This is a genomic window from Bradyrhizobium sp. UFLA01-814, from assembly GCF_046718885.1.
Lineage (GTDB): Bacteria > Pseudomonadota > Alphaproteobacteria > Rhizobiales > Xanthobacteraceae > Bradyrhizobium > Bradyrhizobium elkanii.
On sequence record NZ_JAQOSR010000005.1, the window covers coordinates 1 to 115,343 of the forward strand.

The 115,343-nt window shown below is 64.2% G+C and carries 101 protein-coding genes (1 of these 101 running past the window's edge); 67 read left to right on the forward strand and 34 right to left on the reverse strand.

The annotated features are described in order from the left end of the window. Nucleotides 1-764 (reverse strand): LysR family transcriptional regulator (locus PMN64_RS02515; protein ID WP_411779605.1); only part of this gene is annotated, 764 nt, incomplete at its 3' end. A gap of 91 nt (nt 765-855) precedes the next feature. On the opposite strand from PMN64_RS02515, the gene PMN64_RS02520 reads away from it, so the two are divergent. Next, entirely contained in the window at nt 856-1,698 is an 843-nt protein-coding gene (locus PMN64_RS02520) for an MBL fold metallo-hydrolase (RefSeq protein ID WP_411779606.1), read from the forward strand. Here the strand turns inward: PMN64_RS02520 and PMN64_RS02525 are convergent. Genes PMN64_RS02525 through PMN64_RS02535 form a run of 3 tightly spaced genes read right to left on the reverse strand, consistent with a single transcriptional unit; the run spans nt 1,695 to nt 5,165 of the window. Continuing rightward, on the reverse strand, nt 1,695-2,315 hold the full coding sequence (locus PMN64_RS02525; RefSeq protein WP_028345337.1) for a DUF1254 domain-containing protein: 621 nt from the start codon (nt 2,313-2,315) through the stop codon (nt 1,695-1,697). The two genes, PMN64_RS02520 and PMN64_RS02525, sit on opposite strands and share 4 nt — an antisense overlap. Then, complete coding sequence (locus tag PMN64_RS02530) at nt 2,312-2,890, reverse strand: DUF1214 domain-containing protein (RefSeq protein WP_016841830.1); 579 nt, start codon at nt 2,888-2,890, stop codon at nt 2,312-2,314. The genes PMN64_RS02525 and PMN64_RS02530 overlap by 4 nt, the downstream gene beginning before the upstream one ends. 1 nt (nt 2,891) lies before the next feature. Then, nucleotides 2,892-5,165, reverse strand: a complete 2,274-nt coding sequence (locus PMN64_RS02535) for a transglycosylase domain-containing protein (protein ID WP_411779607.1) — start codon at nt 5,163-5,165, stop codon at nt 2,892-2,894. 288 nt (nt 5,166-5,453) lie between these two features. On the opposite strand from PMN64_RS02535, the gene PMN64_RS02540 reads away from it, so the two are divergent. The 7 genes from PMN64_RS02540 (at nt 5,454) to PMN64_RS02570 (ending at nt 14,133) form a co-directional block, all read left to right on the forward strand. After that, a complete protein-coding gene (locus PMN64_RS02540; protein ID WP_411779608.1) occupies nt 5,454-5,990 on the forward strand; it encodes a YcgN family cysteine cluster protein in 537 nt (178 codons plus the stop codon). A 159-nt stretch (nt 5,991-6,149) separates the two neighbouring features. Beyond that, on the forward strand, nt 6,150-7,742 hold the full coding sequence (locus PMN64_RS02545) for an MDR family MFS transporter (RefSeq protein WP_411779609.1): 1,593 nt from the start codon (nt 6,150-6,152) through the stop codon (nt 7,740-7,742). A 507-nt stretch (nt 7,743-8,249) separates the two neighbouring features. Further along, nucleotides 8,250-9,470, forward strand: coding sequence for an ABC transporter substrate-binding protein (locus PMN64_RS02550; protein WP_411779610.1), 1,221 nt, complete (start codon nt 8,250-8,252; stop codon nt 9,468-9,470). A gap of 94 nt (nt 9,471-9,564) precedes the next feature. Then, nucleotides 9,565-10,440: a branched-chain amino acid ABC transporter permease gene (locus PMN64_RS02555; protein ID WP_018270667.1), complete on the forward strand. Its 876-nt coding sequence runs from the start codon at nt 9,565-9,567 to the stop codon at nt 10,438-10,440. Between the two features lies 1 nt (nt 10,441). Next, nucleotides 10,442-11,368 (forward strand): branched-chain amino acid ABC transporter permease, encoded by a 927-nt coding sequence (locus PMN64_RS02560; protein WP_028345331.1) that lies wholly within the window; start codon nt 10,442-10,444, stop codon nt 11,366-11,368. Beyond that, on the forward strand, nt 11,369-12,847 hold the full coding sequence (locus tag PMN64_RS02565; RefSeq protein ID WP_411779611.1) for an ATP-binding cassette domain-containing protein: 1,479 nt from the start codon (nt 11,369-11,371) through the stop codon (nt 12,845-12,847). 41 nt (nt 12,848-12,888) lie between these two features. After that, nucleotides 12,889-14,133, forward strand: a complete 1,245-nt coding sequence (locus PMN64_RS02570; protein ID WP_016841804.1) for an ABC transporter substrate-binding protein — start codon at nt 12,889-12,891, stop codon at nt 14,131-14,133. Nucleotides 14,134-14,190: 57 nt separating this feature from the next. On the opposite strand, the gene PMN64_RS02575 is transcribed toward PMN64_RS02570, so the two are convergent. Further along, a complete protein-coding gene (locus PMN64_RS02575; protein WP_411779612.1) occupies nt 14,191-15,405 on the reverse strand; it encodes an NAD(P)/FAD-dependent oxidoreductase in 1,215 nt (404 codons plus the stop codon). Nucleotides 15,406-15,642: 237 nt separating this feature from the next. Then, a complete protein-coding gene (locus PMN64_RS02580; protein WP_411779613.1) occupies nt 15,643-17,277 on the reverse strand; it encodes a thiamine pyrophosphate-requiring protein in 1,635 nt (544 codons plus the stop codon). Nucleotides 17,278-17,701: 424 nt separating this feature from the next. Between PMN64_RS02580 and PMN64_RS02585 the strand changes: the two genes are divergently transcribed. Further along, nucleotides 17,702-17,866, forward strand: coding sequence for a Flp family type IVb pilin (locus PMN64_RS02585; RefSeq protein ID WP_016841801.1), 165 nt, complete (start codon nt 17,702-17,704; stop codon nt 17,864-17,866). A gap of 30 nt (nt 17,867-17,896) precedes the next feature. Here PMN64_RS02585 and PMN64_RS02590 read toward each other — a convergent pair whose 3' ends face one another. Further along, entirely contained in the window at nt 17,897-18,124 is a 228-nt protein-coding gene (locus tag PMN64_RS02590) for a hypothetical protein (RefSeq protein WP_016841800.1), read from the reverse strand. A gap of 54 nt (nt 18,125-18,178) precedes the next feature. Next, nucleotides 18,179-19,156 (reverse strand): Ku protein, encoded by a 978-nt coding sequence (locus tag PMN64_RS02595; RefSeq protein ID WP_411779614.1) that lies wholly within the window; start codon nt 19,154-19,156, stop codon nt 18,179-18,181. Between the two features lie 260 nt (nt 19,157-19,416). On the opposite strand from PMN64_RS02595, the gene PMN64_RS02600 reads away from it, so the two are divergent. From PMN64_RS02600 to PMN64_RS02635, 8 genes are all read left to right on the forward strand, one after another. Next, on the forward strand, nt 19,417-19,569 hold the full coding sequence (locus tag PMN64_RS02600) for a hypothetical protein (protein ID WP_016841798.1): 153 nt from the start codon (nt 19,417-19,419) through the stop codon (nt 19,567-19,569). 410 nt (nt 19,570-19,979) lie between these two features. Beyond that, nucleotides 19,980-20,138 carry a hypothetical protein gene (locus PMN64_RS02605; RefSeq protein WP_016841796.1) on the forward strand — a complete coding sequence of 53 codons (159 nt, stop codon included), beginning with the start codon at nt 19,980-19,982 and terminating at the stop codon, nt 20,136-20,138. Nucleotides 20,139-20,299: 161 nt separating this feature from the next. Next, on the forward strand, nt 20,300-20,497 hold the full coding sequence (locus PMN64_RS02610; protein ID WP_028331616.1) for a hypothetical protein: 198 nt from the start codon (nt 20,300-20,302) through the stop codon (nt 20,495-20,497). Nucleotides 20,498-20,666: 169 nt separating this feature from the next. Next, the gene (locus tag PMN64_RS02615; protein ID WP_028345326.1) at nt 20,667-20,945 is read left to right on the forward strand and encodes a hypothetical protein; all 279 of its coding nucleotides are present in this window, start codon (nt 20,667-20,669) and stop codon (nt 20,943-20,945) included. Nucleotides 20,946-21,000: 55 nt separating this feature from the next. Beyond that, nucleotides 21,001-21,417, forward strand: a complete 417-nt coding sequence (locus PMN64_RS02620) for a hypothetical protein (RefSeq protein WP_028345325.1) — start codon at nt 21,001-21,003, stop codon at nt 21,415-21,417. 94 nt (nt 21,418-21,511) lie between these two features. After that, complete coding sequence (locus PMN64_RS02625; protein ID WP_411779615.1) at nt 21,512-22,540, forward strand: NAD-dependent epimerase; 1,029 nt, start codon at nt 21,512-21,514, stop codon at nt 22,538-22,540. A 240-nt stretch (nt 22,541-22,780) separates the two neighbouring features. Continuing rightward, on the forward strand, nt 22,781-22,996 hold the full coding sequence (locus PMN64_RS02630; protein WP_411779665.1) for a hypothetical protein: 216 nt from the start codon (nt 22,781-22,783) through the stop codon (nt 22,994-22,996). 770 nt (nt 22,997-23,766) lie between these two features. Further along, the gene (locus PMN64_RS02635; RefSeq protein ID WP_016841790.1) at nt 23,767-23,976 is read left to right on the forward strand and encodes a hypothetical protein; all 210 of its coding nucleotides are present in this window, start codon (nt 23,767-23,769) and stop codon (nt 23,974-23,976) included. Nucleotides 23,977-24,162: 186 nt separating this feature from the next. Here PMN64_RS02635 and PMN64_RS02640 read toward each other — a convergent pair whose 3' ends face one another. After that, nucleotides 24,163-24,351: a hypothetical protein gene (locus tag PMN64_RS02640; RefSeq protein WP_411779616.1), complete on the reverse strand. Its 189-nt coding sequence runs from the start codon at nt 24,349-24,351 to the stop codon at nt 24,163-24,165. Between the two features lie 658 nt (nt 24,352-25,009). On the opposite strand from PMN64_RS02640, the gene PMN64_RS02645 reads away from it, so the two are divergent. Beyond that, the gene (locus PMN64_RS02645; protein WP_212055227.1) at nt 25,010-25,384 is read left to right on the forward strand and encodes a helix-turn-helix domain-containing protein; all 375 of its coding nucleotides are present in this window, start codon (nt 25,010-25,012) and stop codon (nt 25,382-25,384) included. 13 nt (nt 25,385-25,397) lie between these two features. Here PMN64_RS02645 and PMN64_RS02650 read toward each other — a convergent pair whose 3' ends face one another. Further along, nucleotides 25,398-25,703: a hypothetical protein gene (locus PMN64_RS02650; RefSeq protein WP_304499415.1), complete on the reverse strand. Its 306-nt coding sequence runs from the start codon at nt 25,701-25,703 to the stop codon at nt 25,398-25,400. A 95-nt stretch (nt 25,704-25,798) separates the two neighbouring features. On the opposite strand from PMN64_RS02650, the gene PMN64_RS02655 reads away from it, so the two are divergent. Further along, the gene (locus PMN64_RS02655; protein ID WP_304499416.1) at nt 25,799-27,241 is read left to right on the forward strand and encodes an undecaprenyl-phosphate glucose phosphotransferase; all 1,443 of its coding nucleotides are present in this window, start codon (nt 25,799-25,801) and stop codon (nt 27,239-27,241) included. A 29-nt stretch (nt 27,242-27,270) separates the two neighbouring features. Here the strand turns inward: PMN64_RS02655 and PMN64_RS02660 are convergent, their stop codons facing one another. The 5 genes from PMN64_RS02660 to PMN64_RS02680 all read right to left on the reverse strand — a co-directional run bounded on the left by PMN64_RS02660 (nt 27,271) and on the right by PMN64_RS02680 (nt 30,738). After that, complete coding sequence (locus tag PMN64_RS02660) at nt 27,271-27,879, reverse strand: hypothetical protein (RefSeq protein WP_304499417.1); 609 nt, start codon at nt 27,877-27,879, stop codon at nt 27,271-27,273. Next, the gene (locus PMN64_RS02665; RefSeq protein ID WP_304499418.1) at nt 27,872-28,648 is read right to left on the reverse strand and encodes a metallophosphoesterase family protein; all 777 of its coding nucleotides are present in this window, start codon (nt 28,646-28,648) and stop codon (nt 27,872-27,874) included. Before PMN64_RS02665 ends, PMN64_RS02660 begins: the two co-directional genes overlap by 8 nt. Nucleotides 28,649-28,655: 7 nt before the next feature. Beyond that, nucleotides 28,656-29,939: a hypothetical protein gene (locus tag PMN64_RS02670; protein ID WP_304499419.1), complete on the reverse strand. Its 1,284-nt coding sequence runs from the start codon at nt 29,937-29,939 to the stop codon at nt 28,656-28,658. Between the two features lie 109 nt (nt 29,940-30,048). Beyond that, nucleotides 30,049-30,333, reverse strand: a complete 285-nt coding sequence (locus PMN64_RS02675; RefSeq protein WP_304499420.1) for a hypothetical protein — start codon at nt 30,331-30,333, stop codon at nt 30,049-30,051. 99 nt (nt 30,334-30,432) lie between these two features. Beyond that, a complete protein-coding gene (locus tag PMN64_RS02680; RefSeq protein ID WP_304499421.1) occupies nt 30,433-30,738 on the reverse strand; it encodes a hypothetical protein in 306 nt (101 codons plus the stop codon). 297 nt (nt 30,739-31,035) lie between these two features. Here PMN64_RS02680 and PMN64_RS02685 point away from each other — a divergent pair, with 297 nt between their 5' ends. The 11 genes from PMN64_RS02685 (at nt 31,036) to PMN64_RS02735 (ending at nt 43,500) form a co-directional block, all read left to right on the forward strand. Then, nucleotides 31,036-32,148, forward strand: a complete 1,113-nt coding sequence (locus tag PMN64_RS02685; protein WP_018270685.1) for a polysaccharide biosynthesis/export family protein — start codon at nt 31,036-31,038, stop codon at nt 32,146-32,148. A 31-nt stretch (nt 32,149-32,179) separates the two neighbouring features. Beyond that, nucleotides 32,180-33,694 carry an O-antigen ligase family protein gene (locus PMN64_RS02690; RefSeq protein WP_304499423.1) on the forward strand — a complete coding sequence of 505 codons (1,515 nt, stop codon included), beginning with the start codon at nt 32,180-32,182 and terminating at the stop codon, nt 33,692-33,694. Between the two features lie 58 nt (nt 33,695-33,752). Continuing rightward, nucleotides 33,753-34,418, forward strand: coding sequence for a hypothetical protein (locus tag PMN64_RS02695; protein WP_411779617.1), 666 nt, complete (start codon nt 33,753-33,755; stop codon nt 34,416-34,418). A 129-nt stretch (nt 34,419-34,547) separates the two neighbouring features. Beyond that, complete coding sequence (locus PMN64_RS02700; RefSeq protein WP_411779618.1) at nt 34,548-36,821, forward strand: polysaccharide biosynthesis tyrosine autokinase; 2,274 nt, start codon at nt 34,548-34,550, stop codon at nt 36,819-36,821. A 13-nt stretch (nt 36,822-36,834) separates the two neighbouring features. Further along, nucleotides 36,835-37,647, forward strand: coding sequence for a hypothetical protein (locus PMN64_RS02705; protein WP_411779619.1), 813 nt, complete (start codon nt 36,835-36,837; stop codon nt 37,645-37,647). Continuing rightward, on the forward strand, nt 37,644-38,396 hold the full coding sequence (locus PMN64_RS02710) for a class I SAM-dependent methyltransferase (protein ID WP_411779620.1): 753 nt from the start codon (nt 37,644-37,646) through the stop codon (nt 38,394-38,396). The genes PMN64_RS02705 and PMN64_RS02710 overlap by 4 nt, the downstream gene beginning before the upstream one ends. A 3-nt stretch (nt 38,397-38,399) precedes the next feature. Further along, nucleotides 38,400-39,515 (forward strand): glycosyltransferase family 4 protein, encoded by a 1,116-nt coding sequence (locus PMN64_RS02715; protein WP_411779621.1) that lies wholly within the window; start codon nt 38,400-38,402, stop codon nt 39,513-39,515. Further along, the gene (locus tag PMN64_RS02720) at nt 39,512-40,804 is read left to right on the forward strand and encodes an O-antigen ligase family protein (RefSeq protein WP_411779622.1); all 1,293 of its coding nucleotides are present in this window, start codon (nt 39,512-39,514) and stop codon (nt 40,802-40,804) included. The genes PMN64_RS02715 and PMN64_RS02720 overlap by 4 nt, the downstream gene beginning before the upstream one ends. After that, nucleotides 40,801-42,120 carry a polysaccharide transporter gene (locus PMN64_RS02725; RefSeq protein ID WP_411779623.1) on the forward strand — a complete coding sequence of 440 codons (1,320 nt, stop codon included), beginning with the start codon at nt 40,801-40,803 and terminating at the stop codon, nt 42,118-42,120. The genes PMN64_RS02720 and PMN64_RS02725 overlap by 4 nt, the downstream gene beginning before the upstream one ends. Continuing rightward, complete coding sequence (locus PMN64_RS02730) at nt 42,117-42,743, forward strand: class I SAM-dependent methyltransferase (RefSeq protein ID WP_411779624.1); 627 nt, start codon at nt 42,117-42,119, stop codon at nt 42,741-42,743. The genes PMN64_RS02725 and PMN64_RS02730 overlap by 4 nt, the downstream gene beginning before the upstream one ends. Nucleotides 42,744-42,828: 85 nt before the next feature. Then, complete coding sequence (locus tag PMN64_RS02735) at nt 42,829-43,500, forward strand: methyltransferase domain-containing protein (RefSeq protein WP_411779625.1); 672 nt, start codon at nt 42,829-42,831, stop codon at nt 43,498-43,500. 21 nt (nt 43,501-43,521) lie between these two features. Here the strand turns inward: PMN64_RS02735 and PMN64_RS02740 are convergent, their stop codons facing one another. The 3 genes from PMN64_RS02740 to PMN64_RS02750 form a co-directional block, all read right to left on the reverse strand. Continuing rightward, nucleotides 43,522-44,241, reverse strand: coding sequence for a class I SAM-dependent methyltransferase (locus tag PMN64_RS02740; protein WP_411779626.1), 720 nt, complete (start codon nt 44,239-44,241; stop codon nt 43,522-43,524). Nucleotides 44,242-44,249: 8 nt separating this feature from the next. Then, nucleotides 44,250-45,560: a nucleotide sugar dehydrogenase gene (locus tag PMN64_RS02745; RefSeq protein WP_411779627.1), complete on the reverse strand. Its 1,311-nt coding sequence runs from the start codon at nt 45,558-45,560 to the stop codon at nt 44,250-44,252. 78 nt (nt 45,561-45,638) lie between these two features. After that, entirely contained in the window at nt 45,639-46,931 is a 1,293-nt protein-coding gene (locus PMN64_RS02750; protein WP_411779628.1) for a glycosyltransferase family 4 protein, read from the reverse strand. Between the two features lie 117 nt (nt 46,932-47,048). Here PMN64_RS02750 and PMN64_RS02755 point away from each other — a divergent pair, with 117 nt between their 5' ends. From PMN64_RS02755 to PMN64_RS02805, 11 genes are all read left to right on the forward strand, one after another. Continuing rightward, nucleotides 47,049-48,287, forward strand: a complete 1,239-nt coding sequence (locus tag PMN64_RS02755) for a glycosyl hydrolase (RefSeq protein ID WP_411779629.1) — start codon at nt 47,049-47,051, stop codon at nt 48,285-48,287. Nucleotides 48,288-48,398: 111 nt separating this feature from the next. Continuing rightward, complete coding sequence (locus PMN64_RS02760) at nt 48,399-50,585, forward strand: bi-domain-containing oxidoreductase (RefSeq protein ID WP_411779630.1); 2,187 nt, start codon at nt 48,399-48,401, stop codon at nt 50,583-50,585. Beyond that, nucleotides 50,582-52,570: an alginate lyase family protein gene (locus tag PMN64_RS02765; protein ID WP_411779631.1), complete on the forward strand. Its 1,989-nt coding sequence runs from the start codon at nt 50,582-50,584 to the stop codon at nt 52,568-52,570. Before PMN64_RS02760 ends, PMN64_RS02765 begins: the two co-directional genes overlap by 4 nt. After that, the gene (locus PMN64_RS02770) at nt 52,567-53,721 is read left to right on the forward strand and encodes a glycosyltransferase (RefSeq protein ID WP_411779632.1); all 1,155 of its coding nucleotides are present in this window, start codon (nt 52,567-52,569) and stop codon (nt 53,719-53,721) included. The genes PMN64_RS02765 and PMN64_RS02770 overlap by 4 nt, the downstream gene beginning before the upstream one ends. Before the next feature lie 672 nt (nt 53,722-54,393). After that, nucleotides 54,394-55,665, forward strand: coding sequence for a calcium-binding protein (locus PMN64_RS02775; RefSeq protein WP_028345297.1), 1,272 nt, complete (start codon nt 54,394-54,396; stop codon nt 55,663-55,665). A 454-nt stretch (nt 55,666-56,119) separates the two neighbouring features. Further along, a complete protein-coding gene (locus PMN64_RS02780; RefSeq protein ID WP_411779666.1) occupies nt 56,120-56,734 on the forward strand; it encodes a class I SAM-dependent methyltransferase in 615 nt (204 codons plus the stop codon). A 196-nt stretch (nt 56,735-56,930) separates the two neighbouring features. Continuing rightward, the gene (locus tag PMN64_RS02785; RefSeq protein ID WP_038387938.1) at nt 56,931-59,168 is read left to right on the forward strand and encodes a peptidase domain-containing ABC transporter; all 2,238 of its coding nucleotides are present in this window, start codon (nt 56,931-56,933) and stop codon (nt 59,166-59,168) included. Then, nucleotides 59,158-60,504 (forward strand): HlyD family type I secretion periplasmic adaptor subunit, encoded by a 1,347-nt coding sequence (locus PMN64_RS02790; protein ID WP_411779633.1) that lies wholly within the window; start codon nt 59,158-59,160, stop codon nt 60,502-60,504. Before PMN64_RS02785 ends, PMN64_RS02790 begins: the two co-directional genes overlap by 11 nt. Next, on the forward strand, nt 60,504-62,537 hold the full coding sequence (locus PMN64_RS02795; RefSeq protein ID WP_411779634.1) for an SEL1-like repeat protein: 2,034 nt from the start codon (nt 60,504-60,506) through the stop codon (nt 62,535-62,537). Before PMN64_RS02790 ends, PMN64_RS02795 begins: the two co-directional genes overlap by 1 nt. A 312-nt stretch (nt 62,538-62,849) precedes the next feature. Beyond that, nucleotides 62,850-65,060: a glycoside hydrolase family 99-like domain-containing protein gene (locus tag PMN64_RS02800; protein WP_411779635.1), complete on the forward strand. Its 2,211-nt coding sequence runs from the start codon at nt 62,850-62,852 to the stop codon at nt 65,058-65,060. A 12-nt stretch (nt 65,061-65,072) separates the two neighbouring features. Beyond that, nucleotides 65,073-65,996, forward strand: a complete 924-nt coding sequence (locus PMN64_RS02805) for a glycosyltransferase family 2 protein (protein ID WP_028345291.1) — start codon at nt 65,073-65,075, stop codon at nt 65,994-65,996. Between the two features lie 111 nt (nt 65,997-66,107). Here PMN64_RS02805 and PMN64_RS02810 read toward each other — a convergent pair whose 3' ends face one another. Next, entirely contained in the window at nt 66,108-67,268 is a 1,161-nt protein-coding gene (locus tag PMN64_RS02810; RefSeq protein ID WP_411779636.1) for a hypothetical protein, read from the reverse strand. Between the two features lie 169 nt (nt 67,269-67,437). On the opposite strand from PMN64_RS02810, the gene PMN64_RS02815 reads away from it, so the two are divergent. Further along, the gene (locus PMN64_RS02815; protein ID WP_411779637.1) at nt 67,438-68,406 is read left to right on the forward strand and encodes a hypothetical protein; all 969 of its coding nucleotides are present in this window, start codon (nt 67,438-67,440) and stop codon (nt 68,404-68,406) included. A gap of 102 nt (nt 68,407-68,508) precedes the next feature. Here the strand turns inward: PMN64_RS02815 and PMN64_RS02820 are convergent, their stop codons facing one another. The 3 genes from PMN64_RS02820 to rfbA form a co-directional block, all read right to left on the reverse strand. Then, nucleotides 68,509-69,057: a hypothetical protein gene (locus PMN64_RS02820; RefSeq protein ID WP_411779638.1), complete on the reverse strand. Its 549-nt coding sequence runs from the start codon at nt 69,055-69,057 to the stop codon at nt 68,509-68,511. Nucleotides 69,058-69,344: 287 nt separating this feature from the next. Beyond that, nucleotides 69,345-70,412, reverse strand: coding sequence for a dTDP-glucose 4,6-dehydratase (gene rfbB / locus PMN64_RS02825; RefSeq protein WP_028345287.1), 1,068 nt, complete (start codon nt 70,410-70,412; stop codon nt 69,345-69,347). Continuing rightward, complete coding sequence (gene rfbA / locus PMN64_RS02830; RefSeq protein WP_028345286.1) at nt 70,402-71,313, reverse strand: glucose-1-phosphate thymidylyltransferase RfbA; 912 nt, start codon at nt 71,311-71,313, stop codon at nt 70,402-70,404. The genes rfbB and rfbA overlap by 11 nt, the downstream gene beginning before the upstream one ends. 109 nt (nt 71,314-71,422) lie before the next feature. Here rfbA and rfbC point away from each other — a divergent pair, with 109 nt between their 5' ends. Beyond that, the gene (rfbC, locus tag PMN64_RS02835; RefSeq protein WP_016841672.1) at nt 71,423-71,977 is read left to right on the forward strand and encodes a dTDP-4-dehydrorhamnose 3,5-epimerase; all 555 of its coding nucleotides are present in this window, start codon (nt 71,423-71,425) and stop codon (nt 71,975-71,977) included. Next, nucleotides 71,977-72,888 (forward strand): dTDP-4-dehydrorhamnose reductase, encoded by a 912-nt coding sequence (gene rfbD / locus PMN64_RS02840; RefSeq protein ID WP_411779639.1) that lies wholly within the window; start codon nt 71,977-71,979, stop codon nt 72,886-72,888. The genes rfbC and rfbD overlap by 1 nt, the downstream gene beginning before the upstream one ends. A gap of 135 nt (nt 72,889-73,023) precedes the next feature. On the opposite strand, the gene PMN64_RS02845 is transcribed toward rfbD, so the two are convergent. Beyond that, a complete protein-coding gene (locus PMN64_RS02845) occupies nt 73,024-74,331 on the reverse strand; it encodes a UDP-glucose dehydrogenase family protein (RefSeq protein WP_028345284.1) in 1,308 nt (435 codons plus the stop codon). A 227-nt stretch (nt 74,332-74,558) separates the two neighbouring features. On the opposite strand from PMN64_RS02845, the gene PMN64_RS02850 reads away from it, so the two are divergent. Further along, on the forward strand, nt 74,559-76,907 hold the full coding sequence (locus PMN64_RS02850; RefSeq protein ID WP_411779640.1) for a glycosyltransferase family 2 protein: 2,349 nt from the start codon (nt 74,559-74,561) through the stop codon (nt 76,905-76,907). Here PMN64_RS02850 and PMN64_RS02855 read toward each other — a convergent pair. Further along, on the reverse strand, nt 76,848-79,403 hold the full coding sequence (locus PMN64_RS02855) for a glycosyltransferase (protein ID WP_411779641.1): 2,556 nt from the start codon (nt 79,401-79,403) through the stop codon (nt 76,848-76,850). The genes PMN64_RS02850 and PMN64_RS02855 overlap by 60 nt on opposite strands. 25 nt (nt 79,404-79,428) lie before the next feature. Beyond that, nucleotides 79,429-80,352 (reverse strand): hypothetical protein, encoded by a 924-nt coding sequence (locus PMN64_RS02860; protein ID WP_411779642.1) that lies wholly within the window; start codon nt 80,350-80,352, stop codon nt 79,429-79,431. A gap of 196 nt (nt 80,353-80,548) precedes the next feature. Between PMN64_RS02860 and PMN64_RS02865 the strand changes: the two genes are divergently transcribed. The 5 genes from PMN64_RS02865 (at nt 80,549) to galE (ending at nt 84,865) form a co-directional block, all read left to right on the forward strand. Next, nucleotides 80,549-81,784 (forward strand): glycosyltransferase family 4 protein, encoded by a 1,236-nt coding sequence (locus PMN64_RS02865; RefSeq protein WP_411779643.1) that lies wholly within the window; start codon nt 80,549-80,551, stop codon nt 81,782-81,784. 15 nt (nt 81,785-81,799) lie between these two features. Next, complete coding sequence (locus PMN64_RS02870; protein WP_028345280.1) at nt 81,800-82,462, forward strand: ParA family protein; 663 nt, start codon at nt 81,800-81,802, stop codon at nt 82,460-82,462. Between the two features lie 221 nt (nt 82,463-82,683). After that, complete coding sequence (locus PMN64_RS02875) at nt 82,684-83,313, forward strand: transglutaminase-like cysteine peptidase (protein ID WP_411779644.1); 630 nt, start codon at nt 82,684-82,686, stop codon at nt 83,311-83,313. A 158-nt stretch (nt 83,314-83,471) separates the two neighbouring features. Next, a complete protein-coding gene (locus PMN64_RS02880; RefSeq protein ID WP_411779645.1) occupies nt 83,472-83,729 on the forward strand; it encodes a hypothetical protein in 258 nt (85 codons plus the stop codon). Nucleotides 83,730-83,869: 140 nt separating this feature from the next. Continuing rightward, entirely contained in the window at nt 83,870-84,865 is a 996-nt protein-coding gene (gene galE, locus PMN64_RS02885; protein WP_411779646.1) for a UDP-glucose 4-epimerase GalE, read from the forward strand. A gap of 79 nt (nt 84,866-84,944) precedes the next feature. On the opposite strand, the gene PMN64_RS02890 is transcribed toward galE, so the two are convergent. Together PMN64_RS02890 and PMN64_RS02895 are read right to left on the reverse strand one after the other, a co-directional pair. Next, complete coding sequence (locus tag PMN64_RS02890; RefSeq protein ID WP_411779647.1) at nt 84,945-85,931, reverse strand: UbiA family prenyltransferase; 987 nt, start codon at nt 85,929-85,931, stop codon at nt 84,945-84,947. A 35-nt stretch (nt 85,932-85,966) separates the two neighbouring features. Further along, entirely contained in the window at nt 85,967-87,547 is a 1,581-nt protein-coding gene (locus tag PMN64_RS02895) for a hypothetical protein (RefSeq protein ID WP_411779648.1), read from the reverse strand. Nucleotides 87,548-87,673: 126 nt separating this feature from the next. On the opposite strand from PMN64_RS02895, the gene PMN64_RS02900 reads away from it, so the two are divergent. Further along, on the forward strand, nt 87,674-88,831 hold the full coding sequence (locus tag PMN64_RS02900) for a hypothetical protein (RefSeq protein ID WP_411779649.1): 1,158 nt from the start codon (nt 87,674-87,676) through the stop codon (nt 88,829-88,831). Continuing rightward, entirely contained in the window at nt 88,828-89,061 is a 234-nt protein-coding gene (locus tag PMN64_RS02905; RefSeq protein ID WP_411779650.1) for a hypothetical protein, read from the forward strand. The genes PMN64_RS02900 and PMN64_RS02905 overlap by 4 nt, the downstream gene beginning before the upstream one ends. Before the next feature lie 18 nt (nt 89,062-89,079). On the opposite strand, the gene PMN64_RS02910 is transcribed toward PMN64_RS02905, so the two are convergent. Next, a complete protein-coding gene (locus PMN64_RS02910; protein ID WP_179077249.1) occupies nt 89,080-89,439 on the reverse strand; it encodes a VanZ family protein in 360 nt (119 codons plus the stop codon). A gap of 408 nt (nt 89,440-89,847) precedes the next feature. Here PMN64_RS02910 and PMN64_RS02915 point away from each other — a divergent pair, with 408 nt between their 5' ends. The 3 genes from PMN64_RS02915 (at nt 89,848) to PMN64_RS02925 (ending at nt 93,675) form a co-directional block, all read left to right on the forward strand. Then, nucleotides 89,848-90,510, forward strand: a complete 663-nt coding sequence (locus PMN64_RS02915; RefSeq protein WP_016841655.1) for a response regulator transcription factor — start codon at nt 89,848-89,850, stop codon at nt 90,508-90,510. A 285-nt stretch (nt 90,511-90,795) separates the two neighbouring features. Next, complete coding sequence (locus tag PMN64_RS02920) at nt 90,796-92,172, forward strand: ATP-binding protein (protein ID WP_411779651.1); 1,377 nt, start codon at nt 90,796-90,798, stop codon at nt 92,170-92,172. A 108-nt stretch (nt 92,173-92,280) separates the two neighbouring features. Next, on the forward strand, nt 92,281-93,675 hold the full coding sequence (locus tag PMN64_RS02925; protein WP_411779652.1) for a hypothetical protein: 1,395 nt from the start codon (nt 92,281-92,283) through the stop codon (nt 93,673-93,675). Between the two features lie 207 nt (nt 93,676-93,882). Here PMN64_RS02925 and PMN64_RS02930 read toward each other — a convergent pair whose 3' ends face one another. Beyond that, a complete protein-coding gene (locus PMN64_RS02930; protein ID WP_028345270.1) occupies nt 93,883-94,206 on the reverse strand; it encodes a DUF1127 domain-containing protein in 324 nt (107 codons plus the stop codon). A 155-nt stretch (nt 94,207-94,361) separates the two neighbouring features. Here PMN64_RS02930 and PMN64_RS02935 point away from each other — a divergent pair, with 155 nt between their 5' ends. The 11 genes from PMN64_RS02935 to PMN64_RS02985 all read left to right on the forward strand — a co-directional run bounded on the left by PMN64_RS02935 (nt 94,362) and on the right by PMN64_RS02985 (nt 108,689). Further along, nucleotides 94,362-95,942, forward strand: coding sequence for a winged helix-turn-helix domain-containing protein (locus PMN64_RS02935; protein WP_411779653.1), 1,581 nt, complete (start codon nt 94,362-94,364; stop codon nt 95,940-95,942). A 224-nt stretch (nt 95,943-96,166) separates the two neighbouring features. Further along, entirely contained in the window at nt 96,167-96,367 is a 201-nt protein-coding gene (locus PMN64_RS02940) for a DUF6494 family protein (protein ID WP_027547784.1), read from the forward strand. Between the two features lie 58 nt (nt 96,368-96,425). Then, complete coding sequence (locus tag PMN64_RS02945; RefSeq protein WP_028345268.1) at nt 96,426-96,794, forward strand: VOC family protein; 369 nt, start codon at nt 96,426-96,428, stop codon at nt 96,792-96,794. A gap of 542 nt (nt 96,795-97,336) precedes the next feature. Then, nucleotides 97,337-98,476 (forward strand): c-type cytochrome biogenesis protein CcmI, encoded by a 1,140-nt coding sequence (gene ccmI, locus PMN64_RS02950; protein ID WP_411779654.1) that lies wholly within the window; start codon nt 97,337-97,339, stop codon nt 98,474-98,476. 47 nt (nt 98,477-98,523) lie between these two features. After that, nucleotides 98,524-99,021, forward strand: coding sequence for a cytochrome c maturation protein CcmE (ccmE, locus tag PMN64_RS02955; RefSeq protein WP_168858113.1), 498 nt, complete (start codon nt 98,524-98,526; stop codon nt 99,019-99,021). Further along, nucleotides 99,018-101,000, forward strand: coding sequence for a heme lyase CcmF/NrfE family subunit (locus tag PMN64_RS02960; protein ID WP_050387040.1), 1,983 nt, complete (start codon nt 99,018-99,020; stop codon nt 100,998-101,000). Before ccmE ends, PMN64_RS02960 begins: the two co-directional genes overlap by 4 nt. Continuing rightward, nucleotides 101,000-101,506, forward strand: coding sequence for a cytochrome c-type biogenesis protein (locus PMN64_RS02965; RefSeq protein ID WP_411779655.1), 507 nt, complete (start codon nt 101,000-101,002; stop codon nt 101,504-101,506). The genes PMN64_RS02960 and PMN64_RS02965 overlap by 1 nt, the downstream gene beginning before the upstream one ends. A gap of 171 nt (nt 101,507-101,677) precedes the next feature. Beyond that, complete coding sequence (locus tag PMN64_RS02970; RefSeq protein ID WP_057020253.1) at nt 101,678-103,264, forward strand: Do family serine endopeptidase; 1,587 nt, start codon at nt 101,678-101,680, stop codon at nt 103,262-103,264. A gap of 346 nt (nt 103,265-103,610) precedes the next feature. Beyond that, nucleotides 103,611-104,291, forward strand: a complete 681-nt coding sequence (locus PMN64_RS02975) for a response regulator transcription factor (RefSeq protein WP_016842329.1) — start codon at nt 103,611-103,613, stop codon at nt 104,289-104,291. Next, a complete protein-coding gene (locus tag PMN64_RS02980; protein WP_411779656.1) occupies nt 104,275-105,729 on the forward strand; it encodes an ATP-binding protein in 1,455 nt (484 codons plus the stop codon). Before PMN64_RS02975 ends, PMN64_RS02980 begins: the two co-directional genes overlap by 17 nt. Next, complete coding sequence (locus PMN64_RS02985; protein WP_411779657.1) at nt 105,726-108,689, forward strand: bifunctional [glutamine synthetase] adenylyltransferase/[glutamine synthetase]-adenylyl-L-tyrosine phosphorylase; 2,964 nt, start codon at nt 105,726-105,728, stop codon at nt 108,687-108,689. The genes PMN64_RS02980 and PMN64_RS02985 overlap by 4 nt, the downstream gene beginning before the upstream one ends. Nucleotides 108,690-108,908: 219 nt before the next feature. Here PMN64_RS02985 and PMN64_RS02990 read toward each other — a convergent pair whose 3' ends face one another. From PMN64_RS02990 to PMN64_RS03010, 5 genes are read right to left on the reverse strand one after another with little or no spacing between them, the layout of a single operon-like run. After that, nucleotides 108,909-109,130, reverse strand: coding sequence for a formate dehydrogenase subunit delta (locus tag PMN64_RS02990; RefSeq protein ID WP_411779658.1), 222 nt, complete (start codon nt 109,128-109,130; stop codon nt 108,909-108,911). Further along, nucleotides 109,114-109,950, reverse strand: coding sequence for a formate dehydrogenase accessory sulfurtransferase FdhD (gene fdhD / locus PMN64_RS02995; protein WP_411779659.1), 837 nt, complete (start codon nt 109,948-109,950; stop codon nt 109,114-109,116). Before fdhD ends, PMN64_RS02990 begins: the two co-directional genes overlap by 17 nt. A 2-nt stretch (nt 109,951-109,952) precedes the next feature. Further along, nucleotides 109,953-112,829: a formate dehydrogenase subunit alpha gene (fdhF, locus tag PMN64_RS03000; RefSeq protein ID WP_411779660.1), complete on the reverse strand. Its 2,877-nt coding sequence runs from the start codon at nt 112,827-112,829 to the stop codon at nt 109,953-109,955. 13 nt (nt 112,830-112,842) lie between these two features. Further along, nucleotides 112,843-114,411: a formate dehydrogenase beta subunit gene (locus PMN64_RS03005; protein WP_411779661.1), complete on the reverse strand. Its 1,569-nt coding sequence runs from the start codon at nt 114,409-114,411 to the stop codon at nt 112,843-112,845. Then, nucleotides 114,408-114,884: a formate dehydrogenase subunit gamma gene (locus PMN64_RS03010; RefSeq protein WP_038382182.1), complete on the reverse strand. Its 477-nt coding sequence runs from the start codon at nt 114,882-114,884 to the stop codon at nt 114,408-114,410. The genes PMN64_RS03005 and PMN64_RS03010 overlap by 4 nt, the downstream gene beginning before the upstream one ends. Before the next feature lie 256 nt (nt 114,885-115,140). Here PMN64_RS03010 and PMN64_RS03015 point away from each other — a divergent pair, with 256 nt between their 5' ends. After that, on the forward strand, nt 115,141-115,343 hold the beginning of the coding sequence (locus PMN64_RS03015; RefSeq protein ID WP_298275786.1) for a LysR family transcriptional regulator. The gene runs 694 nt beyond the window's last position; the window shows 203 of its 897 coding nt (coding positions 1-203); the start codon lies at nt 115,141-115,143; the stop codon falls past the right edge of the window.

The window sequence follows — 115,343 nt, forward strand, 5'->3', positions numbered from 1 at the left end:
GGGTGGGCCGAGGGGTAGGCGAGGCCGACCTGGCGCGTCACGTCGATGTCGATCGCGCGTATCGCGACATCAGGATTGCCGCGCGCCACGCCCTCGGGGACGATCGCGACGCCAACCCCGGCCGCCACCAGCGCCATCGCCCATTCCTCGGATTCCGCGATCGCCACCGGCTTGCGCGGCGGTGAGGCACGCTTGAAGAATTCCTGTTGCTCGCAATGGCAACGATCGATCATCGGAACGCCGGCGAAGTCGGTGGTCCGGAGCGTCTCCTTCAGCGTCAGGGGATGCGAGGGCGGCAGTGCCGCGACATAACGCTCACTCCACAGCGGGATGAAGTGCTCGCCGGCGCCGACCATGGTCTTGGCGACGATCCGCGCGTCGGCCTTCTCGCTGGCGCCGACCAGCCGGAGCGCAAGATCGGTATTGCCGGTCAGCGGCTTCAGCAGCGCGATGGTCCGGGCCTGATCGAGCGATCGCAACAGGCCGAGCGTCAGCGCCTGCCGCGTCGCGGGCTTGCGGAAGAGATTTCGCGCCGCGTCCGCCTCGTCGATGATCCTGCGGGCGATGCCGTGAAACTGCGCGGCTGAGGCCGTCGGGGCCATGCCCTTCTTGTGCCGAATGAACAGCGTGGTGCCGAGTTCGGCCTCGAGATTGGTGATCGCCGCCGAGATCGACGGCTGCGAGATGAAGCAGCGCTTCGCCGCGGCGGTCAGATTGCGCTCGCGGTAGACCGCGGCGAAGTAGCGGAGTTCACGGATATCCATAGGCGTATCCTATCACATGGATAGAAAGACAATATTTTACCTATGGAAACGCCAGTGGCAAGTCTGCGCCTGTTACAGCGGAGGACCTGTCATGCGCATCCACCATCTCAACACCGGCACGATGTGCCCGATCGGAAAGCGGCTCGTGAACGGCAGCGGCAGCATCTTCCAGCGGGCGCGGATGGTCTGTCATTGCCTGCTGGTCGAGAGCAACGACGGACTCGTACTGGTCGACACCGGGATCGGGCTCGACGACATCGGCGACCCGCCGCGGCTCGGACGCAAATGGGTGCGGCAGACGACGCCGCGGCTCGATCCGGCCGAGACGGCGGTGCGGCAGGTCAAGGCGCTCGGCTTCTCACCGGACGATGTGCGTCATGTGCTGCTGACGCATCTCGATCGCGATCACGCCGGCGGCGTGCCGGACTTTCCGAAGGCCAAGGTGCACGTCCATCGCAGGGAGTACGACATGGCGGTGACGCATCAGGTCACGCCGCCGCAGGGGCGCTACATCACGGCGCAGTGGCGGCATGGGCCGGATTGGAGTTTCTATGGTGCCGGTGGCGAGGACTGGTTCGGCTTCAAGGGCGCGCGCGCGCTCGGCGACCGCGAGCCGGACATCCTGATGATCCCGTTGCCGGGCCACACGCTCGGCCATTGCGGGATCGCGGTGCGCGACAAGGACAAATGGCTGCTGCACGCCGGCGACGCCTATTTCCACCACGCGCAGCTCGATGCCAGGCCGCGGATCCCGCTGGTGCTCGGCATGTTCCAGCGCCGCGCGGACATGGATCGTGCGACGCGCATCCAGAACCAGGAACGGCTGCGCCAATTGAAGGCGGCGCATGGCGCTGATGTGACGATCGTCAACAGCCACGATCCCGTCGACTACGAGACCTGCCGCTGCGGCCGGCATGCACTGGATGTGAGCTAACGCTTGCGAGCGGCAGGCGGCGGGGCCGGAGCGGGCAAAGGCGGCGGCGCCTCCTGCTTGGCCGCGACCGGCTCGGTCTGCACCTTGCACGAGGAGGCGGCGAGCGAGGCCTGCGCCTGCGGCATCAGGCCGGGCTCCGGCGCCAGCGCCTTCAGCAGGATCAGGCCGGTTGACGTCGGCGAGTCGATGATCAGCCGGTCGGCAGCGGTGATTTCCTCGTCCTCCGGCAGCTCGTTGTGCTGCGCCTCCGTCATCAGGTCGAGCTCGATCACCTTCTTGCCGGCGGAGCGGTCGTTGATCGCGTAATAGGCGACCTCGTTGCGGGTGTAGAACGACACCGACGTATAGGCCTGGCTGACCGGCACGGTGAGCTTGAGCGGTCCGGTCGAGAGATCGTAGCGGCAGATCGCCACCGCGAAGGCCGGATCCATCAGCGGCATCGGCGAATGGCTCGGGTCGGCCAGCGGCAGCTGCGTCACTTCGTTGAGCTTGGTCATCGGCGTCAGCCGCGAATAGGCGTCCTGCGAGGCGATGCGCGGCAGCGCCAGCACGCTGACGAGGTGCACCACGCCGCCGAGCAGCACGCCTGCGAGGATGGTGAGCAGCACGCGGATCATGGGCAGCCCGTTGTTGCGATCGACGGCATCGGCGCGTCGCGCTGGGTGCGGGTCGCGACCCCGACCGGCGTGTCGTAGAGGCGCAGCATCAGCGCGTAGCGCTCGATGCCGCCGGTCGGCAGCCAGTTGCCGGCGCGCGAGCGCGAGGCGATGTGGATCTCGAACGTGCCGTCGGAAGCGCGCATGATCTCCTGGCTGGTGAAGCCGTAGCGCTGCAGCGTGTTGGCGACCAGGTGGCCCTTGCGGTCGAACAGCGTCAGCGTCCAGAACCGCGCCGCCGGCGTCACGCCGCTGACCACGATGTCGCAGCGCCCGTCGAGCGGCTTGTTCTTGTCGTCGGTGGTCGCCGAGAACGCGATGCCGTCGCCGGTGCCGATCGGCAGCTCGCCGCTGCGCGCGATGGTGGCGCGCGAGTAGGGGTCGACATCGGAGGTGCCGCTCTTCGGACGCGCGGTCCAGGCGCCGATCTTCAGCGTGCCGAGATCGGTGCCGCGCGTCGCCGTCGCATAGGTCAGGCCGAGGCCAACGGCCGTGGCGATCACGAGTGCCAGCAAAGTGGTGAGGAGGAGCCGCACGTCAGTTCTTGCGTGGCACGGCCGGTGTCGCGCCGTCCGGCCCGGCCGCGGCAACGTAGTTTTCGGGGAACGCCAGCGCGCTCGAGGACTCGGCCTTGCCGGTCTTCGAGGGCTCGTTCAGCGTGGTCTTGCCGGCGGTTTTGGCCGCGTCGTCGAGCAGCTTCTCGACCCGCACCAGGATATCCGCGCCGCGCTTGGTCAAAACCGGCGGCGGGCCCGGCTTGGTTTCCAATACGCGCGGCGCCGCGTTGGCCTGGGCATTGGCCTGCGCCGGCTGCGGCGGCAGCTTCTGGCCCATGCCGACGCCGACGAGCTCCTTGACCTCCACGCCCTGATGCGCGGCGACCATGATGTCGTGCCAGGTCTGCGCCGGCAGCGAACCGCCGGTCATGCGGTTGGTCGGCGAATAGTCGTCATTGCCGTACCAGACCGCGCAGGTGAAGTTGCCGGTGTAGCCGACGAACCAGGCGTCGCGATAGGCGTTGGTGGTGCCGGTCTTGCCCGCGGTCGGAATGCCGTCGAGCGCGGCGCGGCGCGCGGTGCCTTCGCTGACCACGTGGCTCATCATGCCGGCCATGTCGGCGGCGATGTTCGGCGGAATGGCCTGCCGCGGTTTCGGACCGTCGCGGTCCCAGCGCCACACCAGGTCGCCGGCGCCGGTGCGCACCTCGAGCACCGAATGCGGCGTCACCGCCTTGCCGCGGTTCGGGAAAGTCGCATAGGCGACCGCGTGCTCCAGCACCGTGACTTCGTCGGAGCCGATCGGCAGCGACGGCGTATCGGGCAGCGGCGCCTTGAGGCCGAAGCGGCGCGCGACCTCGACGATCTTGGCGCGGCCCGCCTTCGGGCCTTCCTTGCCGCCCATCATGATCGAGAGCTTGACTGGCACCACGTTGATCGAGCGAGTGATCGCCTGCGTCAGCGTGACCTGACCCGAATAGGAATGGCCATAGTTCTGTGGGCACCAGTTGCCGATGCAGACCGGGCCGTCGACGATCTTCGAGTTCGGCGTGAAGCCGTTCAGCAGCGCCGTGGTGTAGACATAGGGTTTGAACGACGAGCCCGGCTGGCGATAGGCGTCGGTGGCGCGGTTGAACTGGCTCGCACCATAGTCGCGTCCGCCGACCATGGCGCGGATGCCGCCGTCGAGATCGGACACCACGGTCGCGGCCTGCGTCGCGTGATAGTCGCGCCCGAACTGGCGCAGCTGGTTCTCGATCGCTTCCTCGGCCGCCTTCTGCACGTTCATGTCGATCGCGGTGCGGACCACGAAGACGCGCTCGGTGTAGGATTTCGGGAAGGTGTCGACCAGCTTGCGCATCTCGTCGAAGGCGTAGTCGAGATAGTAGTTCGGCGAGTTCTCGTCGCGCCGGTCGACCGCGACAGCGGGATTGCGGCGGGCGCCGAACACCTGACCCTCGGTCATGAAGCCGGCATCGACGAGGTTGTCGAGCACGACGTTGGCGCGGGCGCGGGCCGCGGGCAGGTTGATGTGCGGGGCGTATTTGGTCGGCGCCTTGAACAGGCCGGCGAGCATCGCGGCCTCCGCGAGGTTCACGTCGCGCACCGACTTGTTGAAGTAGAAGTGTGCCGCGCCGTCGACGCCGAAGGTGCCGCCGCCCATATAGGCGCGGTCGAGATAGAGCTTCAGGATCTCGTTCTTGGTGAGCCGCGTCTCCAGCCAGATCGCGAGGAAGGCTTCCTTCACCTTGCGCTCGATGGTGCGCTCGTTGTTCAGGAACAGGTTCTTGGCGAGCTGCTGGGTGATCGACGAACCGCCCTGGCGGACGCCGCCGGCCTGCGCGTTGGTGACGAGCGCGCGGGCGAGGCCCGGCACGTCGATGCCGAAATGGTCGTAGAAGCGGCGGTCTTCGGTCGCGAGCGTTGCCTTGATCAGATTGTCCGGAAAATCTTCCAGCGGGATCGAGTCATTATGCTTGATGCCGCGGCTGCCGATCGGGTTGCCGTAACGGTCGAGGAAAGTCACCGCGAGGTCGGACTTCTTCAGCCAATCCTCGTCGGCGGTCTCGCGGAAAGCCGGGATCGCGAGCGTCAGCATCAGGATCATGCCGCCGAGCCCGAGGGTTGCGGCCTCCGACAGCGGCTCGATGAACACCCAGCGCTTCCAGCGGCCGACATAGAAGCGGTCCATGAAGGTGGAATAACGCTCAAAGAGCTCGCGCAGGCCCTTGCCCGACGAGAACAGCGTCGAGTCGATACGCGCATCGAGGTCCAGGAAGAAGTTCCGGACCTTCTGTTTCCAATGCGACGGCATGATCTGAAAGGACCGGACCCTTGATCAGTTCGACAGCGCTGCGGGTGCCCCAAACGGGCGCGGGCCAGCGTCTTGCTTCGATGTTGCGGCAATCCCAAGGCGCTTTTGCGTCGTTGGGGACTCGTTCGTTGTTCTATCCGAGCGGCTGCCATAAACCAATGGCGCGGCTTGTGAATTTAATGAAAGCCCTAACGCTGCCCACCGGCTTTTTCGCCCCCGCAATACCACCCCCTTGCGCAAGCGTTGCCGGCATCCCAAGAAGAGTTGCACCGCCATTTCAGGGATATCATGACCGCACCGCCCAAGCGTCCGTCGGGCCAGGAGGGATTCTTCTGGAAAACCAAGACGTTGGAAGAAATGTCCAACGCCGAATGGGAGAGCCTGTGTGACGGCTGCGCACGCTGCTGCCTGGAGAAGCTCGAGGACGAGGACACCGGCAAGATCTATTTCACCCATATCTCCTGCAAGCTGCTCGATTCCGGCCTCTGCACCTGCAAGGACTACCCGAACCGTTCCGACCAGGTTCCGGATTGCGTCCGCCTGACGCCCGAAAATGTCCGGACGCTGAACTGGCTGCCGCCGAGCTGCGGCTATCGGCTGGTGGCCGAGGGGCGGGACCTCTATTGGTGGCATCCCCTGATCTCGGGCGATCCCAACACCGTCCATGAAGCCGGGGTCTCGGTGCGCGGGCGGGTGGAGGGCACCGAGCTCGACGTCAACGACGCCGATCTCGAGGATCATATCGTGCGATGGCCCGCTCTGCTGCCGAAACGGGCACAATTGAAGAAGCGGCCGAAAATGCTGGGCAAGACGACCAAAGCGTGACGTCGTCGCTGCATCCGCGATCACGTCACCGCGAGAACATCGCGGCGGGATGCACCCATGCGCTGGGGTGCCTGCCTTAGCATTCAATTGCTGCATAAATTGCAAAGCAGAGAATGATTCCATCGCGGGACGCGCCCGCGCAGCAGCATTACGCCCCAAATGAACAAGTATGAACGGCAGAGCCGGATTCCTGCCGACCAATCCACATTGCCTGAAGACATTGCCGAAGAGCTGTCTCATCTCCCGAGCGAGGTGATCGAACTCAGCGACGCGCCGCCGCTGGCGCCGCCGGCACCGCTCAATCCGGACGAAGTCCGCACCATCGTCATCAGCCTGATGCTGACGATGTTCTTGGCCGCGCTCGACCAGACCATCGTCGCGACCGCGTTGCCGACGATCGGGCGCCAGTTTCACGACGTCACCAATCTGTCCTGGGTGATCACGGCCTATCTGCTCGCCTCCACCGCGGTGGCGCCGGTGTTCGGCACACTGAGCGACATCTATGGCCGCCGCGTCATGATCATCACCTCGCTCAGCCTGTTCGTGGTCGGCTCGGTGCTGTGCGCGATCGCGCCCAGCATGACCATGCTGATCGTTGCCCGCGGCCTGCAGGGGCTCGGCGGCGGCGGCATCATGCCGGTGGTCCAGACCGTGATCTCCGACGTGGTGAGCCCGCGCGAGCGCGGCCGCTATCAGGCCTATTTCTCCAGCGTCTGGATGGCCGGCGGCATCCTCGGCCCGGTGGTCGGCGGCGTGTTCGCCGAGCATCTGCACTGGTCGATGATTTTCTGGATCAACCTGCCGCTCGCGGCGGCGGCGCTGGCGCTGCTGCTGCCGAAGATGAGCAAGATCCCGGTGTTCCACCGCAAGCGCAAGGTCGACTGGCTCGGCGGCGTGCTGCTGATGGCCTCGGCCGTCGTGCTGATGCTGGTGCTGACCTGGGGCGGCACCAAGCTGTCCTGGCTGTCGCCGACGATTACGGCGATGATCGGCGCCTCGATCGCGCTTGCCGGCGCCTTCGTCTGGCACGCGCGCCGCGCCGACGAGCCGTTCCTGCCGCTGTCGCTGCTCGGCGGCTCGGTGGTGCCGTTCGCGATGGGGGCGGGCGGCTGTGCGCTCGGCGCCATGGTCGGCCTCACCGTCCACCTGCCGCTCTATTATGAGGTGGTCTATCACCTCACCGCCAGCGAGGCCGGCCTCGCGCTGATCCCGCTCGCGGCGATCTCGACCTTCGGTGCGGCGATCGCCGGCCGGACCATGGCGAAGGCCAAGCACTACAAGCGTGTCGCGATCGTCGGCACCTCGGTGGCCGCGATCTGTGCCGTCGGCATGGCGGTGACGACGCTGCCGCTGTGGGGATTGTTGCTGTTGATGAGCGTGTTCGCGCTCGGCCTCGGCACCACTTTCCCGATCAGCGTGGTGTCGCTGCAGAACGCGGTGGCGCGGCCGCAGGTCGGCACCGTCACCGGTGCGATGAACTTCTTCCGCGCGATGATGGCCTCCTTCACGGTCGCCGCCTTCACCACCATCCTGCTGATGACGCTCGGGACCGACATCTCGCTCGCCGGCGAGCATCATGCCGCGGCCAGCACCGTCAGCGCGATCCCGATGGCCGACATGATCCATGCGTTCCGCTACGTGTTCGGCGCCGCCGCCGTGCTGCTGACCACCGCCTCGATCTGCATGATCACGATGGAAGAGCGCCCGCTCGCCGGTCCCGCCGCCCACCCGCCGGCGGAGATGGCGGAGTAGGGGCGGTCGCCTCATACACCGCTGTCGTCCCGGCGAAAGCCGGGACCGATACGCCGCGGCGGATGTTGTGAATGGGACTCGTCGTTCCAACATCGCGTAACAATCAGCATCCGTGGTTATGTGTCCCTGCTTTCGCAGGGACGACACGGAGCTTGTCGCACGGCCAGTGGGCAACAATTCGCGTTCTCGCGACATGAATTGCCCGAGCCTTTGCTTTTTGTTCCGCTTTCTCCGCTTCGCTCGCCCTACGTAATTTGCGCAGCGGGGAATGACGATCTGAGAGATCGGCGCCCCACGACCTTTTATTCCCCCCTCTGCCTCAAATTTATTCAGCCGCACCGCGCCGACCCACTACTTTAGTCGCCGTCCATGCATGACGATCTGCGCGCAGTTTCACTTGCTGCGCATTTTGTCGCGGCTATAGTCGCGCCCCAAGAGCTCGAAGCAGCCGAAGAAAAAGAGGAGAGAAACAGGGTGACAAGAACATCGCGACTCCCCGTGCATGCGATGCAGAAACTTGCAGGAGCGGCCGTGTTGGGCCTGTTGGCTGCGCCCAGCGGAGCGCTGGCTGCCGACACCCTCAAGATCGGCGTGATTGCCGAAGCGCAGGCGATTGCCGGTGCATCGATCCCGCAGGCGGCGCAACTGGCCGCCGACGAGATCAACGCCAAGGGCGGCATCGACGGCCGCAAGATCGAGATCGTCAGCTACGACAACCACTCGTCCTCGGCGGATTCGGTGCGTGCGTTCCAGCGCGCCGTCAACGAGGACAAGGTCAACGTCGTCATCTCGAGCTACATCAGCGAAGTGGTGCTGGCGCTCGAGCCCTGGGCTTCGCGCCTGAAGACGCCGTTCGTCACGCCCGGCGCCGCCTCCAACGAGATCAGCAAGAGCGTCCACGCCGATTACGAGAAGAACAAGTACACCTTCCACGGCTACCTGACCTCGGCCGCGCTGGCGCTGTCGGTCTGCGACGCCGCCAAGGAGCTCCTGGTCGATCAGAAGCACATGAAGACCGCGGTCATCATGAGCGAGGATGCGGCGTGGACCAAGCCGCTCGACGTCGGCTACGAGGAGTGCCTGCCGAAGATCGGGCTCAAGGTCGTCGACCATATCCGTTTCTCGCCCGACACCACAGACTTCACGCCGATCTTCAACAAGGTCGAAGGCTCCAAGCCCGACGTGATCATCACCGGCATCTCGCATGTCGGCGTGCAGCCGACGGTGCAGTGGAAGAACCAGCAGGTGCCGATCCCGATGTTCGGCATTTCATCGCAGGCGACCAACGAGACCTTCGGCAAGGACACCAACGACGCGGCGGAAGGCGTGCTGTATCAGGGCGTGTCCGGCCCGAACGTCGCGGTGACGCCGAAGTCGGTGCCGTTCGCGGAGGGCTTCAAGAAGCGCTACGGCAACTATCCGTCCTACGCGGGCTACACCGCCTATGACGAGGTCTACTACATCGCGGATGCGGTGAAGCGCGCCGGCTCGGTCGAGGCCGACAAGATGGTCGATGCGCTGGAGAAGACCGACTGGGAAGGCACCATCGGACGCGTCCAGTTCTACGGCAAGGACGATCCGTTCACCCATTCGATCAAGTACGGCAAGGGCCTGATCACCGGACTGATGCTGCAGTGGCAGGGCGGCAAGCAGGTCGCGGTCTGGCCGAAGGAGGTCGCCAAGAGCGACCTCAAGTTCCCGAGCTTCGTCAAGGTCACCACGAATTAGTTGATGATCATGCTCCCGGGCCCCTCCCGGGAGCATCGGTCTTCGGTTCCGCGTCCTCCACAACAGGCAGCCCCGCTGCCGCGGCCAATCTGAGATGCTTGCCCTACAAATCCTGATCGATGGCTTTGCCATCAGTGCGCTCTATGCGCTCGGCGCGACCGGCTTCACCCTGATCTTCGGTGTCTCCGGTGTTCTCAATCTCTCCCACGGTGCCATCATGGTGGCCGCAGCGGTTGCGGCCTGGGCCGCGGCCAGCGTGCTGCACCTCGACATCTACACCGGCGCGCTGTTCGGTGTCGGCGTCGCGCTGATCGTGTCGTTCGCGACCTATTTCGCGGTCGTCAAGCCGATCCAGAATTCGAGGCGGATCCCCAACGAGGAGAAGGAAATCTTCGTCCTCACCGGCACCCTGCTGTGGGGCATCATGATCCAGGAGCTGATCGCCTATTTCTTCACCAACAACGCCAAGACGGTGCTGCCGATCGTCGAGGGCGTCGTCGATATCTTCGGCAACCGCACGCCGCGCAACAATATCTTCACCGCGCTGGTCTGCTGCCTCGTGATCGGCCTGCTGTGGCTCCTGGTGAACCGCACCAGGACCGGCAAGGCGGTGCTGGCGGCCTCGATGAACCCGCGCGGCGTCACGCTGCTCGGGCTCGAGCTCACCCAGATCTACATCGTGGTGTGGGGCATCTACGGCATTCTCGCCGGCATCGCCGGCGTGCTGCTCGGCATGTTCCTCGGCGTCAGCTCCTACAGCGTCGGGCCGCTGACCGCGAGCGCGTTCTCGATCGTCGTGCTCGGCGGCCTCGGCAGCGTGTCGGGCTCGCTGATCGCGGCCTTCGTCGTCGGCTATCTCGAGACCATCACGGCCTACATGATCTCGCCGGCCTATCGCACCATTCCGGCGCTGCTGCTTCTGGTGTTCGTGATGTATATCCGGCCTCAAGGCCTGCTCGGGAGGCGCTGAGATGGCCAGCTTCTTTTCCTCGCGCCTGTTCTTCATTTCGCTGGTCTGCGTGGTGGTCGCGGCGACGCTGCCGTTCTACGTCTCGGGCTACATCCTCGGGCTGCTTACCGTCGCGTTCTATTTCGGTGTGTTCGCGATGGCCTGGGACCTCTTGTTCGGCTTCGCCGGCGAGGTGAATTTCGGGCCGACCTTCCTGATCGGCACCGGCGCCTACACCGCCGGGATCCTCAACAACCAGTTCGGCTGGTCGGTCTATGTCTGCATCCTGCTCGGCGCGCTGGCGTCGGTCGTCGCGGGCTTCGTGCTGGCGCTGCCGGCGCTGCGGGTGAGGGGACCGTATTTCGGCCTGACCACGCTGGTGGCGGTCTTGATGCTGCAGAACTTCGTCGTGGTGTTCGCCGATCTCACCGGCGGCGAGATCGGGCTCACCATCCCTGACGTCATCACCATCAATGCCGGCGCCAATTACTGGATCGCGCTCGGCTTCATGACCGTGAGCGCGGCCATCCTGTACGGCCTGTCGCAATCGCCCGTCGGTCTCGTGCTGCAGGCGAGCGGGCAGGACCCGGTGCAGGCCGGCGCGCTCGGCTTCAACATCGTCAAGCACAAGCTCGCGGCCTTCATCGTCAGCGCGTTCTTCTCGGGACTGTCGGGCGCGCTGCTGGTGTTCTACTTCGGCACCGCCTCGGTCGGCACCGTGGTCGACGTCGCGGTCGGCGTGAACGTGATCGTCTCGGCCGTGCTCGGCGGCCGGCGCACGGTGCTGGGGGCCGCGTTAGGCGCGATCTTCCTGATCGTGGCCGGCGAATTCCTGCGCCCGACCGGCGAGCTTGCGACCTTCATCGTCTCGGCGGTGGCGCTGCTCGTCGTCCTGTTCTTCCCCGGCGGTTTCCTCGGAGCGGCCCTGTCACGCGAGGCGCGCTCTTAAATGGATCAGACTGTGACCACAGCAACGCTCACCGTCCGTGGATTGACCAAGCGATTCGGCGGCTTGACCGCCGTGAAGAACCTCTCGTTCGACCTGCATCCCGGCGAGATCCTCGGCCTGATCGGACCGAACGGCTCGGGCAAGTCGACCGCGATGAAGAGCGTGATGGGCATCGAGCGTCCGACCGCGGGCGAGGTGCTGTTCGAAGGCGAGAACGTCGCCGGGCTGCCTGCGCACAAGATCGCGCGCAAGGGCTTCGGCATGGTGTTCCAGCACTCGCGGCCACTGAACCGGCAGACCGTGCTGGAGAACATCATGGTCGCGCTGTTGCCCGACAGCCTGTTCATGCTGTTTCCCGACAAGGCGCTGACCGAGCGCGCCAAGTGGATCGCCGAGCGCGTCGGACTGGGGGCGGTGATGGACCGCCGCCCGCCGACGCTGCCGTTCGCCGACCTGCGCCGGCTGGAATTGGCCAAGGCGATCGCGCGCGATCCCAAGGTTGTGCTGGTCGACGAGCCCTTCGCTGGTCTCACCAGCGCCGAGGTCGGCACCTTCTCCGCATTGATCCGCAGCTTCCGCGACGAGGGCCGCGCGGTGATGCTGGTCGATCACAACGTCAAGAGCGTCGCGGCGCTGGTCGACCGCGTGCTCGCGATGTATCTCGGCGAAGAGATCACGACCGGCCGCGCCGAGGACGTGATGAAGAACGAGACCGTGCGGCGGGTCTATCTCGGCGGCGCGATCGAGACCCATGCGCGGCCCGAGACCTCGTTCAAGGACAAGGTGCCGCTGCTGCAGGTCGAGAATGTCAGCGTGCATTACGGCAAGGCGCAGGCGCTGGAGAACGTCTCGATCCACGTCCATGAGGGCGAGTTCGTCTCCGTCGTCGGCCTCAACGGCGCCGGCAAGACCACGCTGTTCAACACCATCTCGGGCTTCCTGCCCTATACCGGCGCGATCCTGCGCGGCGGACAGCCACTGCGCGGCACGGGGCCTGCGAAGATCGCCCGCTCCGGCCTCGTGCAATGCCCGGAATCGCGCGAATTGTTCGGCGAGATGACGGTGCGGGAAAACCTCGACCTCGGCGGCCAGCATCTCGACGACGCGGCGCGGGCCAAGCAACTCGCCTGGCTGTTCGAGCTGTTTCCGATCCTGAAGGAGCGCCAGGGCCAGATGGCGCAGACGTTGTCCGGCGGCGAGCAGCAGATGCTGGCGATCGGCCGCGCGCTGATGATGCAGCCGCAGATCCTGATCCTGGACGAGCCGACGCTAGGGCTTGCGCCCGTTATCCTCGAGCTGCTGTCGAAGGCGCTGGAGAAGCTGCGCCAGACCACCAAGATCACGGTGCTGCTGGGCGAGCAGAACGTGACGTTTGCGCTTCCGCATGCCGACCGCGTCTATGTGCTGGAGCACGCGCGGATCGTCTGGGAGGGCGATCCGGGCCGGTTCGCCGCGGAGGCCGGCAAGGACTTTCTCTGACGCTCGCAGTTTGAAAAGAAGAAAGCAAAACAAGGGAGATCATGATGACAGCATATTCAACCGCGACCCGCGTGAGCCTGTTGGCCTCGGCACTCGCGCTCTGCCTCGCGGCGCCGGCCTATGCGCAGTCCAAGGACCCGATCAAGATCGGCATCATTGCCGAAGTGCAGTCGATCGCGGGTGCGGCGACGCCGGGCGGCGCGCAGATCGCAGCCGACGAGATCAACGCCAAGGGCGGCGTGATGGGCCGCAAGATCGAGATCGTCACCTACGACAACAAGAGCTCGTCGGCGGACTCGGTGCGCGCCTTCCAGCGCGCGGTGAGCGAGGACAAGGTCTCCGCCGTGATCGCGAGCTATATCAGCGAGGTCGTGCTGGCGCTCGAGCCGTGGGCCTCGCGGCTGAAGATGCCGCTGATCACGCCCGGCGCCGCCTCGAACGAGATCACCAAGGCGGTGCACAACGACTATGAGAAGAACAAGTACACCTTCCACGGCTACCTGACCTCGGCCGCGCAGGCGCAGCTGGTCTGCGACGCGGCCAAGGAGCTGCTGGTCGACCAGCTCAAGTTCAAGTCGGTCGCGATCATGAGCGAGGACGCAGCCTGGACCAAGCCGCTCGACGTCGGCTACGAGGCCTGCCTTCCGAAAGCGGGCCTGAAGGTGGTCGAGCACATCCGCTTCTCGCCCGACACCACCGACTTCACGCCGATCTTCAACAAGATGGAAGCCGCCAAGCCCGACGTGATCGTCACCGGCATCTCCCATGTCGGCGTGCAGCCGACCGTGCAGTGGAAGAACCAGCAGGTGCCGATCCCGATGTTCGGCATCAGCGCGCAGGCGCTGAGCCCGACCTTCTGGGGCGACACCAACGGCGCGGCCGAGGGCGTGCCCTCGCTCGCGGTGGCGACGCCTGATGTTGCCGTGACGCCGAAGACCAAGCCGTTCGCGGCGGCGTTCAAGGCCAAGTTCGGCACGCCGCCGGCCTATACCGGCTACACCGCCTATGACGAGGTCTACATCATCGCCGAGGCAATCCAGCGCGCCGGCTCGACCGATCCGGACAAGATGGTGACCGAGCTCGAGAAGACCGACTTCGAGGGCACGATCGGCAAGATCCAGTTCTACGGCAAGAACGACGAGTTCACCCACGGCATCAAGTCCGGTCCGGGCGCGGTGACCGGCCTCGTGTTCCAGTGGCAGGGCGGCAAGCAGATCACGGTCTGGCCGAAGGCGATCGCCGAGGGCCAGATGAAGTTTCCGAACTTTGTGAAGCTGTCGCAGTAATCGCGGCGCGAGTGTTAAAGGCGACCAGGGGCGGTCATGCGGTGGCCGCCCCTTTTGTTATTTGCGCGTCGGCGGCGCCGTCTGGATCGTCGGCGCGGCCGCCGCGAGCAGCGCGGCGCGGTCGCCGTCGCGCGGCGGATAGATGCGCTGCTGGTTGATGGTCTGCTTGGTGAGCTTGGCGGCGGCGCCTGATGTGTGCACCTCGCGGTCCCAGCCGGTGGTGTAGAGCGCGCCCCAGGCGCCGAGATCGAGCACCGTCACATACCAGTCGATATTGAGCGGCAGCAGCTTTTCACCAAACAGATCGGCGACCACATTGTGGCCGGCGAAGCGGCCCATCGGCCGCGCGAACTGGCAGGACATCACGGTCGGGTGCTCGCCGTCGATCAGGCAGGCGGCGACGTCGCCGGCGGCGAAGACATCCGGCAGGCCCTCGACGCGCATGGTGTGGTCGACTTTGATGCGGCCGAGCGCGTCGCGCCCGGCCGGCAGCGAGGCGGCGAGGGGGCTGGCGCGCATGCCGGCGCACCACACCACGGTTTTGGTCAAAATGATCTCGCCGGAGTTGAGCGTGATGCTGTCGGGGCCGACGGCACTGACCCGGACATTCAGCCGCGTCTCGACGCCGAGCGTCGCCAGCGCCTCGTTGATGACCGGTCGGCCATGCGCGCCGAAGGTCGCGCCGACGACGGGATTGGGATCGATCAGGATGACACGATGATCGCCGGTGATGCCGGCGTGCGCCAGCTTGGCCGGCATCTCGGCCGCGACCTCTATCCCGGTGAACCCTGCGCCGACGACCGCGACCGTCGCGCGCGCCTCCGACGGTGGCTCTTTGCCGAGCGCCGCCAGATGCGCGTCGAGCCGCATCGCCGCTTCGTACGTGTCGACATCGAAGCCGTGGGCGGCCAGGCCTGAGATGGCGGGGCGGACCAGCTCGCTGCCGGTCGTCAGCACCAGCCGGTCGTAGCTCAGAACCTCCGCGCCCGCGCTGGTCTTGATCGTGATCGCGCGCGTCGCAGGATCGATCGCCGCGACCTCGGCCACCCGATGTCTGACGCCGACCGGATCGAGCAGCTCGCGGAGCGGCAGCGCGACGTCGCCGAGATCGACCTCGTAATTGCGCACCCGGATGTTGTGATAGGCGTTGCGATCGACGACGAGGATTTCGGTATCCGCTGCCCGTGCGCCGATCTCGTCGCGCTTGCGGGCTGCGCCGAGCGCGGCCCATAGCCCGGCAAAGCCGGCCCCCAGCACCAGGATGCACGCCATCTCTCCCTCCGAAGTTGCACCGGAGGGAGCTTGCCTGCGCTGGCGATGTCAAATCAAGTGGGGAGGCAGGGCCGTGTCGCCGCGCGTCGGAGTCTGGCCCAATGAACTCGCGCTTTCCGCGCGTTCGTCATGCCCGGCCTTGTGCCGGGCATCCACGTCTTCCTTGCTTGGGCAGGAAGCAGACGTGGATGGCCGGGACAAGCCCGGCCATGACGGAGATCGGCGTGTGAGGTGCCGTCACGTCCCCGGCCGCGACACCTCGGTCTCCTTGCTGGTGATGAATTCCAGCAGCACCGGCACGCCTTCCTTGGTCTTCTGGATGCCGCGCTTGATCGCGGGGATGATGTCCTCGGGCTTGGTCACCCGTTCGCCGTAGCCGCCGAAGGCGCGGGCCATCGCGGCGTAGTCGCCGGAGATGTCGGTCGAGCGGTATTTCTCGGTCGAGATCGGCATCACCTTCAATTCGATCGCCATTGAGAAATTGTTGAGCAGGATCGACATGATCGGAATCCGCTCGCGCACCGCGGTCTCGAAGTCCATCCCCGTAAAGCCGATCGCGGCGTCGCCCCAGACATTGATGCAGAGCTTGTCCGGCTTTGCCAGTTTGGCGCCCATCGCAAGGCCGAGGCCGTAGCCGAGCTGCGTGGTCTTGCCCCAGCCGATATAGGACAGCGGCTCGACCGACTTCCAGAACGGCGAGAGCTGGTCGCGCGGGCTGCCGGCGTCGTGGGTGATGATGGTGTTGTGGATGTCGACGGTGTGCTGCAGGTCCCACAGCACGCGGTAGGGATTGAGCGGCGCGTCGTTGTGCGTCAGCTTCGGCATCCACTTGGCGAGCCACTCCTTATGGGAAGCGGCGATCTCCTCGGCGACCGCGCTGGCGTTGCGGTCCGTGGTCACGGTCTTGCCGATCTCCTCCAGCAGCGCGTCGAGCACCAGGCCGGCGTCGCCGACCAGGCCGACCTTGGCCTCGACATCCTTGTTGATGTGGTTCGGATCGAGCGTCGAATGGATGATGGTCTTGCCCTTCGGCATCGCGATGCCGAACGACGTCTCGGTGAAAGAGCAGCCGATGCCGAAGATCACGTCGGCTTCGGAAAGAAATTTCGGCACCGCGCGCGGCACGGCGAGGCCGCCGGAACCGAGCGAGAGCGGATGCGTCTCGGGGAAGGACGACTTGCCGCCGAGGCTGGTGGTAACCGGTATCGCGAGCCGTTCGGCGAGGCGCTTCAGCTGCGGCCAGGCCTTTGCATAGTGCACGCCCTGGCCGGCATAGATCACCGGACGTTTTGCATTCACGAGTAGCGCCGCTGCCTCCTTCACATGGACGGGGTCGGCGCCGTAGCGGGTGCGCAGCACCGGCGTGTAGTTCAAGGGCTCCGGCACCTCCTCGTTCCACATGTCGGCGGGGATTTCGACAATGACCGGCCCGCCGCGGCCGTTCTTCAGTTTGGTAAAGGCGCGGCGGAAAATGTTACAGACCTCCGCGGCGATGTTGATCGGCTCTGACGATTTCGAGAACGCCTTCATCGCCTGGCTGGAATTGAAGTTCGGGTCGATATTCGCCAGCCGACGCGCATAGCCCATCGGCAGCACCAGGACGGGCACGGATTCGCCGTAGCACTGCGCGACGCCGCCCATCGCGTTCTCGGCGCCGGGACCGTGCTGCATGCAGAAGGCGCCGATCTTCTCGCCCGAGGTGACGCGGGAGATCGCGTCGGCCATGTGCACGCCGATGCGCTCCTGGCGCACCATCACCGGGCGGATGTCGGCATTGGCGGCGTATTCGATCAGATGGTTGACCGGGTAGCCCGTGAGGATCTCGATGCCCTCGCGCTTCATGATTTCCGCGATCGCGGTGCCGAGCTTCATGACGGTCACTCCCTTTGCATGCGGCCGGTTCGTTCCGGCCTCGTTGTCGCCTGTCCGATAAAGGAACAGGATTCCGCGGCAGCGGTAAAGCGCGGCCGGGGCCGGATCAGGTAGTCCTGATATGCGTTTACGAGCGGAGCTGTTTCCGCTCAGACAGGATCAGAACGGAGCTCTAGATTCTTGTTTTGACGCGCTTTCTTTGCGCGAGCCGGTGTCCACTTCGCTGGAAAACGCTTCGGTCGCGGCCAAGTGCCTCGCCCGGCGGCAACCCGATGCAGGCAGAACTAGCAGGGAAATTCGCTGCAACTTTTAAGCGACCGTTCATCCTTTCCCTCAATGGGCCGTCAACCAATGTGGCCTAGTTTGGCCGGCATATTACTACGGCGCGGGAGAAAAAGCCGCGAGCGTCGGACAGGAGCTTTTCATGCGCGCGTTGATGGCAAGGTTTCTGCGTGATGAGGTCGGGGCGACGGCCATTGAATACGCCATCATCGCCGGCGGCATCAGCATCGTGATCGTCGCCGGCGTCAGGGGCATCGGCACCAGTGTGAGCGGCCAATTCAATGCCGTCAGTTCGGCATTCAAGTAAGCGCTGCCGGCAGCCCGGCATTTTCCGGATTCAGTCGTCCCCATTTAACGCGCGCAGCATCGCGATGCGCGCGAACATCAACCAGCCGGCACCTTGTTCCGCCGCATTGATCAGATGCTCGACCGCGATCTGCCAGCGCGTCTCCTGCTGGGTGTCTTCCGATAGCTTCATGATGTAGTCGGCAGCGTGCTGCAGCGTCACCAGCGTGCCGCCGCGATGCAGCGCGATCGGTTCGTCAAACGGCGTCGACCAGGGCATCTCGACCAGGACATCTCAGGCGCTGTGGACCCGGCTCAACTTGCGGTCGCTGCGCTAGCCTGCCTTCTTCCGCGCCGCGGTGCCCTGGGCGCGCGTTGTCTTCTCGGCCTTCTTCGGCTCGGGCTTGGCGGCCTCCTTGGGCTCGCGCTTGCCGCTGCCCGAGATCGGCAGCAGCATTTCGCGCTGGCCCTCGATGCGCTTCTTCGGCTTCTTGCCCTTCGCGGCCTTTGCCTCGGCCTTGGCGGGCGCGGCCTGCTTCTCGTTGGCGAGGCTCTTCTTCAGCGCGTCCATCAGGTTGATGACGTTGCCGCTGGTCTTCGCCGCGGGCTTGGCAACCTTGATGCCGTTGCGCTTCTGGTTGATCAGGTCGATCAGCGCCTGCTCGTAGCGGTCCTCGAACTCCTCCGGATCGAAGTCGGCGGACTTCTGCTCGACGATGTGCTTGGCGAGATCGAGCATGTCCTTGGTGATCTTCACATCCTGGATGTCGTCGAAATACTCCTTCTCGTTGCGCACTTCATACGGGTAGCGCAACAGCGTGCCCATCAGCCCGTTGTCGAGCGGCTCGAGCGCGATGATGTGCTCGCGATTGGTCAGCACCACGCGGCCGATCGCGACCTTGTTCAGGCTGCGGATGGTCTCGCGGATCACCGCAAAGGCGTCGTGGCCGACCTTGCCGTCGGGAACGAGGTAGTAGGGGCGGATCAGGTAGCGGCTGTCGATCTCGCTGCGCGGCACGAATTCGTCGATCTCGATGGTGCGGGTCGAATCCAGCGCGATGTCGTCGAGCTCTTCCTTGGTGACCTCGATATAGGTGTCGGTGTCGACCTTGTAGCCCTTCATGATGTCTTCGGTAGAGACTTCCTCGCCGGTCTCCGCGTCGACCTTGGCGTATTTGATGCGGTGGCCGGTCTTGCGGTTGATCTGGTTGAAGGAGACCTTTTCGGTATCCGATGTCGCCGGGTACAGGGCAACCGGGCAAGTCACGAGCGAAAGGCGCAAAAAGCCCTTCCAATTGGCGCGAGGGGCCATGGGGGAAACTCCGGGGAAACTCCGATTACGCAACCGACGGAACGGTCAAGGATAACACCGGGCACCCCAGTTTGAAACAACACGGCCCGGTGAATCTCGCAACGGCGTTAACCGTGGCCTCGCGCTGCGCCGGTTTGACGCGGCGGGTGGGACTGCCGTTGGGCAGCCGTCAAGCGCTCGGAACATCGCTCCCGATCACGCGTTGGCTGAAGGGGAGCGGCAAACGCCGGAATTACAGGCACTTAAGCAAAGAGGTTGCCATGGCAACGGAACGACACGGTCAAATCGTCGAAACCCCGACCGAGGCGCGCCAGGCCGAGCCTGGACCTTCGGTTCTCGCGCTGCTCACGGCCTCGACAGGGCTGGCTGTCCTGATCCTCGGCATTGTCTGGTTCGCCTTTTTCCGCGTGTGAGGCGATGATCATTGGTTGGCCGCGTGCGAGGTCTTGATTGTTAGACTGAGAGGCGGGGCGAAGCGGGCAGATTGCTCTCGTGAAGAATGCGTTCGGTCGATCGCGCCGGCTTCCGGCGCGCGGCTATCCCGCATGCGGGCCATGGTCAAGCCGCACATCGTCTTGACGTACGGACGCGACGTCGATCGGACCAGAATGCAAGTGGAAATTCCGGCGTGCGGGCTGCCGCGAACGCCGACGTCGAATTCCAGATCGTGTCGAATGGAATTTCCTTGAGCGATGGCCTGCGGCTTGGCGGCGTTTTGCAGCGGTGATCTGAGATGCGCGAGGCGAATGGCTGCGGCGACGCGTCACGAGATCATCGAAATTGACTGCTAGCTGATTTGAATCAGATACGTCCTGAGCCTGAGATGTTCTATTCGCAAGAAGAAAAAAACTCGTTGCTGGCCCGCCTCAAGGAGAAAAGCGTTTCAGGTGTCTTCGTCGGATTGACGGTGCTGGCGATGGCGGGGTGGATTTATCTTCTCAGCTCGATGTTCCTGAAATTCATGCTCTGGTGGTTCTCCTGAGATGTTGTCTCGCGAGAACAACCATTGTTGACACCTGATCATTGTTGCGCCGTTCGATTGCACAAAAATTCCAGCGGCTGAACAATCTTTCGGCGCGTCCAATCATGATGTCGTCACAACTTCGAATGTTAATAACATCGGGGCGAACGTGGACGATTGTGATGGTTTCTCCTGCTCTGATTCTCGCGGCGGTGTTCGTCGCAGGCTTCTTCTCCGGTTTCGCCGCGCGTTCGTGGCGGTCGCACAAGCGCCGCGCGCAATATCGGATCTATGCACCGTATGTGGCGCCATCAGCCGCGAAATCGTCGAGGCGGGAACAGCCGGTCAGTGCGTTCGGCCACATGCGTCGCGCGTTCTAGCGGAGTAGTTCGATCGAGGTAGCGCGACTGTGTGCGGTGAGTTGGGGTTGGCTGGCAACATGCAATCGGTCATCATGTCCGCGTCCGTTGCGGCAGGCGGGTTGGTTGCGTGCCAGCGTGCGCCTGATCTCGTCGCCAGCCCCGCGGATCGCAAGGGAACTTTCACGTCATGAGTGATCTCAGGGGGCATTCGCCAAGGCGGTATGTCGTCGATGTCAGTGGCAAGCGCGTGCTGGTCGGGCTGACGCTCGAGGAGACGTCGGAGTTCGAGGACCTCGACTCCTCGCTGCCGGGACTGGCGGACGGGGACGATAAGGGCACGGGCCTGGTGCCGTCAGCGGGTGAGGGACGGTGGCTCGAACTCTATGACAAGCACGACAAGGCCTGGATCAAGTGGAAAGCCGACCTGAGGGCCGGGCATGAGGGCAATTCACCCTTTTTTAACTAAGACCGGGCGATTTTGACCTGTGCTGCCTGAATGGGCCCGAACCGGATACTGACAGATGTTTCAGCTGTTTTTGCGGTCTCGCGCGCATGACCTGATCAGGTCGCGGCGCGGCGAGGAAGGTTTCAAGGCACGCTCGGCCGAGCGCGATGCCGAGACCGATCGCGCCCGGATCGGATCGATCGTGGCCGCGATCGAGACCGCGTTGCAGGCGGCCGAAAGCGAGCAATCCGGTCTTGGCCGCCGTGTCGATGATGTTCTGGCCCGCGCTGCGGTGACCCTCGGCAACGGCACCGACGAATATCTGGAACGCGAGGCGCTTGACAACTATCATCAAGACCTGTTTGACGCCGAGATCTCCAACGGCCAGCGCCGGCTGAAGGAATTGGCGACCGAGATTGCGCACTTCAAGTTCATGAAGGCCGCGGTCCTCAGCCGCTTTCCGGACTACAAGCCTCCGGCCGCCGGCAACTGACGCCTAGCGGGGCGCAACGCGCGGGCAGCTGCGGCTGCCGCGTGTAACGGCGTTTCCCGAAGGTCCGGCGCAAGGCGAAAGGCACAGGCAAAACGTGGTGATCGCAGGCAATCTACTCGTCACGGGCTGCGCCGGCTTCATCGGCTTCCATCTGGCGGAGCATCTGCTGCGGGCAGGGCAGCCGGTCATCGGCCTCGACAATCTGAACGACTATTACGACCCGGCGCTCAAGCGCGCGCGCCTCGATCTGCTCAAGCAGCACCGTGGCTTCACCTTCGTGGAGCTCGACCTCGCCGACCGCGCCGGCATGAAGGCGCTGTTCGAGCGTTATCGCTTCGAGGTCGTGGTGCATCTCGCCGCGCAGGCCGGCGTGCGCTATTCGCTGCAGAACCCGCACGCCTATGCGGATTCCAATCTGGAGGGCTTCCTCAACGTCCTCGAGGGCTGCCGGCACACCGCGTGCAAGCACCTGTTGTTTGCGTCCTCATCGTCGGTCTATGGCGCCAACACCAAGTTGCCGTTCTCGGTCCACGACAATGTCGACCATCCGGTCAGCCTGTACGCCGCGACCAAGAAGGCCAACGAGCTGATCGCCCATTCCTACAGCCATCTCTATCGCGTACCGGCGACCGGGCTGCGGTTTTTCACCGTGTATGGGACGTGGTATCGGCCGGACATGGCGCTCTATGCGTTCGCCGACGCGATCACCAAGGGCAAGCCGATCCAGCTGTTCAACAACGGCAACATGCGGCGGGACTTCACCTATGTCGACGACGTGGTCGAGGCGATGGTGCGGTTGATCGGCCGTGCGCCCGAGGGCGACGTGAACTGGTCGGGAGCGCATCCCGATCCGGGCTCGAGCCGGGCGCCGTGGCGGGTCTACAATATCGGCAACAGCAGGCCGGAAGAACTGATGCATGTGGTGGCGCTGCTCGAGCAGGGCTTCGGGCGGCAGGCCGAAAAGCAGTTGCTGCCGATGCAACCGGGAGATGTACTGGAGACGTCGGCCGACGTCTCCGATCTGGAGCGTGAAATCGGCTTCCGCCCGCAGACGCGGATCGAGGATGGCATTGCGAGGTTTGTCGCCTGGTATCGGGCCTATCACGAGGTCGATCGGACCTAGGGCCGCGAGAATCGTCGTCGGCCGCGAGAATCGTCGTCGCGTTTCAGCTCGTGGTCAGAGCTTGATCTTCGCGCAAACGCGATCCGCGTTTGTTGCGACGGAAAACCGCTTCGCACTTTTCCGGATCATGCTTTAGTGCGCTCCTTGCGAGTCCGGGCTCGAGAAAAAACCTGATTCAGTTTGGAACGGAGTGTGGCAATGCGAGTTATCTCGGGTTTTGCGATCGCTTCAGCCGTGATCATGATCACCAGCGCGACGGTTCCGGCGCATGCGATCGACGTGCAGGTGGCGCGCGCCTGCGATGCTTTGGTGGCGAAGGCATTTCCGCCGCTGCAGCCCGGCAATCCCGCTTCCGGTAGCGCGAGGGGCGGTGCGAAAGCCCAGCGCGACTATTTCAACAAGTGCGTCGCCAATGGTGGCAAGATGGACGACGATACGCCTGCTAAATCGAAATAGCGCGCGATCGCGACGCACGTGGCGAATTAGGGATGCTTATGGCGAATCTTCGCTGTCGCTGCTGTTTGTGGCGACTGTGCAAGCGCGTGCGAATGGAGCGCCAAGCGCGCGAAAGGCGTTCGCTCCCTCTGTTCAAGCCGGACGCTTCGGTCCCGCTCATTTTAATTAGAATAGCGTTAGCGCGGTTGGGGCCGGCGGAGGCGAAATCGCGCTTGATCCGATGTCCAGCGTTGAATTCATTTCGCAAGGTTGCTCGAGCGCTTCAGGACACCGTCAGCCGCTTCAATATTCGCAACCGGTCGAAACACTCTGCGATCCTTGATGGACATGGCAGCAGCAGATTTTGCGTCTAGGGAGCAGCTTGGTGGAATATCTTGTGTGCACCTGAACGCGTCCTTGACGTGCGATCGCGGTAACACGGCGACATTGTGATAGCCGAACAATGCGCGTTCAGCATTGCACGACACGGCAGCCATCAATGATCACCAAGCAATATCATGCGCTTGGTAGAGCTTCTGACCCACATTGAGCCGCGTTGTCCAGCCGCGCGCCTTATCGCTGCCGCTGCCAACTCATCGGTACGACACATCAAAGGCCGCCGATCGAGCGCTTCGCGATCAGGTTGTGGAACCTGATTGAGAAAATTTAACTCGGAGCCGTGTTGGTCGCAAACCTGCCCCATTAACCGCCTTCCATGTGCGCGGAATAACCCTGTCATCGAAACTTCAATCACATCGCTCATACCCTTAACCGCAGAGCGAGGGCGCGCCATGAAGCAGCACAAAGTTCAACATTTGCATCAGCCGATCGAAGAGGCGTTGCTCGCGACCAATCAATCGCTGCGCAACGAAGTCGTTGCGCTGATGCTTGATATCGCTGAGTTACGTGAAATCCAAGAACGTCCCGGCTCGTCGCGTTCGTTCGGAATGTCTCGTGAGCAGAATACCCCGCGCGTCGCGCTGCGCCGGGTTCACAGCTGAAGTTCGTCAGCCTATTTCTCACCGGCAAAATATGCGGCCACATCCTCGCCAATCCGGCGAGCATGCTGGCGCGCCTGCAGCTGCGGACAATTCAATTCTAAATTGAAGAATGCACCGGCCCGATGCTCGTTCAGGCGAGCTGGCGGACGTTGCTGCGGACAATCGCGGTCGTGAGGGTTGGGGCGGTCAGTGCCCCTGTGGCACGGTCTTGTGCTCCCCGACATCGGACAGACGCTCGCGCAGGATCCAATTCTGCAAGACCAGTTCGACCGCGGTATGCCGGAGCTCGCAATTCTCTGCGACGAGGCGTTCCAGGATGTCGGCCGCCTCGCTGGACGCGGGTTGGTTCCCCTCGAAGACCTTGAGACGCGCCATGGTGTCGATCCTCGCAAAAAAATGTTGATCAGAGACTGGCTCTGACAAGCGTCAGCGCAGAATGGTTCGTGGATTATCGGGCGGACGTGGTTCCGCCTGATGGCCTTGGGTGGGAAAGCGCTTAATTGATAATTCGTGGATCGAGTTATGAGCGTTAGATCTCGTGAAAATAATCCTCAAATATGTTGAAACCCTCATGACACCTAACGCCCTAGTAACTACTGCTGGGCGTGTACACCCGCAAGCGGCCGGACGCGAAAGTCGCGGGATTAATTTGTTAGAAGTTTGTGAAAGTTGCGCTTGACCGATGAGGCGATTATCGCGGCGGGGCATGGCGCACTCACAATCTGTCGAGAGACCGATTGAATATTCTCATTTGAGAATGCAAACAGTGCGCCAGTTATCTCGATCAAACTCTCATACGCAGAAAGTCGTATAACTTTTTTTATCGGGCCCTTTCAGCGAAGGAATATTCCCCGTATATTCCGGTAAATACCTTGCAGCTTCGGCGTTTCTTCGCACTATGTGTTGCTGCCGACTGGCAAGTTCGAGGCTCCCGAAAGGCCCCCGGGAAACCCTCAATTTGAATTTCCTGTTGCATTTACATAGCTTATAGGCCATGCGATGATTGCTAATCTAGGGGGCAATGAGATGACCAATGAGGCGTCATTCTACTGAGGAGATCAGTTCCAAGGTCAAACAGGCCGAGGAACTCATGGCGCGAGGGCAGTCCCAGGCCCAAGCGTGCAAGGTGCTGGGCGTTAGCGTGATGACATTTCATCGCTGGCGCAAGCAGGAGGCCGCACGTGGCCACCAGGCGAATGGTACTGTTACCGAATTCGCCGCTCGCACCGATGATCGAGATGGGATCCCCCCTGTCCATAACCGTATTGATGAATTACGGCTGGAAAATGAACGGCTGCGCCGGATCGTGACCGACTTGCTGCTCGAGAAAATGAAGATCGAGGAGAAGCTTGCGCTCAGGTCAAGCGGCGGGAGCGGCTTGCCCCGCCGTGGTGAAGCCCAAAGCTGACGTAACCTATCCGTTAGTGGATGCGTGGAGGCCTGGGAGCCAGCAGCAGCTGGTCGCTCAGATGTGCCTTCTCCGACCTTGCGCGCAGCTCTTCGAAGATCGGACGCAGTCTGGCCTGTGCAAGGTCCAGGCCTCTGACGATGTCCTGATTCGGCATGTCGGCCGGGAAGCGGGCCGCGCGCAGCTTTATCTCGATCGCCTTGACCAGCACCTCGACGTCGTCGCGGTGCTGGCCTGCGACGAGTTCGGCACCCATCAGGCGGATGAGATGGAGGAGGGCCACCAGCGCGGCCTCGGTTTCGCCAGCCGATGAACTCATGCGCGCTCTCTATCCGATATCCGCAGCAGGTCTTGCGAGCTCACGACCCGCCTGATAATACACATATGAATTGTTAACACGAATGTTAATTCCCGATGACCGACCTTTCGGACGCTCGATTGGCGAAAGTACCGGTTAACTTCGGCGCCTTCTCGTTCGCTTTCGCCTCTCTCGAGGTGTTTGCCGTCGCCTTCGAGATGATAATCGTCGTGCTGTCCAGCATCGTTGGCGGCGCGGCCTATCACCTCTTTTACTACCACACGGTTTATAGCAACAGCTTCGAGGGTTTTCTAGGGATCGGGGTCCTCGCCGCCATCCTTCACATGTTCGTGGCGAAGTCGCAGGGCCTCTACAATGCGCAGGTGCTGGCCGGTCTCGACCGGCGCTGGAGCAGTCTGCTCGGCGGATGGCTGCTGGTCGTTCTGCTGATGACCTTGATCATCTTCCTTTTGAAGGTGGGTTCCGGCGTCTCGCGCGGGTCGGTGATGTCATTTGGCCTGATCGGCGGCCTCGGGCTGGTTACCGGACGGATGCTGCTGCAGGCGCCGCTGCAACGCGCGATCGACCGCGGCATGCTGGCCACGCGCCGCGCGGTCGTGGTCGGGATGGCGGACGAATTGTCCCGGGTGCGGCAAGCGAGCCTGCTGAGCGATTTCGGCGTTAGCGAGGTGCGACAGGTCCAGCTCTCCGGATCGTCCGACGACGCCGGCGACCGGGCTGCCGTCGCGTCAGCCATTCGCGCAGCCCGCGAGTGCGGCGCCGACGAGATCATCCTGGCCATGCCCTGGCAGCAAGAGCCGCGCATCCAGTTCGTGTGCGATCAGCTGCGGGCATCGCCGCTGCCGGTGCGGCTGCTGCCGGACCGGACCGCGGAGCGATTCCTGGCGCTGCGGATGGTGGCGACCGGCCCGATCCCGACGCTGGAAATGCAGCGCTCGCCGCTTACCTCGCTCGAGCGCGCCGGCAAGCGGCTGTTCGACATCGTGGCATCCAGCGGCCTCCTGGTGCTGTTCGCGCCGCTGCTGATCGGAACGGCGATTGCGATCAAGCTCGACTCCAGGGGGCCGGTTCTGTTCCGACAGCGCCGCAACGGCTTCGACGGCGAGCAATTCACCATCCTCAAATTCCGCTCGATGCACGTGCTCGAGGATGGCGATGTCATCACGCAGGCCCGCCCGAACGATCCGCGACTGACCGGGATCGGCGCGACGCTGCGCCGCCGCAGCATCGACGAGCTGCCGCAGCTGGTGAACGTGTTGCGCGGCGACATGTCGCTGGTCGGGCCGCGGCCGCACGCGCTGGCGCATGACGACAAATATTCGAAGCTGATCGCGAGCTATGCGCAGCGCCAGCACGTCAAGCCCGGCATCACCGGTCTCGCGCAGGTGCAGGGGCTGCGCGGCGCGACGCCGGCGATCGAGGACATGCAGCTGCGCGTGGCGCACGACCTCATCTACATCAAGAGCTGGAGCTTCGTGCTCGACCTGCGCATCCTGCTGCGCACGGTCGGCGCGGTGCTGCGTCACAAGGGTATCTGACGGCTGGGCATCCGGCTCCAGGCGCGCCTTTACTCCGGAATGCTCTGGTTGGCGTCCTTGAATTCCGCCTCGATGATGCGCCGGTTGGCGTCGCCAGCCACGCGATAGGCCTGCCCGATCGCGCCCTTCAGCTCCGGCGCGCGGGTGAGGATCAGGCGGATCTGCCGCTGCAGCAGATCGACCAATTCGACATCGCGCGTGGTGTCGACCTGCGCCAGCAGGATCAGGCGCGGCGCGATCAGGTCGCTGCGGTTGAAGCCGGTGTAGTAGGACATCTTCAGCGCCTTCGACGCGGTCGGGTTCAGCCAATCGAACCGTCCCGTTGCCGAGGCGAGGCCGAACCAGGCGCCGGCGTCCATCGGCGAGAGGCGAAGCGCGCGCGTGAACGCGGTTTCGGCCGCCTCCGGCGACGTCTGCAATTCGCTCCAGCCGTCGCGCAGCCACAGCTCGCCTCGGACCATGCCGACTTCCGCGGCGATCGCCGGTTTGCCGCGCAATGCATCGGCGGCAAGCCACCAGGCCGACAAGGCCAGCGTCGCCGCGCCGATCGCGGCGGCGACGGGCACGAAGGCAGGCGAGAGGCGCCTCGCATTCCGGCCGATCGCGGCAGCCATCGTGTTAGCTATCGTGTCAGCCATGGCGCGCGGCCCGGTTGCCGGTCATCAGCAGGGTTCGCCGTGCTCCCTCGAGCTTGACGCAGGTCAGGCGGCCGGTCGCATAGGCGCCGGTGTCGACATTGATGCGGTTGCGCAGCAGCTCGGCTTCATGCACCGGCGTATGGCCGTGGACCACGACCTTGCCGAAATCATCTTCCGACATCAGGAAGTCGTCGCGGATCCAGAGCAGATCCTCCTTGCGCTGCTGGTTGAGCGCGACGCCGGGCCTGACGCCGGCATGGACGAAGAAGTAGCGTTTGTGCACATAACAGAGCGGCAGCGAGCGCAGGAAGGCGAGATGAGCCGCCGGCATCTCGCGGATCAATTGCCGGGCGAGCGCCCTTCGTTCGGAGGCGTCGGGATTGGGCGAGGGCGTCAGTCCGTAGGACATCAGCGTTTGCAAGCCGCCGAACTGCCGCCATTGCGCGAGCATGTCGGGATTGACGAGAAACTCCAGCAGGCAGGCCTCGTGATTGCCGAGCAGGCAGACCATGCTGCGGGTGCGGCGGCGTTGATCGAGCATGGCGATGACATCGCGCGAATCCGGTCCGCGATCGATATAGTCGCCGAGGAACACCTGGATCGGTCGCGCCGGCCGGAACCGACCGATGTCGGCATCGATGCGGGCGCAGATCTCGTGCAGCAGGTCGGCGTGGCCGTGGATATCACCGACGGCGTAGATGCAGGTCTCGTCGCCCTCATGTTCGCGATCGCCGGTCTGGCCGACAAGACGCTGGAGGAAGCTTCGCATCTGGCGCCTAGCCCGCCTGCAACCGTGAACGGCTGATCCGCTGTGCCAGTCCTGTTCCGATCACGGCTCCCAACACGATCACTCCGGGCAGCGCCGGCAATTCCGGCAAGGTGAAGCTAGCAAGCAGCAGCGTCAGCAGGACGGCTGCGGCCGATGCAGGGTAGGACCAGTCTCGGCCGCGATTGCGCGCACCGGCCGTGAACGCTGCGATGCCGACGATGATAGCCGCGACTAAAGTCCAGAACATGGCGGAACCGAACTGGGCGATCAAGGCCGCCGCGCTGGTCGCAACCACCGGCCGCGTGGTGGCGCCCTGCCAGTCCATATAGGTCGACGCCAGCATTGCCGTGGTGCCGGCGCCGCTGCCGAGCGCGGGCAGGTCGGCGAGCAGATTGTGGGTCGATTGCACGAACTCGGACGGTGCATGAGCAAAGGCGACCGCAAGCGGCACGTCGGGATGACGATTGGCGATTGCCGTCGCCAGGGCGATCAGCGCGATCGCTGCCGCAGCAGCAGCGCTGCTCCAGCGGTGCAGGTGAAGTTTCCGCGCGGCGAAGGTCATCAGGACGAGGGCGATGCCCGCGGCGAGTGCGATCGCGGCGCCGCGCCCTCCGTACCAGCAGGCGCTGGCGGCGCAGAACAGCGCGCCGGCGGCGAGTAGCCAGCGCAGCCGCGTCAATTGGGCTGCGGTGCGGCCGTCAGCGTGTCCGCCGACGTCGAGCGCGCGCGCAAGGCTGAGCGGAACGCCAACGAGAACCACGACCAGGAATCCGTTTGCCGTCTCATCGCGCGCACCGCCAAGCCAGACTTTGACCGGATCGCTTGATAGCAGCAGGATCAGGGCCGCGACGGCGGCCGTTGCTGCAATAATGCGGGCCACCACATCGGCGCGGCGGGCGTCGATCGCGATCGCGGCGGCGGTGATCATGACTGACGTGAGTGACAGCCAGATCAGCAGCGCGCCGAGGCTTGCGCCGGTGTCGATCGTGATGCTGCCGCTGAGCTGTGCTCCCAGTGTTTCGCCGGCGAACTTCCACACCGGATGTGCCAAGGAAGCCAGTGGCAGCATCTGCAGGATGATCCAGAGCATCGGCAGAAGCGCCGCCGCAACAGCAGGACCTGCGACCGACTTCAGGAACGACAGCTCACCTGGACGGATCGCCACGAGACTTCCGAGCAGCCCGAGCGACGTCGCCGCGCCGACGGGACCCGTTGCGAGCGATGCGTCGATGAGACCCAGCGGAATCGACGCCCCGATCAAGATGCAGATGAAAGCCGTGACGTTCCACACGAGAGGGGGAGGTCCTGCGGAGGATGAGACGCAAGACAGCGGGATGCCCCGGGCTTGCCGCGAGGTCAACGGAAATCGGCCACGCCAAAGGGGGCAGTGTTATGCCCTGCTATTGCGAACGGCGCAGGGCGAGACGTGGCGTCGAGCTGCGAGACCAGAACAGCGGCGCGAAGGTGCTTGCCAGATAACCGACTTGCAGCGCTACGATCGCGGTAATCATGAGCAGCGCGGTTTCCGACCACGACAGGCGCGCGACTCCGATGGCGGCCAGCAGCGAGAGCTCCGCGAGCACCACCGGCGCCAGCACCAGACAGTGCTGGCGCAGCCCGAGAACGGTGCCGCCGATCAAATTGCCAAGGAAAACAAATAACATAACCAAACCCTGCGTCCGCATGGTAGCGGGCCGGGCCTAAGCCGGGGTTAACCCGTACGCTGCAAGCCGGCCGGCGCGGCGCCGGTCGAATGGCCAGTAGTTTTGTTAGTCGATTAACATTCAGAACGGGCGCAGATCGCCGTAACTATAGGCGGCCCAATAGTCGCGTCCGCCATATGGTCCATAGGCGCCGTAGAGCGGCGCGCAGGAGTAGCGATCGGGACAGCCGTGCCAGCAAACCCGTTTCCACTGGCAGACGTCGCCATGACAATATTGCAGCCGCTGACAGTTGCCGCCGACCCGTTGCACGGCGCGCGGCGCAGGGGAAGCGCTTAGTTCTGCGGCAAAAACCGAGCTGCCAACAGAACCGCCCAGCAGCAAGGCGACCATTCCCAACGCGATCGCCAGTAGCTTCATGCGGGCCATCGAACCCTCAATCGGTTAACTCAAACCATCTCATTCACAGATAACGGGAACATCCGACGAAATCAAAGCCGGAGTGACGGCGCGCCGGGCTTTGTCTCACGGCGGTGCGCCGGTGTCGCCGAATTACCTCACCTCGCTAACATTATTTATCAATTGCATCGCAATATATCGTGGAACCCTGTGATTGTGATAGTCGGCGTGTTACGGCACGGCCGGAGTATTTAAATGTCGCGTGTGGTTTTCCTTCGGATAATGTTATTGCTTGCGGCCGCCTGTTGGGTCAGCGGTTGCCACTACATGCCGACCAACGGTCCGACGAGCTCCGATGTCGTGGCCGGGCAGCGCGATCCCGAAAGCCTGCCCTATGCGATGGTCAAGATCACACCGCAGATCGAGAACGTGCTGGCGTCATTCGCGCCGCAACTTGCCGGCGGCATCCAGGGCCCGCCGCCGAAGGATATCCGTTTCGGCATCGGCGACGTCGTCAGCGTCACGATCTTCGAGGCCGCCGCCGGCGGTCTGTTCATTCCGGTCGAGGCCGGCGTGCGCCCCGGCAACTACATCACGCTGCCGAACCAGAACGTCGATACCGACGGCAACATCTCGGTGCCCTATGCCGGCGCGATCCGCGCCAAGAGCCGCACGCCGACCGAAGTGCAGCGCTCGATCGTCGATGCGTTGAAGAACCGCGCGATCGAGCCGCAGGCCGTGGTCGCCCTGATCGAGCAGCGCACCTCGCTGATCTCCGTGCTCGGCGAGGTCAATTCGCCGAACCGCTTCCCCGCCAACGCCGCGGGTGAGCACGTGCTCGATGCCATCACGCGCGCCGGCGGCCCGAAAGGGCAGGGTTTTGACACATGGGTCATGCTCGAGCGCGACGGCAAGCGTACTACGGTGCCGTTCGGCCAGCTGGTCTACGAGCCCAAGAGCAATATCTATGCCCACCCCGGCGACACCATTTATGTCTACCGCGAGCCGCAGACCTTCGTCGCCTTCGGCGCCTCGGGCGCGCAGGGCCAGTTCAATTTCGAGGCCTGGCGCATCTCGCTCGCCGAAGCGGTCGCCAAAGCGGGCGGCCTGAACGACTCCTCGGCCGATCCGGCCTCGGTGTTCGTCTATCGCGGCGAACTGCCGGAAGTGGCCGCGAAGCTTGGCGTCGACGTCAGCAAATATTCAGGGCCGATCATCCCGGTCGTCTACAACATCAATTTCCGCGATCCGGCCGGCTATTTTCTGGCCACGCGTTTCCAGTTGCGCAACAAGGACGTGCTCTATGCGTCGAACGCGGCATCCGTCGAGGACGCCAAGGTGATGCAGCAGATCCGCCTCGTGACCGCAACGGTGAACGATCCGATCGTGGCCGCCTACAACGCAACCTTACTTCGTAATTCGATCAAGCTTGCGCCCTGATATTGGGGCGTGAGCCGGCACGGCCGGCTTCATGACACGTTTGCGACTAGCTTCCGGCTCGGGCGAGGCGACGGCATTGCCGTGGCCGGTGCGCTGGTCGTCGTGGCTGTTCTGCGCCGTCGTCGCCTTGGCGCCGCTGCCGCTCGGCTCGGTCGGCACAGTTGCGCCCGCGATCTGGTCGATCCTGCTCGGGATTGCACTGCTCGGGGTGTTGCCGATGCGCCTGCGCGGCAGTCAGCTCATGATCCTCGCCGTGACTGCGCTATTGACGGCGCTTGCCATGCTGGTGCTGCACGAGCAGTCGGCGCTCCGCCCCTGGTCAGGTGTGGCGCCGAACGCGTTGTGGGCACAGGCCGGCAAATTGCTGCCTGCCGAGTTGCCGCCGGCCGTGTCGATCGCGCGCGGTCAGCCGTTCTATTCGATCGGCGTCGGAATCGTTTGCCTGCTCAGCTTCGCCATCGGCGTCATGCTCGGTGCCAACCGCGGACTGGCGCGCGGGTTGTTGCGGGCGGTGGCCGCGGCGGGCCTGGTCTATGCGATCTGCGGCATCATCACCTTCGCGATCGATCCCACCCGGATCTACCTGCTGCACGAGAAGCAGGCGCACCTGGCGTGGCTGACATCTCCCTTCGTCAATCGCAACACTGCCGGCATCTATTATGGTTGCTGTGCGCTGATCTGGCTGTTGTTCGGCTGCGAGCTGATCGAGCGGCATTGGCCGTCGCGCCGCGCCAGCCTGTCACGGCTGCTCGCGCGTCTCGATATGCCGGCGCGGCACCGGCTCGCCGGCCATGCGTTCGGCTGGCTCACCTGCCTGCTGGCGATGTTTCTGACCGGCTCGCGCGGCGGCGTCGGGATCTCGCTGCTCGCTGCGGTCGCAGCCGCCGCGATCTTCTTTCGCAACCGGGTGCCGCGCCGCTACGGCATGATCGTGGCACTCGGCGTCGGCAGCCTGGTCGCGCTGGCACTGCTGCAGCTTCTCGGCGGCGGTGTCGGCGCGCGCTTCAGCACGATGGGCCTCTCGGACGAGGGACGGTTCTCGACCTATCGCGCAACGTTGCGGATGATCTGGGATCACCCGTGGCTCGGCGATGGTTTCGGGACCTTCGAATGGGTCTATCCGGCCTATCGCACCGACGACATCTCGCTGCGCGGGACCTGGAACCGGGCGCACAACAGCTGGCTCGAACTGGCGTCCGACGGCGGAATGTTAATGGCCGGCGCCGCCATGATCGCGCTGCTCGCAGCGTTCGGCGTGCTCGCGCATGGCGTGCGGACCCGTCGCCGCGACATGATCGTGCCGCTCGCGGCGCTCTGCGCGTCGGCCGCCGGCGCGCTCCATTCGATGATCGATTTCTCGCTCCAGATCACCGGCTATGCCGTTGTAATCGCGGCCCTGCTCGGGGCAGGCCTGTCGCAATCCTTCCGCTCCGGCGGGGGCGGCTCCGATGGCGGCTCCGATCGTGACGCCGGTGTTACGGTCGGGCGGCCGGTTAACGCTGATTTGGCACGCCGAAGTGGGGGCGCCGCCGGCGAGGCTATTTAATTGGCGCGATAACTCTGACTATGCTAACGAACTGTTAGTATTCGTTAGGGAGATAGCTGTGTTCACATTTGAGCGATCCGGCGGCTTTTCCGCCCCGCGCTTGGCGACGTTGGTGGTGATGCTGGTGCTCGCGACACCCGGTGGCGCGGCGCTGGCGGAGACCCCTGGCGGGTTGATCCAGCTGTCCCAGGCGGTCACCAATTTCAAGGCCAGCCCGGAGCAGCTACTGACCCAATATCCGAATGCGGGCGTGGAGTTGACCTCGCGGGCGCGCGATTTCGCCCTCAACGATCCGACATCGCTCGATCCGCTGATTGCGCTGCTTGCCAAGGCAAGCAAGGACCAGAAGACGGCGATCGCCGCCGGTCTCGCCCAGGCCGCGCGCATCGTGGTGCGCAGCAACCAGCCCTACGCGACGCGCATCCAGCAGGCGATTGCCGACACCAAGGATCTCGACACCGTGATGGCGTTTGCCGCAGCGTCGGGTGACAGCGGCACCGCCGCGACCGGTGCCGGCGGCGCGGGCAGCGCCGGTGCATCCGGCGGCCAGACCAGCGCGCTGGGCGCCAGCGGCGCCGGAGCTGGCACGCTCGAGGCCATCGACGGCAACAGTGTGAACACCGGCATCTTCAGCTTCACCTCGTCGGTCAGCAGTTCGGGCCGCACGACGACCGGTACGGCCACGGGCACCGGCACCACCCTCATTTCAACAGTAACTCCCTGAGCGGGCTTCCGATCGCCAATGGAGAACTCTCTGCAGCAACGCGCTTCGGTGTCGGCGGCGGGACGCTTCGCAGGATCATTGGAGGGCGCGAGGGCAGGATCCATCCTGCCGGCGCGGCGATAGGACGAGATGCTTCAGCGCAACCAGATCTCGCCGTCTGTCGATCTGAGAAATCGTCCGGCTGAACTGCCGTCGCTGGCGGAAACCTTCGACGCCTTCGTCACCTATCTGCTCCGGCAATACTGGGTCATACTCGGGACCGCCGCGCTCTGCCTGTTCGGCGGCATCTGCTATCTGATGACAGCGGCGCCGAGCTATACGGCGCTCGCCACGATGATCATCGACACGCGCAAATTCCAGGCCTTCCAGCAGCAATCGCCGGTGAGCGAGGCCCCGGTCGATTCCGCCGCAGTCGAGAGCCAGGTCGAAATCCTGAAGTCGGAGAACGTGGCGCTCGCGGTGATCCGCGACCTCAAGCTCAACGAGGATCCGGAATTCGTCGGCTCGAGGGCCGGCGCGGCGGGAGCTGTGCTGGATTTCGTGTCCGGCCTGCTCGCCGGCGGCGCGCCGCCCACCGAGTTCGACCGGACCCGGCGCGCGGTTCGCGCCTTCCAGAAGCAGCTCGACGTCCGCCGCCGCGGCATGACCTATGTGATCGAGGTCAGCTTCCGCTCGCTCGATCCGGAGCGCGCGGCGCAGATCGCCAATGCCGTCGCCGACGCCTACATCGTCGATCAGCTCGATTCCAAGTATCAGGCGACGCGACGCGCCAGCGTCTGGCTGCAGGACCGCATCCAGGAGCTGCGCACGCAGGCATCCAACGCCGAGCGCGCGGTGCTCGACTACAAGAAGACCAACAACATCGTCACCTCCAGCGGCAAGCTGCTCAACGAGCAGCAGCTCGGCGAGCTCAACACCCAGCTGCTCCACGTGAAGTCGCAGGTCACCGACGCCAAGGCCAAGCTCGACCGCATCGAGGCGGTGGTGAAGGGGGGCGTCCCCGATGCGACGGTGGCCGATACCCTGAACAACCAGGTCATCACCAAGCTGCGCTCGCAATATCTCGAGCTGGCCAACCGCGAGGCCGACTGGTCGTCGCGCTACGGCTACAATCATTTGGCCGCCGTCAATCTGCGCAACCAGATGCGCGAGATCCAGTCGTCGATCGTGGACGAGCTGAAGCGGCTCGCCGAAAGCTACAAGAGCGACTATGCGATCGCCCTGCAGCGCCAGAACGAGATCGAGCGCGCCGTGAACGACTCGGTGTCGCAGTCGCAGTCGACCAACCAGGCGCAGGTCACGCTCCGCGAGCTCGAGAGCTCGGCGCAGACCTATCGCTCGCTCTACGACAACTTCCTGCAGCGCTACATGGAAAACGTGCAGCAACAGTCGTTCCCGGTCAGTGAGGCGCGGGTGATCACCCGTGCCTCGCGTCCGCTCAGCAAGAGCCATCCGCAGACCTTGGTCGTGCTCGCGCTCTCGGCGCTCGGCGGCCTGATCGCCGGGCTCGGGTTCGGCGTGCTGCGCGACCTCTATGACCGGGTGTTCCGCACTGCTGAAATGGTCGAGACGATCCTCGAGGCCGACTGCGTCGCCATCGTTCCGCGCGTCTCGCCGGGCCAGATCAAGGCGCCGGTCGCCGGTCGTCCCAACCTGCCGATCGGTCCGCGCACGATCCGGCGCGGCGACGAGCCGGTGCTGTGGGCGGCGATCGATTCGCCATTCTCGCGGTTCTCGGAAGCGATCCGCTCGATCAAGGTCAATGCCGACCTCAACGTCACCAAGCCGTCAAAGATCCTCGGCCTGACCTCCGCGCTTCCCAACGAGGGCAAGTCGACGCTGGCCTTCGTGTTTGCGCAACTGGTTGCCCAGAGCGGGGCCCGCGTGCTCCTGATCGATTGCGATCTGCGCAATCCCTCGCTCAGCCGCAAGGTCGCCGCGACTGCCGAGCGCGGCATCCTCGACGTGCTGTCGAACAATGCGACATTGCAGGACACGCTGTGGCGTGATCCCGAGACCGGCCTCGCCTTCCTGCCTGGCGCCACGCGATCGCGCATCGCGCACTCGCACGACGTGCTGGCCTCCGACCAGATGAGGGATTTCATCGACGGGGCCCGCAGCCATTATGACTACGTGATCGTCGATTTCCCGCCGCTCACGCCGGTGGTCGATGTCCGTATCACCGCACACTTCGTCGATTCCTTCGTCTTCATCGTGGAATGGGGCAAGACCCAGGTGCAGGTGGTCGAGCGTGCGCTTCGCAGTGCGCGAGCGGTCAACGAGAACCTGCTCGGCGTCGTGCTCAACAAGGCCGATATTGCCGCGATGAGCCGCTATAGCGGCTATGGCGGCAAGAACTACTATTACAACTCGCACTATGGGCGATATGGCTACACCGAGTGAGACGCACGGTGGGATGCCCGGGCGCGCAGCCGCCTGGCTTGCGCGCGGCTTGCTGGCCGCGGTCGCGTGCTCGTCGGTTGCCTGGGGCACGACCACCTTGCCGGACTTTGTCGACCAGACCCGGCTCGACGGCGCAAAGGACCTGATCCTTCGCAACGTACCGGTCAGCGACGCCGAGCTCGATGACCTCGGTCCGCTGCTCTCGCGCGCCGTGGCGGAGAAGGATTGCATGCCGGCCATCGATCGCAGCGCGGCGGTGATCCGGTTGCGGCGCGCCGAGAACGCGCTCGCATCCGGCGAGCAGGTCGACGCCCGGATGGGCGAGCTTGACGAAGCTGTCCGCAAATCGCTCGGCTGCGCGCCGGCCGATCCGTATCTTTGGCTCGTGCTGTTCTGGCTTCGCAATACAAGGCAAGGTTTGAGCGACGCCAATTTCGACCTGCTGCGGATGTCGTACCGGCTCGGACCGAACGAGGGCTGGATCGTGGTCAAGCGCAGCGCGATGGCGCTCGCAATGTTTGACGCGCTGCCGCCTGACCTTTCGGCCGACGTGATTGCCGAGTTCGCGCGTCTCGTGAAGACTGAACTGTACACCGAGGCAATCGATCTCCTGAAGGGACCTGGCTGGGCGCACCGTGACAAGCTGCTGGCCGGCCTCGCAGCCGTCCCGCAACGGAACGTCGACGTCCTGACCCGCACCATGGCCGACATTGGATACGATCTCGACCGCCGCTCGGCGGCGGAACGGCGCAATTGGGAGCACAAATCGAACGATCGCTTCGAGGAGCTTGCCCGAATGCCGCCGGAGGCGAGGGCCAGGCCATGACGATGGAATTCTGCGTCGGACAGCACAACGCGCACTATGAGGGCGTCTATTCGGCGCAGGAGCGCGACTGGCGCCGCGTCTGCGCGGTCGACAAGGCCGATCATATCGCCGGCTTGCTCGGCCCAGCCGCCGCGAAGGTCGGAAATGTGCTCGAGGTCGGCTGCGGCACCGGCGCCGTGCTGGCGCGGCTGTCGGCGATCGGTGTCGGCCGCGACTTCACCGGCATCGACGTGATCGATCCCGCGACCAATCTGGAGATCGACGGTGCAGCTTCAGCTCCATTCCGCTGGTCCAGCTATGACGGTGCCACGATCCCGTTCGCCGACGGATCGTTCGACCTCGTCTATGCCAGCCACGTCCTGGAGCACGTGCCCGAACCACGCGCATTGCTTTACGAGCTCGCCCGCGTCTCGCGAGACTTCATCTATGTCGAGGTGCCCTGCGAATTGCACGCGCGGACCAGTCGCGGGGCGCTGCAATCGACGCTCGACATCGGCCATATCAATTTCTACACGCCCGATACGTTTCGGCTGCTGCTGGAGACCGTGGGGCTCAAGGTCAAGGACTTCGGCACCTGGGACCACAGCCTGCCGGTGCATGCTTTTCATTCGTCTCGGATGAAGGGGCTCGCGAAGAGTATCGTGCGGAAGTCGCTGTTGTCGGTCAGCCCAGGGTTCGCGACCCGGCTTGCGACTTATCATTGCGGGGCGATCTGCCGGCACGACGCGGCGCCGCCACGGGACCGCTGAGCCATGGCGCCGCGCGTGGTCGTCTTCAACAACATGATCACACCCTACACCAACCGGCTCTACAACGAGCTGGTTGACCGTGGGCTGGATCTCGCGGTGCTATCCTGCACCGCGCAGGAGGCCGATCGGTTCTGGGCCGGCTCGTTCACGCCGCGCTATACCACGCGCACGGTGCCCGGCGTCTCGATTCCGCTGTCGCGGTCGCGTCACACCCATGTCAATATCGGGATCGGGCGCGCCTTGAATGCGCTCGCGCCCGACCTGCTGTTCGTCAACGGCCTGTACCCCTCGATGCTGGCCGGCGCGGCATGGGCGCGCGCCAACGGCAAGGCGCTCGCGCTGACGATCGACGGCTGGCGCGAGACGATGCCCAACACCGCCTATCATCGGCTGGCGCGGCCCTGGCTGCTGCGCCAGTGCGACGCAGTCGTATGTTGCAGCGACAAGGGCAGGGCGTATTTCCGCGGCGAGGGTGTTCGCGCCGACGATCTGTTCGTGGTGCCGCTGGTGCCGGCATGGGATCCGCCGGAGACTGCGCCGGCATTCGACGACCGTCCATTTCATCTGCTCTGGTGCGCCCGCCTCAATGACGATGCCAAGAACGCGATCTTCTTCGAGAACGTCGCGATCGCGCTTGGTGGGATCGTGCCCGGGCTGAAGGTGCGCGTGGTCGGGTCCGGCGCCGCCGAACGGCGCTTGATGGCGCGGCTCGGGAGTGCCGGCATCGATGTCAGCCATGACCGCTACCTTCCGTGGCAGGCGATATCGGACGTTTTTCTGCAGTCGCGGCTGCTGCTGCTGCCCTCGTTGCTGGAACCATGGGGCCTGGTGTGCAACGAGGCCCTGCAGTGCGGCGTTCCCTGCCTGGTGTCGCCCCATGTCGGGGCAGGCGGCGAGTTGGTGCGTGACCAGGACAACGGCTATGTTTGCGCGCTCGATGAACAGGTTTGGGTCGACGCGGCGCGCGGCTTGCTCGAACATCCCGCGCGCTGGGAGGCGATGTCGCGGCAGGCCCGGCAGAGCGTGCGACGCGATGCGCTTGCCGACGCCGCGGCGCGTTTCACCGCCGCGGTCGATCATCTCTTGAGGGCGCCGGCCCGGCAGGAGGCCGTGCAATGATCGGCAGATGGTGGCTGCGAACCGATGTCTTTCTGCACGCCTATCTGGTGATGGTGCTCGGCTGCATCTATTTCCTGTTCAATTTCATCGAGGGCATCTCGTTCGCGGAAAGGGCCGGGGAATCCACGCTGTTCCGCGGCGCATGGCTGCTGCTCTACATCCTCTTGATGCTGCACATTGCGATCGATCGGAATCGCTTCGGCCTGCTGATGCTGCAGTCGCATCTCTATCTGACGTTCATCGCCTTCGCCCTGGTATCACTGGCGCTGAGCGCGGACCCCGCCGGCTCGTCGATCAAGTTCGCGATGTATCTGCTAACCACGATGTTCTCGGCGTGGGTCGTGATCAGCTGCCCGGTCGATCGTCTCGTCGATACGCTGTTCCGGATCGGGATCGTGGTGCTGATCGTTCACGTCCTGCTGTTTCCGGTGATCGGCTCGCAATGGGATTACGACCCGCTGCACCGGCCGACGGTGCTCGGAACCCAGGCCTATGCCGGCGTGTTCGGTCACAAGAACCTCGCGGGCGCGTTCTTCGGTCTCATGGTGCTGATCTGCTTCGTGCGCATGCTGGCAGGACCGCGGCGGCAATTCGGCTGGACCCTGCTGCTGATGGGATGTCATTTTTTTGCGCTCGCCGCAGCCGGCGCCGCAGGTCCGCTGATCAGCATGTTGACGGCGCTTGCCGTGACCTTCGGGCTTCTGCTGGTGGTGCTCGGGCACAGGGGCGCTGCCTCGATCTATTGGCTCGGCCTCGCCTTTGTTGCGCTTGTCGTGTTCGCCGTGCCGAGCGACGAGTTGTATGGGCTGGTCGGCCGCAGCGGAAACCTGACCGGCCGCTCGTTCCTCTGGTCGGTCTGGCCGCACTTCTTCTGGCAGCACCCCTGGCTCGGCTACGGGTTTTCGGGATTCTTCAACGAACTGCCGAACTCGCCCGTGAACGAGCTGACGAGCATGGCGCCGTGGAATACCGAGTTCGGCTCGTTCGAGAATTCCTATCTCGACGCCTTTCTCCAGTTCGGCCTGCTCGGCGGTGCGCTCTATATGCTGCTGCTGGCGCTCGCACTGTGGAATAGCATCGTCTTCGCGTTCGAGCGGAGAGGGATGTACTGCATGGCGCCGTTCGCGATGCTGCTGTTCGTCGTGATCGCGTCGGCCAATGACTCCAGCCAGCTGCTGCACAATTATTTCGGCTGCGTGCTGGTGTTTTGGTGCTATTTCGGCCCGGAGGCCAGGTTGCAAACGGCGCCGCGGCGGACATTCAACAGACTACGGGTGAGTGAGGCGTGAGTGCGTTGACCGACAGGCTGGACCGGGCGGCGGCCCAGACCGGGGTCGCCGGTGCCATGAGCGGATTGCTTCGCCGGCTGCGGCGTGCCGGGGGCAATGTCGCGCTTGGCCTGATCGATCAGGCGCTACTGAGCGGGTCTGCCTTCGTGCTGACGATCGTGCTCGCCAATGTGCTCGACATCAATTCGTTCGGCAGGTTCAGCGTCGCCTGGTCATTCTCGATTTTGATCGAGGCGGTGTTTCTGCGCGGCCTGTTCGACGACGGGCTGCCGGCGACTGCGCACCGCATCCCGAAATCGCTATGGCCGCAGCTGCGGCTCGGCCTCTATCTGTCGTCGCTGCTCGTCTCGGGCGCGCTCGGCCTGCTGCTGGTGAGCGCGGGGCTTGTGATCGCAGCCGTCGGCGGGGACGCCGGCGGGCTCGTGATCGCAACCGGGCTTGCGATCCCGGCGGTTCGGCTGCAGAGCATGTTCCGCCGGATTTGCTATCTCGACGGCAGACTGCCGCGCGCACTGGCGTCCTCGCTGACCTATTGCGTGGCGCTGGTCGTCTCGGCCGGGTTGATGATCGCGCTCAAGCTCGCCGGCGCCGCCGCGGCGATGGCGTGCATCGCGATCTCGGCAGCGCTCGCCGGCAGCCCGCTGCTGGCCCACACCCGCGAGCTGGCCTGGCCGCAAGCCAGAATCTTCCGCGGCTCGCTGCGGCGGCTGTTTCGGAACGGTCGCTGGTTCGTCGCGACCTCGCTCACCTACTGGATCGGCAGCATCGGGCTGATTCCGGTCTGCGGCTTCCTGATCGGGCTGGACGCGAGCGCGTCGCTGCGGATCCTGCTCTTGGTGTTCGCACCGCTCAGCCAGTTCTGCGCGACGATGTTCTCGGTTCGCCTGCCGGAAATCGCGGCCGAACTGCGCGCCGGCCGGCGCAGCGCGGTCGCCGCTGCCGCGCGCGAAAATGCCCTGCTGCTCGGGTCGATCGCGGCCGCCTATGGCGCGGCCGTCGTGCTGCTCGGCCAGCGCATTCTGGCGCTTGTCATCCACGGACAGAGTTATGAGATCGGCACCGGCAGCCTCGCCTTGATGGGCGCGGCGATGGCGCTCGACGCGGTGTGGCTCGGCCTCGCGCTGCCGCTGTTTGCGACCGGCAAGCCGCAGCGATTCATGCTGAGCCGGATCGCCGGCCTCGTCGCGCTGTGCTGCGTCCTGCCGTTCGCGGCGGAGACCTGGCAGGTGATGGGCGCAGTTGCGGCGATGGTGGCCTCCAGCGCGGCGTCGGTAATCACGGTTGTGCTGACCAATTCGGCGCGGGAGCGGACATGACCGGCGACGCGTGCGGCGGCTCGCTCGAAAAGCTGCATATCGGCGCCTTCAATTGCGGCATCGACGGCTGGATCAATACCGACATCACGATGCACCTGTGGATCGCGCGGATGCCGTTCGCGGCGAAAGCGCTGCATCTCGCGGGCCTGCTGAGCGATGCCCGCTATGCCGAGCATCGCCAGGGCAGGTTCGCCGGGCTGCGTCACATGAACCTGACGAGGCCGCTGCCGTTCGCGGATCGCAGCCTCTCGGCGGTATTCAGCGCGCATGTCTTCGAGCACCTGTTTCCCGACGAGGTCGAGCGGCTGGCGCGCGAGATCGCGCGGGTGCTGGCGCCGGGCGGGGTGTGCCGGATCGTCGTCCCCGACATGGAGCGGATCGTCGCGCTCTACGATCCGGCGGCGCCGCAGGCCTTCCTCAAGGGCGTGTTCGAGATCGATCGCCGCAGGGAGGTAACCTTCGCGCATCACTGGGGCTTTACCCGCGCCTCACTCGCCGCGCTGTTCCGCGACGCCGGCTGTTCGGAAACCCACACCCGTGCCTATCGCGAGGGCGTCTGTCCCGACATTGACCGGCTCGACAACCGGCCGGACGAGTCGATCTTCTTCGAGGCCATCAGGTGAGCGCGACAGGAAAATCGACGGACCGTTGCGTGAGGGATCGCGCATGCCGTGCTAGATCGAACCGACCGGTAGCAGGAGACTGACCTTGCTGGGTGCGATTCAAGCCCGATTTTCCAGTGCGGCGCGCCAGCGGCGCGGCGAATTCCTCGTTCGCACCGTGAACCTGCCGCTCGATGCGAAAATCCTCGATCTTGGCGGCGGCACTGGCCGGCACATTCGCGCGATCCTGCCCCGCCATACCGACATCACGGTTTGCGATATATCGGCCGACGATTTGAAGGCCGCGCGCGAGCGCTTCGGCTTCAAGACGGTGCTGCTGCGGGAGACCGAGCGCCTGCCGTTCGACGATCAGGCGTTCGACTTCTGCTTCTGCTCGTCGGTGATCGAACATGTCACCGGGCCGAAGCAGGATGTCGTCACGATCGAGGACGGAGCGGCGTTTCAGAGCATCGCGCGCGAGCATCAGAACCGTTTTGCGGGCGAGATCTCGCGGGTCGCGAAGTCCTTCTACGTGCAGACGCCGTACCGGTACTTTCCGATCGAAAGCCATACCTGGCTGCCGGGCATCATCGTCCTGTTGCCAAGGCGGCTGCAGATCGCGCTGATCAGTATATTCAACCGCTTCTGGTTCAAGCGCACCGCGCCCGACTGGCACCTGTTCGACTGGCGCGAGATGACGGAAACCTTTCCCGACGCCGAGATCTATCGCGAACGCTATCTCGGCATGACCAAATCGCTGATGGCGATCAAGGCCTGAGGCAGCTATCCGCCTGCCATGTCAACCGTCGCGTCGGGCCAGGATGTTGATCAGCATGCCGACCGTCGCCCGGCGATCGAGCGCCGGCGGGAGCGGGGAGCCGGCAAAGCTGCTCCCCAGCATTGTGAGGCCATGTTGTCGCAGCAGACCCTGCATGGCCGCCGGCGAGGTGTCGAATTTGGAGAACGCGAGATAGCGGAACAGCGGCCGCGCCGACACGCGTGAAGAGGCCGCATGCGCGAGCTTGTAGCCCCGGCGCAGCAGCGATCCGCGGTTGGGGATGGAGAGCAGAAAAAGCCCGCGAGGCCTCAGCACGCGATGAATCTCGGCGAGGCACTGCGCCACGTCGGGAACATATTCCAGCACGCTCGCGCATAGCGCGCCGTCGAAGGATCGATCGGGAAACGGCAGGCTTGCGATGGTCGGGATCTGCTGAAATGTGAGCCGCCCGGCGAGCGTGCCGTCGGCGCGGCGGCCGTGTGCCGCCGCAATCATCTCCGATGATGCGTCGACGCCGGCGACGTCGCAACCGCGTGCGGCGAGCAGGCGGGACAGCGTTCCGGTGCCGCAACCCGCATCGAGCCAGCGCTGCCCATTGAGGTCCGCGTTCCCGAGCAGACCGAACATCGCGGCCGTCCGCGCCTTGAAGGTGCGGCTCTGATGCAGCGTCTCCCATCCCGACGAAATCTCGTCGTGAAAGCGGATTTCGGGTCGCTCGCGGGTCTGGCCCATGGTGGCCATGATAGTCCCTACCAGTGGAAGCCGCTCACTTTGGCGCGCACCTGCTCGGGCAATCCGATCTCCGACAGTTCGAGCACGACCTGGTCGGGGCGCGTCGCCGTCAACGCCGCAACGAAGCGCGGATCGGCCGTCGTCAGCACGATAATGTCGGCCCACTCGATGGTTGCCGTCACGTCGTCGTTCAACAGGCCGACCAGCTCCGGATTGCGCATCAGGAATTCCCGGTTGGCGCCGATCAGTTGCGACAGTTGCACATTGGGGTCGTAGATCCGGATGTCGCGCCGCTCGCCGCGCAGGCTCTTCACCAGCCTCACGAAGGGGCTGTCGCGGACGTCGTCGGTGCCGGCCTTGAAGCTGATGCCGAGGAACGCGATGCGGCGGCCCTCATGCGACAGGATCCAGTCGGCGCCGCGCGACATGATCATGTCATTGCTCGGCAGGATGCTTTCGAGCACCGGCGTCGACAGTCCGCGGCTGTGCGCCAGGTGCTTCAGCGCCTTGACGTCCTTGGGCAGGCAGGAACCGCCGAACGCGAACCCCGGCCGCAGATAGGCCGGCGAGATGTTGAGCCGCGTGTCCTGCATGAAGATGTTCATGACGTCGCGCCCGTCGATGCCGAGCGTCTTCGCGATCGTGCCGATCTCGTTGGCAAAGCTGACCTTGAGCGCATGCCAGCTGTTGTCGACATATTTCGCCAGTTCCGCGGTCTCGACCGGCGGCGTGATCTTGGCGCCGGGCAGGTCCTTGTAAAGCGCCATGACGCGGTCGGCGGTTTCCTGGTTGAAGGCGCCGACCACGGTCTTGGACGGCGCGTTGAAATCCGCAATCGCGCTGCCCTCGCGCAGGAACTCCGGATTGAAGGCGAGGTCGAAGTCGCGTCCGATCCTGTTGCCGGAGGCTTCCTCGATCAGCGGCCCGACGGTGCCGCGGGTGGTGCCGGGCAGCACGGTGGAGCGGATCGTCACGGTATGTGGCGCGTTCTTGGCGCGCAGTCCGCGGCCGATCTCGATCGCGACCTGTCGGATCGCGGTCAGGTCGAGATTGCCGTTGCCGGACGAGGGCGTGCCGACGCAGACCATCGATATGTCGCTGTTGACGATCGCTTCGGTGGCGTCGGTGGTCGCGGTCAGCTGACCGGTTGCCACCGCGCGCGCCACCTTGTCCGAGATGCCCGGCTCGACGACCGGCGATCTGCCTCCGCGGATCAGGTCGACCTTCGCAACGCTCTTGTCGACGCCGATGATCTGGTGGCCGAGCTCGGTGAAGCAGGCGGCGCACACCGTTCCAACATAGCCGAGGCCGAAAATGCTGACGTTCATGCTTCGACCTTCAACAATCCAGGACGTGCGCGTGGCCGCAGCCGCGTCGCGTTTGACGTGAGTGAGGCGGCTGCGCGTTCAAGACGATGCCCGCCCGGGGGCTGCGTTCGCGCCGGAAGGTTGCGAGGTTGGCCGCTCGGCGGTTGCATGCGCGCGCGGTGCGGGGACCTTCCTGGCGAACAGCGCCTCATAGGCCGCGAGCAGCTTCGGCTCCTCATGCGTCCACGACAGCGCGCGCTCGACGCGGTTGCGGCCAAACGCCCCCATCGTCTGCCGCAACGACGGATCGTCGATCAACGTAATGATCTTGCTGGCGAAATCCCTCGGATCGTTCTTCGCGGCATAGAGCGAGGCGTCGAGCGCCGAGCGCCGGCCCTCGCGAACGTCGAACTGAACGATCGGCTGTCCGAGCGCCATGTACTCCATGATCTTGTTCATGGTGGAGATGTCGTTCATCGGCGTGACGCGGTCCGGATTGACGCAGACGTCAGCAGTCGAGAGCATCGTGAACAGCGCCTCATCCGCGATGGCGCCGGTGAAGTTCACGTAGTCGGAGAGCTGCATCTCCTCGCAGAGCTTGACCACCGCATTCCACTCCGGCCCGGTGCCGGCGATGTTGAACTGGATGTCGGTGCGGCCGAGATCGTGCACGATGTGGCCGATCGACTGCAGCAAGAGATCGATGCCTTCCGACTGGCCGATCACGCCGACATAGCCGACGCTGTGGCGTCGGCCACGGCGCCAGGCCGGATCGGCCGGCCGCGAGCGCACCCGGTCGAGATTGGGGCCGGATCGTACGACGAAGACGCGATTGGCCGGCATGCCGCCGCGCGCGATCGCTATCTCGCGATAGGATTCGTTGGTCGCGATCGAGATGCTCGCCGTCTTGAAGGTGAGATATTCGACCAGCCGCAGCAGATGCCAGAAGAAATCCTTGCGGCCGAATTTTGCTTCGTAGAGCTCGGGATTGACATCGTGATGATCGAACACGAAGCGCTTGCCGCCGAGCTTGAACAACAGGCCGATCAGGAAGATCAGGTCGGGCGGATTGCAGCCCTGGATCACGTCGAAGCCGTGCTTCCACGCCACCTTGATCGCAAGCAGCGTTTCCCAGAACAGTGCGACCGGATATTCGATCAGGTAGGCGGCGATCCCGCGCGCTTCCACGGGCATCGGATGACGGTAGATGTGAATGCCCTCGAGGCATTCGTAGGATTCGTCATGGCCGCGGCCCTTCGGGCAGATCACCGAAACTTCATAGCCCGCCTTGCGCAGCGACGTTGCTTCGCACCACACCCTGCGATCGAAAGGAACCGGGAGGTTCTCGACGATGATCAGGATCCGCCGCGGTGATGGTTCAGCTCTCGACATCTGCGATGATCTATACCATTGACCTAACAACATCACAATCCGACTAACATCGGCATTAACATGCGCGGCTTCCACTATGCAATCCCGGCACGGATGTGACGGCGACGAGACAGGGACATGGCAGGCAGAGTGAGGGATTGGGGCCAAAGGGCATTGATTGCGCTGGTTTTGAGCGCGCTGCTGCCGCTGGCCTACAAATGGCCGCTGCAGTGGAATGGTTCGACGTCAAGCGATGCGCTGAGTGCGAGCCGCGTGAATGCGGTGATCCCGCCGACGCTGTTCGGCATGACGATCAACGCAATCGGGCAGTCACAACCATGGCCCGAGCTCAAATTCGACGGCGTTCGGCTGTGGGGCGCGATCTACTGGGCGCAGGTCAATCCGGCGCCCGGCATCTACAATTGGGCGCGCTTCGACGCCATCCTTGCCGCGGCGGAGCGCGAGCACGTCGAGATCGTTCTCAATCTCGCCTACACGCCGCGCTGGGCCGCAGCGGTGAAGGATGCTCCGCCGGCGTTCACGCCGGGCGCAAGCTCACCGCCTGCCGATCTCGCGTCATGGGATGACTGGGTGCGTGCGGCCGTCACGCGTGCCGCCGGCCGCATCAAATACTGGGAAATCTGGAACGAGCCCGAGGATCCCAAATATTACTCGGGCGATATCGCGACCATGGTCCAGCTGCAGAAGCGTGCCTACGAGATCATTAAAGCCAGCGATTCCACGCTGACCGTGCTGACACCGCCGTCAAATGGCACGCCGGACGGGTATCGCTGGCAAGAGGCGTTCATGGCGCAAGGTGGCGGACAATATGCCGATGTGTTCGCCTTCCACGGCTATACGAGCGAGCCCGAAGCGGTGCTCGGAATCATTGCGCGCTTCAAGAAAATCCTCGCCGCGCACGACCTGTCCGCGAGACCAATCTGGGACACCGAGGCCGGCTGGTCGTCCTATGAGGACAATCCGGACGGGTGTCTGGCGCGCGCCTACATCCTGAAATGGATCAGCGGTGTCGACCGGTTCTATTGGTACGAGTTTGCCGGAGGCGGCAGCGACTTTGGAAAATTATGGGACCCGGCGCGCGGGCTGCTTCCGAGCGGAGTTGCCTACCGCACGATCCAGTCCTGGTTGGTCGGTGCGAGCGTCGTGGCGGCAGGCAGGACGTCGCCGTCGACCTGGCGCGTCGAGCTTCGCATGCCGGATGGCCGCAACGGTCTGATCCTCTGGACCACCAAGGGCCGGTCCGTTGATCGGGTCGACCCGCATTTTAGCCGTTACCAGGGCCTCGACGGCGGCGAAGGACCTGTCGCCAACGGCGAGGTCGAGATCTCGCCAAAACCGGTTCTGTTGCTGGAATGATAATAATGTTAAGTCCCGGCAAACGAGACAATTATGACGATGTTCTTGGCTTCATTGCGGGCGTTGGGCGCGATACAAGGAGCGCTGTTAACTTGAGGCGATTGACCGACCGTGAAGCAGATCGCGCAGAACTATAAGAGCGGCGAGCTCAAGCTGATCGATGTGCCGGCGCCGCGCTGCCGCCCAGGCGGGGTTTTGGTGCGCACGGCGTTTTCGGCGGTGTCGACCGGCACCGAGATGATGAAGTTCACCGAAGGCCGCCTGTCGCTGCTCGGCAAGGCGCGCGCGCGACCCGACCAGGTTGCCAAGGTGATAGGCTCGGTCCGTCAGCAGGGGTTGCTCGCGACCTATCAGAAGGTGATGAACCGCCTCGATTCGTACACGCCGCTCGGCTACTCGCTGTCGGGTACCGTCGTGGAGGTCGGCGAGGGCGTCGGTGGCTTCTCGGTCGGACAGCGCGTCTGCTGCGGCGGCAATCAATATGCAACCCATGCTGAATATAATTGGGTGCCGGTGAACCTCTGCGTGCCGCTGCCGGACAGTGCTGCGCTGGACCAGGCCGCCTTCACCACGATCGCCTCGATCGCGCTGCAGGCGATGCGCCAGTCGGAAATCCGTTTTGGCGAGACCGCCTGCGTGATCGGCCTTGGCCTGATCGGGCAGATCATGGTGCGGCTGCTGCGCAGCGCCGGTGTCGTGGTCGTCGGGCTTGACAGGGTGGAGGCGCGCTGTCGGCCAGCGGAGGCTGCGGGCGCCGCGGTCTGTGCCGTCGCATCGGACGATGCCGCGGCCGAATTCCGCGCCCGGATCGACCAGCTGACCGCAGGCAACGGCGTCGATTGCGTGTTCATCACCGCAGGCAGCGACGATCCCGATCTCGCCTCGCGTTCGGCGGCACTGCTGCGCGACCGCGGCCGCATTGTCGATATCGGCAAATGCACGCTGAACCTGCCGTGGAACGAATTCTACGACAAGGAGCTCGACGTGCGCTTCTCGCGCTCCTACGGCCCCGGCCGCTATGATCCGCTCTATGAGGAGGGCGGCATCGATTATCCGATCGGTCATGTGCGCTGGACGGAGAAGCGCAACATGGAAGCGATCGTCGCGCTGCTCGCCGATGGGCGGCTCGATTTTTCCTCACTGATCTCCGAAATGGTGCCGCTGGAGCAGGCGACGTCGGCGTTTGAGCGCATGAGCCGGGGCGAGGTCGGTCTCGGCATGGTGTTCGCCTATCCGGACGCCGCTCCGCGTGCGATGCAGATGATCTATCGTCCGCCGGTTGCCCTGCGCAGCGGCCGGGTGCGGCTCGGCGTCATCGGCGCAGGCAATTATGCGTCCAGCATGCTGTTGCCGCAGCTTGCGAGTAACCAGCGCGTCGATCTCGTCGAGGTCGCCACCAATACCGGCCTGAGCGGCGCCACTGCGGTCCGCAAATTCGGCTTCGCGCGTGCCTCGACGGATGCGGCCTCGGTGCTCGGCGCCGACGACATCGATGCCGTGCTGATCGCAACGCGCCATGCCTCCCATACCGACCTCGCGACGCAGGCGCTGCGCGCCGGCAAGGCGGTGTTTGTCGAAAAGCCCTTGGCGATCGATACAAACTCGCTCGATCGATTGGAGCAGGTGATCCGGGAAACCGGCAACAACCGCCTGATGGTCGGCTTCAACCGCCGTTTTTCGCCGCTGCTGCAGGGCATGCGCGCGGCGTTCGCGCCGGCAGGACCGCAGACCCTGCAATATCGTGTCATCGCCGGGCCGCTTGAGAGGTCATCCTGGTATCTGCAGGCCGAGAGCGAAGGCAGCCGCTTCGTCGGCGAGGGCGGCCATTTCATCGACGTGTTGTGCTGGTGGCTCGGCGCCGGGCCGGCGCGTGTCTCCGCGAGCACGGCGGGCAAGGACATCGACAATCTCGTCGCCACCTTCGATTTTGCCGACGGTTCGGTCGCGAGCCTCAGCTATCTCACCGGCGGCGATCCGCGGGTGCCGAAGGAAGCGCTCGAGATATCGGCAAGCACGGGTTTTGCCGCCTTCGACAATTTCTCGGGCTTCGAGGTCTGGCACGCCGGACAGCGCACGGCCAAGACAGCGCGGCTCGACAAGGGCCAGCGGCCGATGCTGGCTGCCTTCATCGCGGCGGTCGCATCGGGATCTGCGATGCCGATCGCGCTCGATTCGCTGCTGGCGACCACGCGCGCAACGCTTGCCGTGCAGGAAAGCGCGGCCGCCGGGATGCCGATCGATCTGACGGCCGGCGCAGCGGAGCAGGGCGTCGCGCGCGCCTCGACGGCGTCGAGATGAATCCGGCCTGGTATCTGCGCAGGCTGCAGCGCATGGAGCCGTCCGAGCTTGCGGGACGGGTGAACGACCAGCTGCTGCATTTGCTCTGGCGGATCACTCCGCCGGATATCGCGCGGCGCGCCGGCGCGAAGCTCGCTCCCGGCTCGCGGCAGCCGCGCCTGAAGCCGCTGCCTTTGCCCGCCCACGCCCCGAGACAGGCCGCCGAACGGTTGATCCAGAGCGCCGACCGGATTCTCGCCGGGCAGTGGCGGATTTTCGCCAGGGATCATGGGGCCCTCGGCGAACGACCCGACTGGTTCGTCGATATCAGAAGCGGCAAGCGGGCGCCCGCTGATATGCACGCGTTCGCGGTTCCTTATCGTGACGAAACCGCGGTCGGAAACATCAAATACATCTGGGAGCCGTCGCGTCACCACCATCTGACGGTGCTCGCGGCCGCGTATTACCTGACCTCCGACGAGCGCTACGCCAGGCGCGCGGCCGAGCATCTGGTGAGCTGGTGGCGCGAAAATCCGTTCCCGCGCGGCCCGCACTGGATCAGCGGCATCGAGCTTGGCGTGCGGCTGATCTCGTGGGCATGGGTACGCCAGCTGCTGCAGAACTGGCCCGAGGCTGCTGCGCTGTTCGAAAACAACGATCTGTTCCTGACGCAGCTCTATGCGCATCAATACTGGCTGTCGCAGTTCCCAAGCCGTGGCTCCTCGGCCAACAACCACCTCATCGCGGAGGCTGCCGGGCTGTTCGTGGCGGCTTGCGTGTTTCCGTTCTTCCAGGACAGTGCGCGATGGCGTGAGCAATCGGCCGGCACGCTGGCACACGAAGCCGTTGCGCAGACGCTTGCCTGCGGCAGCAACAGCGAGCTCGCGACCGACTATCATGGTTTTGTGCTCGAACTGCTGCTGGCGGCGGCAGTGCAGGGCCAGTCGTCCGGACATCCGCTTGGCGACGCGGTCTGGACCACGATGTGCCGCATGAGCGACGTCATTGCCGCGATGCTGGACGATCGCGGTCATCCTCCACGGCAGGGCGACGGCGACGACGGCATCGGCCTGCTGCTCGACGATCACGCCGGCAATCGCTGGCTCGGCCTGCTCGCCACCGGCGCGCGCCTGTTCGGCGATCTGCCATGGTGGCCCAAATCGCAGGAGCCCGATCTGCGTACGTTTGTGCTCACCGACGGCATTAAGGCCCGTGCGATCGCTGGGCGGCGCAAGGGCCGCCTGCATTTGCTTGAAGGGGCGGGACAGACCTTTCTGATCGATTCCGAGCGCGCGGTGTGGTGCCGTTGTGACCACGGCCCGCATGGCTTCGGCCGCATTGCCGCTCACGCCCATGCGGACGCGCTGTCGCTCGAATGCAGGATCGGCGGTGTGGAGATCTTCGCCGACCCCGGCACCTATTGCTACCATGGCGATCCGCGATGGCGGGCCTACTTCCGTTCCACGCTGGCGCACAACACGCTCTGCCTGTTCGCGCGCGACCAGTCGGTGTCGGGCGGGCCGTTTCTCTGGACACGGCATGCGCAGAGCCGGCTTGTCGCAGCAAGCGGCCTGGACGATCGCGATGCGGATGCGAGCTGGGTCGCGGAGCATTCGGGATATCGGGACGAAGCAGGTGTCGTGCATCGCCGCTCGGTGCAATTGCAGCGTCAGGCGGCGCGGCTCGTCGTCACCGATGTCCTGCTTGCCGATGAAGGGCTTGCGGTGCCGGCGAGCCTCAGCTGGCATCTCGGGCCCGACGTCGAATGCAGCCTCGAAGGGCATAGGGCGCAGCTCGCATGGCCTGGTGGGCGCGGCGAGCTCGATCTGCCGGCGGCACTCAGCTGGATGCCGTATCGGGGTGACGAGACCATGCCGGCAGGCTGGTATTCGCCGTCCTTCGATCTCAAGGTGCCGGCGACGACCCTGATCGGCTCCGGTACGCTCATGGGCGGCCAAAACCTGGTGACCGAGCTGCGCTGGTTCTCGAACCCGGCCCGATCATGAAGATCCTGGTCGCTCACAACAGGTATCAGGGACGCGGCGGCGAGGACGTCGTGTATGAAGCGGAAGTCGACCTGCTGCGCGCCGCAGGACACAGCGTTGAAGCGCTCACGGTCAGCAACGCGGCGATCAATTCGTTCGCCGCACGCATCACGACCACGCTGTCGATCGCCGATAATGCGGAGGGAAAGCGGGTCGTGGCGGAGGCGATCGACCGCTTTCGCCCCGACGTCGTGCACGTCCACAATTTTTTCCCGCTGCTGTCGCCCGCGGTGTTCGATCTCTGCCGGCAAAAGCGCGTGCCCGCGGTGGTGACGCTGCACAATTATCGCACCATCTGCACCGGCGGAATGCTGCTGCGCGACGGCCGCATTTGCCACAAGTGCCTGGACCGTGGACATCTCTGGGGCGTCGTGCACCGCTGCTACCGCGGATCGCTTCCGGGCTCGATGGCTTCGGCCTACATGATCGCGCAGCACCAGCGCCGCGGCACCTGGACGCGTCCCGGGCTGCGCCTGATCGCGCTGACGCAGTTTGCCAAAACCCTGTTCACGCAGGCCGGCTTCGACGCAGACCGGATCGACGTGAAACCGAACTTCATGGCCGATCCGGGGGCGCCCGATCCGGCGACGCCGCGCGCCGGGCTGCTCTATGTTGGACGGCTGAGCCGCGAGAAGGGCGTCGGCGTGCTGCTCGAGGCCGTTGCGGGGACCGGCATGCCCTTGCGGATCGTGGGCGAGGGGCCTGAGCGCGTCGTGCTCGAGGCTCGGGCGCCCGGCAATGTCGCATTCCTGGGCGGGCTCTCGCGCGGTGAGGTGCTTCGGGAAATGGCGAATGCCCAGGCATTGGTGGTGCCGTCGCTATGGTATGAGGGATTTCCGATGGTCGTGGTCGAAGCCTTCGCGCGAGGCACGCCGGTGATCGCGTCCGAGATCGGCGGACTTGCCGAGGCGGTGACCGCCGGCAAGACCGGCGCGCTGGTGCCGCCGGGCGACGCGGCCGCGCTCCGAAAGCGGATCGGTGAGGTGCTCGGCGCCGCCGAACTGACCGCTGCATGGGGACGGGCCGCACGGGCCGCCTATCTCGAGCGCTACGCGCCGGACGAGAACCGCCGACTGCTCGAGGCCGTCTACGCGCGCGCCGCCGGTGGATGATCGCCGCTGGCCGGCGCGCGGCCCGCGATCGGGCCTCGTCCCGCCGGTTCCATGGCGGCGTCGCTAACATATTGCGGCAAATCTGGTGTTAATTTGTTACAGCGTGGCGTCCGGTCGGCGTCGCGCCAGGTTTTGATCGCGCGGTCGAATGACCCTGATTCTGCGGGTGATTCCATAGGCCTCGCTTGATCGAGCCCGCAAACTGCGGCCAGGCGGCGTCATAACACTGGCCGGTGGGGCGCCGGCTGCAAAGTTTGACGCTTTTTTGCAAAACGTCTCACGCGATGCAGAAATATTTTTTTCAGATCAGAAAATCCCGTCGAAGCGCTCACAGCGTCAGTGAAATTCAGCGCGCCCGCGATATCCTGGGCTCCCGTGAAACCCCGTATAATCACTACCCTTTTTTGCGCCGCGGCTAACATTGGCGATTGGCCTGCGCTGAATGTTATAGCGCATCCGAAGCGGCGCTAAGTCTCACATAAACCTCGTGGAACCCAGTGTTAACAGCGCATTGCTGATTGACACTCCGCCTTGGTGGACTTAACAATGGACTTAACAAGTTCGTAACCTGGGTCCACATTTGGGTTGCATCGCAACAAACTAGTTGTGAATCAACAGCTTAAGTGTGGGCGAGCGGCTTGAATCCTCGTATCCCAAGCAGGGGCTACATCGATGGCGACTTACAATCTAGACCAGACGGACCTCAAAGCGGCGATCAACTCAACGATCGATCACTCGACCCAGCAACAGATTCTTGACTATCTGATCAACGCGGGGATCGGATACACCAGCCCGGATAACGGCGCGACGATTCCGGTGCAGGAGGGGTCTGGGATCACCAACCCGGATCCGAACGCCAATGTTCTGATCGAAACCAACCCCATTAACACTGTCAACACCGACGCCAACCTGAAGGCGATCATCGAGGCGACCAATCAGGACGTCACGCTGACGGTGAACGGCAGCACCCCGGTGCTGGTCGCGACCGGCGACGGCAACGATCAGGTGTTCGTCAACAATACCGGCGACACGACGGTTCTCACCGGCTCCGGCAACGACACGATCTTCGGCGGTGCCGGTCACGACTCGATCAATGCGGGCTCCGGCAATGACGTGCTGGTCGACAACGCCTCCGGTCACAGCACGCTGGATGGCGGCAGGGGCAACGATCTGCTGTTCGGCTCCGGTGCCGACACCCTGAACGGTGGCGCCGGCAACGACACGATTTACGGCGGCAGCTCGTCGCAGCTGAGCGGCGGCAACGGCAACGACGTGCTGGCTTCCGGCAGCACCGCCGGCAATTCGAGCACGCTGGATGGCGGCAAGGGCAACGATGCGCTGTACGCTGGTGCGGGCAACGACAGCCTGGACGGCGGCGCCGGCAACGACTCGCTGTATGGCGGTTCCGGTGTCGACACGCTGTACGGCGGCAACGGCAACGATCTGCTTGTCGGCGGTGCTCAGACTGCTTCCGAGTTTGGCGGCAACGGCAAGGACGTGCTCTACTCGGGCAGCGATGCGTCGCACGCGACCTCGCTCGATGGCGGTAACGGCAACGACTCGCTCTATGGCGGTGCCGGCAACGACACGCTGTACGGCGGTTCCGGCAACGATACGCTGGTCGCCGGCTCCGGCACGCAGACGCTGATCGGCGGCGACGGCAAGGACTCGTTCGTCGGCTCCGAGACCGGTACGGCCTCGATGGTTGGCGGCTCCGGTCAGGACTACTTCTACCTGAACAACGCCACCAGCAGCGACACCATCGATGGCGGTGGCGGCAACAAGGACTCCCTGACCTTCCTGGATCACGCTTCGACCGACGTGAGCGACATCAGCTCTGGATCGAACGGCTCTCTGGACATCACCTTCAGCAATGGTCAGGTGACCCAGATCAGCAACATCGAATACCTGATCTTCAACGATGGTAACTCGACCAAGCTGTAAGATCCTAGGTCTGCACTAAGCGAAGGCGCCGCCCCAACCGAGGTTGAGGCGGCGCTTTTTTCTTTGATCGCCGGCATGACCCGTCAGGAATGGGTGATTGAATGATCGAATAGACTGCCGTTGATGATCATGACGCGCCTGCCATGAGGTCGACGGCTCGCATCAAGGGGAGGCGCATGCGCGCATCCCGATTGGAACTTTGTCGACCGATTCGCGTCAAATGCATCAAATCAATCACAAGTTCCGCCTCGGGCATTTCCGACAAGGGATGTTAGAAGTTAGTCCGTCACATTCGGACCACGTAGCTTTTGTAAAGCCGTGCGGCTCGCTTGACACGACGGAGCTCTGGCCGATCGCTATCCGCGGCCCCGGCGCCTTTGGTCAAGACGAACGATCGCTGCAGAACTCAGCCGCTTAACGAACCCGCGGAGCTCTCGAATTGGCCACGAAGAAAATGCTGAATGCCGGCGCTGGATCGACGGTTACCAAGCGCATCCAGCCGCTCCTGACATCGCATGAATGGGACGAGATTCGATTAGACGTCGACAGCGGCGTGAACCCCGACGTCGTCGGGTCGATTACCGATCTTGCCCGATTGTTCCCGGCGGCCTCGTTCGATGCGATCTGGTGTTCTCATGTCATGGAGCATCTCTATGCCCATGAGGTTCACCGCACATTCGTCCAGTTCCGCGAAGTGCTCAAACCGGACGGCTTCGCACTGATCATGTCTCCCGATCTCGAGGCGGTCGCTCAGCACATGCTGACGCGCGGCCTCGGTGCGATCGCGTACGTCTCGCCGGCAGGTCCGATCCGGCCATTGGACATGATCTACGGGCATTCCGGCGCGATCGAGCAGGGGCGCCACCACATGGCGCACAAGACCGGCTTTTCGACCGAGCGGATGGGCAACCTGCTGCTCAGCGCCGGTTTCCCGACGGTGTCGGTTCGGAGCGGGAATTTCGAGATCTGCGCATTGGCACTCATGCCGGAGGCCAGGGATGAGTGGATCAGGCCACAGCTGGAGGCCTGCGGATTCGACTTCCAGGAGACGGTGACCGCCGACTCGTGATTTGTCGATGTTAAACAATGTTATAAGGTTCCCTGGTTAAGTCGCACGAGAACGTGCTCGAAACTGGCTTCGCGGCCTGCCGTGATGCATATCTTTTTCGGGTGACGCGCTGAAAATGCTGCGTTAGCGAACTAACAGTGATAAGTTATATGTCGCTGGGGACCGGACCTTGCGCAGTCGAAACTTCGAGGCATCCATGACCAAACACCTCTCGCTCGTCGGCGCACCTTCGGTGGAGGCACTGCCACCTTCGGGTCTCGCTTGTCTTGTCATCGTGGCAAGACAGCATGGTTTGCATCTGACTCCGTCCCAGCTGATCCACGACAACCTCCTGGGCGACCAGGAAGTCACGCTGGCCGAGCTTTTGAAGTGCGCGAATTCCTCGGGCATGACGGCAAAGGCCGTCACGCTGGACTGGAAGGGCCTGAGCCATCTCAAGAGGGCGCTGCCGGCCATCGTTCGGCTGCGCGACGGCAGCCACATGGTGCTGCTGCGCCTCGAAGGCGATGAAAACAGCTCCCGGGTGGTCCTGCAGGATCCGAATGCGGGCGAGGACGCGCTGCTCGTCATCGATCAACCGCGCTTTGAGGACATCTGGTCGGGCGACGTCGTCATGGCCAAGCGCGACTATGAGATTTCGGACGAGACGCAGCCGTTCAGCTTCGGTTTTGTCGTCGCCCTGGTGTTCCGCGAACGGCGCATCATGCGCGACGTCGCGATCGCGGCGCTGGTCCTGGGCTTCATGGGGCTGGCACCGATCATGTTCTGGAGGCTGCTCTCGGACAAGGTCATTTTCTACAAGGCGTACAATACGTTCTATGTGCTGTGCGTTGCGATGCTGGTGATCATCCTGTTCGAGACGGCGTTCTCGTTCCTGCGGCAATACCTCGTTCAGAGCCTGACGGCACGGCTCGACGTCAAACTGTCGACCTACGTGTTCGAAAAGGTGCTCAATCTGCCGATCGACTATTTCGAGCAGAATCCCGTCGGCCTGATTTCCCGCGACATCCGCGAAGTGTTCCGGATTCGCGGCTTCCTGACCGGGCAGTTGTTCGGGACGGTTCTCGATTCGACGACGCTGATCTTCTTCCTGCCCGTCATGTTCTTCTTCAGCCCGATCATGACGCTGATGGTTCTGGGCTTTGCCGCAATGATCGTGGTCTGGCTCATCCTGATGCTGCCCGTGTACCGGAGAAGCTCCTCGGCGGTTCTTGCCGCCGAAGGCGCGCAGGGGGCGTTTCTGATCCAGAGCCTGAACGGCATGAGGACCATCAAATCGCTGGCGCTCGACACGCGCCAGCGGCACATGTGGGATGTGCTCGTTGCGCGCGCCGCCAAGGCGCGTCTTGCCGAAGGCATGACCGGAAACATGATCCAGACGCTGGTCCGTCCGCTGGAACGGTTGGCGGTCAGCGCTCCCTATGCACTCGGCGTCTACCTCGCCGTATCGAGCGGCGATCCGGTCTATGTCGGGGCGCTGTTTGCCTTTCTGATGCTGTCGCAGCGTGTTGCCGGCCCGCTGATGAAGATGGCCCAACTCATCAACCAGTATGACGAGGCGCGCACCGCGGTCACCATCGTCGGCAATCTGGTGAATCAGCTGCCGGAGGAGGGACGCTCTGGCCATGGCGTGCGGGTTCCGCTGAAGGGCCTGATCGAGTTCTCCGGCGTCACGTTCAAGTACAAGGGCGCGGTGTCGCCGGCGCTGAACAATATCTCATTCGAGATTCCGCTCGGCACGACGCTCGGCGTGATGGGCAAGAGCGGCTCGGGCAAGACCACGATCACGCGGCTGTTGCAGCGCCTGCACTCCGACTATGGCGGGTTGATCAAGGTCGACGGTATCGATGTTCGGGAATACGATGTCGACCATCTGCGGCGCAACGTCGGCGTCGTGCTGCAGGAGAACTTCCTGTTCAGCGGCACGATCCGCGAGAATATTGCCGCGGCAAAGCCGGACGCGACTTTCGACGACGTCGTCAGGGCGGCGCGATTGGCCGGCGCCGAGGAATTCATCGACAAGCTGCCGCGGGGTTACGAGACCTATGTCTACGAGGGCTCAACCAACCTCTCCGGCGGGCAGCGTCAGCGCCTCGCGATCGCGCGCGCGCTGATCGTCAATCCGCCCATCCTGATCCTGGACGAGGCGACCAGCGCGCTCGATGCGGAGAGCGAGACGATCGTGAATGCGAACATTTCGCGGATCGCGCACGGCCGCACGCTGATCATCATCTCGCATCGCCTGTCGTCGCTGACGAAGGCCGACGCGATCCTCGTGCTCAATCGCGGCGTGGTCAACGATATCGGTCGCCACGAGGAACTTCTGGAGCGCAACGACATCTACAGCTCGCTCTGGTACCAGCAGAACACGCATCTCGTTCCGACGGGCCGCAACGACAAGCCTAACTTCAGGAGTCCGACCCTTGTCTCCTAATCAAGCTTCGCTCGCGACCGTTCGCCAGTTCCAGTCCGAAACCGACGCCATCCGCGAGGCGCCCGAGCCGATGTTGGCCCGTGCGACGCTGTTCGTGCTGTCGGCGCTGCTGGTATCCATCGTGGCGATCATGTGCCTGACGCGCCTCGATCGGGTGATCACCAGCGTCCGCGGCAAGATCGTTCCGGTCGATCAGATCAACGTGCTGCAGGCCCTGGACCCGTCGATCATCAAGACGATCGATGTTCGGGAAGGCGAGCAGGTCGACACGGGACAATTGCTTGCGACCCTCGACTCGACCTTCACCGCGGCCGATGTCACCCAGTACAAGCTGCAGATCGCGAGCCTCGATGCGCAGGTTGCGCGTGACGAGGCCGAATTGTCCGGAAAGCCGCTGTCGTATGGCAACGCCAAGGATGCGGATGCCGCCAGGTACAACGCCTTGCAGAAGGCGCTCTACGACCAGCGCGTCGCCCAGTACAGCGCGCAGGTGACGAGTTACGATTCCAAGATCAGCCAGACCGAAGCGACGATCCTGAAGGCGAAGAAGGACGACGAGCGGTATGGTCAACGCGCCGAGATCGCCGGCAAGATCGAGGACATGCGCTCGACCCTTGCCGAAAGCGGCAGCGGGTCCAAGCTGAACCTGTATCTGTCGCAGGATACGCGCCTGGAGTTGCTGCGTCAGATCGACAACACGCACAACACTCTGCTGGAAGCGCAACACCAGCTCGACTCGCTGAGGGCCGATCGCAAGGCCTTCATCGAGCAGTGGAACGCGCAGCTGAGCCAGGATCTGGTCACGACGCGCAACAATTTGGATACGGCCCGGGCAGCCTACGACAAGGCCATCAAGCATCAGGACCTGGTCCGATGGACGGCCGCCGAGCCGTCGGTCGTCCTCACCCTTGCCAAGCTCTCGGTCGGATCCGTGCTGAAGCCGGGCGATCCCTTCATCACGCTGATGCCGCTCAAGACGCGGCTGGAGGCGGAGATCCAGGTGCTGTCCCGCGACGTCGGCTTTATCCGGCCGAATGACCCCTGCACGCTGAAGGTTGATGCCTTCAACGCGGCGGAGCACGGCACGGCGGCGGGCAAGATACGCTGGATCAGCGAAGGCGCCTTCACCACCGACGACGACGGAAAGCCCGTCGATGCCTACTACAAGGCGCGATGCTCGGTCGACCAGAGCAACTTCACCAATGTTCCGAACAATTTCCGCCTCATCCCGGGCATGACGCTGCAGGGCGACGTCAATGTCGGCACCCGTTCGGTGGCGATGTATCTGCTAAGTGACATGCTGCGCGGCATGACGGAAGCGATGCGCGAGCCATGATGGAGTCGACGAGATCCCTGCTCGAGTTGTTCCGGCCCGACTCCTCCCGTTCAGACTCAAAGCAGTTTGAACGGGGACTGGAGGCTTACGAGAACGGGCGATACCTTGAAGCCCTGCGCTTTTGGCGGCTTGCCTCGCGGGCGGGCAACCCCGAGGCGGATTACCGGATCGGGCTGCTCTATGCGCGGAACGAGGGCGTTATCGGCAGCATTCCGGACGCGGTCGCGTGGTATGAGCGCGCCGCGCTGAATGGACATCTGGATGCGCAATTCCAGCTTGGCCTGATCTACCTCAACGGGGTCAAGGCGACGCTCGGTCCGAACAGGCCCGAGATGTGGCGGCAATCCACTGCGGCCCGTCTCGGCGACAAGGCGATCAACCTCCACGATCTGGTCTTCCCGAACGGGATAGGCGTGGCCAAGGACGTCGACGCCGCATTCCTCTGGATGTCGGTGGCGGCGGAAGCCGGCAAGGCGGAGGCGCAATCGATTCTTGGCAACCTGTACGCCAACGGGCAAGGTTGCGAGCGGGATCACGCTGCAGCCCTGCGCTGGTATCAGGCCGCGGCCGAGCAGAAAGCGGCGTCCGGCGAATTCGCACTCGGCGATGTGTATTATCAGGGCCGCGGCGTTCCCGTCGATTTCGCGCAGGCCGCGATCTGGTATCACAAGGCCGCCGAGCAGGGACATGTTCGCGCACAGGTTGCGCTGGCTTTCATGTGCCTCAAGGGTACCGGGCTTCCCGAAAATGTCGAAGAGGCCGCACGGCTGTTCCAGAGTGCCGCTGCGCATGACGATACGATCGCGCTCTACAACATTGCGCTGTTGCGGTTGAGCGGCAAGGGGGCTGTCAAGGATCTCGACAGGGCCGAGACCGCATTGCGCAAGGCGGCGCGGAAGGACTATCTGCCGGCGATCCAGGCGCTCGCCGAATTCTATGCGCTCGGGACTGCCGCCGAGCCGGATCTGCGCGAGGCGGCGTATTGGTACGAGAAGGCGGCCGAGCGCGGCGATACGCAGGCGCAGTTCCTGACCGGACGCTTCTATGCCACCGGCACCGGCGTTCCGCCCAGTATTCGCCAGGCTGCGAAATGGTTCGAGCGTGCGGCGGAGGGCGGCCACGCCACCGCGGCCCACAACATTGCGGTGTTCTATCTCAATGGCAGGGGCGTGGCGCGCGATGTCGCGACTGCGATCAAGTGGTTCGAGCGCGCATCCGAGGGAGGCATCAGCGCCGCCGGCGTGCAGCTCGGCCGGCTCTACTCGGCGGGCAACGGCGTGCCGCGCGATCAAGCGCGTGCCGCGGAGTGGCTCAGCAAGGCTGCCAACGGCGGCGATGCCGACGCGAAGACGGCCTATGCGATGTTTCTTATCCAGGACGAGCCGTCCGCGGAGCGTCTTGCGCAAGCACGTGCGCTGCTGACCGACGCTGCCGAGGCGGGCCATCCGGCTGCGGCATTTCAGTTGGGCGGGCTTCACATGGGCAGATCCGGCGGCGCCGTCGATGTTCCGGCCGCAGCCCAATGGTTCAAGCGTGCGGCAAGCGCCGGGCACGTCGAAGCCCAGCACACTTTGGCGCTGCTGTATTCCGATCCCAAGAGCGGCCTCAAGGATCCGCAGGCCGCCGCTAGCTGGATCGTCAAGGCCGCGGACGGCGGCAACGCCGCGGCGCAGTTCAAGCTTGCGGTGATGTATTGCACCGGGCAAGGCGTCGAGCAGGACCTGGCCAAGGGCGTCACGTGGTACGAGGCGGCGGCGCGCCAGGGCCACACGACGGCGCAATACAACCTTGCCGTGATGCTCGGCCGGGGACAGGGGCGCGATGCCGATGCAGCGAAGGCGGCCGAATGGTTCGAGGCCGCGGCGAAGCAGGGCATGGTCGAAGCCCAACTCGCGATTGGCGATGCACTGCGCGCCGGCGACGGCGTCGCGCAGGACCGCGATCAGGCGTTGCACTGGTATCGACAAGCGGCACAGCAGAACAACGAAGGCGCGCGACGTCGTCTGCAGGCAATGGGCGAGAGTGTTGGCTGAGATGGAGGCGGGCTTCGCACGCAGACGCTGAGCGGCGGCTTTGTTTTTAGGCGCGAAGGCAACGAAGCAGGCAGCTTCGCGCGACAATCTGGGCAGAACTAACGGTGGCTTTCATATCGACGACAGAGAGATTGCGTTAATGTGGACGTCGCCAACAAATACTCATTGTGGTTGTGTGAAGTTGACTGATAAGCATCAGGTCACGATCCGGGGCAGGTTCGAACGGCAACGCGATCTCGGGATATCGATCTTCCGCACGGCTGAGAAAGAAACTGGAACCAACGTTAGACGTTGGTAGGAGCTTGAGAAGCGATGAACAAGATGGTGGAACGGAGCGTCAGGGATACGAAGGATATGTTGCCCGTTGCCAGTCCGGTTCAGCAGGACGATCAATCGCAGAGCGTATTCCTGGATCCCGATGTCGGCGATCTCCAGTCGGGACCGAGGCTGCGTGGTGCGATCCTCGAGCACTCCGGGCGAGTGATCTCCGGCTGGATTGTGGATGCGCAGTCGCCTGCTTCGACCGTTGCGATATCGCTTTTCGTTGCTTCCCACTGTGTCGAAGAGGGGCGGACAGGCCGGTCCGTGCCGGCCAGCGTCGGTCCGCACACTGTGATCGGGCGTCCCGGATTTCGCATCAACCTATCCACGCCGGGCGTGCGCCGTCGTTTGGCTCGCGCCCTGAAGAATACGCTGCTGGAACGCAAGCCTGTGCAGATCTACCTGCGCATCAGCCTGAACGACGGCGAATATTACGAAATACCGCTGTTCGAGAAACTCGAGTCGAACGAGGTGGTCGTCGCGCTCGGATTCTCGACCGACGATTACGACGATCTGCTGTTTCCGAACAACGACAAGAAACTGGTTGCCGCCATGGCAGGCGCCGCCTCCGTGAAGGAGGTGCGCTACGTTTGCTTCTATCTGCCGCAATTCCATTCATTTGCGGAGAACGACCGTTGGTGGGGTCCTGGCTTCACCGAATGGACCAACGTCTCCCAGATGCGTCCGCAGTTTCCCACGCACCAGTCTCCGTGGCTGCCCGCGGATCTCGGCTTCTATGACATGAGACTGGTCGAGACTCGCCAGCAGCAGGCGGACTTGGCTCGCCGTTACGGCGTTCACGGCTTTTGCTACTACGCCTACTGGTTTCAGGGGCGAAGATTGCTCGAGCGGCCGCTGAGGCTTTTGCTGGAGGACGGAGAGCCGAACATCCCGTTCTGCATCTGCTGGGCGAACGAAAACTGGTCACGGCGATGGGATGGTTCTGATACCGAGCTCCTGCTCGGCCAGAACCACTCCCTCGAGGATGATGTTCGCTTCATCGACGATATGGCCGATATCCTCCTGGATGATCGCTACATCACCGTTGACGGTCGCAAGATACTTCTCGTCTACCGTCCCTCGCTGATCCCGGACAAGGAACGCCTGTTCCAGACCTGGCGTGTGCGTGCAAGGCAACTCGGCATCGGCGAATTGCTGATTTGCAATGCGATGACTTTCGGCGAGTTCGATCCACGAGAATTCCATTGCGATGCCGCCGTGGAATTCCCGCCTCATACCGTCAATGCGCGGGAGCTGAGCCGAGCGGAGGTCGAGACGCCGACGGAGTTCTCCGGCAAGCTCTACGACTATCTTGAAGCCATGCGTTCGACGCTCGGCAAGGTCTATGAGTTTCCGTTCTTTCCAACCGTGATGCCGCGCTGGGACAACACGCCGCGCAAGGGCTCGCGTGGACACGTGTTCGTCAGATCAAGCCCCGAGGCGTTCGAAGTCTGGCTTCGTGAGGCAACCGAGCGGGCTCGCCGGAGTTCTTTCGAACAGCCGATCGTCTTCATCAATTCGTGGAACGAATGGGCCGAGGGAGCCCACCTGGAGCCGGACTCGCGTTTCGGCCGTGCCTATCTCGATGTCGTCAGACGTGTGTCTGCCGGCGAGTCGATCTCGGCAGAACTGCGCTCGAACTCCGCCCTGCTCGACTGCTTGAGCAGATCGGAGCTCGAGCAGACGATCAAGAGCGCTGCAGTTCATGTCGAGGTACTCGCCAATTTGCAGCGCAATGAAGTCGCGCTCACCGGATTCCAGAGCATTCGCGAAGGCCTGCCGGTCGAAATTGAGGGAGCCATCGCAAGTCCGGATGGCTCGATGTTTGTGATCGAGAATATCAATTCGCAAACGGAGGAGCGCGTGGTGGTGGACCCGCGCTACAGAGTGCTGGTCCGAGGGTGGGTGTTTGCCAAGGATGGCTTCGAGCCCCTGAGAAACCGCATCTCGTTTCTGGTGTTGTCTCCGGAAGGAGAGACGAACGCCGGCAAAAGCGGGTACTGCCTCGTCATCGATTGGCACGAGCGAATGGACGTTACGGAGTATATGAAGGCGACCGCGCGGGAGTGCTGCTTCGGCTTCGAGGTCAGCTTCATGCTCAAGGGACTGCCGGACGGAGAGTACAGGCTTTCGATGCTTGAGGTTGGCGAAGGAGAAAACCTGCTGGTTGGATCAAGCCATTCCCTGGTCGTTCGGCATTGAGTTGAGAGTCCTATGTTAGCCAGCGTGGTGATTGCTTGTTACAAGCACGAGGCCTATCTCGAGCACTGTCTCGAGACGGTCTTCGACCAGACCTATCCCAAACTTGAGCTGATCATTGTCGACGACAATTCGCCGGACAACAGCTTCCAACTGGCCGAAAGGCTTCTGAAGCGGAAGTCGTTCGCCAAGCGTTTTGCATCGTGCAAACTGCTCAAGAATCCCACCAACATGGGGGCTCACTTTACCTGGAATCGCGCGCTGTCGCTTGCAAAGGGCGACATGCTCTTCCTGCTCAATTCGGACGACGCGTTTTCGAAAGAGCGGGTCGAGACATTTGTCGGCCGCCATGGCGCTGAAAAGCTGTTCTTCGGCTTCTCCGCGATCGAACCCATCGACGAGAACGGGAAGTCCATCAAGAGCTTTCAGTTTCCGGCGCGTCTCAGATACGCAACCAGTCAAGCGGTAAGTGCCGATCGCCCGCTGTCGTGGTCCTTCCTGGAGTCGCAGATCGCCGCCTCGACGGGAAATTTTGTGTTGAGCGCCGAACTGTTGCGGCAGGCCGGGTGGTTCGCGGACCTCAAATATTGTCACGATTGGGAATTCGCGCTGCGTGCGATCACGATCGTCGAACCAAAATACGTGGAATCCGATCAATACATGTATCGATTGCATGCAACCAACAGCTTCCGTGGACTAAGTTCGGTGGCCGAAAGCGAAACGCGGGCTTGCATGCACAGCTATTCGCTGCGCGCGATGACGTCCAAGCCACCGAACGGGACCTGTCTCAGTCCGCTCAACATGGGGGAGGCGTTCTACAAGCTGATCAGGAATTACCCGAACTTCCGCTTCTGGATGCGGCAGCTCTACGCACCTTATCTTGCCGAGCACAGGACCGTTGAGCTGAACCAATGGACGGTCCCGGCCGAATGGCGCTAGCACAACGCGGCTGACGCCAGATCACGCGCCAAGTCACGGCTGCCGCCAGGTCACGGCTGAAGAAGCTCGCAGCTGAAGAAGCTCGCGGGCGCCAGCCTCAGCACATCAGAGCTAGCAAAGGTTTGGCCTTTGCTTGGATTGCGGGTCTTTCAGGACCTTGCGCAAGGCCTCCAGGCGCTCGGTCTTGCAGGGCAAGGTGGGGACAAGCCATCCGCCTTCGTCGTTTTCGTTCCAGGCATAAATCAGGATCGCAGGAGACTTCATCTCACCCGGCTGAGCAGCCCTCCATTCGATCGAGCGATGCAGGTGATCCGACAGCTCTGCCCCGGTCGGCGCAATGAAGAAGTTTTCCATTCCGACGCCGGGGCGCTGCTTGGCTTCCCAAGGCACTGGGCGTTCGATGCGTGGACGGCGGTCCCAGCCGGTCATCACGGTGGGGATGACAGGAAGCCGGCTCTTGGCTAGTTCATTCCAGTCTCGCTCCGCGCCGCGCGTGAGGTCGGCGTAGGAGCCACGGACGCTCCCGTAAACGCCGGCATAGGAGCTGACCGCGTCGGCAGTCAGGAAAGCGCCCTGTTCATTGAGCAGTTTCTTGTCGCCGGTGAGCACCAGGTACGGATCTCTGTGTCCTGCGGCCTTTACACGCGCTCTGAATTGCTCGATCTGGGCGCGAAGGTTCTCGAACCCACCCCATCGTTTTTCAACGTCGCCAACATGTATGAAGCCGAGAAAATACAGCGGTCTTCCGCCCGCTACTTTCAGGTAGTTGCTGTCGCCCATGAGTTTGACGTGTTCCTCAATCAGTGGGCTAACCTTGTCGTGGGAGCCCCATCGAGGGAACTCGGTAAAGATGCAGTACGAAATCTCATTCTTGATCGGGCTTTCCCTGAAGATTTTCAGAGCCCTCGACATCGGATCGGCGGAGCCGTAGGCGACAAACGCCCAGTAGTCGATGCCTGCGAAAACGGCCTGCTTGATTTCCTTGTCGATCGTCTGTTGCGTGATCTCCGGAAAGGCAATCTCACTGCGGCTCTTTCCAGTGGTCTCCTTCGCAAAGAACGGAACCCGCCAATGGTACTGCTGCGGAGAGAGCGATGTTTCCACCGCCTTCGTTGGCGTTGATCCGGGCGCATACCAGGCGTCCCACCGTAGCGCGCCCACCAGAGGCCGGTCGGTGCGCGCAGCCACTTGCTGGGCGGCCAGGGCGCGCTCAACCGTATAGCTAAGGGCTCCAGCTGAGCCCAGGGCCAGAAACAATCGTCGTGTCAGCATCTTCGAGCGCTCGCCGTTGTTTTCCCAAACATCCTGTTGATTCTCTTCAAAAACGCCCTAATGATCCACTGACAGTGCGGCTAATGATTGGCCAAACTTTTTCTGCGCGATGAGCTTAGATTGGCTAAAACCAGTCGATGTTGATTGCAACGCACAGGGACCGTGTTTGATGCAGCTGGTTGCATGGGAAAATGAATCTACGGCGATTTGCGATCGCATCCGGAGCAGCCATGGCGCGCTCAAGATCGTTCTCAAGACCAAGGATGATCCGTTTTTCCTTGCGGATTGGGTAGACCATCACAGGAAAATCGTGGGCGATGCGAACCTGATCATTTTTGACAATGGATCTTCCGACAGCAAGGTCTTGTCGGTTTACGAAGAGCTGGGGCCGAACTTGCTGATCGCGAGTTTCGGCGGATTTCACAACAATCTGCACAATCCCAAAAACTTCGAGGAGCTTTACGCCAGCCTGTCGGCTTCTTCCGATTTCCATTGCTTCCTGGATACGGACGAGTTTCTGGCGTTCTATGATGGCGAGCGCTTCACGAGCGACGCTTCAATATTGCGTCACCTGAGCGACAAGGACGGTGGTGCGTTTATCCCGTCGACTTGGCTGTACAACGCGCCTTCCTATCGCGACAGAATGTTGTGCGGCACCGATTTGGGCACGCTCCGGAATGGCCTCACCTGGGGTAAGCCGTTGATCCGATCGGCTGCCGCGCCTTTCTCGGGAGAGGTGAATCACAACTGCCAGATCGCCAAGGGAAAGAAGCCTCCCGCGCCGTTGTTTGGATTTTTCCTGCTGCATATGGCGACCTTGTCGCCCGCGCAGCGGATCCGCGCCAATCTAAACAAGCTGATTGCCCGCGGATTCATGCAGCGCGGGGATTCCCTTGAGAAAGTATTGGAGCGGGATATATCGCGGGCGACCGAGAACGAGAAGCTGTACGTGACCGAGATCAAGCGGATGCTCTCTCTTCGAGAGGACCGCGGTCCCGAGACGGCTCCCTTGGGAACCGGCTCGATGCGAATTGATCAGTCGGGCAAAGTTGAATTTGCGTCGTCCACCGAGGAGCGCGTCTTTGCCGAGTTCGCCGCGTCCTTTGACGCGCTATGCGCGCAAACACTGCCTTCTTGAGGTGGGATCTGCCCGCTTCGCCGGGGCATTGCCGCCTTTAACGCCCAGGCGGCAAGCCATGGTGCAACGTCGCCTTTGATGTCTATCGGGAGAACTCGCCGGTCAGGACGGCTCTCCGCTGAACGACTGAAGGATGGCTTGGGCAGCCTCTCTTTTCGCAAGCGGCATGAAGAACGACATATCGCCGGCCGTCGCGATTTCGCGAGCGATCTCTCTGACGCAGTGATAGGCGGGGCGAGAGCTGAAGTCGTGCATGCCGATGATTGCAGACGGGCCGCAGTGCAGGACGATCTGGGCGAAGCATGCGACCCTGAAACGACCGTCGACGAGATACAGATCAGCATCCGCGCTTTGCGGCGTTTCCCAGATGGTCGAGTGATAGTCCGGCCAACGCGGCTTTGTTGATGGGTCGACCGGGAAACCCCAATCGCCAGTCCGTCCGATGTCGATGAACGTCAAATGAGGCTTCGTACGAGCTGCGGCGCACGCACGATCAACCTGATCCAGCCAGTCCTGTGAGGAATCGATCGACAATATCGAGTTCGTGACGTGCTTTGAGGCGATGACCGTACTTCCGCCTGTGCCGAATTCGACGTAATCGCGGCTGTTTCTCACAAACGACAAGAACAGTTCCGCTTCTTCCCGCGACATTCTTGGTAGCAATTGACGTCTCCTCGTTGTTCGCAGCCCCCGGGACAATCTCTCCTCACCGGGGGCGTTGGACGTGTCTGATGCCAGCACGTCTTTGCATATTCAGGTTTGCATATTCAGGCCGCGCCGCAGTTCAGCAACGTCAAGTCATCAACGCCGAGTCGCGGTCGCCAAGGCTTACGTCCTTGCACCCGATCGGCCGGACATCTTCCGGCCGAGGGATTATTCCGCAAGTCTCACGATGATCGGCGCTGCCGCCGTCGCTGATGATCCGCGGTGATCGGCGACTACTGGTTCAGGCCGACGCGCTCCACCTTGTAGCCGCCCTCCAGGATGGAACGCCACCAAGGTTGCTCGTCGACATACCAGCGCACGGTCTTGGCGATGCCGGTCTCGAAATTCTCCTCGGCGCGCCAGCCGAGCTCGGTTTCGAGCTTGGTGGCGTCGATCGCGTAGCGGCGGTCGTGGCCGGGCCGGTCGGCGACGAAATTGATCAGCTGGCGGCGCGGGCCTGCTGCGGCCGGCACGACCTCGTCGAGCAGGTCGCAGATGCTCTCGACCACGTGCAGGTTGGTGCGCTCGTTGCGGCCGCCGACATTGTAGGTCTCGCCGACCTCGCCGCGCTCCAGCACCAGCGTCAGCGCCTTGGCGTGATCCTCGACGAACAGCCAGTCGCGGATGTTCTTGCCGTCGCCATAGACCGGCAGCGGCTCGCCGGCGAGCCCCTTGATGATCATGTGCGGGATCAGCTTTTCCGGGAAGTGATAGGGGCCGTAATTGTTGGAGCAGTTGGTCACCAGGGTCGGCAGCTCGTAGGTCTCGCGCCAGGCCCGCACCAAGTGATCGGACGATGCCTTGCTGGCCGAATAGGGCGAGTTCGGCGCATACGCCGTGGTCTCGGTGAACAGCCCTTCGTCGCCGAGCGAACCGAACACCTCGTCGGTCGAGATATGCAGGAAGCGGAACCGGTCGCGCTTCTCGGGCGAGAGCGAACGCCAGTGACGCAGCGTCTCCTGCAGGATCGTGAAGGTGCCGACGATGTTGGTCTGGATGAATTCGCCGGGGCCGTCGATCGAGCGGTCGACATGGCTTTCCGCGGCAAGGTTCATCACCGCATCGGGCTGATATTTCTCGAACAGCCGGCGCAGGTTCTGTGCCTCGCAGATGCAGGCCTTCTCGAAGGTGTAGTTCAGGCTTTCGGCGGCACGGGGCAGGGAGGCCAGGTTTGCCGCGTAGGTCAGCTTGTCGATGTTGACGACGCGGGCGTGGGTGTCGCGCAGCAGGTGACGGACCACGGCGGAGCCGATGAAGCCGGCGCCGCCGGTGACGAAAATCGTCGATCCCTTAAACCGCATGTTTGAATACCTCCGCCGCGCGGGGCTCGCCGTGGAATGAGCGGTAGACCGACAGCAGGTACTCGCCGTAGCTGCTCTTGGCGGTCTTCTGTGCGACCCTCGCGAAGGCTTCGAGCGAGATGTAGCCCTGGCGCAGCGCGATCTCCTCGGGGCAGGCGATGCGCAGGCCCTGGCGCTGCTCCAGGATCTGGACGAAGTGACTGGCTTCGACCAGCGAGGAATGGGTGCCGGTGTCGAGCCATGCAAAGCCGCGGCCGAGCACCTCGACATAGAGGTCGCCGCGCTCGAGATAGGCCTTGTTGACGTCGGTGATCTCGATCTCGCCGCGCGGCGATGGCCTGATGCCGGCCGCGATGTCGACCACATCATTGTCGTAGAAGTAGAGGCCGGTGACCGCGACGTTGGACTTCGGCCGCTTCGGCTTCTCTTCGATCGACAATGCCCGTCCGGTGCCGTCCAGCTCGATCACGCCGTACTGCTCCGGCGCGTTCACGACGTAGCCGAACACGGTGGCGCCCTTCTTGCGGATCGAGGCGGCGGACAGCATGCTCGGCAGGCCGTGGCCGTAGAAAATGTTATCCCCTAACACAAGGGCAACAGAGTCATCGCCGATGAAGTCGCGTCCGACGATGAAGGCGTCGGCAAGACCCCGCGGGGTCTCCTGCGTCGCATAGGCGAACCGGACACCCATCTCGCTGCCGTCGCCGAGCAAGCGCTGGAACAGCGGCTTGTCCTGCGGCGTGGAAATGATCAGGATATCGCGGATTCCGCCCAGCATCAGCGTCGACAGCGGATAGTAGATCATCGGCTTGTCGAAGACGGGCAGCAGTTGCTTGGAGACGACTGTCGTCACCGGATAGAGGCGCGAGCCGGTGCCACCGGCAAGGATAATGCCTTTCATGGTCCCTCACAATTTGACTATCAGAACATAACATATAGCGTGCGCTGCACAAGTTTGTTATGAGAGGGAAATTAACATTTCAAGCGCGTCAAACTGGAACAAATGTTAGATGAACGTCATCAAGACCGAGCTTCCTGAAGTCCTGATCGTCGAGCCGAAGCTGTTCGGCGACCAGCGCGGCTTCTTCCTCGAGACCTACCAGTCTCCGCGTTATGTCGAGCACGGCATTACGCGTCCCTTCGTGCAGGACAACATGTCCCGCTCGGCCTATGGCGTGCTGCGCGGGTTGCATCTGCAAAACCCACTCACCCAGGGCAAGCTCGTGACCGTGCTGCGCGGCAAGGTGCTGGACGTTGCCGTCGACGTGCGCGTCGGCAGTCCGAATTTCGGCAAGCACGTCGCGGTCGAATTGAGCGAGGACAACCGCCGGCAATTATGGGTGCCGCGCGGCTTCGCCCACGGCTTCGTGGTGCTCTCGGAGACCGCCGACTTCTTCTACAAATGCGATGATTTCTACAGCCCCAAGGACGAGCTCTCGATCCGGTGGAATGATCCCGCGATCGGGATCAAATGGGGCGTCGACAAGCCACAGCTGTCGGCCAAGGATGCGGACGCGCCGCTCCTGGCCGACGCCAGCAATCTTCCGACCTATGGACAAATCTGATGCGGATCTTGTTGACGGGAACACGCGGCCAGGTTGGCAGTGCGCTCAAGCCTCTGCTGGAAAGCCACGGCACGATCATCGCGCCGCCCACTGCGGAGTTCGATCTGTCGAAGCCGGAGATGTTGACGAGCCAGCTTGAGAGTCTGAAGCCCGATCTCATCATCAATCCGGCGGCCTATACCGCCGTCGATCGCGCCGAGGACGAGCGTGAGCTGGCGTTCCTGGTCAACGCCAAGGGACCTGAAGTAATCGCCAAATGGGCTGCGGCGAACCGCGTGCCGCTGGTGCATTTCTCCACGGATTACGTCTTCAATGGTTCGGGCGACAGGCCTTGGCGCGAGGACAGCCCGACCGAACCGCTGTCGGTCTACGGCGCCAGCAAGCTTGCCGGTGATGTCGCGATCCAGGCAGCAGGCGGGGCGCACCTGATCGCGCGCACCTCATGGGTTTATGCCGCAAAGGGCACGAATTTCCTGCGCACCATCGCGCGGCTCGCCGGCGAGCGTAAGGAGCTGCGGATCGTGGCCGATCAGATCGGTGCGCCGACCACGGCATCAGCGATCGCCGGTGCGGTCGCCGGCATCGTCCTGCCGAACCTCACCACGTTGCACGATCAGCTCGTACGCAGGGGAGGTGTCGTCAATCTCGTCTGCGCGGGCGAAACCAGCTGGCACGGCTTCGCAACCGCCATTGTCGGCGGGCTGAGGTCTCGCGGCGTCACGCTGGCGGTCGAGAGCGTCGCTCCGATCGCAGCGGCCGATTTTCCGACCAAGGCGGTGCGTCCGGGCAATTCGCGGCTGGATCTGTCGCGGCTGAAGGCGCAGTTCGGCGTAGCGATGCCGACCTGGCAGGAAGCGCTGGCGCGCGAACTGGATGCATTTGTCCAGCTCGGCGCGCCCGCCCACGCTTAGGACGGCTTCGGAAGCGGATGCCGGCGTGCGTGAAGAAAACGCGTCAGACAAGAAAAGAGCCTTGGTTCTGATTTGATCAGAACCAAGGCTCCAGGATTGAACCGACCGGCGGCTATCGTCGCCAGGCGCGAGCGCTCAGCGCGGCCGACCGATGCTGTCGTAGGTGAAGCCGTGCGTGGCCATCTCGTCCGGACGGTAGATGTTGCGCAGGTCGACGACGACCGGATGCTTCATCTCCTGCTTGATGCGCTTGAGATCGAGCGCGCGGAACTGGCGCCACTCGGTCACGATCACCAGCGCATCCGCCTGGCGAGCGCATTCATAGGCATCCTTGCAGTACTCGATCTCCGGCAATTCCTTGCGCGCCTGCTCCATGCCGATGGGATCGTAGGCGCGAACCTTGGCGCCGAAGTCGATCAGGCCGTTGATCAGCGGGATCGAGGGGGCCTCGCGCATGTCGTCCGTATCGGGCTTGAAGGTCAGGCCAAGCACGCCGATGGTCTTGCCGCGCAGCTCTCCGCCGAGCACGTTGGCGACCTTGCGCGCCATCGCGCGCTTGCGGTTGTCGTTCGCGGTCAGCGTGGCTTCGACGATTTTCAGCTGGACGTCGTGGTCGAGCGCGGTCTTGAACAGCGCACGGGTGTCCTTCGGGAAGCAGGAGCCGCCATAGCCGGCGCCGGCATGCAGGAACTTGGTTCCAATCCGGTTGTCGAGCCCGATGCCACGCGCGACCTCCTGCACGTTCGCCCCGACCTTCTCGGAGAGATCGGCGATCTCGTTGATGAAGGTGATCTTGGTGGCAAGGAAGGCATTTGCGGCGTATTTGATCAATTCAGCCGTGCGTCGCGCGGTATAGAGAATCGGCGCCTGGTTCAGATAGAGCGGACGATAGACTTCGCCCATCACCCTCTTGGCCCGATCGTCCTCGGTGCCGACGACGATCCGGTCGGGATGGCGAAAATCCTGGATTGCGGCGCCTTCGCGCAGGAATTCGGGGTTCGACGCAACGGCGAAATCGGCGTCGGGATTGGTTTCGCGGATCAGCCGTTCAACCTCGTCGCCGGTGCCCACGGGCACGGTCGACTTGGTCACCACCACGGTGAACTTCTTGAGCGCCGCGCCGATCTCCTTGGCGGCAGCATAGACGTAGCTCAGGTCTGCATGGCCGTCGCCGCGCCGCGAGGGCGTTCCGACCGCGATGAACACGGCATCGGCGTCCGCAACGGCGCCCGCGAGCTCCGTCGTGAAGGTCAGCCGTCCGGCCGCGGCGTTGGTCTCGACGAGCTTATCGAGGTCAGTTTCGTAGATCGGGATCTTGCCGCGCTTCAGGGCTTCGATCTTGCCGGCGTCCTTGTCGACGCAAACGACCTGATGGCCGAAATCGGCAAAACACGCTCCGGATACGAGACCTACATATCCCGTTCCAACCATTGCAATCTTCATGAATCCGCTCGTCGATCAGTGTGGAGAGGAGGAGTTAGCACTAGCACAAATGGCGCCGATAACGCCAAGTTTTATAGCGTATAGTTTGTGTTGGAGCTCGGCGGCTTTTTGTGCAAACGGTGATCGCCTCGGTGCAGCTGAGCGCCCGTTAGTCACCTCGGGCGCACCATGGACACATTCTCAACTTGAAATCGACCGACAATCGAGCCGCCGTTTCAGGGGTGGACATGAGCACGAAGACGATTGGCAAGCAGAAGCCCTCGGGAGCTGAATACGCGTCGTTGCAAACGCAGTTCTCCAGATACGATCGCACGACGTTTTCCGGGTTCGTCTATGATCGCGCCGATCTCGGCCGACGCTACACCGTCGACCTGCTCGTCGACGGCGAGCCATACATGTCATCATTGTGTGACGAGTTTGTAACGGAGCTTGCCGACGCCGGGATCGGCGATGCGCGATTTGGCTTTACCTTCAACGTGCAGGATCAGGTCAGCGCGAACGCCACGATCATTGAGGCAAGGCTGGCAAATATCGGCAGTCCGGTCGGGACTCCGATTCGTTGCGATGTCGCCGCGCCGGAAGCGCGCTGGCACCGGATCGGCGATATCGAGTGGGTCGGAGGTTTGCGCTTCGAAGGCTGGCTTGCTCAGGACATCGACGAGGACATCGAAATCCTGATCGCGCAACGGCCGGTGATGACCGTGAAGCCGACCGGGTGGACCAACGTTGCGCGGGGCGGCGAGTTCGGCGTCGGCCGCCGGATCGATTTTCATCTGCCCGAGCATTTTGCGGACGGTCGCATGCGCGGACTATCCGCGCGGACGATTTCGGGACGGAGCCTGATCTCGGAGCCGATTTCCTTTGTCGCTTTCGATCGCGGATTGGAGCAAACGCTCGCGGATCTCGGGCGCTGGGATAGCGAGCGGCTTCGTGGAGAACTGTTCGACCGGGTGCTGCCGGCCTCGATGCCGTTTCACGCCTATCGCGGCTGGAAAGAGCGCTTCTCGCCGACGACACGATCTGAACAGTCTGACGTCGCATCCGAGGCGGCGGTCGTCCTGATCGGCGATGTCAGGGTGGACGAGAGCATCGAAAGCCTCGAAGCCCAACGGCACTCCGCCTGGTCGGCGGTGTCACTGCCGGCGCGGGCGTTCAGTCAATTCGATCCAAAAGCAGCGCGCGAGTTTGTCGAGGGCGATGCCGCCGGCAGCGCGTTCTTTGTGTTTTGTCTGAGCGGAACGATCCTCGCGGAAGACGCCTTGCAGCGCTTCGCCGATCTATTCGCATCCGAACCCGGGTGCGATCTCGTCTATGGCGACGTCGAAGTTGCTGCGGGCGCCGGCGCTGTCTGGCCGCTGGCGTTCTCCGCATTCGATCTCGAGCGCGCGCTCGAGCAGGGCTATGGGGCGTATTGTTTTGCAGTGCGTCGGGAGCCTGCCCTGGACGCGCTGCGCTCGGCGACGTCGCTCTACGACATCTTCCTTTGCTGCGCGGAGCCTGGTCGAACCTATCATCTTCCGGGATCGGTTGCGGCATTGCCGCGGATTGATGCATCCGCCGCAACCTCCGAACTGGTCGCCGCAAGCAAGGCGTATTTTGCCAGGGCCGGCATCGAGGCCAATGTCGAGCCGCGGAAAGCGGGCCTTCTTCCGGCCGTTCGGGTCAAGCGCGCCGTCGATTGGAACGAGCGCACCACCATTATCATTCCGACCAGAAATCGCGCCGAGCTGCTCAAGCGATGCATCGAGACGGTCATGCCGGCGGCAAATGAGACGAACGCCCGGATCCTTGTCGTCGACAACAGCTCAACCGAGCCCGAAACGCTGGATTATCTGGATGGCCTGTCCGCGCAGGAAATCGACGTCATCTCGGTCGAGGGGCCCTTCAACTTCGCATTCATCAACAACGCCGCCGTCGCTTGCGTCGACACGGAGAACATCTGCTTTCTCAACAATGACGTCGAGGCGCTCGACGACGGCTGGTTGGCGGAGATGCTGTGGCGGCTCGCAGCTCCCGATGTCGGAGCCGTCGGTGCAAAGCTGCTCTGGCCGAGCAGCGTCGTGCAGCACGGTGGCGTGGTGCTGGGAGCCAATTTCTCGGCCGCGCACGCCTTCAACGACCGGATGGATGGTGATCCCGGCTATGGCGATCTGCTTCAGGTGGCGCACGAATGTTCGGCGGTGACGGGGGCGTGCCTCCTGATGCGCAAGCGCGATTTCGTGGCTGCCGGCGGCATGGATGAGATCCGCTTTCCGATCAGCTTCAACGATATCGATTTGTGCCTGAAGCTGCGCCAGCTCGGAAAGCGGATCGTGTTCACGCCGGACGCGAAACTCGTTCATCTGGAGTCGGCAAGCCGTGGCCGCGATTCCGCGCCGGATCGCAGGGCACGCTTCAGGCGCGAGCTGTCGCTCCTGCGCGCGAAATGGGGCGAGGTGCTGCTCGACGATCCCTATTACAGCCCGCTGCTGGGGCTGGATTCGACGCCGTTCTCCTCGCTTGCATGGCCGCCGCGATCATGGAAACCGCGCGCCAATCTGCCGCCGGTGCCGACCGCTCCTCCGATCGGGTTGTAGCAGGACGTCCTCCACCACCCAGTCGCATACGGCAGCAATCGTTGCATCGGCATCGAAGCCCGGCTGCAGCTTCAGGTCCGTGCCTCGGCCACGCCGCGGGGCAGTCGGACTCCATTCCGTCGCGGCGATCGGCAGCCCGGTTGCCAGCAGCGCGTCCACCAATGGATGGCCAAACGCCGGTTCGCCGATATCGAGAACCAATTTCGTGATGCCGTGACCTTCGACGAGCGTGGCGACGTCGTCGACGGCAATATCGCCGGTGACGATGACATTGGTGCGCTGCATCAGCTTGAGATCGTCGAGGGTACTCCCCAGCACGATGATCTCGACGTCTTCGTCGGCGTCAGCCAGTTGATCGCTCAACGCTCGTATGAAGCGAAATTCCGCGGCGTTGGCGTGCAGGACCGGCAGGCCGAGACGCGCGGGGCCGCTCACGGCGGGATACAGCGCCGGCGGCGCGGGCGGGGCGCTCAGCCTCACGACTTGCAGGCCGAGAACGGCCTCCGAAAAGGCCGCGCCGTCGTCACCGATCGCAGTCACGCGCCGCGCCCCGGCAACCAGGTTTGTCCAATCCGGATGAACGCCTGATCCAGCCGCCGCGCGCATGGCAAGCGCGGTGTCGGTGATCAGGAGGTCGTAGGCAAAGCGTTGCGTGAGCTGCACCACGCATGCGCCGGGAATGCGGTGCGGCTCTGCGATCTCGAGCGACCGGATTCCGAGATCGGCGAGAAACGTCAGAAGAGCTTCGCGGCCCTCAGGCGTCGCAACATCGAGTGCGATCGACTGCGGCGCTCCGCCATCCGGATCGAACATCGCAGCCAGCCGGCGTTGTCCCTCCGAGCGGATCTGCACGACCAGACCGTGCTGACCCTCTGCCGCCAGCTGCCGGCAGCGTTCGATGGCAATTGCGCGGCCGGCCAACGAGCCGCAGAGGATGACGGATGGGCCGGTGGCGACCTGCTGGTTCGTGAGCAGCTTGAGCTCAAGCGCGGCCCGGCAATCGCGGAGTGGATCGGCAAGCAGGAATGCGGCGCAGTCCGTCGCATAGCGCCGGTAACGGTGTTCAAGAACGCGAAGATTTCGCATCACGAGCGAACGCTTCTCGCCAAGAAACGAGCGCGAGCCCTCGTGCCCGACGAAAACCGAAGGAATGCACACGTTGCGGAAGCCGGCCTCCGCTGCGCGCAGGCAGAAGTCGACGTCTTCGAGATAGCCGCGATAGAAGTCGTCGGAGAGCTCGCGCACGGCGTCGAGGCATTCGCGGGTAATGTAGAGGCAGAACCCGATGCCGTTGGGGATGTCGATGGCAATCCCGGAATTTGCGCTGCCTGCAAGTTCATCCAGCAATTCGATTTCGTCGGCCGGGGGCAGGGGATTTGACCGGTTCGGGATGGGAAAGCTGGTGTATTCGCCGTTGTTCGACAGCGGGGTCGCCGTGCCCACGCTTGGCGTCGATTGCACGGCGCTGCGCAGGCGTTGCAGCGCGTATTTCGGCACGATCGTGTCCGAGTTCAGCAGCACGACGTCGCCGGCGCCGGTCTCGCCGAGCGCGCGATTGACCGCACCGACAAAGCCAAGATTGTGCTCGTTGGTCAGGAGGCGGATGCGGAACTCGGCGGCGAGCTCGTTGAGCAGGCGCTTGATGTCGGGCTCGGGCGACGCATCATCCACGACGACGATGGTCGAGCCCGGCGTGCAGGCGAGCGCATTCAACGCGCTGTCGATGCAGGCTCGCGTCGCGGCCAGATCCCGGTATACCGGGATGATGATGGTGAGCGGAGGAGGTTCGCCGTTTCGAAGGCGAGCCGGCCGGCGTGGTGCGGCCCGGTGATCCGGAACGCGGTTGGCCGGGAGTTGAACACTTGCGATCACCCGGTCCGCCTGCGTGATCTGCAGGCGCTGCGAGGTCGCGGACGCGGGCCGTATCAGTCGGAAGCTCGCAGCTTGTCGCCCGTCACGCGCGAATCTGTGGCGTGGATCGGCGGGAAGCTGGATCGTGCTGGATTGATCCGCCTGCGCCAGCGAAAGGTGCGGGTCGTCCGGCCCGCGCCACGTCACCCATCCCTTCACCTCTTCATCCAGAAAGTCGATGCGGGCGCAGCTGTCCTGGCCGCTCTGTTCGAGCAGCAGCAGGGCGCCCCTGACCGAATCCGGATCGTCGTCACGCCGCGTGACGCTTCGCGCCGCCTCGATCTGCTGAAGGTCGTCGCCCCAAGCCATCATCCGCCGGGCAGCGACCAGATCGTCCGGCTCGAGCTCGAGCGCCCTCGCGACGCCGGCGATCGCCGCATCCCTGAGATCGAGATGAAACAGCGCTTCTGCGCGCAGCAGATGCGCGCGGGCACCCGGATGCGGCAGGATCCGGCAGCGGCGGTCGGCGAGCGCGAACGCCAGGCGGAAATCGCGCGCCTCGAGCGCCCCGACAGCGGCCCGCTCGAGATCGACGTGGTGGAGCGTTTTGGACGTAAAGGCGATCCTGCGCGCGTCGGCGGTCAAGTCGCGCCCTTATCTGCCCGCATGGTCAGCCTGCCGTCTTGACGGCGCCCTGCCGGCTCCGGAACACGCGCACCCGTCCCTCGAGGCGTGGTTCCTCGTGGCGCGGCATCGGAGGGGCGGGCTCGACCCGCCTCGGCTGCTGGGGCGCGAGAGGGGCTGCCTGCACCCGGCGCTCCTCGAGATTGAGCTTGAGGCCCACCAGCGGTTCCCGTCCCGAAGGACCCGACACCACGATCCGGTTCCCGGTGACCCGCAGGGCCGGAGCCCCCAGGAAGATGGTTTCAGCCGCGATGGCGTAGCGATCCGCCCCGGGCCCCGTGGCCTCCAGCGAGAACCCCGTGATGGCCAATGCGCGTCCCCGGGTTCCGGCAAAGGTTCCGAGCGGAACGAACTGGTTGTCGCCCCGCTGCGGCCTGGCGAACTTGACGGCATATTGCAGCTGGAGATCGTGCGGCTTGTTGGGCCATTCGAGGGAGATTCCCTCGATCCGCGCCGGAGCGGACGGTCCGGCAATCCAGACATTCGAGCCGACCGTCACGTCGCCCAGGCCCGCGACATGTGCGAGCAGCTTCAGGTCGCTCAATTCGCCGGGGCCAGCCTCCGGCTCGAACATGTCGAAGGGCTGGCTGGCCGGCTGCTCAGCCGGCTGTCCCTGGGTCAGCGGCTCGATCTTGATATTGGCGGCGGTCGACCCGCCGACGCGCCCCGCAGTGACCTCGACGATCAGGCGGCTCGGCCGGGCGACCGACACGACCAGCGCGGTCTCGGGCGCGAACAGGGTTCCATTGACCACGTCCGGTCCGGTAATGATATTACAATTGTTAAGGCTGGCGCGATCCGCGTATACGCGCACCACCGGAGGTGACACCTTATCATCTGCGCCATTGTACCGAACCAGGAAGAGACCCCGTGCCAGATCAATGGTTTTCTGCTGAATCTGTTCGTTCATTGTCGCCTGCGAGCCTAACGGAATGGATTGATAAGTCTCCTGCAGTGTGCCCCAAAAATCTGTGTGATAGAAGGGGGCTTAATGTTAATCCGGTAAGATACTTTCGCCCTTGCATATCGATGACGCACCGCCGGTGATGATGCAGACCCTGACCCCAATCGAAGACCGCGCGGCCGGGGGGCGCGCTCGCCCGCCAATGAACGTCCTGTTCGTCCACAATAATTTTCCAGCCCAGTACCGCCACATTGCGCGCGCGCTCGCAGAGCAGCCCGGCAACAGGGTCGTTGCCGTCGGTTCATCGACCGCCAGCACGACGCCGGATATCCGGCTGCTCAAATATTCGACGACCAAGACGGATTCCGCGGTCGTCCATCCGTTTGCCCGGCGCTTCGATGTCGAATCGCGGCGTGCCGAAGAGGTTCTGTACGCGCTGTCGTCGCTGTCGGGGCAGGGCTTCGTGCCCGACCTGATCTTCGCGCATCCCGGTTGGGGCGAGACGCTGCCGCTGCGCACGATGTTTCCGCGCGCGCGGATCATCCTCTATTGCGAATTCTACTACGGTGCCGAGGGCAGGGACGTCGGCTTCGATCCCGAGTTTCCCATGACGGGCCTTGATGGCAATGTCGCACTCCATCTGAAGAATGCGACCACGCTGCTGGCGCTCACGGAATGCGATACGGGCGTTTCGCCGACGCCATGGCAGAGATCGACCTTTCCCGCCGAGTTTCAGAGCAAGATCGAGGTGATCCACGAGGGCGTCGACACCGACGAGGTGAAGCCCAATCCGGTCGCGCGGTTTCAGCTTCCGAACGGCGCGACGCTGTCGGCGGACGACGAGGTGATCACATACGTCTCGCGCAACCTCGAGCCGGTGCGCGGATTCCATGTCTTCATGCGGTCCCTGCCGAAGATCCTCGCCACGCGGCCGAATGCGCAGGTTGTGATCGTCGGCGGCAGCGGGACATCCTACGGCGCGAATCCGCCCAAGGGCTCGAGCTGGAAGTCGATGTTCCTGGACGAGATCAAGTCGGATATCGACCTGCGCCGGGTGCATTTCCTCGGCCGGATTCCTCGGGAACCGTATCTCGAGCTGCTGCAGATATCCTCGGTGCACGTCTATCTGACCTATCCCTTCGTGCTGTCCTGGTCGCTGCTGGAGGCGATGAGCGCGGGATGTGCGGTGGTGGCGTCCGACACCGCCCCGCTTCGCGATATCATCTCTGATGGCAACGGCCTGCTGGTGCCGTTTTTTGATATTGATGCGCTGTCGGATCAGGTAGTCTCGGTGCTGTCACGGCCCAAGGCCTTCAAGAAGATGCGGATGAAGGCGCGTAGCTTCGTGCGGGACAATTACGACGCAAAGCGGGTCTGTCTGCCGCGGATGCTGACGCTCGTTGATGAAGGTGTCCTCCCGCGCACGTACGGGGGATAACGCCAGGAGTTTGCGATGCCGCTTGTCATCTCGGTTGCCCAGCGCAAGGGCGGGGTCGGAAAGACGACCCTTGCGGTTTTGCTCGCCGCAGAACTGGATCGGCGCACGGGCGTCGTGGGACTGGTCGACGCCGACTCGCAGGCGTCCGCGTGTCACTGGGCCGAGCCCGGCAATCTGTCGTTCCCCGTCTACCAGCTTGATCCGGAAACCCGGCCGGTCGCCGAATGGGCCAAGCTGATGCGCCAGATTCCGCATCAGATCATCGTGGTGGACTCCGCGCCGAACGATCGGGTGCTGGGCGCCGTGCTCGCGGTCGCCAATATCGTGTTGATGCCATGCACGCCGTCCGGCCTTGACATCGAGGCCACCGCGCGGACGCTCGACATCGTGCGGGAGGTGCGTGCCACGCGGCGAACGGCGCTTCGTGCCATGATTGTGCCGAACCGCGTCGACCAGCGCACCCTCGAAGGCCAGCAGCTGATCGAGGAACTCGATACGCTCGACGAGGAGATCGGGCCGATGATCGGCAGCCGCTCGGCCTATGTGCGCGCCGTCGCCTTGGGGCAATCGGTCGCCGACTTCGCCGGCGGCACACCCGCGGATCTCGAGATCAAGATGCTCGCCGATCTCGTGATGAGCTGGTGCGGGATCGCACCCAGGCAGCGGGTGGCGATTTAACGGAGCACGCCGGCGGCTTCACGACAGGCCAACCATGCCGGCATGGGAACGAGAGATTTCGGGCCGCAACCGGCCCTTGATCTGACGGCGCCCCGCCGAAACGGCTTGGTTAACGGACTGCTCGCGCGCACCCTCGCATTTGAAACAAATGCCGCCGCGCGCTTGAGCCCAAGCTCAAGACATTTCCCGTACATGCTTCCCGTCACTGTGGGGAGTGAAGAATGTACAACGTCAAGAGAGTGATGGCCCTGGTTCTGGCCGTCCTTGCGCTCGGGACAAGCGCGCAGAACACCCAGGCTGGAATGGTCGGATTCCCGCTGCCGCTGCGCGGCGTGATCGAGAAGATCCGCTTCAGCGAGCCGACGCTGGCGCCGATGGCCTACACCATGTTCTGCATGCGTTATGCCGACGAATGCAAGCCGAAAGCCCGCGCCCGGATGGTGTTCCGCGGCGGCGCCACGCGCCTGACCAAGCAGCGCATCGCCGACCTGATCGAGGTCAACGCTTCGGTCAATCGCAGCATCGCGCCGCAGCGCAACGAACGCGGCCTTGCCGGCGAGGAATGGCTGATCAATCCGGCGCGCGGCGACTGCAACGACTATGCGGTCAGCAAGCGCCACGAGCTTTTGGCGCGCGGCTGGCCGATGCGCGACCTTCTGCTGAGCGAGGTTGTGACCTCCTCCGGCGAGCATCATCTCGTGCTGGTGGTCCGCGCCAGGGGTGGAGACATCGTGCTCGACAATCTGAATGCGCAGATCCGCAGCTGGTCGCAGGCGCGTTATCGCTGGGTCAGGATGCAGACCCCGGCGAACCCCGCTCACTGGGCCGCCGTTGCGCAGGCCGGCGCCTGAAGTTCTGAACGAGCCTCATCGATCGAAAATGGCGCGGCGAGACATTTCGCCGCGCCATTTTTCGCATCAAGGACGATCGCCAGCGCGCTGCGGCGACATTGCCGGAACGATTGGAGGCATTAACGGTTGACCCTGATCCAACCCATCGAGGCATCGACATGCAGCTGGCCGGTCTTGTCACAACAGCGACGTTGGTCGTCGCCCTAGCCACGCCGGTGCTTGCACAGGGCACCGGGCAGACCACGCAGGGCGCAACGCGCTATTCGATCGATGGACCGGGCGGCGGCGTTCCGACGTCGCGGCCGCAGGCGACCCAGCCGGTCCCGCCGGCAACACCGGCTTACCCCTATGGCAGACCGTCGCGGCACGCGCCGCCGGTCGGTCAACGGACCAACGTGCCGCTGGGGTCGCGTTAAGCGTTGCGTGACCAGCAAATCCGTTCGGTCTTAACGCTATTCCCATCGTCATTTTGCCGCCTCGGACGGAATGTCGTACCGATGCGATCACTGCGCCTGCTGAGGCGCGGGATTGGTTCGCGCAGGGACGACACTTTTAAATGGCGAGCAGGGGTTCGATCCTGATCACGGGTGGCGCGGGATACATCGGGTCCCATTGCGCCAAGGCGGTTGCCGAGGCCGGGTTTCTGCCGGTCGTCTACGACAATTTGTCCACCGGTCACCGTGATTTCGTGCGATGGGGGCCGCTCGTGATCGGCGACGTCGCCGACCACGACAAGATCGCCGCGACCGTCCGCGAGCACAATGCGCTCGCCGCGATGCACTTCGCTGCGTTCAGTGCGGTCGGCGAGTCCGTGGCTGATCCGCAGAAATACTTCACCAACAACGTTGCCGGCACGCTCGGCCTGCTGCGCGGCATGCGGGAGGCGGGCTGCGACCGCCTGGTGTTTTCCAGCACCGGCGCGGTCTATGGTAACGCCGGACGCGATCCGATTCCCGAGAGTGCCGCTGGTCCGACCGTCAATCCCTACGGCCGCTCCAAGTTCATGATCGAGCAGATCCTGGCCGACTACCGCGCGGCCTATCGGTTCAACTCGGTCTGCCTGCGCTATTTCAACGCCTGCGGCGCCGACGCCTCCGTCACCATCGGCGAGCTTCGCGATCCCGAGACGCATTTGATTCCGCGCGCGATGATGGCGCTGCTGGGGCACGTGCCGGACTTTGCGATCTTCGGCGAAGACTATGACACGCCTGACGGCACCGCGGTGCGCGACTACATCCATGTCGACGACCTCGCGAGCGCCCATATCGCGGCGCTCGAACTGCTGCTGAAGGGCGACGCCGGCGGCGTGTTCAATCTCGGCACCGGCACCGGCTATTCGGTGCGCCAGGTGCTCGACGCGATCCGCGCCGAGACCGGTGAAGCGGTGCCGAGCGTGGTGCGCGAGCGCCGGGCCGGCGATCCGCCGATCCTGGTGGCCGATCCTTCCAGGTCGGAGCGCGGCCTCGGCTTCAAGGCGAGGCGGTCCGATCTCGGCTACATCATTCGCTCGGCCTGGGCCTGGCATCAGAAGGCGCATCCGCGCCGGCGCTAGAGCGTTTTCGAACGAAGTGCATACCGGTTCGCGTGAAGAAAACGCTCAAACAAAAAGCGCCGATCGCGGCCGCAGCGCCTCAATCCAGCGTGATGTAGTGCTGTTCGGCCAATCGCGCGAGGAACGGCATGTCGACAAGGCTTGCCACCAGGAAGACGGCGACCAGCGCCAGCACGAGCAGCATCAGGCCGCGCTCGCCATAGAGCTTCTCGGGTTTCTGCGCCGACGATCCCGGCGACGTCGACATCGAGAAGTAGGTGGTGAACAGCATCACCACCAGCGGCATCGCAAGGACATACTCGATGCGGTACTTCACCAGGAACACCGAGAGGAAGAACACCGAGAACAGCGAATAGCTGAGGCACGAGGCCGTCAGCGACACCTCGGTATAGTGCGCGAAGCTCGCGCGGTAGCGCGCCAGCAGCTCCCTGCCGTGGGACGCGGCAATCTCGCGATATTCGGACAGCCGCTTGGCCGCCATCAGGAACGCGCCGCCAAACCAGTAGCACAGGATCACCGAGCCCGGCGGCAGCGAGGTCGGGTCGATCATCGCCCAGCCGATCAACAGCCGCAGCGGATTGTTGACGGATTCCGAGATGACGTCGAAATAGGCCTTGTCCTTGCTGCGCAGCGGCGGGACGTTGTAGACGATGCCCTGCAGGGCGAAGATGCTGGTTGCGAACAGCATCAGGCGGCTGCTCGCAGATGCGCAGACGAGGCCGAGCGCGACCAAGAGCAGCCACTCGATTCCGATGATCTTGCCGTCCATCGCGCTCTGGACCGCGGAGCGCTGCGATTTGGTCGGGTGATGCCGGTCGAAGTCGCGGTCGAACCATTCATTGATCACATAATTGGCCGACGCGATGCAGATCGCGGCCACAAGGCCGAGGACGATCGCGCTTGCGATATGCTCGCCTCTCGGGCCGCGCAACAGCCAGGCGAGGACAATCCCGGGAACGATGAAGATGTGCTTGGTGCTGTGATCGAGCCGCAGGATGGCGAGATACTGCCGGATGCTTGCAGCCGGCGGCTTGCTAGCTTCGACCTTGCTGTCCATCAGCGCCATCGCGCGGTCCTTTTCTGTCGTCGTTGATCGATCGCCTAGTTGAGGAGGTAGACGTCGAAACTCTCGTCGGTTTTGGCGGGGCCGAAGCGGCGGAGCATCGTGGTCGCTTCGCGGAAATCGCGGATCTGCGTCGCTGAGGCACGGAACGTCCGCCAGTCCTTGCCTTCGTCGTAGATCCGGTCGGGCGTGATCTCGTCGAGCCGGTAGGCCAGCAGGACGATGACGGGCGCGCGGCTCGTGTCGCGAAGCTCGCGGGCAAGGCGCAGGGTCTCGCCGAGATCGCTGTCCATCTTGCCCTTGCGCGAGAAGATCACGACGCTGCCGAATTTGTGGTCGCGCGCGAGATAGACGGGGTTCTTGACGTAGTACGGCAGCGCCTCCACCAGCCATTCCGGCTCGCTGAGGATCACCGCGTCGGCCAGATCGGTGCGCGAGGCGATCAGGCGGCCGAGATCGGCGCTGCGGCTCGCGACCACGCCGGTCACTGCGTTGCGCAGATCGTTGATGCCCGCGGCGGTCTGGATCGCGAGCACCAGCAGAAGCGACACGCGTCCGATCGCCGGCAAGCGCCGGTCGAGCCATGCTCGGGAGACGGATGGCGCGGTGATCCGGCTCCAGCCGATCCAGTAAAGCGCGATCAGGAAGCTCAGCCAGACCGCGGCATGGCGGTAGGCGCCGTTGGCGGCGACGGCGAAGAACAACGACGTCAGCAACAGGGCGGCGATGGCGGCGAGAAAGGCCGGTCGTCGCGGCAAAAGCCCGAGCGTCGCGCCGAACAGCAGCACCGATCCCGCGATCCCCGGCAGCAGATTGGCAAACAGCGCGCCCAGCGACGTCGCGCCGGGGTTCACCAGCGAAAGGATTGCCGCCGCCAGCGGTGACTCGTGCGACCAGTCCCGGGCCGCGGCGTCATTATAGGTCGGCAGCATCGTCACGGCGCAGATGACGACGCCAATCGTCGCGATCGTTGCGTTGATCGCGAAATTGGCGAGTGGCGGCGACCAGCGCCAGCCATGGCTCACGAGTTGGGTGTCGAGCAGGTCGAGCAGCCAGAACAGCAGGAATGCGCCGGCCATGATCGCGCCGACGACGTTGCTGTTGGCGAGCAGGAATAGCAGCGCGCCGAGCAGCAAACCACGATCGCGGTGGACCCGATAGCAGGCCGCGATCGCGAACAGGAACAGGGCCGAGATGCCGTAATTCCTGGCCATCACGACATATTCAAACAACAGCGCATGGCCCGCAATCAGCAGCAGGACCAACGGCCGCGGGAATGGCGACCGGAAGATCAGCAGTGCGACCGTGATGAGCCCGACCACGAAGGCGACGGCGGGCAACACCTCGACCCGATCGAATACGGCATGCGCGCCGCGCAGCAGAAGGTACCAAAGGGCAGGGTGGCCCTCGCCATGCAACCCTCGCAGCATGGCGAACACATCGTCGCCGTTCAGGGCAATGGTGAGCGCGCGGACCTCGTCGCGCCACATCACGTGACGGCCGATCTGGAAGCCGACCAGCGCGACCCACCCTGCGAGGAGCAGGACGTCCGGCCAGGATCGGCGGCCCCGCTTGGGCGCGAACAACCACTGGTCCAGGATGTGCAGAGAACGGGTCAATGAATCCTGCTGCTGCTCGGATCGGGACGGTCAAACCGTGGCGTTATCCGCCGGCCTGGTGGTTTGTGTTAACAGTAAAATCCACATAGAATGTTGTAACATTATGGGCAAACCAGACTAACATTTATGACGCCGACGCCGGCCCAGAGAACGGTCAGGGACATCGGTCCTGCGCACCCCGAGGTGGAGTTCGCGCTGGTGCTGGCGCGAACCATCGATTCCGTGAGCTCCGACCCGCAGCAGCTGCGCAGCGCGGTCTACGAGCTCGCGCGGCAGAAGCTGCAGCAGCTCGCGCACGAGGATCCGGCGGAAAAGCAGCGTCTGATGCAGGCGCTGGAAGTGGCGATCGAAGGCGTCGAAGCGCACACGAAAAGCAATGTCGTCGAGAAATTCGAGGTGCCGCCGGCGCGGGCGCTGCCCGCATTCCTCGAGGCGGCGGGCGCTGCGCGGCGGATCGAGGCGCCGCCCCGGATCGATGCCGAGGCGGCATTTGCCGTGACCCTCGATCGCGTCGAGCCTGCCGCGGTGTCGCGCCGTCCGCGATGGTCGTCGTCGGCGCCGCTGCGTTACGTTGTCATGCTGGCCTTCTTTGGGCTGATCGCGGCCGTTGTCCTGCTGCAGCAACGCGGCGTGTCATTGGCCGCGGCCCGCGCGATGATTGCCGGCACGCTGGCATCGGCGCCGCCTGAAACCCAAAGGCCGGCGGTGGTCGCGGCCGTGCCGGCGCCGGCCGTTGCGGCCGAGCCGCCGGCCCCGAGGCGGCCGCTGCCGACCGCGTACGGCGTTTATGCCGAGAGCGGCGGCGAGCTCTACGAGTTGCAACTGATCCAGGGGCGCGCGCCGGATCCGCGGGTGGCGATCTCGGCGGCGATCACCAGGCCGAGCGAGACCACGCTGCCTGACGGACATCTCCGCTTCATCGTGTTCCGGCGCGAGGGTGCCGGCGGCGCCTCCGATCCGATCGATGTGCGCCTGATCGCGCATGTGAGCCAGCAGACCACGTTCGACGCCACCGGCAAGCCGGTGGTTTCGCCGGGCGACGACAGCTGGGTGATCCGCAACATCTCGATCCCGTTCCGCGCGGCGCCGCTCAAGGACGATCCGCAGATGTTCGAGGTCCTGCCGCGCGACGACGCGCCGCTGCCGCCGGGACGCTACGCGCTGATCCTGAAGGCCCAGGCCTACGATTTCACCGTCGAGGGCGCGGTCACCGACAAGCGGCATTGCCTGCAGCGGCTGGCAGCCGCGAATGGCGTGTTCTACTCGGAATGCGAGAAACCGTGAGCGGGGTGTCCGTCCGGTTCAGCGCAGTGCTGGTGCTCCTGCTGGGATCGAGTGCCGCCGTCGCCGCACCCGCCGCCGAGACCGCAAAGCGCTGCCTGCGCGCTGCCTACATGGTCTACCCCTACAAGCGACCGGGGGCCGTGCCGATGAATGGCGACCGGCTGCACTTCTTTCAGCAATGCATGGCGCAGGACGACATGAAGTCGGCGGAAGCGCCGAAGCGCGATTGAGCGCAATGCGCCGGCCGCTCAGCTCGCGGACTGCTCCACGCCCGGCCTCAGCCGGCCGAACTGGTTGCGCAGCACGAGCAGCATGAAGCGACCGACGCCGACGCCGGCGAGACCTCCTGCCACCTTGACGATCGCGTCGATCAGGCGGCCGTGACGGTCCGGTGTCAGGAATTGCATCGCCTCGAGCGTGAACGCGCTGAAGATGACAAAGAGCACGATCAGCGCGGTGCGCCGCGGGTAGCCCAGCACGAAGGCCAGCGCCATCACGGCGAAAGCCGCGAAATGCTCGATCTGCGGATGGAATAGCGAGGGACGGTCCTGGATCGGGGACAGTGTCACGAAGGCGATGAAGGCAAGCGCAAGCCAGCCTGCAATCACGCCGAACCTCCGTATTTTTGAAACAAGCAACGCGTTCTTCCCGGTCATGTGCGCTCGGCGCGCCGCCGTTGAATTAGCGCATCGCTCGTGTCAGCGACATGAAAATGGTCGTCGAAGGTTAACTTGCCGGTCGACTGTAAATGACCCGACATGTCTCGATGCCTTGGTCCGCCGGAACGTTGCCAGCAACAATTGCCTTCAGTTCAAGGTATAAAAATACCTCAAACTGAAACCCGATCTCACTTCGCACGCATCTCATGAAGGGAACCAGGGGTGCTTGCGCGGGTTCCCGGGATGGTGCACCTGACGAAAAAATAAGCCGCGCCTTGCGGGTCCATTCATAAGCCGTTCACGGCGGGAAGCCTCATTTGATGCCGGATATCGCAATGCTCACTCTCGGAGGCCAATGTGCGTCTGCTCGTCGTTGAGGATGACCCGGATCTGAACCGCCAGCTCACCACCGCGCTGACGGACGCCGGCTATGTGGTCGATCGCGCGTTCGACGGCGAGGAGGGGCATTTCCTTGGCGACAGCGAGCCCTATGACGCGGTCGTACTGGATATCGGCCTGCCCAAAATGGACGGTATTTCGGTGCTCGAGGCCTGGCGGCGGAACAAGCGGGTGATGCCGGTGCTGATCCTCACCGCGCGTGATCGCTGGAGCGACAAGGTTCAGGGCTTCGACGCCGGCGCCGACGACTATGTTGCCAAGCCCTTCCACCTCGAGGAGGTGTTGGCGCGGATCCGGGCGCTGCTGCGCCGCGCGACCGGGCATGCCCAGGTCGAACTGAACTGCGGGCCGGTGGCGCTGAATACCCGCACCAAGCGTGTCACCGTCAACGGCAATCCGATCAAGCTGACCTCGCACGAGTACAATCTGCTCGACTATCTGATGCACCACACCGGGCGGGTGGTCTCGCGCACCGAACTGGTCGAGCATCTCTACGACCAGGACTTCGACCGCGACTCCAACACGATCGAGGTGTTCGTCGGGCGCATTCGCAAGAAGTTGGAAGTCGATATCATCCAGACCGTTCGCGGCCTCGGCTACATGCTGTCGCCGCCGACCTAGAGCATGATCCGGAAAAGTGCGCAGCGGTTTTCCGAAAAGATCATGCTCAAACAAGGAGCTCGCGATGTGGAGCCAACCTGATCTCATTGCGCTTTAGAGCATTTTCGAGCGAAGTGGATGCCGGTTCGTTCGCGCGAAGAAAGCACGACCAAACAAAAGGATAAGAGCATATCCTATTCAATCGGATCATGCTCTTAAGGCGCTTGATCGGCGTGCGGGCTACGGCATGATCCGCGCCAGGAGGACGGGATTCGCCATGTCTGTTGCCGCTGACACGATGTTCTGATGGGCGGCAGCTCGCTCGCGACACGCCTGTTCGTCTCGGCCACTGCCTGGGTGGTGGTGATCCTGGCGATCACGGGCGTCATCCTGTCGTCGGTCTATCGCGACGCGACCGAGCGCGCCTTCGACCGGCGGCTCAATCTCTATCTGCGCACCCTGATCGCTGAAGTGGCGACGCCGGACGAGCCGGCGGACCGCCAGTTCCAGTCGCTCGGCGAGCCGCTGTTCGACCTGCCGTTGTCGGGCTGGTACTGGCAGATCACCCGGACCGATACCGAAAAGGGCGAGACCCGCGCCTCGCGCTCGCTGTGGGACAAGAAGCTGCCCAAGCTCGAGGAGCACGGCGCCGAGCTGACCGCCGCCGGTGTCCGGCTCGGCTATGTCGACGGGCCCGAAGGCCAGAGCCTGCGCGTGGTGGAGCGGCCGGTCGATCTCGGCGCCGACGGCAAGTTCCTGGTCAGCGTTGCCGGCGATGCCACCGAGATATTCGATGAGACGCGCAGCTTCGACTATTATCTCGGCGGCACCTTCGCCGCGCTCGGCGTCGTGCTGCTGCTGACCACGGTCTTCCAGGTGCGTTACGGCCTCGCGCCGCTCAAGCGCATTTCCGATGCGATTGCCGATATCCGCTCCGGCCGCGCCGAGCGGCTGGAAGGCCGGTTTCCGGTCGAGATCGCGCCGCTGGCGCGCGAGACCAATGCGCTGATCGATGCCAACCGGGAGATCGTCGAGCGCTCGCGCACCCATGTCGGCAATCTCGCCCATGCGATCAAGACGCCGCTGTCGGTGATCGTGAACGAGGCGGGCGCGCATGCCGGCGATCAGTTCGCCAGCAAGGTGCTGGAGCAGGCCGATCTGATGCGGGACCAGGTCGCCCATCACCTCGAGCGCGCGCGGATCGCCGCGCGAGCCACCATCGTCAGCACCATCACCGACGTCGCACCCGTGATCGAGGCGCTGCGCCGGACCATGGAAAAGATCCATCGCGATCGCGACCTCTCGATCGAGGCGAAGGCCGATCCGGCGGCACGGTTTCGCGGCGAGCGGCAGGACCTCGAGGAGATGGTCGGCAATCTCGTCGACAACGCCTGCAAATGGGCGTCCTCGCAGGTGTTCATCGAGGTCAGCGTGGTCCCGCCCGAGGCCTCGGGCGCCGGGCCGAGGCTGCGCATTGTGGTCGACGACGACGGGCGCGGCCTGTCGGAAGCCGAACGTGCCCAGGTGTCGCGGCGCGGCCAGCGGCTCGACGAGTCAAAACCCGGCTCGGGCCTCGGCCTGTCGATCGTGACCGATCTCGCCGGCCTCTATGGCGGCAATCTCATCCTGAACAACGCGCCGATCGGCGGCCTGCGCGCCGAGCTCACGCTGCCGGCGGTGTAGCGGTCGACGCTGCTATTATTCCTAAACGGCTTCTTAACGGGCCCGCCGCTATCATTGCGGGCGGACGGGCTGCGGCGCTTGCCGGGCACCAAGCTTTCACGACCGGGCATGAGCCAGAAATCGACCGAGCGGCTGAGGGATTATCTCGCGCAGCTTCCGCCGCAATCGCAGGCGCTGCTGATGCGGGAGCTGGAGCGCGCCGTCGAACGCGGCGATGACGTCGCCGTCGCCAATCTGGTCCTCGAGCAGCTGCGCAAGATCGTGCGCGGGGCCGAGGAGGACGAGCAGATCCAGCCGCGCAGCGACGATCCGGCGCGGCTGCTGTTCCGGCCGCTCGAGCCGTTCCTCGCCGAGACCAATTTCCCGACGCGAGCGGGCCAGATCCGGCGCGCCTCGCTGCTGCCGATCTGGCAATGGCTCGCCCGCGAGGGCGCGCCCGAAGCGGCTCGCGCGTTCGAGGCGGCGCTCGTCGCGGCGACGGAGAGCGGTCCGATGGAGGCTGCCGCGCGCAAGTTCCAGCTTGCGGCCGCGGACGCCATCCTCAAGATCGCGGCGCCAAGTCAGGACGACCGCCAGCGCGCGCTGTCGCGCGTCGGCCCGCCAAACGTGGTCGAGGACCTGCTGCCGATCGGCCTTGTGCTGCAGGCCCGCGAAGCGCTGGAAACCCTGGGAAGCCGGCTGCCGAGCCAGATCCGGGTGTTTGCCGACTCCCAGATCGCGTCCGCCACGGAAGCGCTCAAGCTGCCGTCGCTGCAGACGCCGCAGCTATTGCCCTTCGCGCTGTCACTGATTGCGCAGCGGCTCGCCGCGCCATGGCAGATTGTCCGCCTCGCCATCAAGATGGCGGCCTCGGACGATGAGCTCCGCGTCGCGGCAACGCCGTATGGCGTCGCGGTCACCATCGCGCTGCATGACCTGTCGTTCGTCGCGGCCTGCCTGCGCACCGACATCAGGCGCGGGCATTTCGATTATGTCGGCGAGCAGCTCAAGACGCTGCATGACGGCGTCCGCGGCCTGCGCACCGAGCTCGATCTGCGCAACGATTCCACCTGGGGCCGCCAGCTCACCTCGGTTCGCGCCGATACCTCCAACGCGCTGCAATCGGAGATCGACAGCGTGCCGGGCCGGGTCCGCCGCATCCTGCGCCAGCGCGCCGACAAGGACATTGCGGCCGGCGCCAAGATCGATGCGACCGAGGTCGAGGACGCCGCCGCCCTGATCGATTTCGTCGCGGTGTGCCGCACCTATGCCAGCGAGCTCGCCATCAACGAGGTGACGCTGCGGACCTTCTCGGATCTGCAACATTATGTCGAGCAGTCGACCGAAGGGCTGGTGCAGTCGCTGCGCGGCGGCGACGCCCGGGTCCGGGCCTTCCGCCAGCAGCAGGTCAAGGCCGCGATCCGGTTCTGCGAGGTGCTGTTCGGCCACGACTACGCCTCCCTGATGAACCGGGCGGCGGAGAATGCCGTCACCGGCGAGCGGAAGTCGTCGCGCGCGGGGTAGCGATAGCCTAGATACGGTTCGAACCCTGTTCGAGCGCTCCAAAATCCCACTTACCAGGGCGTGTACCTGTAAATCCGTCCGCTGTACCAACGTCCGCATTGCCAACGGTAAGCTGACAAAACAGGCGCGCTTGGTCATGTCGGCTAAGGGGCCAGAAGCAGCCATAACGGCTTGCGTAGCAGACCGCGATGGTTTCCGCGCATTGCACTAGCGAGGTTTGACGCGTGTTTCTGAGAGGTGCTTGTCCCAATGTGGGTGGATTTGGCCGTCCACTGTTGGCAGGTATTGGACCCATTCGGCTCGTATGCCTCGCGGGTCGATATCTCTGTTCGACACGACGTAGTCAATCTCGCCTCGCGTCGTGCCAATATCCATCAGCTCGCGGTCCGTCAGGCGGCATAATTCCGTTTGCAGCCTCCGGCGTTTGCGCCACTCCTGAAATGCCTTCCAATATGCTTCGAGCGGACTATAGACCGGCCGGTCGGCAGTTGCTCTGTGCTGCAACTTGGTGATCTCTTGGACTGTGCTCATTGCCGTGTGTCCTGTCTACTTTTCGGAGGACGAACATGCTGTACGACGAGCCACCGCGCCTGACATCCGGCTTACATTTTCCTTACCAGCGGCTTATTCTTTGCGTTCGAGGGCGTTAAAGCCTGAAAATCGAACGCCCTTTAAGGGATCGCCAGATGCGCTATTTCTTCGAGGAGTACGCATTCGATACTGACCGTCGCGAGCTACATCGCGGGACCATCCCTGTTCCCATCACGCCGCAGGTCTTCGATCTACTAGACCATTTGATCCGGCACAGGGAGCGCGTCGTCAGCAAGGACGATCTCATCAGCGCAGTTTGGAACGGACGCATAGTCTCAGATGCCGCGTTGACGACCCGCTTGAATGCCGCTCGCGCCGCAATCGGTGACGATGGTGACAAGCAGCGCCTAATCAAAACGTTGCCGCGCAAAGGCTTTCGCTTCGTTGGCGTAGTGCACGAAGGGCAGACGCCCGAAACTGCGGCGGCTAGTTCGGCGGCGCAGAACGACGGCACGGCACAAATGTCACTTTCATCGCCTCACCTCTCCATCGTTGTGTTGCCCTTCGCCAACCTCAACGGCGACCCAGAGCACGACTATTTCGTCGATGGTGTAACGGAAAGCCTCACTACGGACTTGTCGCGGATCAGCGGCTCATTGGTGATCGGGCGACACACCGCATTCACCTACAAGGGCAAAGCAGTTGACCTCAAGCAAATCGGTCGCGAGTTGAACATCCGGTATGTGCTAGAAGGCTCCGTGCAGCGTCACGAAAGCCGACTTCGCGTCAACGTGCAGCTGGTAGACGCTGAAACCAGCGCGCACTTATGGGCGGACCGCTTTGACAAACCCGTCGCCGATCTGTTCGATATGCAGGACGAGATCATATCTAGGCTAGCTAACTCCTTAGACGCGCAGCTCGTCGCAGCCGAGGCCGTGAGAGCACAACGTTCGGCGCATCCCAATTCAATGGAGTTGTACTTCCAGGGCAGAGCTAAGCTCAATATGGGGTTGACTTTCGAATATATCTTGCAGGCGCGCCACTTTTTCGAGCGTGCCCTGACGCTTGATCCCGGCAATATCGAAGCGTGTCTGGGCTTAGCGCATGTTGATGGCATTGTTGGTGCCGGCTACATGACCGACAATCGGATAAAGTACCTTACCGTAGCAGAAGTGGCCGTTATGCATGTCCTGACCCTCGCGCCGAACCACGCCTTGGCTCACTTACATTTGGGAACAGCAAAAATTTTCACGAACCGCGTGTCCGAGGGCATTGACGAACTACAACACGCTTTGGCGTTGGACCGAAATCTGGCCCATGCGCACGGGTTAATCGGTCAAGCCAAGATTTTCCTCGGTCGCGGCGGGGACACTGAGGCGCATGTCTTAGAGGCACTCCGCCTGTCTCCCCGCGACATTCATGCCTTCATGTGGATGCAGTATGTCGGTTTCGCTAAGTTGCAACTTAGTGCCGATAGGGAAGCCGTCTGTTGGCTCCGCAGGAGCATCGACGCCAACCGAAATTATCCGTTTGCGCATCTTGGGCTCGCCGCTGCCCTAGCACTGCTTGGAGCACTCGATGACGCGCGGGCCGCGGCGCAAGCAGGGCTCGCGCTTCAACCTAATTTCAGCATCCGCCGCTTCCGCGCCAGCCCGTCGAGCGATAATCCAGCTTATCTCGCCAAACGTGAGCGCATTTATGAAGGCATGCGATTGGCAGGAGTACCGGAGGGGTAATGTCGCAGATGGGTCACAAGCAGCGGTCGAGGACCGCGCTCAGCCGTGTCCGGTCCACCTCAGCGTGCCGACATTGCAGCGTCAGGTGTAGTCTTCAGATCCGGGCCGAGGTTGGTAGGCGATCCAGGTAAGGAGGAAGTCGGCGGCGACGCGAGCGCGGCCTCGATGTTTGGGGTTTGCTCACCTCGTGTTAGACTTTGGCTACCCGATCAGGGAGAACAGCCATGACCGCCGAGTTCGATGAAGACCGCTTCAATATGGCTATCCGTAAATTTCTGAAGCATGTCGGAGTTACATCGCAGCGTGAAATCGAGAACCTGGTGCGTAGCGGGGCGGTGAAAGGTGGCGAGCTCAAACTGCGAATGACCCTGTCCGCTGAGGGGACGCCGCTGAAACATGTTGTCGAGGAAACAGTCGCACTCTGACCGCGAGAGAAGTCTTACCTACAAACGACGCAGGAAATAGTGCAGGAGAGTTGTTTCCATGATCGAGGGGATCAGCGCGGTCACGCTTGGCACCCACGAAATGCCACGGGCTGTCCGATTTTACCGCGCCTTGGGATTTGAGGTCCTGCATGGCGGCGAACAGTCGTCATTCACCAGCTTTCGGGCTGGTGCGAGTTATCTCAACCTCATCGCCCAGCCTGCCGATCGGTGCTGGTCCTGGTGGGGACGCATCATCTTTTATGTTGCCGATGTTGACAAACTCTACGACCGTTCGCTTGCAGCCGGATACCAGCCGGCTACTGTCCCCCGCGACGCCGAATGGGGTGAGCGCTACTTCCACCTGATTGATCCCGATGGCCACGAACTCAGTTTCGCCCGGCCTCTGCTCCCAGTTTCCGTCGAATAGCAGCTCGAAGCGACCTACCATCCCGCGCGGCAGCCGGCCTGGGTGCTCAAATGCCACGCTGCATAACAATGATCCTCGGTGACGGCGTGACGCGTTCATCCGCCGCCCGTCGCCGCGTCGCGCTAATGCGAACATCCCTGGATGTCGCAGAAGGGTCGCAGGACGATATTGCCGGGGTCGGGTCGCGTGTCCACTTTGCCCTGAAAGCGGGCGGGAAACCGACGAGCCTGGCAGGTCGGGACGACAAGCATTTGCGCAATTTCGGAATAATGGAAGTGTGGCACTGAGTTGCCCGACGTGTCAAGCGTCGATCGAGTACCGGCGGAAGCCGGCTACTGTGCATGGGGTTGTTTTCGATATTTTGGTCGCGCGCGCCTTCGCCCGGAAATGCCGTTGCAATACCGCCGGAACGGCACCGGAAACCGGCTGATTTCGACCTTCGGTCGATCCAGCAATTGTCAATTGCCGGGCTCGCCGCCGGTAGTGTAAAGCGATTCTAAGGCGGCTTGCCGGAAGCCGCCGTTCCATCCGGGAACCGCTTGATGACGCTGTGGTTTGTGTTCGCGCTGATGACGGTCGCGGCGATCTTTGCCGTGCTGTGGCCGCTCAGCCGCCGCGGGCGCGCTGATACCGGCGGCAGCGAGGTCGTGGTCTATCGCGACCAGCTCGCCGAAATCGACCGCGACATGGCCGCCGGCATCATCGGCGCCGCCGAGGCCGATGCCGCGCGGATCGAGATCAGCCGCCGGCTGCTGGCCGCCGCCGATCAGAGCGGACGTGAGACCCCGGTGCAGGGCAGCCTCAACCTGCGGCGCACTGCCGCGATCGTCGGCCTGGTCGGATTGCCGGTGATCGCCTCGGGCTTCTATCTCGCGCTCGGCTCGCCGCGCCTCGGCGACTTTCCGCTCGCCGAGCGCAGCCGGGTGGCCGACGCCAACCAGCCGCTCGCCAATCTGGTTGCGCAGGTCGAGGCGCATCTCGAAAAGAACCCGACCGACGGCCGCGGCTGGACGGTGCTGGCGCCGGTGCTGTCGCGCCTCGGCCGCTACGATGACGCCGTCCGCGCCTATCGCAACGCCATCACCTATGCCGGCGACAGCGCCGATCGCCGCGCCGATCTCGGCGAGGCGCTGATGGGGACTGCCGGCGGCGTCGTCACCGCGGACGCCAAGGCGGAGTTCGAGCGCTCCGTCGCGCTGAATGGCGACGATGCCAAGGCGAACTATTTCCTCGGCCTTGCCGCCGAGCAGGACGGCCGCAAGGCTGATGCCGCGGCGCTCTGGCAAAAGATGCTGGCGAAGGCGCCGGCGGACGCGCCGTGGCGGCCGCTGGTGCAGGCCGCGCTGGTCCGGGTCGGTGGCAGCGCGCCCGGCGGCGGCAGCGCACCCGGTGGCGTCAGCGCACCGGCGCTGCCGGACAGTGCGGTGGCTGCGGCCAGGGACATGAGCGAGGCCGATCGCGGCACCATGATCAAAGGCATGGTCGATCGGCTGGCGACGCGGCTGAAGACCAATGGCGACGACGTCGAGGGCTGGCTGCGGCTGGTCCGCGCCTATCTCGTGATGGGCGAGCGCGACAAGGCAATGAGCGCGCTCGCGGATGCCCGTCAGGCGGTCGGCAACGATGCGGACCGGTTGCGTCAGCTCAATGAGGGGCTGAAGAATCTCGGGCTGGATGGATAACGCATGACGCCGAAAAGTGCGGAGAACGTCATGCGCAAGGATGGAACATGACCAGGAAGCAACGGCGTTTGACACTGATCGGCTGCGCGCTCGTCGTGCTCGCGATCGCCGCGGGCCTGGTGCTGAACGCGCTGCGCGATTCCATCGTGTTCTTCTCGACGCCGTCGATGGTCGCCGAAAAGCATCTTGGTCCGGGCAAGCGTTTCCGCCTCGGCGGCCTGGTGGAGCAGGGCTCGCTCAAGCGCGGCGACAATCTCGCCGTGACCTTCACCGTTGGCGACGGCGGCGCGACGCTGCCGGTCGCCTACAAGGGTATCCTGCCGGATCTGTTCCGCGAGGGGCAGGGCGTGGTCGCCGAAGGCGCGCTCGATGCTGACGGCGTGTTCCGCGCCGACACCGTGCTCGCCAAGCATGACGAGACCTACATGCCGAAGGACGTCGCCGACGCCTTGAAGAAGCAGGGCCACTGGAAGGACGATTACGGTGCCAAATCAAGCAATACGCCGAGCGCCTCCGCGGCGCCGACACAGGGAGCCGTGCGGTGATTGCCGAAAGTGGACATTACGCCCTGGTGCTCGCGCTTGGGCTGGCGTTGATCCAGTCCATCGTGCCGATCGTCGGCGCGCGCTGGCGCGATGCGGCGCTGATGAACGTCGCGCGTTCGACCGCGCTCGCCCAGTTGCTGTTCGTCGCGGCGTCGTTCGCGGCGCTGGTGACGTTGCATGTCACCTCGGATTTCTCGGTCGCCAATGTCTACGAGAATTCGCACTCGCTGAAGCCGCTGCTCTACAAGATCACCGGCGTCTGGGGAAACCATGAAGGATCGATGCTGCTGTGGGTGTCGATCCTGGCGCTGTTCGGCGGCCTCGTCGCTGCCTTCGGCAACAATCTGCCGCTGTCGCTGCGCGCGCATGTGCTGGCGGTGCAGGCCTGGGTCGCCAGCGCGTTCTATCTGTTCATCCTGATCACCTCGAACCCGTTCCTGCGCATCGCCAATCCGCCGCTCGAGGGCCGCGACCTCAACCCGGTGCTGCAGGATATCGGCCTCGCGGTGCATCCGCCGATGCTCTATCTCGGCTATGTCGGCTTCTCGATCTCGTTCTCGTTCGCGGTGGCGGCGCTGCTCGAGGGGCGCATCGACGCCGCCTGGGCGCGCTGGGTGCGGCCGTGGACGCTGATGGCGTGGATCTTCCTGACGCTCGGCATCGCGATGGGCTCCTACTGGGCCTATTACGAGCTCGGCTGGGGCGGCTGGTGGTTCTGGGATCCGGTCGAGAACGCCTCGCTGATGCCGTGGCTTGCCGGCACCGCGCTGTTGCATTCGGCGCTGGTGATGGAGAAGCGCAACGCGCTGAAGGTCTGGACCGTCCTGCTGTCGATCCTGACCTTCTCGCTGTCGCTGCTTGGCACCTTCCTGGTGCGCTCCGGCGTGCTGACGTCGGTCCATGCCTTCGCCACCGATCCGACGCGCGGCGTGTTCATCCTGCTGATCCTGTTCGTCTTCATCGGCGGCAGCCTGTCGCTGTATGCCTGGCGCGCGCCGGCGCTGAAGCAGGGCGGGCTGTTCGCGCCGATCTCGCGCGAGGGCGCGCTGGTGCTCAACAATTTGCTGCTCACTACCGCCTGCGCGACCGTGTTCATCGGCACGCTGTATCCGCTGGCGCTCGAGGTGTTGACCGGCGAGAAGATCTCGGTCGGCGCGCCGTTCTTCAATTTCACCTTCGCACCATTGTTCGTGCCGCTGTTGCTCGCGGTGCCGTTCGGGCCGCTGCTGGCCTGGAAGCGCGGCGATCTGCTCGGCGCGGCGCAGCGGCTGATGGTCGCCGGCATCGTCGCGCTGGTTGCGATGGCGCTGGTGTTGGCGTGGACCTATGGCGGCGCGACCTTGGCGCCGCTCGCGATCGGGCTTGCGGTGTTCGTGATCATGGGCGCGCTTTGCGATCTTGCCGAGCGCATCGCGCTGTTCCGGATTCCGCTGTCGCTCTCGCTGCGCCGCGCGCGCGGCTTGCCGCGTGCGACCTGGGGCACGGCCTTCGCGCATGCCGGTCTCGGCGTCGCGCTGATCGGGATCGTCTGCGAGACCACCTGGAATAGCGAATATATCGGCGCGATGAAGCCGGACGACGTCGCCCGCGTCGCCGGCTACCAGCTGCGGCTCGACGGCCTGAACCCGCGGCAGGGTCCGAACTTCCGCGAGATGGTCGCGCAATTCACCGTGACGCGTGACGGCGAGAAGGTCAGCGTGATGACGCCCTCGAAGCGCAACTTCACGACGCGCGGCGCCTCGACGACCGAGGCCGCGCTCATGACGCGCGGCGCAAGCCAGCTCTACATCTCGCTCGGCGATACCTCGGCCGACGGCGCGATCGCGGTGCGCATCTATCACAAGCCGCTGGTGCTGATGATCTGGTGGGGCCCGGTGCTGATGGCGTTCGGCGGCATGCTGTCGCTGTCCGACCGCCGCTTGCGGGTCGGCGCGCCGAAGCCCGCGAAAGCGGCGCGCGCATTGCAGGCGGCCGAGTGATGCGGTCGCGCGCGCTTGCAGCCGCCGTGCTTGCGGCGGCCCTGGTGCTCGGCGCGATGCCCGCCCGGGCGGTGCTGCCCGACGAGATCATGGCGGATCCGGCCAAGGAGGCGAGGGCGCGCGAGCTCTCCAAAGAGCTGCGCTGCATGGTCTGCCAGAACCAGTCGATCGACGATTCGGAGGCGCCGCTGGCGCGCGACCTCCGTCTTTTGGTGCGTGAACGCATCTCGGCCGGCGACAGCGACCGCCAGGTGATCGATTTCCTGGTGGCCCGCTACGGCGAATTCGTGCTGCTCAAGCCGCGCCTCAACGAGCACACGCTGCTGCTGTGGCTGACCCCGCCGCTGGCGCTTCTGCTGGGCGGTTTTGCGCTCTGGCGGCTCGGCCGGCGCAAGGCAAATCCGGCCGCCGGCGGGGCCGATTCCACCGCCGGACTGACGTCCGACGAGCAAGCGCGCCTGAAACGGCTGCTGGCGGCGGAATCCGCGCCGGACAAGCCGCTTTAGTTCCCTTTTAAGTCCTTTATTTACCTGCGCTATTCTGCCGCAGCGGCGGCCTGCTCAATTACCAAAGTTTAATTCCGCAGCCAGCGCGCTGTAAGGCTGATGACCCCATGTTCAGACCCATCAGGTGCTCGCCCCCGGCACCAATGATTCTGGCCCTGGAGATTTCAAGACATGACCGACCGTCCCGACCTCTCGACCCTTCCGTCCTACAAGGCGCCGAAGCGCTCGCTGTTCTCTGCCCGCAAACTCGCGCTGATGGCGTCGGTCGTGGCCGGCCTCGGTGCCGCCACCTATGGCTTCAGCCCCTCGCACAACCCCGCCGACCTGTTCACGACGCCCGCGCATGCGCAGGTCAATAACGAGGTCAAGAAGGTTCAGCAGCCGGTCGGGTTTGCCGACATCGTCGAGCGCGTCAAGCCGTCGGTGATCTCGGTCAAGGTCAACATTCGCGAGAAGGTCGCGAAGGATGACAGCAACAACAATGACGATTCGCCGTTCCAGCCGGGTTCGCCGATGGAGCGCTTCTTCCGCCGCTTCGGCGGTCCGGATGGCTTGCCCCCGGGCCTGCGCGGTGGACCGCGTGGCGGTGGCGTGGTGACGGGCCAGGGCTCCGGCTTCTTCATCTCGGCTGACGGCTTTGCCGTGACCAACAATCACGTCGTCGACGGCGCCGACAAGGTCGAAGTCACCACCGACGACGGCAAGACCTATTCCGCCAAGGTGATCGGCACCGATCCGCGCACCGACCTCGCGCTGATCAAGGTCGAGGGCGGCTCCAACTTCCAGTTCGCCAAGCTGTCCGAAACCAAGCCGCGCATCGGCGACTGGGTGCTGGCGGTCGGCAATCCGTTCGGCCTCGGCGGCACCGTGACCGCGGGCATCGTCTCGGCCTCCGGCCGCGACATCGGCAACGGCCCGTATGACGATTTCATCCAGATCGATGCGCCCGTGAACAAGGGCAATTCGGGTGGCCCGGCATTCGACGTGTCCGGTGAGGTGATGGGCGTCAACACGGCGATCTACTCGCCGTCCGGCGGCAGCGTCGGCATCGCGTTCTCGATCCCGGCCCAGACCGTCAAGAGTGTCGTCGCCCAGCTGAAGGACAAGGGCGCGGTCAGCCGTGGCTGGATCGGCGTCCAGATCCAGCCGGTGACCTCCGACATCGCCGACAGCCTCGGCATGAAGAAGGCCGAAGGCGCGCTGGTTGCCGAACCGCAGGCCAACGGCCCCGCGGCCAAGGCCGGCATCGAATCCGGTGACGTCATCACCGCCGTCAACGGCGAGCCGGTGAAGGATGCGCGCGAGCTCGCCCGCACCATCGGTGGCCTCGCGCCCGGCAATGCCGTGAAGCTGAACGTGCTGCACAAGGGTCAGGACAAGACCGTCAACCTCACGCTCGGCCAGCTGCCGAACAACCTGGAGGCCAAGGCTGACACTGACAAGAGCGACAAGGGCAATTCGTCCCGCGGCACCGACGTGCCGAAGCTCGGCCTCACCGTCGCGCCCGCCAACAGCGTGGCTGGCGCCGGCAAGGATGGCGTGGTCGTGACCGAAGTCGATCCCAAGAGTGCTGCCGCTGAGCGGGGCTTCAAGGAAGGCGACGTGATCCTCGAGGTCGCCGGCAAGTCCGTCGGCACCGCCGGTGAAGTGCGGGATGCGATCACCGCGGCGCGCAATGACAGCAAGAACAGCGTTCTCATGCGCGTGAAGAGCGGCGGTTCGTCGCGCTTTGTGGCAGTGCCGCTGGCGAAGGGATAACTATCTATGAGTTGGAAAGCGTCGCCGGCATCAGTCGCCCCCGCCGACGGCGCTTTCCGGGGGGCGGGCCCCTTGCTCGCTCCCTACGTTGCCTTTCGATGGAATATGCCCCCCTCTGTCGGAAGGTCTCAGGGCGGTGAGGTCCCCCAGCTTCACCGCCCACTTTTTTCAGCGCATGATTCGGAAAAGTGGAGACCGGTTTTCCCCCGCGACAAACCCGGAACGGGTTTGCGCGGAGATCATGCGCCCACGAGATTTCCGGAATATGCGCGGTCGTCTTGCATGTGCAGGCCGGCCGCGTCATGCTGACAGAGGGCCAATTCCCGTGACCGCAATCGCTCCGCAAATGCGCATCCTGATCATCGAAGACGACCGTGAGTCAGCCGACTATCTGGTCAAGGCATTCCGCGAAGTCGGCTATATCGCCGATCTCGCCTCCGATGGCGAGGAAGGGCTGTCGATGGCCGAGACCGGCGACTACGACGTGCTGGTTGTGGATCGCATGCTGCCGAAGCGTGACGGCCTGTCGCTGATCGGCAGCCTGCGCGACAAGGGCAACCGGACGCCGGTGCTGATCCTCTCGGCGCTCGGCCAGGTCGATGACCGCATCAAGGGCCTGCGCGCCGGCGGCGACGACTACCTGCCGAAACCCTATTCCTTCGCCGAGTTGCTCGCGCGCGTCGAGGTGCTGTCGCGGCGCAATGTCGGGCCGGCCGAGGAGACGACCTACCGGGTCGGCGACCTCGAGCTCGATCGGCTGTCCCACCGCGTCGCCCGCGGCAAGGACGAGCTGACCTTGCAGCCGCGCGAGTTCCGCCTGCTCGAATATCTCATGAAGCATGCCGGGCAGGTGGTGACGCGCACCATGCTGCTCGAGAATGTCTGGGACTATCATTTCGATCCGCAGACCAACGTCATCGACGTCCACATCTCGCGGCTGCGCTCCAAGATCGACAAGGGTTTTGAGCGGCCGCTGCTGCATACCATCCGCGGCGCGGGGTATATGATCCGTGACGGCATTCGGTAAACTGATCCGGACCACGGCGTTTCGGCTGACGCTGGTCTACCTGTTCCTGTTCGCGCTGTTCGCCGCCTCGCTGCTGGCTTACTTCGCCTGGAACACGCGGCGGCTGATCACCGAGCAGATCACGACGACGGTCAACGTCGAGATCAGCGAGATCACCGACATCTACAACCGCCGCGGCCTGCGCGGCCTGCTGGGCACCATGGGCAACCGTGCGCTGCGGCCGGGCGCGAATCTCTATCTGGTGACGGCGCCGAACGGGCAGATGCTCGCCGGCAATGTCGGCGCGCTGGCGCCGGGCGTGATGAGCACGCAGGGCTGGACCGAGACCGCCTATCGCCGGCTCGACGACCAGGACAAGACCGATCACCGCGCGCTGGTGCGGGTCACCCAGATGGACAACGGCTTCCGCCTGCTGGTCGGGCGCGACCTCGAGGAACGGCGGCGGCTGTTCGGCATCGTCGCCAAGGCCGCGCAATGGTCGATCCTCGTCGTCGTCGTACTCGGCATCGGCGGCGGTATCTTCGTCGCCCGCCGCGTGCTGCACCGGATCGACGCCATGACCGGCACCACCAAGCGCATCATGGCGGGCGATCTGTCCGGCCGGCTGCCGGTCGGCCGCAGCGGCGACGAGCTCGATCGCCTGGCGGAAAATCTCAACGCCATGCTCGAGCGCATCGAGGCGCTGATGACGGGGCTGAAGGAGGTCTCCGACAACATCGCCCATGACCTCAAGACGCCGCTGACGCGGCTGCGCAACCGCGCCGAGGAGGCGCTGGCGCGGTCGGGCTGCGAGGCCGACTATCGCGCGGCGCTGGAGCGGACCATCGAGGAGTCCGACGGGCTGATCCGCACCTTCAACGCCCTGTTGATGATCGCGCGTGCCGAGTCCGGCCAGGCACGCGGCAACATGGACGATTTCGACGGCGCCGATGTCGCCAACGGCATCCACGAACTGTACGAGCCGCTGGCCGAGGACGACGGCATGACGCTGCAGGTGAAGACCATGCCGGCGCCGATTCACGGCAACCGCGAATTGATCAGCCAGGCGGTCGCCAACCTGGTCGAGAATGCCATCAAATACGGCAAGCCCGACGCCAGCGTGCAGCCGCTCAATGCGGATGCGCGGGAGATCCTGATCGAGGCGCGGCGCGAGGGCGATCAGGTCCTGCTCAGCGTCACCGACCACGGCCCGGGCATTCCCGAGGCCGACCGCAAGCACGCGGTCGAGCGCTTCGTCCGGCTTGAGGCGAGCCGCACCTTACCCGGTTCCGGTCTCGGCCTCAGCCTGGCCTCGGCGGTCGCCACGCTTCATGGCGGCGAGCTCAGGCTCGGCGACGCCCATCCGGGGCTGGTCGCCACCCTGGTGTTGCCCGCGCGGGCGGGCGGCAGTGACAGGCTTGCGGCTCAAACGCAGGATGTGCCACAGAAGGCGGCATGAATGCCGCCGCGCCGGGAAACGCGGATCGACATCGTCTGGCCGCGCGGTTCGCGGACGGACCGCGTGTCGCCGCGCCCGTATCCGCCGATCAGCGCCTGACCGACTGGTTCGCCGAGCTCGAGCCGGCGCAATCGGCCGCGCTCAATGCGTTGCTCGAACATCCGTTCGCACGGGACATCCTGCGCGGCATCGCCGAGTTTTCGCCCTATTTGTTCGAGCTCGCCCGCGCCGACGCCGCGCGGCTGATCCGGATCCTGTCATGCGACCCGGAGTCGCATCTTGTCGGCCTGATCGAGACGACGTCGCGCGAGGTGCTCGCCGCCGGCAGCGAGGCCGACGTGATGGTTCTGCTTCGCCGCATGAAGGCGGAGGCCGCGCTGATGATCGCGCTGTGCGACATCGGCGGCGTCTGGCCGGTGATGCGGGTGACGGCGGCGCTGACCGACATCGCGGTGAATTCGGTGCAATCGGCGCTGCGATATTTGTTCCGGCAGGAAGTGGCCCGCGGCCGGATGACCGCCGCCGATCCCGATCACCCCGAGGCAGGTTCGGGCCTGATCGTGCTCGCGATGGGCAAGATGGGGGCCGGCGAGCTGAACTATTCCAGCGACATCGACCTGATCGTGTTCTTCGATCGCGCGGCCACTTCGCTCGCCGAGGACATCGAGCCGCAGCCGTTCTTCGTGCGCGTCACCCAGGCGATGGCGCGGATGCTGCAGCAGCGCTCGGGCGACGGCTACGTGTTCCGGGTCGATCTCAGGCTGCGGCCGGACCCGGCCTCGACCCAGGTCGCGATCTCGACCGACGCGGCTTTGCATTATTACGAGCGCGAGGGACGCACCTGGGAGCGCGCCGCTATGATCAAGGCGCGGCCCTGCGCCGGCGATCCGAAGGCCGGCGAGGCGCTGATCGTCGAGCTCGCGCCCTTCGTCTGGCGCAAGCATCTGGATTTTGCCGCGCTTGCCGATGTCCACGACATGAAGCGGCAGATGCAGACCTATCGCGGCCAGAGCGAGATCTCGGTCGAGGGCCATAACGTCAAGGTCGGCCGCGGCGGCATCCGCGAGATCGAGTTCTTCGCCCAGACCCAGCAGCTGATCGCCGGCGGCCGCCATCCGGAGTTGCGGGTGCGGCCGACGCTGGAGGCGCTCAACGTGCTCGCCAACAGCAACTGGATCACCTTTGAGGCGCGCGACGAGCTGACGACGGCCTATGAATTCCTGCGCCGGGTCGAGCACCGCCTGCAGATGATCGCCGACGAGCAGACCCATTCGCTGCCCGAAGCGCCTGAGGACGTCGAGCGCTTTGCGCATTTCTTCGGCTACGAGAATCGCGAGGCCTTCGCCAGGGATTTGCTCGGCCAGCTCAAGATCGTGCAGAACCATTATGGCAAGCTGTTCGAGGGCGACGATCCGACCGGCACCGCGAAGCTGCCGGATATCGACTACGGCGCCGGGCCCGAGGATGCCCGCCTGATCGAGCATCTCGCCAATCTCGGCTTCAAGAAGCCCATTGCGGTTGCCGGCACCGTGCAGCAGTGGATCGAGGGCGATTATCGCGCGCTGCGCGTCGAGGCGACGCGCGCTGCGTTCCTGGAATTCATTCCCGGCCTGATCGACGGCCTCGCGAATGCCGAGGAGCCGGATGATGCGGTGGCGGCGTTCGACCGTTTCCTCGGCGCGCTGCAGCGGGGCGGGCGGCTGATCTCGCTGCTCAGCCAGAACCGCGATTTCGTCGCGCTGGTGGCGCTGATCCTCGGCGCGGCACCGCGGCTCGGCGACATGCTGGCGCGGCAGCCGCAGATCATGGACGGCCTGGTCGATCCGCGCTTCTTCGGCGCGATGCCGGACAAGAAGGAACTGTCGGCGCGGCTCGCCGCCACGCTGCAGGATGCGTCGTCCTACGAGGATTTCCTCGATCGTCTGCGATTGTTCGGCCAGGAGAGCCTGTTCCTGATCGGCACGCGGATCCTGTCCGGCACGGTGTCGGCGCAGCACGCCAGCACCGCCTTTGCCGATGTGGCCGAGGGCATCGTCCACACCGTGCACGGCCTCGTCACCGACCAGTTCGCCGCGCAATATGGCCGGATCAAGGGGCAGGAGACCGCGATCGTCGCGATGGGCCGGCTCGGCAGCCGCGAGATGACGGCGTCCTCCGACCTCGATTTGATTCTGCTGTACGATTTCGACAGCGAGGCGCCGGATTCCGACGGCGAGCGCTCGCTGCACGGCGCGCAGTATTTTGCCCGCTTCACCCAGCGTCTGATCAGCGCCTTCACGACCCGGACCAATTATGGCGTGCTCTACGAGGTCGACATGCGGCTGCGCCCGTCGGGGCGCGCCGGCCCGGTCGCCTCGCGGATCGATTCATTCTCCGACTACCAGGAGCGCGAGGCCTGGACCTGGGAGCACATGGCGCTGACGCGCGCCCGCGTGATCTCGTCGTCGCCTGAGTTCCGCGAGAAGATCGAGGCGATCATCCGCAGCGTGCTGACCCGGCCGCGCGATGCGGCGTCGACCGCGGCCGACGTTGCCGACATGCGACGCGCGATCGCGCTGGAGAAGGGCGAGGACGATGTCTGGGATCTCAAGCTCGCCGCCGGCGGGCTCGTCGACATCGATTTCATCGCGCAATATCTCCAGCTCGCGCATGCCGCGGTGAAGCCGGAAATCCTCAGCGTCTCCACGCTGCAGGTGCTCGACAATGCCGCCAAGCTCGGCCTGCTCGGCCAGTCCGAGGCCGAGATCCTGCGCTCGGCGGCGCGGCTCTATCATGACCTGACGCAGATCCTGCGCCTCTGCGTCACCGGCAAGTTCAATCCGGAGACCGCGGGCGAAGACCTGCTGCGCGTGATGGCGCGGGCCGGGGACACGCCGGATTTCTCCGCCCTGGAAGCCCGCCTGCGCGAGACCCAGAGCGAGGTGCGCCGCGTCTTCAACACGATCGTGGGCGGCGGGTAGCATACTGCGTAGGCTGGGTTAGCGACTTGCCCGCCGTGGCTCAACGAGCGAAGACGAAAGCGCCTCCAGCTAACCTACGGTGTTGAGCCCGTCATCCTGAGGTGCGAGCTCTTGCGAGCCTCGAAGGATGCACGGCCACAGTCGGGCCGTCGACCCTTCGAGACGGCCGCGTTGCGGCCTCCTCAGGGTGACGGTGAGGAAAGGCGCTCGCGTTACTCGCTACGCCTGCTGCTTCAGCTTCTGCAGGGCATCGCGGACGTCGGGATCGAGGCCGGTGCCACCGGCGTCGAGATGGGCGAAGATCTGCTTGCGCATCCGCGGGTCCCAGAACTTCCAGATGTGCTCGGAAATGCCCTGCACGGCGCGGTCGCGCCCCTGGCTCTGGAAGAATTTTCCGATCTGGTTCGCCATATAGACCAGTCTGTCAGGCGACGACGACATAAGCGGACTCCTTGCCGGCCACCGCGCCTGTGACGCGTTCCGGATGCGTAAAGACTTCAAATCCATCGGCGCGAGCGATCGCGGCGAGCGTGATGCCGGCGGCATCCGCCATCCGGACCGCGAGCGCGGTCGGCGCCGACACCGCGGCGATCAGCGGCGCGCCGATCGCGGCGGTCTTCTGCACCATTTCGACCGAAACGCGGCTGGTCAGCAGCACCATGCCTTCGCCGGCTATGATCTTGTCGCGGGCCAGCGCGCCGGCGAGCTTGTCCAGCGCATTGTGGCGGCCGACGTCCTCCCGCAGCGCCACGATGCCGCGCGCGGCCGTCCAGAACGCCGCGGCGTGCACGGCGCGGGTCTGGTGGTTGATCTCCTGCAGCGGCGCGACCGCCGCCACCGCCGCCATGATCTCGCGCGGCGAGAAGACGCGGCCCGCTTGCACCACCGCGGTTGGCCGAACCGCCTCGCTGATGGAATCGAGCCCGCACAGGCCGCAGCCGGTCGGGCCGGCGATGTTGCGCCGCCGCTCCGCGATCCGCTCGGCCTTGTCGGCCTTCAGCCACATCCGGAGCTCGATGCCGTCATCGAGCTCGACGATGTCGAGGTTCTCGATCTCGTCGGCCGATTGCACGATGCCTTCGCTCAGGCTGAAGCCAACCGCGAAGTCGCCGAGGTCCTCGGGCGAGCCCATCATCACGGCGTAGGTGCCGCCATTATAGGTCAGCGCCAGCGGCGTCTCCTCCGGGATCAGGCGCGCGCCGTCGCTGAAGACGCCGTCGCGCCAGACCTTCCGTATCGCCTTGTGGACGGGTTCGCGCATCGCTACTCCGCGGCTTCCACCACCGGCGCGATGCGGCGCGAATGGCGGGCCTGCTCGTCATAGGCCTTCTGCCAGTCGGACGGACCGTTCGACGGCGAGATCTGCACGGCCGTCACCTTATACTCCGGACAGTTGGTCGCCCAGTCCGAGAAATCGGTCGTAATGACGTTGGCCTGGGTGTCCGGGTGGTGGAAGGTGGTGTAGACCACGCCCGGTGCCACGCGGTCGGTGATCTCGGCGCGCAGCGTCGTCTCGCCGGCGCGGCTCGCCAGCCGCACCCAGTCGCCGTCGCGCACGCCGCGCTGTTCGGCGTCGTGCGGATGGATCTCCAGCCGGTCCTCGGCGTGCCACACCACGTTCTCGGTGCGGCGGGTCTGCGCGCCGACATTGTACTGGCTGAGGATGCGGCCGGTGGTGAGCAGCAGCGGATAGCGCGGGCCGGTGCGTTCGTCGGTCGCGATATATTCGGTGAGGATGAACTTGCCCTTGCCGCGCACGAAGCCGCCGATGTGCATCACCGGGGTGCCTTCCGGCGCCTTTTCGTTGCAGGGCCACTGCACCGAGCCGAGCTCGTCGAGCCTGGCATACGACACGCCCGCGAAGGTCGGCGTCAGCGCGGCGATCTCGTCCATGATCTCGGATGGATGGGTATAGTTCATCTCAAAGCCCATCGCCTTGCCGAGCATGATCGTCACCTCCCAGTCGGCATAGCCGTTGAGCGGCGTCATCACCTTGCGGACGCGCTGGATGCGGCGTTCGGCATTGGTGAAGGTGCCGTCCTTCTCGAGGAAGGTCGAGCCGGGCAGGAAGACGTGGGCGTAGTTCGCGGTCTCGTTCAGGAAGAGATCGTGGACGATCACGCATTCCATCGCCGACAGCGCCGCCACCACGTGCTTGGTGTTGGGGTCGGACTGCAGGATGTCCTCGCCCTGCACGTAGAGCCCCATGAAGCTGCCTTCGATGGCGGCATCGAACATGTTCGGGATGCGCAGGCCCGGCTCGTTGTTGAGCTTGACGTTCCACATCGCCTCGAACTGCTCGCGTACCGCATCGCCGGCGATGTGGCGGTAGCCGGGCAGCTCGTGCGGGAACGAGCCCATGTCGCAGGAGCCCTGCACGTTGTTCTGGCCGCGCAGCGGATTCACGCCGACGCCGGGCCGGCCGATATTGCCGGTCGCCATCGCGAGGTTGGCGATCGCGATCACCGTGGTCGAGCCCTGGCTGTGCTCGGTGACGCCGAGCCCGTAATAGATCGCGCCGTTGCCGCCGGTGGCGTAGATCCGTGCCGCCTCGCGCAGGTCCTTGGGATCGACGCCGGTCATGATCGCGGTCGCCTCGGGGCTGTACTTCTCCTGGGCGACGAAGGCCGCCCATTCCTCGAACTCGCTCCAGTCGCAGCGTTCGCGCACGAAGGTCTCGTTGACCAGCGATTCGGTGACGATGACGTGGGCGAGCGCCGTGACCACCGCGACGTTGGTGCCGGGCATCAGCGGCAGATGCAGCGCCTTCACATGCGGCGATTCCACCATCTCGGTGCGGCGCGGATCGATCACGATCAGCCTGGCGCCCTGGCGCAGCCGCTTCTTCAGCCGCGAGGCGAACACCGGATGGGCGGAAGCCGGGTTGGCGCCAATGATCAGCACGACGTCGGTGTCCTCCACCGAGTCGAAATCCTGGGTGCCGGCCGAAGTTCCAAAGGTCTGCGACAGGCCGTAGCCGGTCGGCGAATGGCACACGCGGGCGCAGGTGTCGACATTGTTGTTGCCGAAGCCGGCGCGGATCAGCTTCTGCACCAGATAGGTTTCTTCATTGGTGCAGCGTGACGAGGTGATGCCGCCGACCGCGTCGCGGCCGTATTTCTGCTGGATACTCCTGAACTTCGCGGCGGCGAAATTCAAGGCTTCGTCCCACGACACTTCCTGCCAGGGATCCTCGATCCGCTCGCGGATCATCGGCTTCAGGATGCGCTCCTTGTGGGTGGTGTAGCCCCAGGCGAAGCGGCCCTTGACGCAGGAATGGCCGCGGTTGGCCTTGCCGTCCTTCCACGGCACCATGCGCACCACTTCCTCGCCGCGCATCTCGGCCTTGAAGGCGCAGCCGACGCCGCAATAGGCGCAGGTGGTGACGACCGAGTGTTCGGGCTGGCCGATCTCGATCACGGATTTCTCGGTCAGCGTCGCGGTCGGGCAGGCCTGCACGCAGGCGCCGCAGGACACGCATTCCGAGCCGAGGAAGCCTTCGTTCATGCCGGGCGAGACCCGGCTGTCGAAGCCGCGGCCGGAGATCGTCAGCGCGAAGGTGCCTTGCACTTCCTCGCAGGCGCGCACGCAGCGCGAGCAGACGATGCACTTCGAGGGGTCGTAGGTGAAGTACGGATTGGACTCGTCCTTCGGCATCCAGTTGTCGTTTTCGTAGCCGTGCGATTTGGCGAAGACGTGGTTCTCACCTTCATAGCCGTAGCGCACGTCGCGCAGGCCGACCGCGCCCGCCATGTCCTGCAATTCGCAGTCGCCGTTCGCCGCGCAGGTCAGGCAGTCCAGCGGGTGGTCGGAGATGTAGAGCTCCATCACGCCCTTGCGCAGCTTCTTCAGCCGCTCGCTCTGGGTGTGCACGACGAGGCCGGGCATCACCGGCGTCGTGCAGGAGGCCGGCGTGCCGGCGCGGCCCTCGATCTCGACGAGGCAGAGCCGGCAGGAGCCGAAGGCGTCGACCATGTCGGTCGCGCAGAGCTTTGGAATCTGGGTGCCGGCTTCCATCGCCGCGCGCATGATCGAGGTGCCCTCGGGCACCGTGATCTGATTGCCGTCGATGGTCAGCGTGACCATCGTTTCGGATTTGGACTTGGGCGTGCCGAAATCGATTTCGTGGATCAGCGACATCGTGATTTCCTTGCTATTCCGCGGCCTGCAGGCGGGCCGGTGCGGGACCTAGATCTCCGCCAAAATCTTCCCGGAAGTGTTTCAATGCACTCATCACGGGGTAGGGCGTGAAGCCGCCGAGTGCGCACAGCGAGCCGAATTTCATGGTGTTGCAGAGGTCTTCGACAACCGCGAGGTTTTCCGCCACGCGTTCGCCATTGATGATCTTGTTGATGGTCTCGACGCCGCGGGTCGAGCCGATCCGGCACGGCGTGCACTTGCCGCAGGATTCGACGGCGCAGAATTCCATCGCAAAGCGGGCCTGCTTCGCCATGTCGACGCTGTCGTCGAACACCACGATCCCGCCATGGCCGATCAGGCCGTCACGCGCGGCGAACGCCTCATAGTCGAACGGCGTGTCGAACAGCGCGCGCGGGAAGTAGGCCCCGAGCGGGCCGCCGACCTGAACCGCGCGCACCTCGCGTCCGGTGAAGGTGCCGCCGCCGATCTCGTCGACGAGTTCGCCGAGCGTGACGCCGAACGCGGTCTCGAACAGCCCGCCATATTTGATGTTGCCGGCGAGCTGGATCGGCATCGTGCCGCGCGAGCGGCCCATGCCGAAATCGGCGTAGGCCTTGGCGCCGTTGTCGAGGATGAAGGGGATCGCCGCGAACGACAGCACGTTGTTGATCACGCTCGGGCGGCCGAACAGGCCCTTATGCGCCGGCAGCGGCGGCTTGGCCCGCACGATGCCGCGGCGGCCCTCGAGGCTTTCCAGCAGCGAGGTTTCTTCGCCGCAGACATAGGCGCCGGCGCCCACCCGCACCTCGAGATCGAATTCATGGGCGGAGCCGCCGATGCGCTTGCCGAGCAAGCCGGCGCGGCGGGCGGCCACGATCGCCGCGTTCATCGCTTCGACCGCGTGCGGATATTCCGAGCGGATGTAGATGTAGCCCTTGGTGGCGCCTACTGTGATACCTGCGATCGTCATGCCCTCGATCACGACGAAGGGGTCGCCTTCCATGATCATGCGGTCGGCGAAGGTGCCGCTGTCGCCTTCGTCGGCGTTGCAGACGATGTATTTGCGGTCGGCGCTGGCCTGCGCCACGGTCTTCCACTTGATGCCGGTGGGGAAGCCGGCGCCGCCGCGGCCGCGCAGACCGGACGTCGTGACGTCGGCGAGGATCTGGTCGGAGGTCAGCGTCAGCGCCCGCTCCAGGCCCTTGTAGCCGCCATGGGCGCGGTAGTCGTCGACCGAGCGCGGATCGATCACGCCGCAGCGGGCGAAGGTCAGCCGGGTCTGGCGCTTCAGCCAGGGAATTTCGTCCGTGACACCAAGCCGCAGCGCGTGCTGGCCGCTGCTGGCCATCGCGTCGAGCAGGGACGGGACGTCCGCCGGGCTGATTGGGCCGAACGCGACGCGGCCTTGTGCGGTCGCCAGTTCGACCATCGGCTCCAGCCAATAGAGTCCGCGCGAACCGGTCCTGACGATCTCGATCGGCATGCCGCGTCCTGCTGCGGCCTGCTCGAAGGCGAGGGCGACATCGTCGGCGCCGACGGCAACCGCGCCGGCGTCGCGGGGAATGAAGATTCGCATCGTCATCGCTGTGCCTCCGCGACCAGCGCGTCGATCCGCGCTTCATCGAGCCGGCCGACCACGCGGCCGTCCAGCATTGCCGACGGCGCGGTGGCGCACAGCCCGAGGCAGTAGATCGGCTCCAGCGTCACGCGGTCATCCGCCGTGGTATGCCCCAGGGCAACGCCGAGCCTGGCCTCCGCGCGCGCCGCCAGCGCGTCGCCGCCGGCGGCCTGGCAGGCCTCGGCGCGGCACAGCTTGAGGACGTGGCGTCCGGCAGGCTGCTTCCGGAAATCATGGTAGAAGGTGAACACGCCGTGCACCTCGGCGCGCGACAAATTGAGCGCCTCCGCCACCATCGGGATCGCGGGCTCTGGCACGTAGCCGAAGGCTTCCTGCAGCGCGTGCAGGATCACCAGCGTGGCGCCTTCAAGCCCGGCGTGCTCGGCGATGATTTCAGCGCCGCGCGCCTTGTCCCAAGGTTCGTATCCCACCGTCATCAGCGCTTCTCACGATCAGTTTTTTGCTTCGCACATGAGAGTTGGAATCCTTCGAAACATCAATAAAGCTGTCTCATGCGGCGATTGCGAAACGCGATTAATAGCGTTGCCGAATGGATCGATGCGGGATCGCAATAATGTTCTGGAATCACGCACTTCCGGGGCGCTTTGGATTTCGAGATCGCACCCGGATCGTGCTACCTATGGACGTGTTGGGCTGCCGCTTGGGGCGCCGTTTTCCGAAGGGATTTGAACCTTGATCGACAAGCTGGAACTTCTGCTGGCGCTGGCCAAGGAGCGGCATTTTGGCCGGGCCGCGGAGGCGTGCGGCGTCACCCAGCCGACGATGTCGACCAGTCTCAAGCAGCTCGAGGAAATCCTCGGCGTCATGCTGGTGCAGCGCGGATCCCGCTTCCAGGGCTTTACGCCGGAAGGGGAGCGGACGCTGGACTGGGCGCG

Coding starts and splice junctions, on each gene's coding strand:
- PMN64_RS02580 (WP_411779613.1), bottom strand. CDS start 17,277: ATGAAGCTCGGCACCGCGATCGCGGAAATCATGAAGCGCGAGGGCATC.
- PMN64_RS02925 (WP_411779652.1), top strand. CDS start 92,281: ATGAGCCAGAAATCGACCGAGCGGCTGAGGGATTATCTCGCGCAGCTT.
- PMN64_RS02940 (WP_027547784.1), top strand. CDS start 96,167: ATGACCGCCGAGTTCGATGAAGACCGCTTCAATATGGCTATCCGTAAA.
- PMN64_RS02675 (WP_304499420.1), bottom strand. CDS start 30,333: ATGCGGACGCAGGGTTTGGTTATGTTATTTGTTTTCCTTGGCAATTTG.
- PMN64_RS02765 (WP_411779631.1), top strand. CDS start 50,582: ATGAATCCGGCCTGGTATCTGCGCAGGCTGCAGCGCATGGAGCCGTCC.
- PMN64_RS02780 (WP_411779666.1), top strand. CDS start 56,120: ATGCTGAATGCCGGCGCTGGATCGACGGTTACCAAGCGCATCCAGCCG.
- PMN64_RS02690 (WP_304499423.1), top strand. CDS start 32,180: ATGACACGTTTGCGACTAGCTTCCGGCTCGGGCGAGGCGACGGCATTG.
- PMN64_RS02620 (WP_028345325.1), top strand. CDS start 21,001: ATGTTTCAGCTGTTTTTGCGGTCTCGCGCGCATGACCTGATCAGGTCG.
- PMN64_RS02770 (WP_411779632.1), top strand. CDS start 52,567: ATGAAGATCCTGGTCGCTCACAACAGGTATCAGGGACGCGGCGGCGAG.
- PMN64_RS02545 (WP_411779609.1), top strand. CDS start 6,150: ATGAACAAGTATGAACGGCAGAGCCGGATTCCTGCCGACCAATCCACA.
- PMN64_RS02860 (WP_411779642.1), bottom strand. CDS start 80,352: ATGAACGAACAGATTCAGCAGAAAACCATTGATCTGGCACGGGGTCTC.
- PMN64_RS02800 (WP_411779635.1), top strand. CDS start 62,850: ATGAACAAGATGGTGGAACGGAGCGTCAGGGATACGAAGGATATGTTG.
- PMN64_RS02710 (WP_411779620.1), top strand. CDS start 37,644: ATGACGATGGAATTCTGCGTCGGACAGCACAACGCGCACTATGAGGGC.
- PMN64_RS02680 (WP_304499421.1), bottom strand. CDS start 30,738: ATGGCCCGCATGAAGCTACTGGCGATCGCGTTGGGAATGGTCGCCTTG.
- PMN64_RS02740 (WP_411779626.1), bottom strand. CDS start 44,241: ATGGCCACCATGGGCCAGACCCGCGAGCGACCCGAAATCCGCTTTCAC.
- PMN64_RS02785 (WP_038387938.1), top strand. CDS start 56,931: ATGACCAAACACCTCTCGCTCGTCGGCGCACCTTCGGTGGAGGCACTG.
- PMN64_RS02990 (WP_411779658.1), bottom strand. CDS start 109,130: ATGTCGTCGTCGCCTGACAGACTGGTCTATATGGCGAACCAGATCGGA.
- PMN64_RS02975 (WP_016842329.1), top strand. CDS start 103,611: ATGCGCATCCTGATCATCGAAGACGACCGTGAGTCAGCCGACTATCTG.
- PMN64_RS02850 (WP_411779640.1), top strand. CDS start 74,559: ATGAGCACGAAGACGATTGGCAAGCAGAAGCCCTCGGGAGCTGAATAC.
- PMN64_RS02560 (WP_028345331.1), top strand. CDS start 10,442: ATGGCCAGCTTCTTTTCCTCGCGCCTGTTCTTCATTTCGCTGGTCTGC.
- ccmE (WP_168858113.1), top strand. CDS start 98,524: ATGACCAGGAAGCAACGGCGTTTGACACTGATCGGCTGCGCGCTCGTC.
- fdhF (WP_411779660.1), bottom strand. CDS start 112,829: ATGTCGCTGATCCACGAAATCGATTTCGGCACGCCCAAGTCCAAATCC.
- PMN64_RS02565 (WP_411779611.1), top strand. CDS start 11,369: ATGGATCAGACTGTGACCACAGCAACGCTCACCGTCCGTGGATTGACC.
- PMN64_RS02575 (WP_411779612.1), bottom strand. CDS start 15,405: ATGGCGTGCATCCTGGTGCTGGGGGCCGGCTTTGCCGGGCTATGGGCC.
- PMN64_RS02775 (WP_028345297.1), top strand. CDS start 54,394: ATGGCGACTTACAATCTAGACCAGACGGACCTCAAAGCGGCGATCAAC.
- PMN64_RS02870 (WP_028345280.1), top strand. CDS start 81,800: ATGCCGCTTGTCATCTCGGTTGCCCAGCGCAAGGGCGGGGTCGGAAAG.
- PMN64_RS02610 (WP_028331616.1), top strand. CDS start 20,300: ATGGTTTCTCCTGCTCTGATTCTCGCGGCGGTGTTCGTCGCAGGCTTC.
- rfbB (WP_028345287.1), bottom strand. CDS start 70,412: ATGCGGTTTAAGGGATCGACGATTTTCGTCACCGGCGGCGCCGGCTTC.
- PMN64_RS02640 (WP_411779616.1), bottom strand. CDS start 24,351: ATGGCGCGTCTCAAGGTCTTCGAGGGGAACCAACCCGCGTCCAGCGAG.
- PMN64_RS02880 (WP_411779645.1), top strand. CDS start 83,472: ATGCAGCTGGCCGGTCTTGTCACAACAGCGACGTTGGTCGTCGCCCTA.
- PMN64_RS02890 (WP_411779647.1), bottom strand. CDS start 85,931: ATGGCGCTGATGGACAGCAAGGTCGAAGCTAGCAAGCCGCCGGCTGCA.
- PMN64_RS02525 (WP_028345337.1), bottom strand. CDS start 2,315: ATGATCCGCGTGCTGCTCACCATCCTCGCAGGCGTGCTGCTCGGCGGC.
- rfbD (WP_411779639.1), top strand. CDS start 71,977: ATGCGGATCTTGTTGACGGGAACACGCGGCCAGGTTGGCAGTGCGCTC.
- PMN64_RS02730 (WP_411779624.1), top strand. CDS start 42,117: ATGACCGGCGACGCGTGCGGCGGCTCGCTCGAAAAGCTGCATATCGGC.
- galE (WP_411779646.1), top strand. CDS start 83,870: ATGGCGAGCAGGGGTTCGATCCTGATCACGGGTGGCGCGGGATACATC.
- PMN64_RS02550 (WP_411779610.1), top strand. CDS start 8,250: ATGCAGAAACTTGCAGGAGCGGCCGTGTTGGGCCTGTTGGCTGCGCCC.
- PMN64_RS02520 (WP_411779606.1), top strand. CDS start 856: ATGCGCATCCACCATCTCAACACCGGCACGATGTGCCCGATCGGAAAG.
- ccmI (WP_411779654.1), top strand. CDS start 97,337: ATGACGCTGTGGTTTGTGTTCGCGCTGATGACGGTCGCGGCGATCTTT.
- PMN64_RS02595 (WP_411779614.1), bottom strand. CDS start 19,156: ATGGCCCCTCGCGCCAATTGGAAGGGCTTTTTGCGCCTTTCGCTCGTG.
- PMN64_RS02540 (WP_411779608.1), top strand. CDS start 5,454: ATGACCGCACCGCCCAAGCGTCCGTCGGGCCAGGAGGGATTCTTCTGG.
- PMN64_RS02555 (WP_018270667.1), top strand. CDS start 9,565: ATGCTTGCCCTACAAATCCTGATCGATGGCTTTGCCATCAGTGCGCTC.
- PMN64_RS02795 (WP_411779634.1), top strand. CDS start 60,504: ATGGAGTCGACGAGATCCCTGCTCGAGTTGTTCCGGCCCGACTCCTCC.
- PMN64_RS02875 (WP_411779644.1), top strand. CDS start 82,684: ATGTACAACGTCAAGAGAGTGATGGCCCTGGTTCTGGCCGTCCTTGCG.
- PMN64_RS02665 (WP_304499418.1), bottom strand. CDS start 28,648: ATGCGAAGCTTCCTCCAGCGTCTTGTCGGCCAGACCGGCGATCGCGAA.
- PMN64_RS02945 (WP_028345268.1), top strand. CDS start 96,426: ATGATCGAGGGGATCAGCGCGGTCACGCTTGGCACCCACGAAATGCCA.
- PMN64_RS02935 (WP_411779653.1), top strand. CDS start 94,362: ATGCGCTATTTCTTCGAGGAGTACGCATTCGATACTGACCGTCGCGAG.
- PMN64_RS02605 (WP_016841796.1), top strand. CDS start 19,980: ATGTTCTATTCGCAAGAAGAAAAAAACTCGTTGCTGGCCCGCCTCAAG.
- PMN64_RS02600 (WP_016841798.1), top strand. CDS start 19,417: ATGGCAACGGAACGACACGGTCAAATCGTCGAAACCCCGACCGAGGCG.
- PMN64_RS02715 (WP_411779621.1), top strand. CDS start 38,400: ATGGCGCCGCGCGTGGTCGTCTTCAACAACATGATCACACCCTACACC.
- PMN64_RS02700 (WP_411779618.1), top strand. CDS start 34,548: ATGCTTCAGCGCAACCAGATCTCGCCGTCTGTCGATCTGAGAAATCGT.
- PMN64_RS02920 (WP_411779651.1), top strand. CDS start 90,796: ATGGGCGGCAGCTCGCTCGCGACACGCCTGTTCGTCTCGGCCACTGCC.
- PMN64_RS02655 (WP_304499416.1), top strand. CDS start 25,799: ATGACCGACCTTTCGGACGCTCGATTGGCGAAAGTACCGGTTAACTTC.
- PMN64_RS02705 (WP_411779619.1), top strand. CDS start 36,835: ATGCCCGGGCGCGCAGCCGCCTGGCTTGCGCGCGGCTTGCTGGCCGCG.
- PMN64_RS02685 (WP_018270685.1), top strand. CDS start 31,036: ATGCCGACCAACGGTCCGACGAGCTCCGATGTCGTGGCCGGGCAGCGC.
- PMN64_RS02590 (WP_016841800.1), bottom strand. CDS start 18,124: ATGCCCTGGTCGACGCCGTTTGACGAACCGATCGCGCTGCATCGCGGC.
- PMN64_RS02970 (WP_057020253.1), top strand. CDS start 101,678: ATGACCGACCGTCCCGACCTCTCGACCCTTCCGTCCTACAAGGCGCCG.
- PMN64_RS02805 (WP_028345291.1), top strand. CDS start 65,073: ATGTTAGCCAGCGTGGTGATTGCTTGTTACAAGCACGAGGCCTATCTC.
- PMN64_RS02810 (WP_411779636.1), bottom strand. CDS start 67,268: ATGCTGACACGACGATTGTTTCTGGCCCTGGGCTCAGCTGGAGCCCTT.
- PMN64_RS02570 (WP_016841804.1), top strand. CDS start 12,889: ATGATGACAGCATATTCAACCGCGACCCGCGTGAGCCTGTTGGCCTCG.
- fdhD (WP_411779659.1), bottom strand. CDS start 109,950: ATGCGCGAACCCGTCCACAAGGCGATACGGAAGGTCTGGCGCGACGGC.
- PMN64_RS02750 (WP_411779628.1), bottom strand. CDS start 46,931: ATGTCGAGAGCTGAACCATCACCGCGGCGGATCCTGATCATCGTCGAG.
- PMN64_RS02745 (WP_411779627.1), bottom strand. CDS start 45,560: ATGAACGTCAGCATTTTCGGCCTCGGCTATGTTGGAACGGTGTGCGCC.
- PMN64_RS02615 (WP_028345326.1), top strand. CDS start 20,667: ATGAGTGATCTCAGGGGGCATTCGCCAAGGCGGTATGTCGTCGATGTC.
- PMN64_RS02650 (WP_304499415.1), bottom strand. CDS start 25,703: ATGAGTTCATCGGCTGGCGAAACCGAGGCCGCGCTGGTGGCCCTCCTC.
- PMN64_RS02815 (WP_411779637.1), top strand. CDS start 67,438: ATGCAGCTGGTTGCATGGGAAAATGAATCTACGGCGATTTGCGATCGC.
- PMN64_RS02635 (WP_016841790.1), top strand. CDS start 23,767: ATGAAGCAGCACAAAGTTCAACATTTGCATCAGCCGATCGAAGAGGCG.
- PMN64_RS03005 (WP_411779661.1), bottom strand. CDS start 114,411: ATGACGATGCGAATCTTCATTCCCCGCGACGCCGGCGCGGTTGCCGTC.
- PMN64_RS02660 (WP_304499417.1), bottom strand. CDS start 27,879: ATGGCTGACACGATAGCTAACACGATGGCTGCCGCGATCGGCCGGAAT.
- rfbC (WP_016841672.1), top strand. CDS start 71,423: ATGAACGTCATCAAGACCGAGCTTCCTGAAGTCCTGATCGTCGAGCCG.
- PMN64_RS02820 (WP_411779638.1), bottom strand. CDS start 69,057: ATGTCGCGGGAAGAAGCGGAACTGTTCTTGTCGTTTGTGAGAAACAGC.
- PMN64_RS02755 (WP_411779629.1), top strand. CDS start 47,049: ATGGCAGGCAGAGTGAGGGATTGGGGCCAAAGGGCATTGATTGCGCTG.
- PMN64_RS02645 (WP_212055227.1), top strand. CDS start 25,010: ATGAGGCGTCATTCTACTGAGGAGATCAGTTCCAAGGTCAAACAGGCC.
- PMN64_RS02930 (WP_028345270.1), bottom strand. CDS start 94,206: ATGAGCACAGTCCAAGAGATCACCAAGTTGCAGCACAGAGCAACTGCC.
- PMN64_RS03010 (WP_038382182.1), bottom strand. CDS start 114,884: ATGACGGTGGGATACGAACCTTGGGACAAGGCGCGCGGCGCTGAAATC.
- PMN64_RS02720 (WP_411779622.1), top strand. CDS start 39,512: ATGATCGGCAGATGGTGGCTGCGAACCGATGTCTTTCTGCACGCCTAT.
- PMN64_RS02865 (WP_411779643.1), top strand. CDS start 80,549: ATGAACGTCCTGTTCGTCCACAATAATTTTCCAGCCCAGTACCGCCAC.
- PMN64_RS02535 (WP_411779607.1), bottom strand. CDS start 5,165: ATGCCGTCGCATTGGAAACAGAAGGTCCGGAACTTCTTCCTGGACCTC.
- PMN64_RS02965 (WP_411779655.1), top strand. CDS start 101,000: ATGCGGTCGCGCGCGCTTGCAGCCGCCGTGCTTGCGGCGGCCCTGGTG.
- PMN64_RS02900 (WP_411779649.1), top strand. CDS start 87,674: ATGACGCCGACGCCGGCCCAGAGAACGGTCAGGGACATCGGTCCTGCG.
- PMN64_RS02845 (WP_028345284.1), bottom strand. CDS start 74,331: ATGAAGATTGCAATGGTTGGAACGGGATATGTAGGTCTCGTATCCGGA.
- PMN64_RS02985 (WP_411779657.1), top strand. CDS start 105,726: ATGAATGCCGCCGCGCCGGGAAACGCGGATCGACATCGTCTGGCCGCG.
- rfbA (WP_028345286.1), bottom strand. CDS start 71,313: ATGAAAGGCATTATCCTTGCCGGTGGCACCGGCTCGCGCCTCTATCCG.
- PMN64_RS02630 (WP_411779665.1), top strand. CDS start 22,781: ATGATCACCAGCGCGACGGTTCCGGCGCATGCGATCGACGTGCAGGTG.
- PMN64_RS02585 (WP_016841801.1), top strand. CDS start 17,702: ATGCGCGCGTTGATGGCAAGGTTTCTGCGTGATGAGGTCGGGGCGACG.